The following is a 115,343-nucleotide window of genomic DNA, read 5'->3' on the forward strand; positions in this document are numbered from 1 at the left end:
GCAATACGCAGAGCGGGAACACGAACAGCGCGGTGTTGCCGGCCAGGATCTGCTGGTAGGTCAGGTCGGTCCACTCGTAGGTCATGCCGTTGGGCAGTTCGTCCTTGAGCAGCTTCTCGATGGCGGCCTGGGCCTGGCCGGAGCTGTAGCCCGGGGCCGCCGCACCGTTGATTTCAGCGGTGATGAAGCCGTTGTAGTGCATCACGCGGTCCGGCCCCGAGGTGTCGCTGACCTTGATGAAGGTCGCCAGCGGGATCATTTCGCCCTTGTTGTTGCGTACCTTGAGCTGGCCGATCTGGTCGGATTCGAGGCGGAACTGCTGTTCGGCCTGAACGTTGACCTGATAGGTGCGCCCGAAGCGGTTGAAGTCGTTGGCATACAGCGAACCCAGGTAGATCTGCAGGGTGTCGAAGATGTCGCTGACGGCCACGCCGTGGGTCTTGGCCTTTTCGCGGTCGATGGCGGCATCGACCTGCGGCACGTTCACGGTGTAGCTGGTGAACAGGTTGGCCAGCTCCGGCACGTTGTGGCTCTTGGCGATGATGTTCATGGTTTCCTTGTACAGCTCTTCGTAGCCCAGGTTGCCCCGGTCTTCGATCTGCAGGCGGAAACCGCCGATGGTGCCCAGCCCCTGTACCGGCGGCGGCGGGAAGATCGCCATGTAGGCTTCCTGGATCCCGGCGTACTGGCCGTTCAGGGCCCCGGCGATGGCGCCGGCGGACATGCTCGGGTCTTTGCGCTCGTCGAACGGCTTGAGGGTCACGAACACGATGCCGGCGTTCGGGCTGTTGGTGAAACCGTTGATCGACAGGCCAGGGAAGGCCACGGCGCTTTCCACGCCCGGCTGTTTCAGGGCCAGGTCGGACATGCGCTTGATCACGTCTTCGGTGCGGTCCAGGCTCGCGGCGTCCGGCAGTTGGGCGAAGGCCACCAGGTACTGCTTGTCCTGGCCGGGCACGAAACCGGTCGGCGTGCTGGAGAAACCGAAGAAGGTCAGCACCATCAGGCCGGCGTAGAGCAGCAGGGCGATGCCGCTGCTGCGGATGACCCGGCGCACGGTGCCGACGTAGCCATGGCTGGCCCGCACGAAGAAGCGGTTGAACGGACGGAACAGCCAGCCGCCCAGCAGCTTGTCGAGGATGCGCGAGAAGCGGTCCTTCGGTGCGTCATGGCCCTTGAGCAGCACGGCAGCCAGTGCCGGCGACAGGGTCAGCGAGTTGAACGCCGAGATCACAGTGGAGATCGCGATGGTCAGGGCGAACTGCTTGTAGAACTGACCGGTGAGGCCGGAGATGAACGCCGCCGGAACGAACACGGCGCACAGCACCAGCGCGGTGGCGATGATCGGGCCGGTCACTTCGCCCATGGCGCGTTGGGTCGCCTCGAACGGGTTGAGCCCCAGTTCGATGTTTCGCTCGACGTTCTCCACCACCACGATGGCGTCGTCCACCACGATGCCGATGGCCAGCACCAGGCCGAACAGCGACAGGGCGTTGAGCGAGAAGCCGAACAGGTGCATCACGGCGAACGTACCGATCAGCGACACCGGCACCGCCACCAACGGGATGATCGAGGCGCGCCAGGTCTGCAGGAACAGGATCACCACCAGCACCACGAGGATCAGGGCTTCGAACAGGGTGTGAACCACCGCTTCGATGGAGCCGCGCACGAAGATCGTCGGGTCATAGACGATGCTGTAGTCCATGCCTTGCGGGAAGCCTTTCTTCAGCTCTTCCATCTTCGCCCGGACCTCGTTGGAGATCTCGATGGCGTTGGAGCCCGGACGCTGGAAGATCGGGATCGCCACGGCCGGCTGGTTGTTCAGCAGCGAGCGCAGGGCGTACTGGCTGGAACCCAGTTCGACGCGGGCGATGTCCTTGAGGCGGGTGATTTCACCGTTATCGCCGGCGCGGATGATGATGTTCTCGAACTCTTCCTCAGAGACCAGACGGCCCTGGGTGTTGATCGACAGTTGGAAGCTTTGCGCGTTCGGCGCGGGCGGCGCGCCCAGTTGGCCGGCGGCCACTTGGCGGTTCTGCTCACGGATGGCCGTCACCACGTCGGTGGCGGTCAGGTTGCGCGACGCGGTCTTGTTCGGATCCAGCCACACCCGCAGCGAGTAGTCGCCCATGCCGAACAGCTGCACGTCGCCGACGCCGCCCAGGCGGGCGAGTTCGTCCTTGATGTTCAGGATCGCGTAGTTGGACAGGTAGAGCATGTCGTAGCGTTTGTCCGGGGAGGTCAAGTGCACAACCATGGTCAGGTCGGGCGAGGCCTTGTCGACGGTGATGCCGATGCGCGTCACTTCCTCGGGAAGCTTGGGCTCGGTGCGGGTCACCCGGTTCTGCACCTGCACCTGCGCGTTGTCCAGGTCGGTGCCCAGGGCGAAGGTGATGGTCAGGGTGATCTTGCCGTCGGCGGTGGACTGCGAGGACATGTACAGCATGTTCTCGACGCCGGTGATGGCCTGCTCCAGCGGAGCGGCCACGGTCTCGCCGATGACTTTGGGGTTGGCGCCCGGGAAGTTGGCCCGCACGACGACGGTCGGCGGCACGACTTCCGGGTATTCGCTGATCGGCAGCTGGAACAGTGAAATCGCACCGGCGATCAGGATCAGCAGCGACAGCACCGCTGCGAAGATCGGCCGTGAAATGAAGAATCTGGAGAAATTCATCGGAGTCGTTGTCCCTTAACCGCGTGGGGTCGCAGCAGCCAGTTTCACAACCGAGCCCTGCGCGCCCTTGGCGGGTGCGACTTTGGGCAGGTTGCTGGCTTCCAGCGCTTGTCGTTGTTGAGCGAGGGCCGCGAGGGTCTGCTCGCTGGCCATCGGAACCACTTCAGGGGAGACCGGCGAACCCGGACGCACCCGTTGCAGCCCCTTGACGATGATCGTGTCGTCCTTGTTCAGGCCGTTGCGCACGATGCGCAGGCCTTCGATCTTCGGCCCCAGTTCGACGGGGCGGTAGGCGGTCTTGTTGTCCGCATCCATCACCAGCACGAACTTCTTGCCCAGGTCTGTGCCGACCGCTTCGTCGTTGATCAGCATGGCGTTGTAGGTGCCGCTGCCGACCAGCTTCAGGCGGGCGTAGAGGCCTGGGGTGTAGGTGCCGTCGGTGTTGTCGAACACCGCGCGGCCGCGGATGGTGCCGGTCTTGGGGTTGACCTGGTTGTCGACGAAGTTCATCTGGCCCAGGTGCGGGTTGCCGTCTTCGTTGGACAGGCCCATGTACACCGGCGTGGTGGCGCCGCGCTGGCCCTGGCGGGCGAGCTGGGTGTACTTGAGGAACACGCGCTCGTCGGCGTCGAAGTAGGCATAGACCTTGTCGGTGGAGACCACGCTGGTCAGCGCCGTGGTGTCGGCGGTCACCAGGTTGCCGGCGGTGATTTCGGCACGGCTGACGCGGCCGCTGATCGGAGCGGTGACGCGGGTGAAGCTCAGGTTCAGCTTGGCCAGGTCCAGTTGCGCCTGCAGGGCACCGACGGCGGCACGGGCTTCCTGGGCGGCGCTGGTGCGCGAGTCGGCCAGTTCAGCGGAAATGGCGTTGCTGGTGCGCAGGCGCTCGCCGCGGACGGCTTCGTTTTCGCTGCGGGTGGCGTTGGCGCGGGCCTGGGCGACCAGGGCTTCGAGGCGACGCACTTCGGCCTGGAACGGACGCGGGTCGATCTGGAACAGCAAATCGCCTTTCTTGACCAGCGCGCCTTCGGTGAACGCGACCTCGTCGATCTGGCCGGAGACCCGCGGACGGATTTCAACGGTTTCCGGCGCCTCCAGGCGCCCCGTGAACTCGTCCCACTCGTTGACCGGCTGCTCCAGCACCTTGGCCACGCTGACCTTGGCGGCCGGCATGTTGGCGGCGGTCTGCGGAGCCTTGCCGCAGGCGCTCATCACGAGCACGGCCAGGAGGGCCAAGGGGAAGCGCAAATGTTTGAGTGATTGTTCCATGGATACATCCGCCAAAGTATTGAAGATGGGCGGATGATGATCGGCAGGGTAATGGCAAACGAATCGAATGGCGCGAAGGTAACTATCATTCGGAATGATATAAGCAGCGCTCAAGCCCTCTAGCATGCGCCTTTCGTTAGGGGGCTATCAATCGAGCTGGCGACAATTCTGTCTTGCGTCGGGTGCAAAGGTGAAGCCGATGGTTGCCGGGCCGCGAACGGCTTGCCCCGCGCGCGCCCTCGAACCGGGCCAGGGCTGAGCGGAACTCCGCCAGCCCTGGCCTGAAGCGCGTCGCGAGGGCAGGTACGACCGGGCGACCTGGACAGGGTCACTCCGCCCGTGGGGCCATCAGCGAATTCAGCTCGCCATAGGTGTGGGCCTTCAAGGCCTGGGTATCCAGATGCCCGTGCTCCAGGAAGCTGCGGGCCAATCCGCCCATGGCGCCATACAGGAACTCGGCGATGGCCGAGCCTGCGCTCAGGCGCCTGACGCCGAGGCGTTGCAGCTCATCGGGAGCGGCCAGGCCTGCGCGCCACAGCAGGTTGACCGGCAACCTCGATTCCCGGCACACCGCAGCGATTTCATGGGGTTCGACCACGCCGGCGGCGAACAGCCCGTCCGCACCTGCGTTGGCATACTGCGCGGCACGCTTGAGAAGTTCTTCCAGGCGCTGCTCGGCGGGCAGCAGGTTCTTGAGGTAGACGTCGCAGCGCACGTTCACGAACAGGTTGACTCCGTGCCGTTCGGCGACCTTCCTGGCGGCGTCGACCTTGCGGATGAGCAGGTCGGGGGAGCCCACGCCGTCTTCGATGTTGACCCCGACTGCACCTGCGGCGATGACGGCGTCGATGACGTTGGCGACCTGTGCGGGATCGTCCGAATAGCCCCCTTCGATGTCCACGGTCAGGGGAACGCTGAGCACCCGGGTCATCGAGGCGATGGTGGAGCGCAGCAGCTCCAGCGGAAGCTTGTTGCCGTCCTGATAGCCATGGTTCCAGGCCATCGCCGCGCTGCTGGTGGCCACGGCTTTGCTGCCCAGGCGCTCGACGAGGCGCGCGCCGCCGGCATCGCCCACGTTGGCGAGCATCAGCAACCCTTGCCGATGAAGATCATGAAAAACGGTATCCAGTGCTGCCATGAAATCCTGCTCCTTTGAACATCCTGTTGATGGATCACTGCCAAGGTCAAACCGCGACCGTGCGTTCGCGGCATCGGAAGATGCACTGTAGCCAATCGTTACGGGATTCGCCCGCGCCTGGGTCGTCGCCATGGCGGTAGCCTGGGCGTGTATGCGTTCGTGGCAATGGCGTGTGCAAGTTATGTACGTGCCGATAAAGGCAACAACCGGGAATCATAGACTTCCCGAAGTGTGATGGAAGTCTTGATTTGAGTAATGCAGGGAATCTTGCGAAGTGTCTTTTCAATGAACTCGGTGTACAGGGAAATACTTTTGCAGACGATCTTTATCAAGAAGTCATAGTCCCCTGTCACATTGTAAAGAGCGACGACTTCCGGGCAGGAAGTAATCTTTTCTTCCAGTTTTCGGGTGACGTCTTCGGTATGTGAATCGACGGAGAGATGAACGAAGGCGGTGACTTCGAAGCCCAGGGCCTCTTTGTTCAGGATGGCCTGGTAGCCCTGGATGAAGCCTTCTTCCTCAAGGCGCTTGAGCCTGCGCCAGCAAGGCGTTTCACTCATGGAAAGAACTTCCGCGAGTTTTGAAGTGGTCGTCAGGCAGTCGGTCTGCATGATGTTCAGGATCTTCAGATCGATCGCATCGAGCACCGTAGAGTTCTTTTTCAAATCAGAGTCCTTTCTGGCGTGCCATGAGCAAGTGCAGTCCTTATAACTTTGCCATGGTGCCAGCAACGGATAGGGTGCGCAACATTTTGAAATGAGCACGGGCCATCCTCCCGTGGCTTATATTGAATGTCACGGGATGGTTACATATAGCGCCAGAACAACCGGTCAACTAATGAGCTGTTTGGATAGGGCGTCCTTTAATGGCCGGTCGGTCAGCGTCGTGTGTCAGGCCTCCGCGCCTTGGGTCTGCAGGTCATCGCCCCGCGATCCTGCGCGCTGGCGGCTGGCGGCGCGGGCCAGGAGGGGCGTGGCGATGCCGGCCAGCGCAAACACGAGCCCCAGGCCGATCCATCCGGCGGCCCCGCGCTCCACCACGGCGATCGGCAAGATCGCGGGGAAGACCACGGTCATCAGGTTCGCCCCCAAGGCATACACGCTCAGGTAGTAGGCCCGGTTCTCGGCCGGCGCCAGGTAATAGGAGATCCCCCAGGCGCCCGCGCATTGCCACAGTTCGCCGAAGGTCATCACCACACAACCCAACAGCAGGATGCCCGCCGCGAGGTAGGGCGACTGGTCGGCCGTGGTCATGGCCACCATGGCGCAAGAGAGCGCCAGGGTAATCCCGGCGTAAAGGTGCTTGCGCGCGGCATGCACCACTTCGTTGCCGCGTTTGCTGAACGCCAGTTGCAGGGTGATGGCCATGATGCCGTTGACCACCAGGATGAGGCCGATCAGGGCCTTGGGCGCCTGGGTCTTGGTCAGCAGCCACAGAGGCACGGCGATGGTCATCACAGCCTGGTGCAGCGAAAGGATGCCGTTGCACAGCGACAGCGAGAGGAAGTTGAGGTTCTTCAGCGGATGCGCAGCGACGGCCGCCGGCGCGCTCTCGACCTGTTCCCGGGCAGCAGCCTGAGGCAATTTGGCCACCACGAGGAGCACGGCCGAGATGAGGAACGCCAGGGCATTGGCGATCAGCAGGCCGATCACGGCGTTGGGGCTGCTGGCGACGCCGACGACGATGGCGAACACGCCTGCGGCGAGCATGTAGGCGACGTTCCTGACGATGGCCACCTTGGACATGGTCTTGACGTAGGCATCGGACTTGACCGCCGCCCCCACCAGGGTCTGGATGATCGGCCACACCGCCTGTTCCACGCAGCCGATGAAGCAGGCGATGAGCAGGAACGCGTAGAAATCGTTGACGAACGGGTAGATCAGGAAGCCCAGCATGCGCCAGACCTGCAGCACCGCCAGCACCCGGGCAGCGCCGAGGCGGTCGGCGATCCGGCCGATGGGCACCGTGCAGACGAGCCCGCAAAGCCCCGCCAGGGCCAGGCCGATGCCCACCTGGACGCTGCTCAGGCCGACCACCTGGGTATAGAAGAACGTGGCGCCTGCGAGGAAGAGGCCGCGCCCGGAAGCATCGACGAAGGCAATGAGCAACAGCAGCAGAGAGGCACGCTCGTGCGAGACCGGTGCCTTGTTGGAGAAGCGACTGCGTACAGACATCAGGCTATTCCTTTAGAGAGAGAAGCAGCGCCTGCCGGTGGCTCGGGCCCGCCCGGACGACGCGCAAGGCGCCGCCCGGGTGACCCGAGCCTTGTCCGGCACTAGGCTTGCAGGCGCTGGCGCAGGCTGAGCGGGCGCATGTCGGTCCAGGTCTCCTTGATGTAGGCCAGGCACTGCGTGCGGTTGCCCTGTTGCCCTGTCGCGTGCCAGCCGCCGGGCAGGGGGCGCTCGGCCGCCCAGAGGGAGTATTGCTCTTCGTCGTTGATCACGACGAGATAGAGGCCGGTGTCTTGTTCTTCGGTGGTCATGGTTGAACGTCCTGAAAATGTTGAAAGCTAGCGTTTTTCCGATTGGCCGGGCGGCTTAGGTCTTGCGGATGATCAACATGTACATCTGGCCGTGCAGGCTCGGGAATTTGGCCTTCAGCGCAAGATCCATGTCCAGCAGGTTGCGGATCCTGGCGGGCCCGTCCTGCTGCAGGTCGAGCTCGTAGCCCAGCGATTCGGGGAGCAGGCCCAGCGGACGGATTTCCTCGACCGCGAAGCCCTGCGCCCGGGCGATCTCACTGGCCTCGCCACGGCTGATGGCGTTCTGTCGCATCAGTTCCTTCTGCTCGTGGGAGTAGATCGAAAGGTAGGTCAGGTGCGGGCACTCGATGTCCCAGGTCGAGATCACGCAGAACCCGCCCGGCACCAGGCAGCGATGGATTTCCGACATGACCCTGGAGAAGTCTTGCCTTGGGAAGTGCGCCGCCGTGCCCATCATGCAGGTGATGAGGTCGAACTGAGTGCTTTCGAACGGCAGCGCCCTGGCGTCGCCCTGGTGGAAGTCCGGATTGAGCGCGCCGCCGGTCTTCTGCCGGGCATACTCGACCGCCCTGGGTTCCAGGTCGACGCCAAAGGCCTGGATGCCTTGCCGGGCCAGCAAGGTCGGGTAGCGGCCGGTCGCGGCACCGATGTCCAGGCTCCTGCGGAACGGGCCGTAATGCTTGAGGCAATCGAGCATGTTGACCAGCTCGAGGGATTTCTTGGCTTCGTCCTCGGGCACGGAGCAGTCGTAGCGCATGTAGGCCGCCACGTCGTAGTCCAGTGCGGCATCGGCGGCCTTGTCGGCCTTGTCCAGCGCGAATTCGGCGATCACCGAGAGCAGCCGTCCGCGCTGTTCGGCAACGCCCGCCAGTTGGGTGGCCCGTGCGGTCCCTGGGGTAAAGCCGCGTTGCGCGGCGGGGTCGAGCAGTTCCAGGATCAGGCTGGCGTACCAGTCCTTGTCGTCGCTTGGGCGCAGGCCGTCAGGTTGCGCGCCCTGGCGGCGCAGGTGCTGCAGCCGGGCGTCGGCGTCGAGGTAGTCGGGGCTGAGGGTAAACACCACTTCGTAGTATTTCTGGGCCTCGGCGAAGGATCCCTGCTCCTGATGGATGCGCCCCAATGTGTAGAGGGTTTTCTTGGCTTCTTCGCTGACGGTCAGTTCGCGGGCGCGGCGGAAGGCCGATTTCGCGGCGAAATGATGGCCGGCCATGAGGAAGCTCTCGCCGGCCAGGGTGAAGCTCTTGAGCTTCATCCGGTCATCCTGGCCCGCCCAGGTGAAGTGCCGCGCCGCCAGATGCCACTCCTGACGCTTCTGGTAGGCCTGCGCCAACAGGAAATGGCTGGTGCAGTGGCCGGGGAACAGGCGGACATCCTCGGCCAGCAGTTTGATCGCCAGCGCCTCCCGGTCGGCCTGGCTCAGTCGCAGCGATCCGCCGTTCAACCAGTCCACGGCATATTCGATCAGCCCCGTCTGCCCGAGCTGGGCGAGCAGCGCCTCGGCCGCGTCGCGCTGTTCGGCCTCGTCGGCCAGCTGTTCTGCGTTCATCTGCAGCAGGTCGATGTGCTGGTTGAAGCTGTCGTGGGCATGGTTGACCAGCAGCTTGACCGTGCCGTCGGTGCAGCCTGAAACGACGAACGAGCCGTCTTGCGAAATGCCGGCGGCCCAGACCTCACCGCCGGCCCGGCAGGCCCAGAGCGGTTTGCCTTGGCGATTGAGCAGGCGAAGGGTGCCGTCGGGCGAACCGATGACGGCCGTGCCGCCCGCAGAGACCGCGACGCTGGAGATGCCTGGTGCGGCCACCACGGCGGTGGCTTCGCATTGCCGCAGGCCGTCGCCTTCAAGCAGCAGGGCCGAGCCGTCTTCCAGGGCGACGATGCCCGCAAGGCCGGTGTGGGACACCGCGCATTTGACCGCCGTGCACGGCAGCTCGTGCAGCGCCACGATCCCGGCGTCCTGATCCAGCACGCTGAGCAGGCGCTCCCGGATCTTCAGCAGGCTGGCGCTGTGGCTCGAAGCCGCCGACGAAGCGGCCGGCTCAAGATGGCGGGCCTCGGCCTGCCGGAGCTCGTAGCCGCTGGCGCTGCGGGTGACGATGTGTTGTGTCTGGTCTTGGCAGAGGACGACCAGTCGTTCGCCGTCGGCCGAAAGGCTGATGTCGTAGGGCGCCGACGCCAGGGGGACGCTGAACAGCGCTTGGCCGTCGGCATCGAAGACGCTGACCGTACCGCTGCCGTCTGACGCCCTTTGCGTACCCGCCGCGACGCAAGGCGTGGCGCTGATCGCCACGCACGTGAGTTCATCCGCGAAATGCTGCGACCAGCACGGTCGGCAATCGCGGGTCAGCACCGTGAGGGTGCGGTTGCGGCAAGCGACGGCAAGCAACGCGGCATCCGCCGTGAGGCAGAGGCCGGTGACGGGCGCGCCGAAGTTGCGGCTCCAGAGCTCGCTGTGAGGCGCCTCCATGAACAGGCCGCCCGAATGGGCCGGGTTTGCACGCAGGTCGCAAGGCTGCTGTGGCTCGGCTGCTTTTGCCTGGAGATAGGCATCATTGTTGAAGTTGGTCATGGACACTCCTTATCGAACCGATCTTGATCATTTTTTTTATCCGAGCAGCTTGTAGATGCAGGGGGTGGCGGCCTCGAGAATGCTGTAGTGGTCGGCCTGCAGCGCCTGACCGGCGAACGACTGTCCGCACCATCGGCGCCAATGCGCCTCGCTGGCCGCGTTGTCCTGGGTGTGCAGAAGGCTCACGGGGCTGTTGACCCCGTTCCGGGGGGCATAGGCGCTCAGCGCCTGTTGGTTGGCCGCGAAGACCGCCAGGCGACGCTCCAGCTGGGCGTCGTCCAGGCTGTCCGGGATCAGGCCGGTGCGGCGGGCCGCCGCGACGGTCGCCGCGTCCCGGTCCGGTTGCGCCATGAGCTGGCTCAGGCGCTCGGCCGAGAAGGGCAGGTCCACCGACAGCGAACGGGCCAGATCCACCAGGTAGGCGCCCAGCGGCCACGCCAGGGTCGGCGACGCCAGGCCTGGGGCAGGCGCGTCGATCAGCAGCAGCCGGCGCACGGGCTGGTCGTGCGTTTCGAGCTGGCGAGCCATTTCGAAGGCGATCACACCGCCCATCGACCAACCGCCCAGGTAGTACGGCCCGGTCGGCTGCACCCGGCGCATCTGTTCGATGTAGGCCGCGGCCAGCGCCTCGATGCTGTCGCCGGGCGAGGTGCCTTCTTCGAGCCCGGCGGACTGGAACGCATGCACGTTGAAGTCGTCGGGCAACAGGTGCGCCAGCCGGACGTAGGGCGACACGGTTCCGCCCACGGCATGCACCAGGAACAGGTGCTTGCTCCCGCCCTCCCTGAGCTGCATGCGAGTCGAGCTGCGTTCGGCATCGCCCTGGCTGATCTTGCGGACAAAGGCCCCCAGGTCCGCCGACTCGAACACCTGGCGCACCTCGGCGGCGAGGCCGAGTTCCCGGTTGACCTGGTCGACCATCTTCATGGCCAGCAGCGAATGGCCGCCTTTCTCGAAGAAGTTGTCGTTCAGGCCGATCGCGTCGAGCTTGAGGGTCGATTTCCAGATGTGCGCCACGCTCTTTTCAAGTGCCGTGGCCGGCGCCTGCGTCGCCGGATCGCTCTGCCGGGGCGTGCCCGCCAGGGCGGACAGCGCTTGCCGGTCGACCTTGCCGTTGTGCAGCAGCGGCAGTCGCTCAAGAAAGCTGAAGCTCATGTCCGCCATGTGGCCAGGCAGGGAGCGCGACAGGAAGTCCCGCAGTTCGGCGGCGCTCGGCTGCGCGCCGGCGACGCACACCAGGTGAGCGGTGAGGCCGCAAACGTCGCCAGCGTGGGTTTGCACGCCGACCACGGCCTGGCTGACGAGCGGGTGCGCGCACAGCTGCATTTCGATTTCGCCCAGCTCGATCCGCATGCCGCGCAGTTTGATCTGCTGGTCGTTGCGGCCGAGGTATTCGATATCGCCGCTGGCGAGGTAACGGGCCTTGTCGCCGGTCAGGTACATGCGGCTGCCCGGTGCGCCGTAAGGGTCGGGAATGAATCGTTCAGCGGTCAGTTCCGGCCGGTTGAGGTAGCCGCGCGAGAGCTGCACGCCGGCGATGTACAGGTCGCCGGTCACGCCGACGGGCACCGGTTGCAGACGGGCATCGAGCAGGTAGGTGCGGGTATTGGCCACAGGCCGGCCGATCGGCACGGCATGGCGGCTTTCGTCGGGGCTGCATGGCCAGAAGGTGACGTCGATCGCTGCCTCGGTCGGCCCGTACAGGTTGTGCAGCGCGGTCGCCGCAAAGCGCGCGAAGAAGTCATTCTGCACCGCCGTGGACAAGGCCTCGCCACTGCTGAAGACCCTTCGCAGCGAGCGGCAATGGCCGGCCTGGGTATACGCGATGTAGGCACTGAGCATCGAAGGCACGAAGTGCGCCGTGGTCACCCCATGCCGTTCGATGAACGCTTCGAGGTAGCGTGGATCCTTGTGCCCGTCGGGGCGGGCCACCAGCAGTCGGGCACCGACGCTCAGCGGCCAGAAGAATTCCCAGACCGAGACATCGAACGAGAACGGCGTCTTTTGCAGAACCTTGTCCGCAGCGTCCAGCGGGTACTGGGCCTGCATCCACTGAATGCGGTTGATGATCGCCTGATGGGTGTTCAGCGAGCCTTTCGGCTTGCCGGTGGAGCCGGAGGTATAGATGCAGTAGGCCAGGCCCAGCGGATCGACCGTTCGTTGCGGATTGCTGCGCGGCAGGTCGGCCAGGTGCGCGGCGTCTGCGTCCAGGCACACATGCCGGTAGGCACGCAGCGGCGCGCACGCCTGCAAGGCCTGCTGGGTCAGGACCATCACCGGCGCCGCATCGGCCAGCATGTAGGCGACCCGCTCGTCGGGGTAGTCCGGTTCGACCGGCACGTAGGCGGCGCCGGCCTTGAGGATGCCCAGCAAGCCGATGGTCATTTCCAGGCTTCTGTGGGCATGCACCGCGACCAGGTCATCGTTTTTCACGCCCTGGTCGATCAGGTAGCGGGCCAGCTGGTTGGCCCGCTCGTTGAGCTGCCGGTAGCTGAGCGACCGGGTTTCGAAGGTGAGCGCAATTGCATCGGGCGTGCGCTCGACCTGGCGCTCGAACAACTGATGCAACGCGGCCACGGGCTCGTAACGCACTTCGGTGGCGTTCCACTGCACGAGCGTCTCGTGCCTTTGCGCCGCAGACAGCAACGGGAAATCGGCGATCGCCTGTCCCGGATCGTCCACCGCCGCGCCGGCCAGGTTGATCAAATGGCTGGCCATGCGTTTCACGGTCGCGGCGTCGAAGAGGTCGCGGTTGTATTCCCAGCGCATCTGGTAGCCCTGATCCGATGGCGTCAGTTCCAGGCTCAGGTCGAACTTGGCGGTCGTCGTCCCGATGTCGAACGGTGCGACGTCCACGCCGGGCAATTGCAGGGCCTGCGGGACGGTGTTCTGCAGCACGAACAGCACCTGGAACAACGGCGGGCGGCTCATGTCCCGAGGCAGCTCCAGGGCCTCGACGACCTTCTCGAAGGGCAGATCCTGGTTGGCGTAGGCGCCGAGGGTGGTCTGGCGAACCTGTTCGAGCAACGCGCTGAAACTCGGGTTGCCTTCCAGCCGGGTGCGCAGGGCCAGGGTGTTGACGAACAGGCCGATCAACGGCTCGACCTCTGCCCGGGTGCGGTTGGCGATGGGGGTGCCGACGACGATGTCGTGCTGGCCGCTGTAGCGGGCAAGCAGCAGGTTGAACAGGGCCAGCAGGGTCATGAACGGCGTGGCGCCGTGCCGCTGACCCAAGGTGTCGATCTGCCCGGACAGCTGACGGCCCAGCGACAGGCTGAGCGCCTGCCCGCGGTAGGTCTGGAGCGCCGGACGCGGCCGGTCGGTCGGCAGCTCCAGGCTGGCGGGGGCGTGGGCCAGCTGTGCGCGCCAATAGTCCGCCTGCGCCGTGAACACGCGGGGCGCCTGCCACTGGCGCTGCCAGGCGGCGTAGTCGGCGTACTGGATCTCCAGCGGCGGCAAGGACGCCGGCTGTCCTTGGGCGAGGGCCTGATAGAGCGCCATGACCTCGCGGCTGAGCACGGCGATGGACCAGCCGTCGCTGATGATGTGGTGCAGGGTGAACAGCAAGACATGCCGTTGCTCGCCGAGCTGCAGCAGGGTGGTGCGCAGCAACGGCCCTTGTTCGAGCGAGAACAGTTGCCCCGCCTCGGCCTCGGCCAGATGGCGGGCCTGTTCGAGCGGTTGCCCATGGCCGCGCAGATCGAGGCAGGTCAGCGCGGCGGGGACGGCCGGATGAACCTTCGCCAGCACCTGTCCGTCGCTGTCGAGGGCAAAGGTGGTGCGCAGCGGTTCGTGACGCGCGGTCAGCTCGGTCAGGCAGCTTTGCAGCAACGTCCGGTCCAGCGCTCCGTTGAGTTCCAGGGCTAGTGCGATGTTGTAGGCGGCGCTGGAGCGCTCGAGCCGGTTCAGGAAGAACAGGCGTTCTTGCGCGAAAGATGCGCTCCTCGCGCCGGGGCCGGCGTTGGCCGCGCGGATCGGCTGGCCGCTGGCCGCCGGGCTTTGGCCCAGCCGCGGCAGCAGTTGTTCGATGGTCGGGGCCTCGAACAGCGTGCGCAGGGCCAGGTCCACTTGCAGTTGCCGGCGGATGCGCGACACCACTTGGGTCGCCAGCAGCGAGTGTCCGCCGAGGGCGAAGAAGTCATCGGTGACACCGACCCGCGGCAGGTTGAGGACATCGGCCCAGATCTGCGCCAGTTGGCGCTCGCCGTCGTTGCGCGGGGCGACGTGGTCGTCTTCCAGCGCATCGTTTTGGGGGCGCGGCAAGGAGCGCTTGTCGACTTTGCCGCTGGGGGTCAGCGGCAACGTGTCGAGGCAGACGAAGGCGCTGGGCACCATGTAGTCCGGCAGGCGTTGCTTGAGCTGCTCCCGGATCGCGCCGAGGTCCAGCGTATCGCCACCCTTGGCGACCAGATAACCCACCAGTTTCTTCAGGCCCGGACGATCCTCCCTGACCGTCGCCGCTGCGGCGGCCACGCCCTCGAGGGTCATCAGGGCCTGTTCCACTTCGGCCAGCTCGATGCGGAAACCGCGGATCTTGACCTGGTGGTCGGAGCGTCCCAGGTACTCGATGCTGCCGTCCGGCAGATAGCGTGCGACGTCGCCGGTCTTGTACATCCGCGCGCCCGGCACCGGGCTGTGGGGGTTGGGGATGAAGCGTTCGGCGGTGATGTCCGTGCGCTCCCAGTAGCAGCGCGCCAGGTGGATGCCGGCGATGTAGAGGTCACCGCGCACACCCACGGGCACAGGCTCCAGGTCGGCGTCGAGCACATACATTTGTGAGTTGAACAGCGGTTTGCCGATCGGCGGCAACGCCGGCCACTGCGTCGGGTCGCCGGTGAGGCGGTAGCCGGTGACGAAATGCGACTCGGTGGGGCCGTACTGGTTGTGCAGCAAGGCTGCGGGCAGTTTCTGGAACAGCTCGACGACTTCCTGGGTGACCTGCAATTGCTCGCCGCCGCAGACAATCTCCCGAAGGCAAGCCAGCTGATCGAGGTCGGCGGCGGCGTCGGCGATCCCCTGCAAGGCCACGAACGGGATGAACAGGCGGGCGATGCGTTGCCGTTCGATGAGTTCGAGCAGCAGCACCGGATCCTTGCGGGTTTCTTCACTGACCATCACCAGCGTGCCGCCGCTGGCCCAGGTGGAAAAGAACTCGTCGAAGCTGACGTCGAAGCTCAGCGGCGAGAATTGCAGCGTGTTGTCGCCCTGGCCCAGTTGCGATTCGGTGAGTTGCCATTGCACCAGGTTGGTCAGCATCTCGTGGGTCAGCGCGGCGCCCTTGGGCTGGCCGGTCGAACCCGAGGTGTAGATCACGTAGCACAGGCTCAGCAGGTGTTGCGGCTGGCTCGGATTGACCGGTGACTCGTTCCAGGCGTCGTCGCAGCGGTCCATGCAGACCAGGGTTTCGCAGCAGCCTTCGACGCGGGGGAGCAGGCTGGTGAGGGTGACGATCAGGTCGGCCCGGGCATCCTGGGCCATGAAGCGCAGGCGCTCGGTCGGATAGCTTGGGTCCATGGGCACGCACACGGCGCCGGCCTTGAGGATGCCGAGAATCGCGACCGGAACGTGCAGCGAGCGCTCCAGGCAAATGCCCACCAGGGTGTCAGGCACCACACCGGCGCGTTGCAGGTAGCGGGCGAACTGGTTGGAACGCGCTTCCAGTTGGCGGTAGCTCAGTGATTCGTCGCCGAAGACCGCCGCCGGCAGGTCGGCGCAACGCTCGGCCATTTCCGTGAACAGACTGTGCACCGGCAGCGGGCGGAATGCCTGCTGCGTCGCGTTCCAGCCGTGGAGCAGTTGCTGTTTGTCCGCCTCGGTGATCATCGCGATCCGCCGCAGCGGCTGGTCCGGCGCCGCCATGGCCGAACGGGCCAGCGTCTCGAAGTGGCTTGCCATGCGTTCCACGGTCGCGGCGTCGAAGAGATCGCGGTTGTATTCCCAGCGCATCCGGTAGCCCTGGTCCGATGGCGTCAGCTCCAGCGTCAGGTCGAACTTGGCGGTGGTCGCCTCGACCGCCAGCTGCGCGATCTCAAGGCCCGGCAGGGTGAACGCCTCGGTCGGCGCGTTCTGCAGCACGAACATCACCTGGAACAACGGCGAGCGGCTCATGTCCCGAGGCAGTTCCAGGGCCTCGACGACCTTCTCGAACGGCAGATCCTGGTTGGCGTAGGCGCCGAGGGTGGTCTGGCGGACCTGTTCGAGCAACGCGCTGAAGCTCGGGTTGCCTTCCAGCCGGGTGCGCAGGGCCAGGGTGTTGACGAACAGGCCGATCAACGGCTCGACCTCTGTCCGGGTGCGGTTGGCGATGGGGGTGCCGACGACGATGTCGTGCTGGCCGCTGTAGCGGGCAAGCAGCAGGTTGAACAGGGCCAGCAGGGTCATGAACGGCGTGGCGCCGTGCCGCTGGCCCAAGGCGTCGATCTGCCCGGACAACGGCGCGTCCAGCGACCGCTGGATTACCTGCCCGCGGTAGGTCTGGATCGCCGGACGCACGCGGTCGGTGGGCAGCTCCAGGGTGGTGGGGGCGTTGGCCAGGTGCTCGCGCCAGAAGGCGGTCTGGGACTCGAACTCGATGGGGGCCTGCCACTGGCGCTGCCAGAAGGCGTAGTCGCTGTACTGGATCTCCAGCGCCGGCAGCGGGCAGGGCAGGCCCTGGGCGAAGGCCCGGTACAGGGCCATGACTTCGCGGGCCAGCAGGGCGATGGACCAGCCGTCGCCGACGATGTGATGCAAGGTGAACAGCAAGGCATGCCGTTGCTCGCCGAGCTGCAGCAGGGTGGTGCGCAGCAACGGCCCTTGTTCGAGCGAGAACAGTTGCCGGGCCTCGGCCTCTGCCAGGCGGCGGGCCTGCTCGAGCGGTTGCCCATGGCCGCGCAGATCTAGGCAGGCCAGCGCGGCGGGAGCGACCGGCTGGACCTGCGCCTGGGCCTTGCCGTTCTCGTCGAGGATGAACGTGGTGCGCAGGCTGGCGTGGCGCTCAATGAGCGTATCGAGACAGCGCTGCAGCACCGCTACGTCCAGCGGGCCGTTCAGTTCCAGGGCCAGCGCGATGTTGTAGGCCGCGCTGTCGGGTTCGAAATGGCTGAGGAAGAACAGGCGCTCCTGGGCGAAGGACAGCGGCTGAAGCGTTTGCGGCAGCGTGTAGGCGAGGATCGGCGGGCTTTCTCGGCCCGTCTGTGCGTCGAGGTTGTCGACCAGTTGGGCGATGGTCGGCGTTTCGAACAGGCTGCGCACCGGGATGTCGATCTTCAGGTGCTTGCGCATCCGGGAGATGACCTGGGTCGCGAGCAGCGAGTGGCCGCCCAACTCGAAGAAGTTGTCGGTGACGGCGACGTCCTGCCGCTTGAGGACCTGTTGCCAGATGTCGGCGATGGCCTTTTCCAGGGGCGTGGCGGGCGGCTGGCCGGGTGCCGTCCGGGCGACCGGCTCCGGTGCGGGCAGGCGCTTGCGGTCGATCTTGCCGTTGGGGGTCAACGGCAGTTGTTCGAGCACCACGAAATGGTTGGGGATCATGTAGCCGGGCAAGGTCAGCCCCAGGTGCTGGCGCATGGTCGCCGGTTCCAGCGCGTGGTTCTCGGCAAGCCGCAGGTAGGCGACGATCTGCCGCTCGCCAGGCAGGTCTTCGCGGACGGCGACCACGGCCTGGAGCACGGCGGGGTGGCGATCGAGTTGCTGCTCGATTTCCCCCAGCTCGATGCGGAAACCGCGCACCTTGACCTGGTTGTCGATCCGCCCGAGGAACTCGATTTCACCGTTGGCCAGCCAGCGAACCAGGTCGCCGGTCTTATACAGCCGTGCGCCCGGCTCGCTGGCGTACGGATCGGGGACGAACTTCTGAGCGGTCAGTTCGGCGCGGTTCAGGTAGCCGCGGCTGACCCCCTCGCCACCGATGTGCAGTTCGCCCGGGCTGCCGATGGCGCACAGGTGGCCGCTTCCATCGAGCACGCGCAGCACCGTGTTGGCGATCGGTTCGCCGATGGGGCAGTGGGTCGAGGTCACCCGGCCGACCGCCGACCAGATGGTGGTTTCGGTCGGCCCGTACATGTTCCACAGCGACTCGGTGCGTTGCAGCAGTTTGTCCGCCAGCTCCGGCGCCAGGGCCTCGCCGCCGCACAGGGCCTTGAGCTTGAGCGTGCTTGGCCAGCCGGCTTCGAGCATCAGCCAGTAGGTCGAGGGCGTGGCCTGGATGACCGTCGCGTCATGGGCCATGGCCAGCTTGATCAGCGCATGCCCGTCAGCCGCCGCCTCGCGCTCGGCCAGAACGATGCTGGCGCCGCTCACCAGCGGCAAGAACAGTTCCAGGACGCTGATATCGAATGAAATGGAGGTCACCGCCAGTAAGCGGTCCGTCGCGCCGATGCCGGGCTTCTCCGTCATCGAACGGAGGAAATTGACCACCGCGCGATGGGGCACCTGAACGCCTTTGGGCAGACCGGTGGAGCCCGAGGTGTAGATCACGTAAGCGGTGTTCAGGGCGGCGACGGGAGGACGGGTGACGACGGCGGCCCGGTCCGGTTCGAGGTCCTCCAGCGTCACGACGGCGGGCGCGTGCCCGGCGAAGGCCTCGGCGTATTGGCGCTCGGTCAGCAAGACGGGCGCCTGCGAGTCCTGGAGCATGTGCAGCAATCGGGCGTGCGGGTAGGCCGGATCCATAGGAACGTAGGCGGCCCCGGCCATCCAGGTGCCGAGCAAGGCCGCCACCATGCCGATGGAGCGGTCCAGGCACACGGCCACGCAACTGTCCGGCCCGGCGCCCAGGTCCAGCAGGTGCGCGGCGATGGCTTGGGCCTGCTGTTCGAGCTGGCGATAGCTCACCTGCCGCCCGGCGCAGACGATGGCCGTGGCGTCGGGTGTCAGCCGAGCCTGATCGAGGAACAGGTCGTGTACGCAGCGCTCGGCCGACAGGGCGAAACCGGCGTCGGGCAACGGCGCCAGCCGGGACAGGCGCTCCGCCGGCGGCAACAGCTCCAGGTCGCCGATGGGGCGGCCCGGATCGGCGACGATGGACGCCAGCAAGACGTGCAGGTAGCCGCACAGGCGCTCGATGCTGTCCCGGTCGTACAACGCGGTGCGGTATTCGAAGAAGCCGCCCAGCTCGCCGTCGCGCATGTGCATTTCCAGCGACAGGTCGAACTTGGCGAAGCGGCTGTTTTGGGGCAGCACGCTCGCGGTGGTGGCGTCGAGCGTCAGCGCCTGGGCGACGTCCTGGTTGAAGAAGGAGAACATCACCTGGAACAGCGGCGAGTGGTTGAGCTCGCGGGTAGGGCTCAAGGCTTCCACCAGCCGCTCGAAGGGCACGTCCTGATGCTCGTCGGCATCGAGCAGGCGCGATTGGGCCTGTTTCAGGTAGTCGGCGAAGGGTTGCCCGGCACCGACCTGGCTGCGGAACACCAGGGTGTTGACGAAGAAGCCGATCAGCGCCTGTGTCTGCGCGTCGTTGCGGTTGGCGACCGGATAACCGACGCTGATGTCGGCCTGATTGCTCAAGCGGAACAGCAGGCTGTTGAACGCACAGAGCAGCGTGGCGAACAGGGTCGCCTGGTGGCGCTGGCTGAGCTGCTGGAGGCGTTCCGTCAGGTCGCGGGGCAGTTCGAAATGCACCCGCTCGCCGGCGTGGTCCAGGCGAGGGGGGCGGGGACGGTCGCTCGGCAGCTCCAGCACGCCCGGCGCCCCTTCGAGCCGGCTTGCCCAGTAGTCCAGCTGGGTCTGGAGCGTTTCGCCCTGCAGCCAGTCCCGTTGCCAGTGGGCGTAGTCGGCGTAGTGCACCTCGAGTTCCGGCAGGACGGGATCGTCGCCGCGCACCTGCGCGTTGTAGAGCGCGCTCAACTCATTGAGCAGCAGCGTCATGGACCATCCGTCGGAGACGATGTGGTGCAGGGTCAGCAGCAGGATGTGCTCCTGGGGGCCGACCCTGATCGCGCTGGCGCGGATCAGCGGGGCCTGGGCCAGGTCGAAGGGCCTGGCCGCTTCTTCATCGATGTACTGCTGCAGCGTGAGGTGCCGGTCATGCAACGCTTGCAGGTCGATGCACGCGATCTGCAGCGGTGCGTGGTGTTCGATGACCTGCACCGGCAGGTCGTCGGCCATGTCAAAACGGGTGCGCAATGCCTCGTGGCGTGCGATGACCGCATTGAGGCTGTGTTCGAGCGCGTCGAGGCGCAGAGGGCCCTCGATCCGGCAGGCCGCCGGTATGTTGTACAGGCCAGTGCCCGGCTCATATTGCTCAAGAAACCACAAACGCTGTTGAGCGAAGGAGGTACTGAATTGATCTGACGACATGACTCACACTCTCATCTGGTTTCTTGTGCAGGGCGTTTGCGGTGCATCGGGCTCCTCCGGGCCTTGGCGGGTAAGGCCAAGGCCCGGACCGACGTTCAAGGCATTGCTCAGTCGACGGCCCGGTTGCGCGCCAGGCGCTTGATCGGCGGTGCCGATGCGCGCGGCGTGCGTTTCTGCGCGTCGAGCCAGGCCGCCATGGCCGCGACCGTCGGCGACTCGAAGAGCACCTTCAGCGGCGGGCTCAGCGCGTACAAAGCCTGGGTTCTGGCGAGGATCTGCGTGGCCAGCAACGAATGCCCGCCCAACTCGAAGAAGCTGTCGTTGACCCCGATCCGGGGAACCTTCAGCACGTCTTGCCAGATTTCGGCCAGTGCCGTTTCGGTGGCCGTGCCGGGCGCGACGTAGCGTTCGTCCGAGGTGGCCAGGCGCACGTCCGTGGCCGGCAGCGCCTGGCGGTCGATCTTGCCGTTGGCGTTCAGCGGCAGGGCATCGAGCACCACGAAGAAGCTCGGCAGCATGTAGTCGGGCAAGGTCTTGGCCAGGTGCTGGCGCAAGCGGGCGCTGTCGGCCTCGCTGGCGCTGGCGGCGACGAACGCCACCAGGCAAGGGGCGCCGCCGGCATCGTCGCGGGGCACGACCACGGCCTCGCGCACGGCGGGGAAGTCGAGCAGGGCATTTTCGATTTCCCCCAGTTCGATGCGGAAACCGCGGATCTTGATCTGATGGTCGCTGCGGCCCAGGTACTGGATATCGCCCGAAGGCAGGTAGCGCCCGCGGTCCCCGGTGAGGTACATGCGTCCGCCGTCGGCACCGTGCGGGTCGGGCAGGAAGCGTTCGGCGGTCAGGTCGGGACGCCCCAGGTAGCCACGGGCGAGCTGCACGCCGGCGATGTAGAGGTCGCCGATGACCCCGACCGGCACGGGCGCCAGGGCTTCGTCCAGGATGTACATCCGCGTATTGGCCACCGGCCGGCCGATCGGCACCAGCGCGTGGCGATAGTCGGGCTGGCATTGCCAGTAGGTGACGTCCACCGCCGCTTCGGTGGGGCCGTACAGGTTGTGCAATTGGGCTTGCGGGTAGCGTGCGAGAAACTGGTTGGCCACCGTGACGGGCAGCGCCTCGCCGCTGCTGAACACCCGCCGCAGCGGGCTGGCGTGCGGGGCGGTCCGGGCGGCGAGAAAGGCCTGCAGCATCGAGGGCACGAAGTGCAGGGTGGTCACGCCCTGGGCCTGGATGACCTCCATCAGGTAGGCCGGGTCCTTGTGCCCCTCGGGCTTGGCGATGACCAGCCGGGCTCCCTGCAGCAGCGTCCAGAAGAACTCCCAGACCGAGACATCGAAGGCGAACGGGGTCTTCTGCAAGACCCGGTCATCGCTCGACAGGCCGTACTGTTCCTGCATCCACAGCAACCGGTTGACCACGGCGGCATGGGTGTTCATCGCCCCTTTCGGACGGCCCGTCGACCCCGAGGTGTAGATGCAGTAGGCCAGGCATCGGGCATCCCCGTGCTGGAGGTTGCCGGTGGGCTGGCCGGCGATCAGCGCCTGCTCGGTGTCCAGCCACAGGGTCGGCAGCGAATGACCGGGTAGGCAGTGCCGCAGGCTTTCCTCGCAGAGCAGCACGACAGGCTTGGCGTCTTCGAGCATGTAGGCCAGGCGTTCGGCCGGGTAGTGCGGGTCGAGGGGGACGTAGGCGCCGCCGGCCTTGAGGATCGCCAGCAGGCCGATGACCATCTGTGGGCCGCGCTCCAGGCACAGGGCCACCAGCGAGTCGGGCGTGACCCCGCAGCCGACCAGGTGGTGGGCCAACTGGTTGGCCGAGGCGTTGAGCCGGGCGTAGCTCAACGGCTGCCCCTCGAAGACCAGGGCAATGGCGTCGGGGCTGCGTTCGGCCTGTTCTTCGAACAGGGCGTGCAGGGTTTTCGTCGTCGGGTAGTCCCTGCCGGTGTCGTTCCATTGCTGCGTCAACCGCTGCATTTCGCTGTCGCGCAGCAAGGGCAGATGGCCGACCGGCACCTGGGGCCGGGTGGTGGCGCCGTCGAGCAGCAGGAGGTAGTGATCCAGCAGGCGCTCGACGCTCTGCGCAGTGTAGAGCCCGGTGTTGTACTCGCACGCGAGCTCCAGGCGGCCGCCTGCGTAGTGCACCTCCACCTTCAGCTCGAAGGCCGCGTGGTGGATGCTGCCGGCGTGGTGTCCGGCGATGCTGATGCGCCGGTCTTCCGGGCCCGCCTGGCGTGGCGGGATCCGGGCCAGTTCGCTGTGGAAATTCATCACCACTTGGGCATAGGGCGTGCCGGTCGCCTGCCGGGTGGGGGCCAGATGTTTGAGGATCAGCTCGAAGGGAATCTGCTGGTCGTAGGTGCTCAGCAAGCGCTGCGCGGTGCTCTCGAGCAGGGCGGCGAAGCTCGTGCCGGCCGGGACATGGCTGCGCAGGGGCACCACGTTGATGAAGTTGCCCACCAGGCCTTCGGTGCCTTGCGGACGGTTCGCGGACATCACCCCGAGGCACAGGTCATCCTGCCCGGTCATGCGGTGCAGCAGCACCGTCATCGCACTGAGCAGGACCATGAACAGCGTCGCGTCATGGCGTTGCGCGAAGGTTTCCAGCTGGCGGGCGAGCGCCGGCGGCACCTCGACCGTTTTCACCGCGCCTTCCTGGGTGTGGCCGTCCTGACGCGCAAAATCGATCGGCAGATCCAGCGCGGTCGGGGCGCCCGACAGGTGCTTGCGCCAGAACGCCAGGCGTTGCTCGAGCCACTGACCGGTCAGGTACTGCTGCTCCCAGACGGCGTAGTCGGCATAGTCGATGGCCAGCGACGGCAGATCGACGGCATGGCCGCTCGCGAGCGCGTCGTAGATCGCCAGGAACTCCGTCTCCAGCACTTGGCTCGACCAGCCGTCGCAAATGATGTGGTGCAGGGTCAGCAGCAACACATGCCGCTGCGGCGCGCTGCGCAGCAGGCACGCGCGGATCAGCGGCCCCCGGGAGAGACTGAAGGGGCGCTGCGCTTCGCGGCGGATGGCGTCGTCGATGTCGGCCGGTCGGCTCAGGTCGATCTGCTCCAGGGGGATGCGCAGCGCGGGCAGGATCCGTTGCCGCAGGACACCGCCTTCGCTGTCGAACAGGGTGCGCAGCGGCATGTGGCGCTCCACCAGCGTGTCCAACACCTGTTGGACGAGCTGCGGATCCACCGGGCCCTCGATGTCCAACGCCAGGGGCAATGAATAGAACGGGTTTTCCGGCTGGTATTGGTCGAGGAACCAGAAGCGCTGTTGGGCATAGGACAACGGCAACGGATCGCTGCCCGTTGCGCGGACGATGGCGGGCAGGGCGGGAACCGAACTCGCCGATGCGTTGGCGATGGCGCGGGCCATGGCACGCAGGGTCGGCGAGTGGAAGAGCGTGCTCAGCGGCAGCTCGACGTCAAACCGCTTGCGCACCTCCAGCATCATCTGCGTGGCCAGCAGGGAGTGTCCGCCCAACTGAAAGAAACTGTCGTGGCTGGCGATGTCGGGCCGATCCAGCGTGGCTCGCCAGATCGCCGACAGCGCCGCCTCGATGTCGGCCAGCGCCGGATCGTCCTGTACCTCCTGGCCGTCGGCGTGATCTTGCCGGTGCCAGGCCCAAACGGTCTTGATGGCCGCGTCCTGGAACAGCTGCCGGCAGCGGGTGCGCTGGATCTTGCCGCTGGACGTGCGGGGAATGGCGCCGGTCTTGACCAGCAGCAGCGCCGACAGGTCGAAGACCTCATGCCGCTCGGCCAACTCGGCCTGCAAGCGGGCCACCAGCGTGTCGGTGTCGGGCTGATGCCGCGCCTCCAGCTCCTGCACCACCACCAGTTGGGTGGACTCGCCGTCTTCGATGGAGAAGGCGGCGCATCCGTTGGCGCGGAATGCCGGATCCAGGGCTTCGACCGTGATTTCGATGTCTTGGGGGTAGATGTTGCGGCCGCTGAAGATCATCACTTCCTTCAGGCGACCGGTGATGTACAGCTCGCCCTCGCTGACGAAACCCAGGTCGCCGGTGCGGAACCAGCGCGCATCGTCATCGCTGGCGCGGGTGTGGAACACGCGGCTCTCTTCTTCGCGGCGCCAGTAGCCCCGGGCGGTCGACGGCCCGCTGATCCAGACTTCGCCCACCTGTTCCGGGCCGAGCCGGACGGCGGTCTGCGGATGGAAGATCGCCAGTTGGTGGTCGGCGGTGACCACGGTGCCGGTGGCGACGACTTCCACGGCGTCCGCGGCGTGCGGCTGGGGTTCCACCCGGCCGCTTTCCAGGGCGCTCTTGCTGATGCTGCGGATCTTCGGCAGTTGCCCGGCGGCAGTGCCGGTGTTGGCGCTCACCAGCAACACCGACTCCGCCATGCCGTAGGCAGGAATCATCGACTGCGGTTGCAGCCCGCACTCGGCAAACGCGTCCACGAACGACCGCAAGGTCGCCGGGCGGATGCGTTCGGCGCCGTTGACCGCGATGTCCAGGCAACTCAGGTCGATGGACTGCTTCTGCGCTGCGCTGATGCGCTGCACGCACAGCTGGAAGGCGAAGTTGGGCCCGCCGGTGACCCGGGCACGGTAGTCGGCGATCAGTTTCAGCCAGCGGAACGGGCGCATCACGAACGCCGCCGGAGGGAACTGCACGCAATGCCCGGCCAGGTAGACCGGCAGGATGATGGCGCCGATCAGGCCGAAGTCGTGATGCGGGGGCAGCCATGACACGAAGACGTCTTGCTCGCGGATCCCGTAGGTGCGCTTCGACAGCTCGACGTTGGCCAACAGGTTCGCGTTGCTGACCATCACGCCTTTCGGAGCGCCGGTCGAACCGGAGGTGTATTGCAGGAACACGATGTCGCTCGCCTCGGTCGGCGGGCGCCGCCAGTGTTCGCTGGCGTCGTCCAGGGTGTCGCTGGCCAGCCACGTGAGGCCGGTCAGCGGGCTGTCCGCCTCGCTGTCCGCCGTCATGCGGTCAAGGGCGCCGGACACCTTGTCGAGGGTCAGGGCGAGGGCGGGTTGCGAGTCGATCGCCAGCAGTTGCAGGCGCGGCAGGGTCTTGGCGTTGGCCGGCGACAGGGCCGGCACCGCGATGACACCGGCATAGACGCAGGCATAGAACGCGATGATGTATTCCAGGCACGGCGGATACACCAGCAGCACCCGGTCACCCGGGCGGGTCAGGCGCTGAAGGTGGGCCGCCAGGCTGCGGGCCTTGCGGTCCAGTTGGGCGTAGGTCAGCGAGCCGCTGACCGAATCGCCGTCATCCAGGTAGGTGAACGCCAGGCGTTCGGCGCTCTGCTCGCCTGGCGAGGCTCTGAACCGGACGACATCGAGGAGGGTGGCGAAGGTGTGCATCGGGGACTTGTCCATGTCACGGCTCTGAAGAATTCGCGGTTTCGTTGAGGAGCGTGGTGCGGCGGCGCACGGCCGCCTTCAGCTCATTGAGGCGCCTGGGCGGCGCGCTCTGCCCTCAGCTGGGCCGAGCGTTGCGGAAACATCAACGGTGCATTTAAGTAGTGCGAATACGGCACGGTGTGGCGGTCGCTGGGCAGATCCTTGGTCAGCTCGGGAAGCTTCAGCCAATGCACGCCCGGCTTGTAGTGATGTTCCTGGTGGTAACCGAGATTGAAGGTCAGCCAGTTGTAGAGCTTGCCGTAGCAACTGACCGAGTCGCGTTTGGGGTCGAAGGGATCGGTGGCGCCCCAGTGCTGGAAGTAGTTCTCGCCCTGGCGCAGGCTGTCGATCAGGTAGGTGACCGGGATGAAGTAAAAGAAGAAGAACTGCCAGTCGGTCAGGCACAGCACCAGACGGAACAGGAACCAGGCCGCCAGGTCGTACTTCGCCGCCTTCAGCTTCGACGGCTCCAGCAGTTTCTTCAGCGCCCGGACACCCAGTGCAGGGTCGTCGGGCGAGGCCAGCGCCGCGACGCGCTCCAGGGGCCAGTGCTTGAGCAGGATCAGCAGGACGAGATACTTCAGCCCCACCGATTCGAGAACGAACAGGCCGAAGTTGACGAGTTGCCCGGACAACGTGCGCTTGAGGCCGAGGATGCGCAGGATGGACGTGTCGTTCCAAGACTGGTGGGTGACATGGTGAATGCCGTGCCCGATGTTGTAGGGCGTCTTGGGCGCTTCCGTCATGGAAAAGCCCATTCGCACCAGGGTGTTCATCCAGCGGATGCGAAAGAACGGAGTGTGGTAGTGGTTATGGTTGGCGCCGGCATTCTGCAAGGACAAGGCAAACAGCACAGGCACCATGGCCAGCAGCGCGATCAGGGAAAGGTGTTCGTAGTTCAAGGCCAGCAGCCAATAGACGGCGATCTGGAACGGAATCACCAGGCAGCATGCAAGATCCCAGTACGAGTACCTGAAGACTTTACTTTGAAGCATGTCCACTCCTTGTGTGGCGCCTTTTCGCAAGACAACGTTGCCCGATGCCGTTCGCTGATGAGGCAGCGGCATGATCGAAAAAGGGCAGAGGTTGCGGGAAGAGGTTCCATCCTGGCAGGGGCACGATCCGATAAGGCGAGCCCTGAGTATTTATGAGCCGCCGACATGTGAACCGATGCCGGCGGCAAGTGTTGTAGCTCTATTATCTGAATCCGCGTGAGAGGTTTTTTGCTTTTTTCGCCGTCCGAACAAAGGCTTCGGAATTTTTATTTCTCTTTCGGCAGGTAAAAAAGAGAAAAAAATCAGTTCGGATTTTCCGCCCGGCAAACACGGGCATTTGCCGGTTGCGCAGCGTTCGCCCGGCAGGGCCGCCTGTTTTTTGTGCCGACCGGTTTTTCCCCTATTCTTGCGCACGCTCGCCCCATCCGACCCGCCGTGCGGGCGCCATGGCCGCACCGGCGATGCCCGCCGCACCCTTCAAACAGTGTTATTACGGAAGCCATTCATGACGGACTTTGACGCGCTGAGTATTGCCCAGATGGCACGGGCCATTCGTGAGGGAGACGTCACCAGCCGACAGCTTGTCGAGTTCTATCTGCGCCGCATCGCCGAGCGCAACGGATCGATCAACGCCATTGTCCAGCCGGCCGATCCGGCCCGGTTGCTCGAACAGGCGCAGGCGGCGGACCGCAGGGTCGCGGCGGGGGAGGCGCTGGGGCCGTTGCATGGCGTGCCCATCACCATCAAGGACGTCTGCCATGTCGAGGGTTTCAAGATGTCCTGCGGCATGCCCGAATGGCACGGCGCGCCGAGCCCGGCCGACGCCACCGTGGTGCGGCGGCTGCGCGAGGCCGGCGCGCTGATCCTGGGGATCACCAATGTCCCGGAGCTGTGCATGTCCTTCGAGACGGAAAACTTCCTGTACGGACGCACTCTCAATCCCTTCGACCTTTCCAGAAGCCCCGGCGGCAGCAGCGGCGGGGAAGCCGCCGGCATCGCCGCAGGTTGCAGCCCGGCAGGCTTGGGTTCGGATGCCGGGGGCAGCCTGCGCATACCCGCGCATTTCAACGGCGTGTGCGGGTTCAAGCTGACCCAGGGCCGTGTCCCCCTGACCGGGCAATACCCGGTGGAGCGAACCGGGCTGATCCACATGACATCGGCCTATGGCGTGATGGGGCGTTATGTGGATGACATCAAGCTGCTGGGGCAACTGATCGCCGGGGCGGACGGCCATGACCCGGACACCGTCGACGTACCGTTCGAGGATGACCTGCCCCTCGCCCAGGCCCGGGTCGCGCTGTTCCATGAGCTGCCGGGGGTGACGGTGCGGGCTTCGGTGCGCGACGCCCTGCAACGGGTCGCCGGCCTGTTGGAGCCGCAGGTGCGGCAAGTGAGCCAGGTCGCGCCGCCGGGCATGGAACAGGCGTGCGACAGCCTGTGGAACATCTTCCTTTCCGGTGGCGATGCCGCCCGGGCCTGGGACAAGTTCCTGCCCAGCCTTGGGCGCGACAAATTCTCGGCGTGCCTGGAAGGACTGGTGCAGGCGAGCAGGGAGACGGAATTGAGCGTCGATCAGTTCAAGGTCGACCTTGCCTACATCAATACCTTCCGCCGTGGCCTGAGCGGTTTCTTCCGCGACCACGACGTGCTGATCTGCCCGGTGTTCCCGGATGTCGCGTTCAAACCGGGCGAATCGCTGGACGGCCGCTCACGGTACGGCTACGTGTTCCCCTTCAGCCTGTCCGGTTCGCCGGTGGTGGTGCTGCCGGTGGGGCTCGACCCGGAGCTGGGCCTGCCGATCGGCCTCCAGATCATCGGCCCTCACTGGAAGGAACAGCGCCTCCTGGCGCTGGCCGCGCTGCTCGAACGCCAGCTTGAGCGGTGGCGGCCGGCGGTTTTTGGCGAGGTCTGAGGCTGCGGGCGGCCTCCAGGTGGCTGGAGGCCGGGGAAGGGTGGGTTGAGCCGGTCGACGGGGCCGTTGCTCAGAGGCTGTCCGGGTCGCCAAAAAACATCTGAATCCTCGACCGCAACCAACGCTCGCCCGGATCGTTGTCCTGCGATCCGCGCCAGGCCATGTGCAGTTCGAAGGTGCGGGTCGGCAGCGGCGGGTCTTCGGCCCGCACGCCGCCGGCGGCGGTCAGGGCGTCGGCGGTGTAGTCCGGCACGGTGGCGACGATGTCGGTGCCGGTCAGCAGCGTGCTCAGGCCGTTGAACTGCGGCACGGCCAGCACCACGTGGCGCTTGCGGCCGAGCTTTTCCAGTTCTTCGTCGATGAAGCCGCTGAGGTCGCCGGCGAACGACACCAGCGCGTGCGGGCGCGCGCAGTAGTCGTCCAGGCTCAACGGCCCCGGCACGGTGTCGGCGCGCAGCAGCTTCGGCTGGCTGCGGCGCAGCACCTTGCGCTTGGCGTTGGCCGGCAGGTCGGTGGTGTAGCTGACGCCGATGGAGATTTCCCCGGAGGCCAGCAGGCTCGGCATCAGGATGTAGTTGACCCGGCGCACCACCAGCACGATGCCCGGCGCTTCGGCGCGAAGGCGTTTGAGCAGCATGGGCAGCAGGGCGAATTCGACGTCGTCCGACAGCCCGATGCGAAACACCGACGTGCTGGTGGCCGGGTCGAACTCGGCCGCACGGCTGACCGCCGTGGAGATCGAGTCCAGGGCCGGGGAGAGCAGGGCGAAGATTTCCACGGCGCGGGCGGACGGTTCCATGCTCCGGCCCGTGCGCACGAACAGCGGATCGTCGAACAGGCCACGCAGGCGCGAAAGCGCGGCGCTGATGGCCGGCTGGCCGAGGAACAGTTTTTCCGCGGCGCGGGTCACGCTGCGTTCGTGCATCAGCGTTTCGAAAACGATCAACAGGTTCAGGTCGACACGACGCAGGTCATTACGATTCATCTGGAGTCCTGGCAGAGTCATCAAGCTTGACGAGAGCGACCATATGAGAACAATGGCCGGCATGAATAGTACGGGGAAAGGCTGGTACTCTGCACCGGAAAATTGAGCTTTACTGAGCGGGTTCCGGTCTTATGCCCATGGATTTTGCCAATGCCGCCCATGCTGCGGAATCAATGACAGGCATGTCGACTATTAATGGCCGCTGATGGTCTTGGCTGGAAAGCCCAGATAGAGTTCAGGGCATTAGAGGTTACTTTGACGAGGTTTGCGATGTCCCGCACGATCCGTTTTCACAAGTTTGGTCCGGCCGAGGTGCTCAAGTGCGAAGAGCATGCGGCCGCTCAGCCAGGTCCCGGCGAAGTGCAGGTGCGCGTCGAGGCGATCGGCATCAGTTGGTACGACACCCTGTGGCGCCAGAACCTGGCGTCGTCCCAGGCCCGTCTGCCTTCGGGCCTCGGCCATGAAATGGCCGGCGTGGTCACGGCCGTCGGCGAAGGCATCGAGGATCTGGCGGTGGGCGACAAGGTCGCGAGCTTCCCGGCCGAAAGCCCCAACGACTACCCGGTCTACGGTGAGCTGATCGTGCTGCCGCGCACCGCGCTGACCCGCTATCCGGACGTGCTCACGCCGATCGAGGCCAGCGTCCACTACACGCCGCTGCTGATCGCCTATTTCGCCTACATGGACCTGGCGCGGGTCAAGCCCGGCCAGTTCGCCCTGGTCACCGACGCCAGCCACTGCGCGGGGCCTTCCTTTGTCCAGCTGGGCAAGGCGCTGGGCGTCAAGGTGATCGCCGCGACCAAAACGGCCGAAGAGCGTGAATACCTGTTGTCGCTGGGGGCCGAGAAGGTCATCGTCACCGAAGAGGAAGACCTGTTGACCCGCGTCAACAAGATCACCGACAACCGTGGCGTCGAGATGGTGTTCGACGGCCTCGGCGGTCCGCAGATGTCGTTGCTCGGCGATGTGCTGGCGCCTCGCGGCAGCCTGGTGCTGTACGGCCTGCAGGGCGGCAACCAGACGCCGTTCCCGGCCTGCGCAGCCTTTCAGAAGAACATCCAGTTCTTCGTGCACTGCATCGGCAACTTCACCGGTAAGCCTGAACTGGGCATCAAGCAGGACGGCGACGCATTGCAGCGGGCCCTGCGCGACATCAACCAGTTCACCGCCGACCGCGTGCTGGTGCCGCTCAAGACCCGGGTGTTCCCGTTCGACCAGTTCGTCGAGGCCCACCGCTACATGGATGAGTGCCCTTGCCGCGAACGCGTGGCCCTGCAGGTCGAAACGGCCTGACCTTCCAGTCCGGGAGTCCGTGCCGCCACGGACTCCTTCCTCTGCTTCACGCCCCTGGCCGGACTTTCACCGGCGTCCGCACGCAACCGTTCAGCAACTGAACCGGTTTTTGCCTGCGATCTGTATCTTCTAATCGTCCCTCAAGCCCTGATAATTGAATGATTACTTTCATCTCAAGGAATGAGCCATGTCTGTGCATTCTGCTTTTTCTGGGCGAATAATCTTGTTTGTCTTTTTGCGATATGCCGATTCTTGTTTAAAGGTTGTAGGCGGCTTGCAAAAAGCATTCTTTATTTCTTGTGGTCACTGTTTGTGGGACTGCGTAAGAAGTTTCCTAGGACTCTCCTTTGCTCGTGGAAAACCCTTGCAGCCCTTGGTCTGCGCTGGTTTCATGGGTTTGGCGGCACTCAAGTGTTTCAAATAACTACGAAATCTTAAGTGTTAGGATTCAGCGTCTATTTATTAATGATCCATTATTCCGTGCCACTGAGTTTGGCGGCGGGGTATGAAATTTTTCTGCACCGGGTAAGAGACCGATGAGCACAATCCATGATCAGGCAATGAATTATGTCTACCAGCAAGTGCTGCAACGCTTGTTGAGTTTTTTCTCCCGCGCAGAACGCACGGCGCTGCAACTTCTTATTCAACGCCTCGTCGTCGCGGCCGGCGGCACCGAGCGCATCGGCGAGTTCAAGGTGCTGGCCGTCCAGACCGGCACCCGGGACAGTTGCTATGCCCTGGCGATGCTGCGGGCCGCTCAGTTGAGCATCGCCGGGCGCGCGCCGGCCACCTTTCAGCTGCGGGTGGCGACCTTGCGCTATGAAAGCAATGACCAGGCCGCGCTCGAGAACATGCACCGCAGCCATGCCGCGCTGTTTCTCTGCGACGATCCGCGGGTCGAACTGCTGATGGTCGATCACCGCGAGGTGATGCCCTTCGATCACCAGGCGCCCATCAGCGAAGGCGGCAGCGAGGCCAACCGCATCAATCTGCTGATGGTGGGCCACCGCCGGAACTGGAGCGACCCGTTGGAGCTGTGGGACGACCGTTACCTGGCGACGGCGGAATTCCATGGGCAGGTGGCGCGCTGGAACAACGGCGTCGATGTGCTGGCCGGCAGCGACTGCGCAGCGCGCCAGAGACGCTTCATCGACGGGCTGGACCGTGCGGTGCGCAAGGTCGGCATCGGACCGCTGGCGGACAACTCGGGCAGCTACGACCAATTGTTCGCGCTGCTCGACGGCCTCGACGGCGACTGCTACCGCCGGCTCTACACCGAGCCCGAGCGCATGCCCTGGCGCCCGGAAGGGCAGTTCGAAGCCTGTCGGCGCACGGTGTTCATCGACGTCCACGACATGCTCGTCGCCAAGCTCGACGACCGTTGGCCGCTGCTCAGCGAGTTCCTCGGGTTTCAGCCGGCCGAGTGGTCCGCGGCGCTGTTCGACGACGAATGCCCGGATCCGCTGGTGGCCGCTTACCTGTGCGGCCTCCAGGCCCGGTTCGTGGAAGGGCACGGCTACGAGGCCGGCGTCCAGGCGTTTGTGCAGCGCAGCCTGGCGGCCATGCGGCGTCGGCAGGTGCCGGAGCCGGTCTGCGAGCATCTGGCCGCGACCTTCGCCAAGCCCCAGGGGTATGAGGAGTTGAGGCAGAAGGCCCTGGCCGGCCTGCAATCGCGCTTCGGGCTGAGCGAAAACCAGATCGTCTGCCTGTTGTTTGCGCCGTTCACCGACAGCGGCGCAGGCCTTGAGCGTTTCTTGCGGGCCTGCCACCCCGGCATGCTGGTGGCGATTGCGGATCTGCACCGCGCGATGCAGGGCCTGCACGCGCCGGAGCAGGTGCTGCAGTGGATGGCGGAGGTGAGCGGATTGCCCGTCAGGCTCATCGGCCGGCTGTATGCCATGGAGCCCGTCCCGGCGCTCCCGCAGCGGCCGCTTGAGTCGGCGTCGCCGATGGACGGCGGCGTGTTCGGGGGCGACCGCTCCCAGGAACGTTAGGATGGGCGGCGCGCACGACCGTGCCTGGATCGCGCCGGGCCGGCGCCCATGAAGGCGCGGCGGGAGACCGACTTTGCGTATCAGGCGGTGTACCGCTACCTGACCCGACTGATGGCTGGCTGCAGCCCGGATGAAAGCATCCGTTTGCCGTCCCTGCGTCAACTGGCCGAGCGCCTGAACGTATCGATTTCGACCATCCAGTGCGCCTACTCGCTGCTGGAGAAGGAAGGGCGGGTGTATTCGGTCGCCAAGTCCGGCTATTTCGCCCGTGCCGTCACGTCTGCGCCGTCGCCGGACGATGGCCGCGACCTGCTGGAGACCGTCTATGTCAGTGCCCGCTGGCCGGGCATGAAGGTGCTGAGCGGTGACGAGCCGGCGTCGATCCAGCCCTTGGACAGCCCGTTGCTGGTGCTTGAGCGGGAGCTGCTGCGCCAGTATCCCCGGCCGTCGCAGTGGCTGGCGCCTCCTTGCGGCGAACAGCAGTTGCGGGCAGCCGTGGCGGCCCGCTACACCACGTCGCACCGGCAATGCTGGCATGCGGACGACGTGTACGTCGGCGCCGATCTGCGCGGCGTGCTGGAGATCCTGATCGCCGTGCTGGATCTCAAGCATGCCACCCTGGTGGTCGAATCGCCTTGTGACTGGGTGATCCTGCGCCTGTTGCAGTCGGCGCAGGTGCAGGTGATCGAACTGCCGTTGCAGGCCGCAGGCGGGCTCGACGCGCAGCGGCTGGAGGATCTGCTCAAGACCCGTTCGGTGGCGCTGATCCTGTTGTCTTCCGGGTTGAGCATGCCCCGGGGCAGCCAGGTGCCGGCGGACAACCGGCAGTCCATCGCGCGCCTGCTGGCCCGGCACGGCACCTGGGTGCTGGAGAACGATTGCTACAGCGAACTCGACGAAGGCCTCGATCGCTTGCGCCTGCGCGACTTGCTCGACCCTGACCGTCTGCTGGTGTTTTCTTGCTTCGAGAAGTTCATCGGTGCGGAGGCGCCGTACGGCTACCTGCTGTCGCGGCAGTGGCGCACGGAACTGCAGCGGCATTTCCTGTTGCGTTCGTTCCGCCTGTCGCCGATCCGTCAGAAAGCGATCGCGCGCCTGTACGACAGCGGGCGGATCGATCAGCACCTGGAGTCGTTGCGCCGCCGCTTGAGAGAGCACCGCACGCCCATGGTCGAGCTGTTGCGCGAACGGCTGGGGGAGAGCCTGCAGGTAGTCGAGCCTCAGGGCGGGGCGACGCTTTGGGTGCGCGCCAGGCGCCCGGTGGACATGCGCGACGTCTTCCGGCGCCTGCTCAAGCAGCAGGTGGTGATCGCGCCCGGAGAGCTGTTCAGTCTGCAAGGGCTGCATGCCCAGAACCTGCGTTTGAGCCCCCTCGGCCTGGATGCCCGGGACGCCTGGGGCACGGTAGGCCTGCTGGCGGATGCGCTGCGTCTGGCGCCGCTGCGGTGAGCGGAAAAAACATTAAATGTTGTCAGGATAGATCCCATCGCACTGCGGTCGAAGTGCCAGTAAACTGCGCGGTATTTCCTGAACCACTCTCTCTCAGAGGTTTTGCATGACACTCAGTCCTTTTGCGGGCAAACCGGCACCGACAGATCTGTTGGTCGACATCCCGCGACTGGTAACGGCCTATTACACAGGTCAGCCGGATGCATCGGTCTCCACCCAGCGTGTGGCGTTCGGCACCTCCGGGCACCGGGGCAGCTCCTTCGACTTGAGTTTCAACGAGTGGCACGTGCTGGCCATCAGTCAGGCGATCTGCCTGTACCGTGAAGCCCAAGGCATCACCGGGCCGCTGTTCGTCGGCATCGACACCCATGCGCTGTCGACCCCGGCGGGCGCCAGCGCCCTGGAAGTGCTGGCGGCCAACGGCGTGACCGTCATGATCGCCGCCGGCGACGAATACACGCCGACGCCTGCGGTGTCCCACGCGATCCTTTGCTACAACCGCGGGCGCACGTCCGGCCTGGCCGACGGCATCGTCATCACCCCCTCGCACAACCCGCCGCAAAGCGGTGGCTACAAATACAACCCGACCAACGGCGGTCCGGCCGACACCCACATCACCAAGTGGATCGAAGCCAAGGCCAACGAGCTGCTGGCCAACAAGCTGGCCGGGGTCAAACGCATCAGCTACGAGCAGGCGCTCAAGGCCGACACCACCCACCGCCACGACTACGTCAACACCTACGTGGCCGACCTGATCAACGTCATCGACTTCGACGCCATCCGCGCGGCCACACTGCGCCTGGGCGTCGATCCGCTGGGCGGAGCAGGGGTGCGCTACTGGTCGGCGATCGCCGAGCACTACCGTCTGGACCTGGAAGTGGTGAACAAGCAGGTCGACTCGACCTTCCGCTTCATGACCGTCGACTGGGACGGCCAGATCCGCATGGATCCGTCCTCCAGCCACGCCATGCAGGGCCTGATCGGCCTCAAGGAGCGCTTCGACGTGGCGTTCGCCTGCGACCCGGATCACGACCGTCATGGCATCGTGACCCCGAGCGGCGGCCTGCTGGCGCCGAACAACTATCTGGCCGTGGCCATCGACTACCTGTTCCGGAACCGTCCGCAATGGCGCGCCGATGCCGCCGTGGGCAAGACCGTGGTCAGCAGCGGGCTGATCGACCGCGTGGCCAAGCGTCTGGGCCGTCGCCTGTACGAAGTGCCGGTGGGCTTCAAGTGGTTCGCTGACGGCCTGTTCGACGGTTCGCTCGGCTTCGGCGGCGAAGAAAGCGCCGGCGCCTCGTTCCTGCGCAAGGACGGCGGCGTCTGGAGCACCGACAAGGACGGCCTGATCCCTTCGCTGCTGGCCGCGGAAATGACCGCCCGCACCGGTCGCGATCCGGGCCAGGCCTACCGGGCGCTGACCGACGAGCTGGGCGAGCCGTTTTCGGTGCGCGTGGACGCCAAGGCCAACCCCGAGCAGAAAGCGCTGCTGAGCAAGCTGTCGCCGCAGCAAGTCACCTCCACCGAACTGGCGGGCGAGAAGATCGACAGCATCCTCAGCCACGCGCCAGGCAACGACCAGGCCATCGGCGGCCTGAAGGTGATGACCGAGAACGGCTGGTTCGCGGCGCGTCCGTCGGGCACCGAGGACATCTACAAGATCTACGCCGAAAGCTTCATCGGCGACGACCACCTCAAGCAACTGGTGGCCGAGGCGCAGACCCTGGTGGACGGTGCGATCAGCGCGAAGTGACCACGGATCCTGCTGCACCCTGGCCCCTGTGGGAGCGGGCTCGCCCGCGAAAGCGGCGGGTCAGGCACTGGAGATGTCGGCAGGGCCTGCCTTTTTGCGGGCAACCCCGCTCCCACAGTGAAGCGTGAAACAGAAAGGGGCGACCATTGCGGTCGCCCCTTTTTTTGCCTGCGTTCCAGCCGTCAGGCCAGATCCACCAGGACGACCTCGCTGTCTTCGATGGCCGTGACCGTCAGCACCTGTTCCTGGGCCACCGCGACGCCGTCCCGGGCCTGGGCGCGCAGGCCGTTGACGTCGATTGCGCCGGTGGCCGGCACCAGATAGGCGCGGCGTCCGGCGTCCAGGCGATACTCCGCCGTTTCGCCGGCCTTGAGGTTGGCGGCCACCAGGCGGGCATCGGCGCGGATGCGCAGGCTCTGGTCATCGCCGTCCTTGCCGCTGGCCAGCGTCACGAAGCCTTCGCGCTCGCCTTTGGGGAAGGGCTTGGCGCCCCAGGAGGGCGGCGCGCCGGTTTCGGTCGGCAGGATCCAGATCTGGAAAATCTTGGTGTCGCCCGCTTCGAGGTTGTATTCGCTGTGTGCGATGCCGGTGCCGGCGCTCATCACTTGCACATCGCCCGCTTCGGTGCGGCCCTTGTTGCCCAGGTTGTCCTGGTGGCTGATCGCGCCTTCACGGACATAGGTGATGATTTCCATGTCCCGGTGCGGATGGGTGGGAAAACCGGTGCCGGGCGCGATGATGTCGTCGTTCCACACGCGCAGGTTGCCCCAGCTCATGCGTTGCGGGTCGTAGTACTCGGCGAACGAGAAATGGTGATGGGCATCCAGCCAGCCGTGGTGGGCGCCGCCCAGCGAGCTGAAAGGTCGGAGTTCAAGCATGGTCGTGATCCTCGATAGGTTCCCGGAGCAGCGGGGAATGACGGGCATCATCCATCAGGAAGTCATCGATAAAAAGCGTAAAAAGTGCGCCATAACAATCGAATCTGTCGATGCTATTGAACCTCGAAACGGTCTTATCCAGCCTTCGATTCGTCGTCTAACCCCATGACCTGCAAGCATTTCGCTAGAACTCAAGAGCAATTCCAGACACCATAGCGCTCAACCGTTTCAGATGCCGGAGTCCGTCAGCGTGGCGCAGCACACCCCCGATCTTCCTCCCGAACTTCGCCCCTTGGCCGAGATGCCGTGGTTCAAGCGCCTGGCCGCCCGCTTCCTGGGGCACGGCCTGACCCGCTTGCGCGCCCAGCACCGTTCGTCGTGGCTGCACGGTCAGGCCGACGGCTTTCGCAGCGGCCACACCGCCGGCGTCGAGTACGGCTATAAGGAAGGCCGGCAGGACGGGCTGGAAGAGGGCCGCCAGGTCCTGCTGATCCGCGACAGCCGCAGCACCGAACATCGGCCGCCGTCCATCGATGATCATCTGTTCGATGACTGGCGCCTGCCGCTGACCCCGGAGCTGAAGAAGCGGATGAAGGCCGATGTGGCGCGCCTGCTGCCGGCCCATGCCCAGCCGAGCGCGGCGCAGTGGAAGATGATCTTCAGCGACACGCCGTCGACGTCCGTGGTGGCCGGTGCCGGCGCCGGCAAGTCGACGACCCTGGTGCTGCGGATCCTGCTGCTGACCCACTACCTGGGCTTTGAGCTCGACTCGATGACCGTGGTGACGTTCACCCGAGAATCGCGCCGGGACTTCATCAAGAAGCTGATCGAGCTGTTCGCCCTGTGGGGGCGGCCGCTGGAACAGAAGCAGGCGCGTGACTTGGTGCGCACGTTTCACTCGCTCATCCTGCCGATGGTGCGCAGCCTGCCGGGGTTCGAGCGGTTGCAGGCGTTCGAGAACCTCAGCAACCGGCCCCAGGGTGGCGACGACGAGGCGGACAGCAACCCGTTCGACCTGCGCATCAACGAGGCCCAACGCCAGCGGCTCAACACCTGTTACCACCGCTTGTACACCGAGGATGAGCGTTTCCGTCAGTTGATCCAGCCGCTGTCGCGGCATGCCTTGCAGCTCAAGGAGCTGGAGCGCGATCACCCGGACGTGCAGAAGCGCGTGGCGGTGACCGAGCTGGCCGCCAAGCGCGATGAAGAGCTGTGCGACGTGATCGAGGATCTGTGGTTCCGGGCCGGGGCCTGGCCGATCAAGGGGATCGAGCCGAACCGCCAGACCTTCGAGATCAACGGTGCCCGTTTCCATTGCCACGGCTACATCCCGAGCCTGGATGCCTGGGTCGTGCTCGGCTTCGACGCCGGCGAAAACCCGCAGACCTGCCGGCCGGGCGCCAAGCTGACGGTGCGTTCCGAGTGGGCCGTGAAGCGCACCCTGTTTCAAGCTTTCTGCCGTAAGCCATTGATTTGGTTGGATAACTACGAAATGTCGAAGCGGGTTCTGGCCACGCTGGCGGGGGACGCGAGCGCAGGCCCCGGCTTCGACTATAAGGTCAAAGGCGAGTTGGCTTCCGCACCGCTGCTCGACTGTTTCGTCGGCGCCGCCGGCTTCATCGAGAACCTGGGGCTGGACGTGCCGGACGCGGTCGGCCGCATGAGTTTCGCCAAGGACGACCCCGACTGCTTCTTCTTCGAGGCCTTGAGCCTGTTCTGGCGCGCCCTGGAAGATCACCTGCTGGATCAGAAGCCGCCGGTGATGACCTACAACCGCATGTTCGCGCTGTTCAGCGAGCACTCGCCGGAAAACCTCAAGCTGCTCGGCGATGACCTGCTGCGGCCGATGTCGCACCTGATGATCGACGAGTTTCAGGACGTTTCGCCGCAGATCGTCTCGTGGATCCGCGCCAGCCTGGCCGAGATCCGCAGCCGCGGGCCGTCCATGCATGTCGGGCGCGGGGCGCAACGCTCGTCGCTGCTGTGCGTGGGCGATGACTGGCAGTCCATCTACGGCTGGCGCGGCAGTTCGCCAAGCTACTTCATGGCGTTCAACACCGAATTCCCGTCGCCGGCCACCACGCGGGTGATGCTCAGCGAGAACTACCGCAGCCACCAGCACATCATCGATGCGGCAGAGCATGTGGTGCGGGCCGCTCCGGCGATTCCGGGGAAAAAGGCCAAGGCCTGCGGCGAGGCCGGCGAACTGCGGCCGGTCAACGTCCTGGAGCGTGATGACGCCGCGTTGGCCCAGCGTCTGACGGAGCACTACCGGCAAGGCGATTCGATCTTGATGCTGTATCGAAGAAGTAGCGATAAGTTATTGATTGAACAGCATATTCAGTCGGTAGTTAATGTGGATTCTAGCTTGCCGTATGAAGCCCGGCGCCTGAAGCAACTGACCTTCCACAGCGCCAAGGGCCTGCAAGCCGATGCGGTGTTCATGCTGGGAGACTGCCAGCATTTGACCAGTTCACCCTACAAGAACCAGGTCTACCGCATGGCCGGCCTGGGCAAGGCCGGCGACAGCGAACCGTACGACAGTGCGCAAAAGGACGAGATCCTGCGCCTGGCCTACGTTGGCATCACCCGTGCGGTCAGCCACTGCTATTGGTATGTCGAACCCCAGGACGGGCCAGCGGTGAACATGCCTCGGGCATCGGACAGGGTCGACGCCGGCAAGCCGTTCTTCGCCGACCGGCGGCCGCAGAAAAAGACCGCCTGAATCGATCGACCAACAAAAAGCCCGCTATCGCTAGCGGGCTTTTTTGTTTGTGAATCATAAAGTTATGCGTAGCTTCTCAACGATTCCGGAGGAGTGAACGTGTCCAGTTCATCCTCGACCGCCTCGATTATTCGTTCGACGTCCGCCGCGTTCATCACGGTGGCGCAGGGAATGCCCGCGATCGCGATCAGGGTTTCGCCGCTGGCGCGGTCGAACAGTCGGGCGACCATGCTGCCCGGTGCGTCCATCGTCGCCTCGAATCCCATGGGATGAAAATGCCAGCGCATCAGCTGGCAGGCGTTGGGAAAGGTGACTTTGCTTGAGGCTCTATTCATGTGTTGCCCGCCTTCTTCATCGAGCGCTTCCGTTTGCTCAGGGTAGGTGGGAAGAGCCTTCATTGGCTCAACCGGTGGGTGCCTTTAAAAGTAGCATCTGGATGTGAAAATCCTGTGAGAATTTTCAGGCCGTTTGGCGATTGCGCGGATTATTTTGATGTAAGTCACGAACCATGCGGCCGTGGGCGACGAAGCGCCATTGCGGTCCGGTCATTGCCCGGGCGCCTGAAGTTGGGCAAGCTCGGTGCTTTTGGCAGAGACCCTTATGCACGCCGACGACGACGGCCCGGAGCAGTCCCCGGCCACCCGCGAAACGGTCATGCGCTATCACCTGAGCTGGAAGCGCCGGGATCTGGACAGCGTGATGGCGCTCTACCATCCGGCCATCCAGTACAACGACTTCTTCCAGAACCGCGTGCTCGGGCTCGACGAGCTGCGCGAGTACGTGCGGGTCAGTATGCCGCGTGAATCCGACGAAGCGCTGGAGCATTGCGACCGGATCCGCATCGACGGCAACACGGCGTTCATTCAGTACGAGGTGACGTTGCGCGGCGGCAGCGGCCTGGTGTCGTTCCGCTCCAGTGAAGCGATCACCGTCAAGGACGGCTTGATCTGGCGCGTCAACGAATACGCCTCGCTGGTGCGGGAAACGGCCGCTGCGGCCCAGGCGTCGAACCGGCGCCCGGCGGCGAGCCGCCTGGGGTTGTCGCCGCGCCAGTTGAGCTTCATGGCCGACGACCTGCAAAGCTATTTCCAGCGCCAGCAACCGTACCTCGACCCGGAGCTGGACCTGCAGCGGGTGGCGAAGGAGTGCGGGTACAGCCGTAACCAGATTTCCTACCTGCTCAACCAGGTGCTGGGGCAAAGCTTCTATCGCTACGTCAATCAGGCTCGCCTGCAGCATGTGCTGCGGGGCCTGGACAGCGCCACGCCGCCGCTGCGCATCGATGAGCGGGCCTTCGCCGCCGGCTTCAACTCGCTGTCGGCGTTCTACAGCTGCTTTCGCCAGCACACCGGGCAGTCGCCCAAGGCTTACGCCAAACAAATTTCTTTGCGGGCACGCGCGCAAGACAACCCTTGAGCCCTGCCACTAGGATCGCCGCCATCGACCTTTTGATTGGCGGAGTCTTGCATGCCGGCGTGGCGCAACATCAGTTTGTGGATGGACCAGCTTGACGAGCCGCTGACCGCGCGACCGGCGCTGGAGCAGGACCTGGACGTCGACGTGGCGATCATCGGCGCCGGTTACACGGGGCTGTGGACGGCGTACTACCTCAAGCGGCTGGCGCCGGGCCTGGACATCGCCATCGTCGAGGCGCAGACCGCCGGGTTCGGTGCGTCCGGGCGCAACGGCGGCTGGCTGATGGGCAATCTGCTGGGCGAGGACCGCTTGCTGGCCGGGCTTTCTCCCCAGCAGCGCCGGGCGTCCTATGACCTGTTGCACAGCATTCCCGACGAGGTGGAAGTCGTCCTCGAACGCGAAGGCATCGACTGCGATTACCGCAAGGGCGGCGTGCTGTACTGCGCCGCGCGTTACCCGGAGCAAGCGGCGAGCCTGCGCCAGTACCTCGACAAGCTGCACGCCCAAGGCCTGAGCGACAACGACTACCGTTGGCTCAGCCCCGAGCAGTTGGCGCAGCAACTGCGGATCGCCAAGCCGTACGGCGCGATCTTCGCCCCCCACGTGGCGACCCTTCATCCGGCCAAACTGGTGCGCGGCCTGGCCCGCGCGGTTCAACGCATGGGCGTGAAGATCTACGAGAACAGTCCCGTCACCCATTGGCAGGCCGGCAGCCTGCGCACCGACAAGGCCAGCGTACGCAGCCGCTGGATCGTGCCGGCGGTGGAAGGCTATTCGGTGACGCTGCCGCCGCTGGGCCGCTACCAGTTGCCGGTGCAAAGCCTGATCGTCGCCACCGAACCGCTGTCGGCGGCGGTCTGGGACGAGATCGGCCTCAACGGCGGCCAGGCGTTCAGCGAGTTCAGCCGCCAGGTCACGTACGGCCAGCGCAGCGCCGACAATCGCCTGATCTTCGGGGCCCGCGGCGGCTACCGGTTCGCCGGCAGGCTGCGGCACGACTTCGACCTGACCCGCGATGAAGTGCAGCTGCGCCGCTATCTGTTCGGCGAGCTGTTCCCGCAACTGAAAAACGTGCAGATCACCCACGGCTGGGGCGGCAACCTCGGTATGTCCCGGCACTTCAAGCCGCACATGCTCTGCGACCGCGCCAACGGCATTGCCTTGTCCGGCGGCTACGGCGGCGAGGGCGTCGGTGCCAGCAACCTGGGCGGACGCACCCTGGCCGACCTGATCCTGGAGCGCGACAGCGAGCTGGTGCACCAGCCCTGGGTGCTGCCGGACGGCGGGATCCACGCGCTGCGCGCCTGGGAGCCCGAGCCGTGCCGGTGGCTGGGCTACAACGCGATCATCAAGAGTTTCGTCCATGAGGACCAGACCCTGGCCAACCCGGCGACCGCGCCCTGGCGGCGCAAGCTGGCCAGCCGGGTGGCGGGCTTCATGGAAGGTTTCATGCACTGAACCCCGCTTCAATCCCACGACAGGTAGCCCCATGAGCATCACCCAGTTCAAAAACACCGCCACGTTGCCGCTGGACGAATCCAGCCCGGTGGCCGTTCCCCTCGGCACGCCGGTGGCGGTCGCCTCGACCACCAGCGTCGAGCGCGACGACGGCGTCGAAACCGGCGTCTGGGCGTGCACGCCCGGCCGCTGGCGCCGGCAGATCACCGCCCAGGAGTTCTGCCATTTCATCGCCGGCCGCTGCACGTTCACCCCCGACGGCGGTGGCGAGACCCTGCACATCCAGGGCGGCGACGCCCTGATGCTGCCGGCGAACACGCTCGGCGTCTGGGACATCCAGGAGACCGTGCGCAAGACCTATGTCCTGATTTTCTGACTTTCCGATCTTTGATTGCCTGCCCGCTTCACGACAAAAAAGACAACAGCACCCACAGGTATCCCCATGATCCAGAAAACCCTCTCACTGGCGCCGCTGCTGCTGGTCGCCTCGCTCAGCCACGCGGCCGACACGGTCAAGGTCTACAACTGGTCCGACTACATTGCGCCGGACACCGCGAAGAACTTCGAGAAGGACACGGGCCTGGGCGTCACCTACGACGTCTACGACAGCAACGAAACCCTCGACGGCAAGCTGATGACCGGCAAGTCCGGCTACGACGTGGTGTTTCCTTCCAACCATTTCATGGCGCGGCAGATCCAGGGCGGGGCGCTGAAGAAGCTCGACAAGAGCCAACTGCCGAACTGGAAGAACCTCAACCCGGTGCTGCTCAAGGCCCTGCAAACCAATGATCCGGGCAACGAGCACGGCTTCCCGTACCTGTGGGGCAGCACCGGCATCGGCTACAACGTGGCCAAGGTCAAGGCTGTGCTGGGCGACGCTGCGCCGCTGGATTCCTGGGATCTGATCTTCAAGCCCGAATACATGCAGAAACTGCAGAAGTGTGGCGTGGCGATCCTCGACAACGGTCCGGAACTGCTGCCGGCGGCGCTCAACTACCTGGGCCTGCCGCACCACAGCAAGAACCCCGAGGACTACAAGAAGGCCGAAGCGCTGCTGATGAAGGTGCGGCCTTACGTCAGCTACTTCCATTCCTCCAAGTACACCAGTGACCTGGCCAACGGCGACATCTGCGTGGCGGTGGGCTTCTCCGGCGACATCCTGCAAGCGGAAAACCGAGCCAAAGAGGCGAAGAACGGCGTCGAGATCGGCTATTCGATCCCCAAGGAGGGCGCCGCCATCTGGTTCGACATGGTCGCGATGCCTGCCGACGCGCCTGACGAGAAGGCCGGCTATGCGTTCATGAACTACCTGCTGCGCCCGGACGTGATGGCCGGCATCAGCAACTACGTGCACTACGCCAACGGCAACGAGCAGGCCGACGGCCTGATCGACCCGGCCATCAAGGGCGACACCAAGGTTTATCCGAGCCCCGAGATGATGGGCAAGCTGTTCGCGCTGGAGGCGATGCCGCTCAACATCGACCGGATCCGCACCCGCGTATGGAACAAGATCCGCACCGGCAGTTGATCCTTCCCCAAAAACGGTAGGAGCGAGCCTGCTCGCGATGCGGTGGATCCTTCAACAGGAATGTTGTGGACGTACGCATCACGGGCAGGCTCGCTACCGTCGCTTCGGCGCCGGCCTGGGCCCGGTTGCACTAATAAAGTGCAGGAAAGTGAGACGCCTTCGGCAAAAAACAATTAACCCCTATTTAATATTTAAATAAGAAATCGTCAGACAATTCGGCAAATTCACCAAAGTTCAAACAATTGTCCAACAGCACATGCTTTGTTTACGGGAGCTTTGCGGAAAAGTTCGTTTTGAGTTCGAAAAAAACGCTAGACGTTCGATTTCAAATTGTGTCAGGTTGCGAATGCCTTCATTGGGCGAGTGATAGGACAATCTCGCCAGAGGTTGTCGCTATCTGACAAAAACTGTTCCATTGCTAAACAAGGAAGTGTGTTTATGTCGAAAGTAAAAGCTAACGCTATTGATACGGCCGAACAGGCATTCCAGCTGTCGGCGGCAGATCCCCTGGCGGCGTCCAGCACCGCCTGGAACCAGATCAATAGCTTCAGCCATCAGTACGATCGTGGCGGCAACCTCACGGTCAATGGCAAACCCTCCTATTCCGTCGACCAGGCCGCCGATTACATCCTGCGCGACGGGGCTGCCTACAAAGACTTGGACGGCAGCGGCAAGATCGAACTCACCTACACGTTCCTGACCTCGGCATCGTCCAGCACGATGTACAAGCACGGGATCTCCGGGTTCAGCCAGTTCAGCGCCCAACAGAAGGCCCAGGCCGTGCTCGCCATGCAATCCTGGGCCGACGTGGCCAACGTCACCTTCACCGAGAAAGCCTCGGGCGGTGACGGCCACATGACCTTCGGCAACTACAGCGGCGGCCAGGACGGCGCGGCGGCGTTCGCCTATCTGCCGGGCACCGGCGCCGGTTATGACGGCACTTCGTGGTACTTGATCAACAGCGGCTACCAGCAGAACAAGAACCCGGACCTGAACAACTACGGCCGTCAGACCCTGACCCACGAGATCGGTCACACCCTGGGCCTGGCCCACCCCGGCGACTACAACGCCGGCAACGGCAACCCGACCTACAATGACGCCCACTACGGTCAAGACACCCGTGGCTACAGCGTCATGAGCTACTGGAGCGAAAGCAACACCAGCCAGAACTTCAGCAAGGGTGGGGTGGAGGCCTATTCGTCCGGCCCGCTGATGGATGACATCGCGGCGATCCAGAAGCTGTACGGCGCCAACATGACCACCCGTACCGGTGACACCACCTACGGCTTCAACTCCAACGCCGGGCGCGATTTCCTCAGCGCCACGTCGTCGGCCGACAAGCTGGTGTTCTCGGTGTGGGACGCGGGCGGCAAGGACACCTTCGACTTCTCGGGCTTCACCCAGAACCAGAAGATCAACCTCAATGAGGCGTCGTTCTCCGACGTGGGCGGCCTGGTGGGCAACGTGTCCATCGCCAAGGGCGTCACCATCGAAAACGCCATCGGCGGTTCGGGCAACGACCTGCTGATCGGCAACAGTGTGTCCAACGAGCTCAAGGGCGGTGCCGGCAACGACATCCTCTACGGAGCCGGCGGCGCCGACAAGCTGTGGGGCGGCGCAGGTGCGGACATCTTCGTGTTCGGCGCCAGCACCGACTCCAAGCCGGGCGCGGCCGACCAGATCCTGGACTTCACCTCGGGCCTGGACAAGATCGACCTGACCGGCATCACCAAAGGCGCCGGCCTGCACTTCGTCAGCGCCTTCACCGGTGCGGCGGGTGACGCGATCCTGACCACCTCGGGCGGCAACAGCACCCTGCAAGTGGACTTCTCCGGGCACGGCGTGGCGGACTTCCTGGTCAGCACCGTCGGCGTCGCGGCTGTCACCGACATCGCAGCGTGATGTGAAACGGGAAAGCGGCGCACGGTGCGCCGCTTTCTTCACTTGCATCGCCTCGCCCTGTGGGCAAGGCTACACGCCGGAGCGAAATGTCCCATGACCCGTAGCGCAATTTCCCGCAAGGCAGTGGCTTGGCTGTTGCCGACGCTGATGATGATTTCTGGAGAGACACCCATGGCAAGCAGCCTCAGACTCGAAGACCCTTCGGCGTTCGCAGGATCCTGGCAGGCGACCTTGAGCGCCCGCAGCGACGCGCCGGATGCCCAGGCCCTGCAAGACAAGCCGTCGAACACCTGCCGGATCGAGCTGGAGCCGAACCAGACCTTGGGCAAAGGCGCCGACTGCCTGAGCGCCTGGCTGCAGGACAGCGCCATCGGCTGGTTTCCCGACCCCGACGGTCTGTCGATCACCGGCAAGGAAGGCTCAAGAATCCAGTTCTTCAGCCGACAACGTGATGGGCTTTATCTGAGCACTTTGAAGTCGGGCCTGGTGATCACGCTGGTGCGCGCCGCAGCGCAACCGTGAAGGCCGTCCGAAAGAACAGTTTGAATATAAATGACCTCGATGCAGTTATAAGCATTGCCTTGATAGCGACAACGCCGGTTAAACATCGCGAAAGTTGTTATTGAAGTGTAAGCGGACACTTGCAGAGTATCTCCCGGGCCATGCACGGGTTGTTTAATAAAGACTCGCCAAAGAATGGCGGGGAATATCATTCGGGAATTATCAATGAAGATGGCGAAGGCCCCAGCCACCGCTCCGTTATTCAAGGCACTGGGTGACTACAAGGGCATTCTGATCAGCGTCGGTTGCTTTACCGCACTGATCAACGTGCTGATGCTGGTGCCCTCCATATATATGCTGCAGGTCTACGACCGGGTGCTGTCTTCGCAAAACGAAACCACCCTGGCGATGCTGTCGCTGATGGTGGTCGGTTTCTTCGCCTTCATCGGCTTGCTGGAGGTGGTGCGAAGCTTCATCGTGATCCGCATCGGCAGCCAGCTGGAGCGCCGTTTCAACCTGCGGGTGTACCAGGCCGCGTTCGAACGCAACCTGTTCAAGGGCGAAGGCAACGCCGGCCAGTCGCTGAACGACCTGACCCATATCCGCCAATTCGTCACCGGGCCGGCGCTGTTCGCGTTCTTCGATGCGCCGTGGTTCCCGGTCTACCTGTTTGTGATCTACCTGTTCAATGTCTGGCTCGGCGTGCTCGCCACCGCCGGCGCGGTGCTGCTGATCGCCCTGGCGTGCCTGAACGAATACATGACCAAGAAGCCGTTGGGCGAGGCCTCCGGGTTTTCGCAGAAATCCAGCCAACTGGCCACCAGCCATCTGCACAACGCCGAAACCATCCAGGCCATGGGCATGCTCGGCGCGCTGCGCAAGCGCTGGTTCCAGGTGCATTCGCGTTTCCTCGGCCTGCAGAACCAGGCCAGCGACACCGGCGCGGTCATCTCGTCCTTGAGCAAGACCCTGCGCCTGTGCCTGCAATCGCTGGTGCTGGGCCTGGGCGCCTTGCTGGTGATCAAGGGCGACATGACCGCCGGGATGATGATCGCCGGTTCGATCCTGATGGGTCGGGTGCTGAGCCCGATCGATCAGTTGATCGCCGTGTGGAAGCAGTGGAGCGGGGCGAAGCTGGCGTACCGCCGCCTGGACTCGCTGCTGCAGGCGTTCCCGCCCAGCGACGACAACATGGCGCTGCCGGCGCCCAAGGGTCAGATCAGTTTCGAACAGGTCAGCGCCGGCCCGCCGGGCCAGCGGATGCCGACCTTGCACATGGTCAACTTCAGCCTCGCGGCCGGTGAAGTGCTGGGCGTGCTGGGGGCTTCGGGCTCCGGCAAATCCACCCTGGCGCGGGTTTTGGTCGGCGTCTGGCCGGCCCTGGGCGGCACCGTGCGCCTGGACGGCGCCGACATCCACCGCTGGAACCGCGACCAGCTCGGTCCGTACGTCGGCTACCTGCCCCAGGACATCGAGCTGTTCAGCGGCACCGTCGCCGAAAACATCGCCCGCTTCAGCGACGCCGACCCGCAGAAGGTTGTGGCTGCCGCCCAGCAGGCCGGCGTGCACGAGATGATCCTGCGCCTGCCCAAAGGCTACGACACCCCGCTGGGCGAGGACGGCAGCGGCCTGTCCGGCGGCCAGAAGCAGCGCGTGGCCCTGGCCCGCGCCATGTACGGCACCCCGAGCCTGGTGGTGCTGGACGAGCCGAACTCCAACCTCGACACCGTCGGCGAGGCCGCGCTGGCCAGCGCCATCGCCCAGCTCAAGGCCCAGGGCACCAGCGTGATCCTGGTCACCCACCGTTCTTCGGTGCTGGCCCAGGCCGACAAGCTGCTGGTGCTCAACGACGGGCGGCTGCAGGCGTTCGGCCCGAGCCAGGACGTGCTGCGGGCGCTGTCGGGCAATCAGGAACAACCACGTGAGAAGACTGCGCAGGCACCGGCCGGGCTCAGCATGAGCCGGCAGTATCAGCCGACGACAAGGAATTCGGGTGTATGAGCAGTGCAAGCATGAACACAACCAACGAAGCGTCGCTGGAAAACGACTACACCCGCGAACGTCCGGAGCGCGACGCGAAGTTCTTCGCCCGCATGGGCTGGATCCTCGCGCTGGCCGGCGCCGGCAGTTTCTTCACCTGGGCGGCCCTGGCGCCGCTGGACCAAGGCATTCCCGTGCAGGGCACCGTGGTGGTGTCGGGCAAGCGCAAGGCCGTGCAGTCGATGAGCGCCGGCGTGGTCAGCCGCATCCTGGTGCGTGAAGGCCAAAGCGTGAAGCAGGGCCAGCCGCTGTTCCGCCTCGACCAGACCCAGGTCGCCGCCGACGTGCAGTCGCTCCAGGCCCAGTACCGCATGGCGTGGGCCAGCCTGGCGCGCTGGCAGGCCGAGCGCGACAACCTCAAGCAGGTGACGTTCCCGGCTGAGCTGAGCAACGATCCGGATCCGCGCCTGGCGCTGGTGCTCGAAGGCCAGCGTCAGCTGTTCAGCAGCCGCCGCGAGGCGTATTCCCGCGAGCAGGCCGCGCTGCGCGCCAGCATCGAAGGCGCCAGTGCGCAACTGGCCGGCATGCGCCGCGCCCGCACGGACCTCAACGCCCAGGCCGACTCGCTGCAGCAGCAGTTGAGCAACCTGCAACCGCTGGCGGACAACGGCTACATCCCGCGCAACCGCGTGCTCGAGTATCAGCGTCAGCTGTCGCAAGTGCAGCAGCAACTGGCGGAAAACACCGGCGAAAGCGGGCGCGTAGAGCAGGGCATCCTCGAATCGCGCCTGAAACTGCAGCAGCACGGCGAGGAATACCAGAAAGAAGTGCGCAGCCAACTGGCCGACGCCCAGCTCAAGAGCGTCACGCTGTCCGAGCAGCTGACCTCTGCCGGCTTCGATTTGCAGCACAGCGAGATCCTGGCCACCTCCGACGGTGTGGCGGTCAACCTCGGCGTGCACACCGAAGGCGCCGTGGTGCGCCAGGGCGAGACTTTGCTTGAGATCGTTCCGCAAGGCACCAGCCTGGAGGTGGAAGGCCACCTGCCGATCAACCTGATCGACAAGGTCGGCCCCCACTTGCCGGTGGACATCCTGTTCACCGCGTTCAACCAGAGCAAGACCCCGCGGGTGCCGGGCGAGGTCAGCCTGATCTCCGCCGACCAGATGGTCGACGAGAAGACCGGCGCGCCGTATTACGTGATCCGCAGCAGCGTCAGCGACCAGGCCATGGAGAAACTCAACGGCCTGGTGATCAAGCCCGGCATGCCGGCGGAAATGTTCGTGCGCACCGGCGAACGTTCACTCCTCAACTACCTGTTCAAACCGCTGCTCGATCGGGCCGGCTCCGCGTTGACCGAAGAATAAGGACGTTCGGCTGTATGAATAAGCTTTCCATGCTGGCGGCAGCGTTCGCGCTGCTCGCAGGCAACAGTGCGGTGGCGGCCGTGGGGCCGTTCGAGATCTACGAACAAGCGTTGCGCAACGACCCGGTGTTCCTCGGCGCGATCAAGGAGCGCGACGCCGGCCTTGAGAACCGCGCCATCGGCCGCGCGGGGCTGTTGCCCAAGCTCGGCTACACCTACAACAAGGGCCACAACAACTCCAAGGCCACTCAGCTCAACAGTCGCGGCAACATCACCGAAGACCGCAACTACAACAGTTACGGTTCGAGCCTGACCCTGCAACAGCCGTTGCTCGACTACGAGGCCTACGCCGCCTACCGCAAGGGCGTGGCGCAGTCGCTGTTCGCCGACGAGAACTTCCGCGGCAAGAGCCAGGAGCTGTTGGTGCGGGTGCTGGACAACTACACCAAGGCCCTGTTCGCCCAGGACCAGATCGACATCGCGCAGGCCAAGAAAAAGGCCTACGAGCAGCAGTTCCAGCAGAACGAGCATCTGTTCAAGTCAGGCGAGGGCACCCGCACCGACATTCTGGAAGCGGAATCGCGCTACGAGCTGGCCACCGCCGAAGAGATCGAGGCGCGCGACGAACAGGACGCGGCGCTGCGCGAGCTCGGCGCCCTGACCGGCGTGCCGGCCATCGACATCGGTGATCTGGCGCCGCTGGACCAGAACTTCCAGACGTTCACCCTGCAACCGGCCAACTACGACACCTGGCACGAACTGGCGATCAGCAACAACCCGAACCTGGCCTCGCAGCGCCAGGCCGTGGAAGTGGCGCGTTACGAAGTGGAGCGCAACCGCGCCGGGCACCTGCCGAAGGTGAGTGCCTACGCGTCGATGCGCCAGAACGAATCGGAAAGCGGCAACACCTACAACCAGCGCTACGAAACCAACACCATCGGCTTCGAAGTGAGCGTGCCGCTGTACGCCGGCGGCGGGGTCTCGGCCTCGACCCGTCAGGCCAGCCGCAACATGGAGAGGGCCGAGTACGAGCTGGACGGCAAGACCCGCGAAACCCTGATCGAACTGCGCCGCCAGTTCAGCGCTTGCCTCTCCGGCGTGAGCAAGCTGCGCGCCTATCAGAAGGCGCTGACGTCGGCCGAAGCGCTGGTGGTGTCGACCAAGCAGAGCATCCTCGGCGGCGAACGCACCAACCTGGATGCGCTGAACGCCGAGCAACAACTGTTTACCACCCGCCGCGACCTGGCGCAGGCACGCTACGACTACCTGATGGCCTGGACCAAGCTGCACTACTACGCAGGCACCTTGAACGAGCAGGACCTGGCCCGGGTGGACGAAGCCTTCGGACAAGGCCCCAAAGGCCGGATGAATTGACGGCGGCCCCCGCCACAGGGGTGGGCGAGGGGATTGCAGCACTAAAACAACAATAGAAAAACGAGTGGTGAACATGGACGTACACTTCAAGCCGGCAGCGGTCGGCACCCTGTTGCTCGCGATTTCCGTGGCGCAGGCCCAGGCGCAGTACCTCGAAACCGGCAAGGCCGGCGATCCGGCCAGTTGGCGCAGCGCCGAGTTCCTGCGCGACTGGGGCCTGGGCCGCATGCAGGCCGACCAAGCGTACGCCGCCGGCATCACCGGCAAAGGCGTGAAGATCGGCGCCCTGGATTCGGGTTTCGATGCGCCCCATCCCGAGTTCTCCACGGATCGCTACCACCCGGTGCTGGCCAACGGCAGCTACCTGGACGGCTCGCCGTTCAGCGTCAATGGCACGCTCAACCCCAACAACGACTCCCACGGCACCCACGTGGTCGGCACCATGGGCGCGGCCCGGGACGGCAACGGCATGCACGGGGTGGCGTACAACGCGCAGATCTACGTCGGCAACACCAACAAGAACGACAGTTTCCTGTTCGGCCCCAATCCCGACCCGCGTTATTTCAAGGCCGTGTACGACGCCCTGGCCGATGCCGGCGTGCGGGCGATCAACAACAGTTGGGGCAGCCAGCCGCCGGACGTCAGCTACCGCACCCTGGCCGACCTGCACGCGGCCTACGCCCAGCACTGGAACAAGGGCACCTGGCTGGATGCCGCCGCCGACGTGTCGCGCCGCGGCGTGATCAACGTGTTCAGCGCCGGCAACAGCGGTTACCCGAACGCCAGCGTGCGTTCGGCGCTGCCGTACTTTCAGCCGGACCTGGAAGGCCACTGGCTGGCGGTCTCGGGCCTGGACCAAGGCAACCTGCAAAAGTACAACCAGTGCGGCATCGCCAAGTACTGGTGCATCACCACGCCGGGGGCGAAGATCGACAGCACCATTCCCGATGGCGGCTATGCGGTCAAGTCGGGTACCTCGATGGCCGCGCCCCATGCCACGGGGGCGCTGGCGCTGGTGATGGAACGCTACCCGTACATGACCAACCGCCAGGCGCTGGAAGTGTTGCTGACCACCGCCACGCAACTGGACGGCTCGGTCACCGAAGCGCCGACCGCCCAGGTCGGCTGGGGCGTGGCGGATCTGGCCCGGGCGATGCGCGGCCCGGGCCAGTTGCTCGGGGCGTTCGACGCGAACCTGGCGGCAGGGCAGCGGGACGTGTGGGGCAACGACATCTCCGACAAGGCGCTGATCCAGCGTCAGAACGAAGACCTCGCCGAACGCGCCGCCTGGCAGCAGACCTTGCAGACCCGCGGCTGGCAGAACGGCTTGCCGGCGGGCAGCAGCCAGCAGGACCAGACCGACTACGCCGTCGGCACCCTGCGCGATGCCGCCGCGGCCGGGCGGGTGTATGAAGGCAGCCTGACGAAAAGCGGCGCAGGGCAACTGGTGCTCAGCGGCAACAGCAGCTATCGCGGCGCGACCACGGTCAACGACGGCCTGCTGACGGTCAACGGTTCGCTGACCTCGGCAGTCACCGTCAACGACGGCGGCAGCCTCGGCGGGTCCGGGCGGATCGGCGCGTTGACCGCCAACCGCGGCGGACGGGTGGCGCCGGGCAACTCCATCGGCACCCTGAACGTGGCCGGCGACGTGACCTTCGCTCCCGGCTCGACCTACGCGGTGGAGCTGTCGCCGACCGCCAGCGACCGCATCGTCGCCGGCGGCAGCGCCTCGGTGAGCGGCGCCACCGTCAGCCTGTCGCTGGAGAACAGCCCGACGCTGCTCAGCACCGTCGAAGCGAAAAGCCTGCTGGGCCGCTCCTACGACATCCTGCAAGCGGCGGGCGGCATCCAGGGGCAGTTCGCGGCGGTGGTGCCGGACTACCTGTTCATCGGCGGCAACCTGAGCTACGCCGGCAACGGCGTTCAGCTCGATGTGCAGCGTAACGCGACGTCCTTCGCCAGCGTCGGGCAAACCCCCAACCAGCGCGCCGTGGCCGGTGCCGCAGAAGCGCTGGGGGCGGGCAACGCCGTCTACGAAAGCCTGTTGCTGTCGGCGACGGCGGCTTCGGCGCAGCAGGCGTTCCAGCAACTGAGCGGGGAAATCCATCCGGCCCTGGGCTCGATGCTGATCAACGACAGCCGTCAACTGCGCGACGCCGTCGGCGAACGGCTGCGCGACCTGCAGGCCGCGCAAGGCAACGGCTGGGTCAAGGCCCTGGGCGCCTGGGGCACCACGGATTCGACGCACGACACCGCCGGCTACAGCACCTCGCTCGGCGGCCTGCTGGCGGGCGTCGACGGCGCCTTGGACGAGCAGACCCGCATCGGCCTGGTCACCGGCTACAGCGACAGCTCGTTGAGCATGGGCTCCGGCACGCACGCGTCGGCCAAGGTCGACAGCTATCACCTGGGCGTCTACGCCGGCCGCCAGATCCAGGCCTGGCGCCTGAGCGCGGGGGCCGCCTACAGCTGGCACCGCGCTGACGTGAAGCGCGACCTGCAGTACGGCGACCTCAGCGCCAAGCAAAAGGCCAAGGTCGATGCCGCCACCACTCAGGTGTTCGGCGAAGCGGCGTACCGGCTGGACGTGCAGCCGCTGGCGCTGGAACCGTTCGCCCACCTGGCCTGGGTGCATCTGGACAGCGACGGGTTCACCGAAAAGGGCGACGCCGCCGCGCTCAAGGGCGGTGACGACCGGCGCGACGCGGTGCTCGGCACCCTCGGCGTGCGGGCGGGCAAGACGTTCGCCCTGCCGGCCGGCCAGGCCCTGGACGTCAGCGGCAAGCTCGGCTGGCAGCACAGCCTCAGCGACATCGAGTCCGAACGGCACCTGCGCTTCGCCAGCGGCACCGCGCCGTACACGGTCGAGAGTTCGCCGCTGGTGCGCGACGCCGCCGTGGTGGGCGTGCAGGCCAGCCTGGCGCTGAGCCGCGATGTGCGGGTGAACCTGGATTACGCCGGCCAGCTGGCCAGCCGCGAGAAGAGCCACGGGGTGGGCTTGAGCCTGAACTGGCAGTTTTGAAGGCGGGGGAGTGCGGCCCGCCTGTTTGCGGCGGCTGCGCCGTCGGGTCGCAGCGCGCTCCCTCGCCACAGGGTGGTCCTCGACGCGTCGAGGAAAAAGGATTTTGTGCAACATCACTAAGGAAGGTCGCTGGATGAAAAACAACAACACCCCCGCGCAATCGGGTGGACGCTTTCGCCTGAAAACCCTCAACGGCGCGCTGCTCTGCGCGCTGGCCACCTGGGGCAACGCCCAGGCGGCGCCCTACGTGGAGAACGGCCGGGCCGGGGACCCGGCCAGTTGGCGCAGCGCCGAATTCCAGGCCGACTGGGGCCTGGGCGCCATCGGCGCGGACTATGCCTACGCCGCCGGGTACTCCGGCAAAGGCGTGAAACTGGGGATCTTCGACCAGCCGGTGTACGCCGCGCACCCGGAGTTCTCCGGCGCGAACAAGGTCGTCACCCTGGTGACCCGCGGCATCCGCGAGTACACCGACCCCTACATTCCGGTCAAGGCAGGCGATGCGTTTGTCTATGACGGCTCGCCTTCGGTGGGCTCCAACGGCAAGCTCGGCGCCCACGGCACCCACGTCGGCGGCATCGCCGCCGGCAGCCGCGACGGCGGGGTGATGCACGGCGTGGCGTTCGGCGCGCAGATCATCAGCGCCGACAACGGCGACCCGGGCCCGGAAGACGGGATCGTGCGCGGCAACGACGGCGCCGTGTACAAGGCCGGCTGGGACGCCCTGATCGCCAGCGGTGCGCGGATCATCAACAACAGCTGGGGGATCGGCATCACCGACCGCTTCGACCTCGGCGGCCGCGATCCGGCGTACCCGCACTTCACCGTCAACGACGCGCAATTGCAGTTCAACGAGATCCGCCAGCTGATGGGCACCAAGCCCGGCGGCGCCTACGACGGCGCCATCGCGGCGGCGCGCAGCGGGATCGTGACGATCTTCGCCGCCGGCAACGACTACAACCTGAACAACCCGGACGCCATCGCCGGCCTCGGCTACTTCGTGCCGGACATCGCGCCCAACTGGATGACGGTGGCGGCGCTGCAGAAGAACCCGAACCAGGGCAGCCCGATCCCGTACACCCTCAGCACCTTTTCCTCGCGCTGCGGCTACACCGCGAGCTTCTGCGTGTCGGCCCCCGGCACCCGGATCTACAGCTCGATCATCGAAGGCACCAACGCCGACAACCTGACCACCGGCTACGCCAACTACAACGGCACGTCGATGGCCGCGCCCCATGCCGCCGGTTCCGTGGCGGTGCTGATGGAGCGCTTCCCGTACATGACCGGCGCCGAAGTCGCCAGCGTGCTGCGCACCACCGCGACCGACCTGGGCGCACCGGGCATCGACGCCCTGTACGGCTGGGGCATGATCAACCTGCGCAAGGCCATCGACGGCCCGGCGATGTTCGTCACCGCCCAGGACATCCCGGCGGAGTTCCGTGTCGACGGCGCCTACGGCAACGGCCAGTTCGTCGCTGACCTGCCGGGCATCGGCGCGGTGCTGGACGCCGGCAAACCGAGCCAGCGGCTGTGCACCGACATCACCTGCGGGCTCGATGTGTGGCGCAACGACATTTCCGGCCACGGCGGCCTGACCAAGCAAGGCCTCGGCACCCTGGTGCTGGCCGGCGCCAACACCTACGCAGGCCCCACCCTGGTGAACCAGGGACGCCTGGCGATCAACGGCTCGCTGACCTCGGCGGTCACCGTCAACGACAGCGGCATCCTGGGCGGCAACGGCCGGATCGGCGCCCTGAGCGTGAAGCGCGGCGGCACCGTGGCGCCGGGCAACTCCATCGGCACCTTGAACGTGGCCGGTGACGTGACCTTCGAGCCGGGCTCGACCTACGCGGTGGAGGTCTCGCCCACCAGCAGCGACCAGATCGTCGCCAGCGGCAAGGCGATCATCGACGGCGCCACGGTCAGCCTGTCCCTGGAGAACAGCCCGACCCTGCTGACCAGCGCCCAGGTCAAATCCCTGCTCGGCACCCGCTACGACATCCTGCAGGCGGCCGGCGGCATCGAAGGGCGCTTCGGCCAGGTGCTGCCGAACTATGCGTTCCTCGGCGGCATCCTCGACTACTCGACCGGCGGGATCGGGCTGACCGTCGCGCGCAACGGCGCATCGTTCGCCAGCGTCGGCGCGACCCCGAACCAGCGCGCCGTCGGCGCCGCCGCCGAAGCCCTCGGCGCGGGCAACGCCCTGTACGAAACCCTGCTGCTGTCGGCCACCCCGGCGGACGCGCAACAGGCCTTCCAGCAACTGACCGGCGAGATCCACCCGGCCATCGGCACGCTGCTGATCAACGACAGCCGCCACCTGCGCGATGCGGTGGGCGAACGTCTGCGCGAACGCGACATGTTCGACGCCGGCGCCCCCACCGACGACCGCAGCAACGCCTGGTTCAAAGTGCTCGGCGCCTGGGGCAAGAGCGACGGCGGGCATGACTACGCCGACTCCACCAGCTCCATCGGCGGCTTGCTGCTGGGTGTCGACGGGCTGATCGCCGACAACACCCGCCTGGGCTTCGTGACCGGTTACAGCGACAGCTCGCTGAGCATGGGCGAGGGCACGCACTCGTCGGCCAAGGTCGACAGCTACCACCTGGGCGCCTACCTGGGGCATCAGATGGACGCGTGGCGCCTGACCGTGGGCGGCGCGTACGGCTGGCACCGCATCGACGTCAAGCGTGACCTGGCGTTCGGCGACGTCAGCGGCAAGCAGAAGGTCAAGCGCGACGCCACCACCGCACAGCTGTTCACCGAAGCGGCCTACGACCTGGGCCTGAAACCGATGAACCTGGAGCCGTTTGTCAACCTGGCCTACGTGCACCTGAACAGCGACAGCTTCACCGAGAAGGGTGACGCGGCGGCGCTCAAGGGCGGCGAAGACAACCGCGACGCGGTGCTGTCGACCCTCGGCGTTCGGGCCAAGCGCACGTTCGCGCTGACGGACAAGCAACAACTGGAACTGGGCGCGAGCCTGGGCTGGCAGCACAATCTGAGCGGCGTGGACTCGAAGGAGCACCTGGCCTTCGCCAACGGCAACAGCGCGTTCACCGTGCAGAGCGTGTCGATGGACCGCGATGCCGCCGTGGTCGGCGTGCGCGCCGGGCTGGCCGTGGGCAGCGCCGCCCGTGTGAGCCTGGATTACAACGGACTGATCGGCGAGCGGGAAAAGGACCACGGCGTGGGCCTGACCCTCGACTGGGCATTCTGAGACGAAGTTTTTTGATGGAAGAGAGAGTGCGACATGGGAGTGTTTGACTATAAGAATGCCGACGGCAAAGCGTTGTACAGCGATGCCATCGCATTGACGCTGTATGCCTACACGCCGACCGGCAAACCGCTGCCGGCCACCGGCTGGGCGCCGGTCACCGCCAAGGCGCTGGGGTATCAGGGCAAGGTCGGCGCGCAGGGCACGTTCTTCGGCGAGAAGGACGGGTTCACCAGCGCCGAGGCCGAAGTGCTCGGCAAGTACGACGCCGCCGGCAAGCTGATCGGCATCGGCGTGGCCTTCCGGGGCACCGGCGGGCTGGGCTACAGCGACACCTTCGGCGACATGAAGAACAACCTGCTGGCGGCGATCGGCCCGGTGGACTACGCGACCAACTACGCCAAGAACGCCTTCGACAACCTGCTCAAGGCGGTGGCGGCGTTCGCCGCCGCCAACGGCATCGCGGCCAAGGACGTGCTGTTCAGCGGCCACAGCCTGGGCGGGTTGGGCGTCAACAGCGTGGCCGAACTGAGCGCGAGCAACTGGGGCGGGTTCTTCAAGGACGCGAACTACATTTCGTTCGCCTCGCCGACCCAGAGCAGCACCGGCAACAACGTGCTGAACATCGGGTTCGAGAATGACCCGGTGTTCCGGGTGCTGGACGGCACCACGTTCAGCAGCGCCTCGCTGGGCAAGCACGATGCGCCGCACGACTCGACCACCGACAACATCGTCAACTTCAACGACCAGTACGCGTCCACCGCGCAGAACCTGGTGCCGTTCAGCATCCTCAATCCGCTGAACTGGTCGGCCCATGGCTCGCTGGGGTACGCCGACGGCCTGAACCGGGTGATCGGCTCATCGTTCTACAACCTCACCGGCAAGGACTCGACCATCATCGTCTCCAACCTGGAAGAGGCCTCCCGGGGCAAGACCTGGGTGGAGGACCTGGGCCGCAGCGGCGAGCCGCACACCGGCAGCACGTTCATCATCGGCACCGACAGCAACGACTGGCTCAAGGGCGGGGCGGGCAACGACTTCCTCGAAGGCCGCGCCGGCGACGACCGGTTCCGTGACGACGGCGGGTTCAACATCCTGCTCGGCGGCCAGGGCCACAACACCTTCGAGCTGCAGAAGCCGCTGCAGAACTTCAGCTTCGCCAACGACGGCGACGGCACGCTGTACGTGCGCGACGCCTACGGCGGCATCAGCCTGACCCGCGACATCGGGGCGCTGGTGAGCAAGGAGTCGGGCTCGTGGTGGGGCAGCAAGGAGATCACCTGGACCGTCACCGCCAAAGGCCTGAGCAACGGCAGTGAACTGACCCAGTACAACCATTCGCTCAGCGGCGACGGCTACGGCAATGCGTTGCACGCCACCGCCGACGGCGACTGGCTGTTCGGCCTGGGCGGCGATGACCGGCTGGTCAGCGACAAGGGCCATGTGACCTTCGTCGGCGGCGCCGGCAACGACGTGATGACAGCGATGGGGGGCAACAACACCTTCCTGTTCAGCGGCGCGTTCGGCTTCGACACGATCAACGGCTACCAGGGCGGCGACAAACTGGTGTTCATGGGCGTGCAGGGCGCGGGGCAGGGTTACGACTACAAGCAGCATGCGTCGCAGTCCGGAGGCGATACCGTGCTGAAGATTGGCGACTATGCCGTGACTCTTGTTGGGGTTGGAGTCGGTAATCTGTCGGATTCGAGTTTCGTGTTCGCGTAAGAGGTATGCGGGAGCGGGGTCGCCCGCTCCCGCATCGAGCAGGACTCTGTGGGAGCCGGCCCTGCTGGCGATGGCGGCCGCAAAGCCGCCGCATCTCCCGCATGAGAGCAGTGCAAAACGTAGTGAAATGCTCCGGGGCGTCCCCGTGGGGCGCCTTGGTTGTGGGCTATCTCTGACAATTCCAAAAAAAGAGAGGCAACAGCAATGGGTGTGTATGACTACAAGAACTTCAGTACGGCGGAATCCAAGGCGCTGTTCAGCGACGCCATGGCCATTACGCTGTACTCCTACCATAACCTCGACAACGGCTTCGCCGTGGGTTACCAGCAGAACGGTTTCGGCATCGGCCTGCCGCTGACGCTGATCAAGGCGTTGATCGGCGGCACCGATTCGCAAGGGGTGATTCCCGGCATCCCCTGGAACCCGGATTCGGAAAAGGCCGCGCTCGACGCGGTGAAGAAGGCCGGCTGGACCCCCATCACCGCCTCGCAGTTGGGCTACGACGGCAAGACCGACGCCCGGGGAACCTTCTTCGGCGAAAAGGCCGGCTACACCAGCGCCCAGGTGGAGATCCTCGGCAAATACGACGCCCAGGGCCACCTCACGGAAATCGGCATCGCCTTCCGTGGCACCAGCGGTCCGCGGGAAATCCTCCTGCGCGACTCCATCGGCGACGTGATCAACGACCTGATGGCGGCGTTCGGGCCCAAGGACTATGCGAAGAACTACGTCGGCAATGCGTTCAACGATCTGCTCGCCGATGTGGTGGCGTTCGCCAAGGCCAACGGCTTGACCGGCAAGGACGTGCTGGTCAGCGGCCACAGCCTGGGCGGGCTGGCGGTCAACAGCCTGGCGGATCTGAGCGGCGACAAGTGGGGCGGGTTCTTCAAGGACTCCAACTACATCGCCTACGCCTCGCCGACCCAGAGCAGCACCGACAAGGTGCTCAACATCGGCTACGAGAACGACCCGGTGTTCCGTGCGCTGGACGGCTCGTCCTTCACCGGCGCCACCCTGGGCGTGCACGATGCGCCGAAGGAGTCGGCCACCGACAACATCGTCAGCTTCAACGACCACTACGCCTCGACCGCGTGGAACCTGTTGCCGTACTCGATCGCCAACATCCCGACCTGGATCTCGCACCTGCCCACCGCCTACGGCGACGGCATGAACCGCATCATCGAATCGAAGTTCTACGACCTGACCAGCAAGGACTCGACGATCATCGTCGCCAACCTGTCGGATCCGGCGCGGGCCAACACCTGGGTGCAGGACCTGAACCGCAACGCCGAAACCCACAAGGGCAGCACCTTCATCATCGGCAGCGACGGCAATGACCTGATCCAGGGCGGCAGCGGCAACGACTACCTGGAAGGCCGTGCCGGCAACGACACCTTCCGCGACAGCGGCGGCTACAACATCCTGCTCGGCGGCGCGGGCAACAACACCCTCGACCTGCAGCAGTCGGTGAACAAGTTCACCTTCGCCAACGACGGCGCCGGCAACCTGTACGTACGCGACGCCAACGGCGGCATCAGCATCACCCGCGACATCGGCAGCATCGTCACCAAGGAGCCGGGGTTCCTCTGGGGCCTGTTCAAGGATGACGTCACCCACACCGTGACCGCCGACGGCCTGAAGGTGGGCGGCAACGTCACGCAATACGCGTCGAGCGTGAAGGGCGGCGCAGGCGCCGATACGCTCAAGGCGGGCGCGGGCGGCAGTTGGCTGTTCGGCCTTGACGGCAACGACCACCTGATCGGCGGGGCGGGCAACGACGTGTTCGTCGGCGGCGCCGGCAACGACCTGATGGAGTCGGGGGGCGGGGCGGACACGTTCCTGTTCAACGGCGCGTTCGGCCAGGACCGGGTGGTGGGCTTCACGGGCAACGACAAGCTGGTGTTCCTCGGCGTTCAGGGTGTGCTGCCCAACGAGGATTTCCGCGCTCATGCCACCGCAGTGGGGCAGGACACCGTGCTGAAGTTCGGCGCCGATACGGTGACGCTGGTGGGGGTGTCGCTGAGCGGCCTCAGCGCTGACAGCATCGTCATGGCCTGATAGCCGAAAGCCCTGTGGTGAGGGCGCCTGCTCGCGCTGGACTGCAAAGCAGTCCTTATCGAGCGGGCCGCAGCGCGCCCCAGCGGGAGCAAGCGCCCTCGCCACAAGTGCCAGCACTGGCACATTGGAAGTGACCCGTCGGCCATTTCCTGACTCAAACCCCTGCATCAACAGGAACGCGGCACTAAACCCTGCGCACGCGCAGTCGTCATTTAGTGGCCGCCATTGAGTACAGGAGATTCAAACGTGAAACGTTTCAAGGGGTATGTCGTCGTTGCGGGCATGGCGCTGATGACGGCCCAGGCCTGGGCCGATCTGCCTCACAGCTCGATTCTGAGCCGTTACGGGGTCAGCACCGATGAGTTGCCGGCACCGTCCAAGAACGAGCCCGCCGAACCCGTCGAAGAGAAAAGCCGTTTTCAGCTCCAGCCGGAGCAGCCTTTGGTGACCGTGCGCCTGGGCGACGGCAAGCCACCGCAAGAGACCACCGGCAACCTCAGCATCGACAACATGGCCCGTCAGGACCTCGAACGCTGCCAGCGCATGCAGGCCGAAGTGGCCCGGCGCGGCGGCCAATACATCCGTTGCGACAACAGCCTTCCGGGGATGGCGCCGCCGTCGCCGTATTGAGGGCAATGCCCGGGAGCTGCCGCCCGGCAGCTCCTTGCGGGCCGCTCAGTCCTGCTTGCGCACGGTGGCCACTTCATCGCCGCGCACTTTGATCTTGGCGCCGGAAATGTCCTCGAACTCATAGAAACCGTCCTTGGTCTTGGTCTCCGGCATGTCCTTGGTCAGGTACTGGGTGCCGTTCTGCAGCGTCACCACGGTCGGGGTCGAGCAGCCGGCCAGCGCCAGCAGGGCCGCCGCCAGTGAGGCGCCCAGCAGTTTGGTTTTGATTCCCATCGTTTCATGTCCTCGATTCATTCGGTCCGGCCGTTGTCGGCCTTCTTACGCGGTTGGTGCCATCGGGTGCGGAAAAGTTCGATGGACTGGCGAAAAAATCCCGTCGGCGCAGGCCATTGATCCTTTTTCGTTTGCGCCAGGCTTGCCTGAGCTGGTATCTGTACGCATAACCAGTATCCGTACGCGACGGCCCCGACATCACCGTGACAGCCAATCCCCTCGACGATCCGTTCTATTACCTTAACAATTTTCGGCAAGTGCTTGATTGGCTTGAGCTTCGCTATGCCGATGTGATGGACGAGACCGAGCACGCGTTCATCCGCGGCTTCAAGGCGTTGCCCCAGGCCTCCCAGGGCCTGCTGGTGCGGTTGGTCATGCGCAAGGGCGTGCATTTCCGGGCGGGCAAGCTCGGCTACGCGGAGATCGGCGACATCGGCGAGGCGGCGCAGGCGCTGCTGGAGCGGGGCTGGCTCGACGAATGCGCGCCGCTGTCGATGGCCGAGCTGTTCGACGTGCTGCTCAAGGATGAAATCCTGGACGCCTTCGGTCCTTTCATCGACCGGCCCAAAGGCAAGAAAGCCGAGTGGCTGGCGGCGCTGGACGAACGCTTTGCCGAATCGCGCCCGTTGCGCGGCTGGTGCCCCGAGCTGGACGAGCGCCTGTTCAGCCTGACGGTGATGGGGTTGTGCGACCGCCTGCGCCTGATGTTCTTCGGCAACCTGCATCAGGACTGGTCGGAGTTCGTGCTCGCCGACCTTGGCATCTACGCCTACGAGAAGGTCGAGCTCGACGCCGACTCCCGCAGCCTGCGCAGCCGGGCGGACGTCGATGCCTGCCTGTTCCTGCACGCCTGCCAGCAGCGTTTCGAGCGCGGCGAGCCGCTGCAGGCGATCGTCGGGGAGCTCGCCGCGCTGGCGTTCGACAACCCGTGGCTGCAACGCCGGCGCGGCAAGCTGCTGTTCCAGATCGCCCAGCATTGCGAACGCCTCGGCGAGTTCGCCCAGGCATTGGGCATCTACCGCGACTGCGCCTACCCCGGTGCGCGGCTGCGGATGATCCGGGTGCTGGAGCGCTGCGGGGAATACGGCCTGGCGCTGGAGGCGGGCGACCTCGCCGGGCAGTCGCCGGAAAGCGCCGCCGAAGCGCAGGGCCTGCAAAGGGTGCTGCCGAGGCTGCGGCGCAAACTGGGCGGCCCGCCGGTCAAGCGTGCGGCGGCCAGGCCTGTGGAGCGCCTGGACCTGCACCTGCCGCGCCTGGATCCGGCGCTGTCGGTCGAGCAGTGCGTCCAGCTGCACCTGCATGAAGACGAAGGCCCGGTGCACTACGTGGAAAACAGCCTGATCAATTCGCTGTTCGGCCTGCTGTGCTGGCCGGCGATCTTCGCGCCGCTGCCGGGGGCGTTCTTCCACCCGTTCCAGCGCGGCCCGGCGGACCTGCACCATGAGGATTTCCAGCCGCGCCGCGCCGAGCTGTTCCGGGCCTGCCTGGCCGAACTCGACGACGGCCGCTACATCGACACGATCCGCACCCGCTTCGTCGCCAAGTGGGGCCTGCAGTCGCCGTTCGTGTTCTGGGGCGCGCTGACCGAAGAGTTGCTGGAGCAGGCACTGGCCTGTCTGCCCGCCGAGCACCTGCGGCACTGGTTCGACCGCCTGCTGCTGGACATCAAGGCCAACCGCGCCGGCATGCCTGACCTGATCCAGTTCTGGCCCGGGCAACAGACCTACCGGATGATCGAAGTCAAAGGCCCCGGCGACCGTCTGCAAGACAACCAACTGCGCTGGCTGGAGTTCTGCGACCTGCACCGCATGCCCGTGGCGGTCTGCTATGTGCAGTGGCAGGAGCCGGGCCTGTGAGCTACAGCATCGCGGTGCGGGCGCTGTGCGAGTTCACCGCCAAGTGCGGCGACCTCGACCTGCGTTTCACACCGTCGCCGACGGCGCAGGAGGGCATCGCCGGCCACCGCACCGTCGCGTCCCGACGCAACGACGCCTATCAGAGCGAAGTGGCGCTGGAAGGCGAGTTCCGCCACCTGAAGGTCAGGGGCAGGGCGGACGGCTACGACCCGGCGCAGAACTGCCTCGAAGAGGTCAAGACCTTCCGGGGCGACCTGGCCAGGCAGCCGCCCAACCACCGCCGGCTGCATTGGGCCCAGGCCAAGGTCTACGGCTGGCTCATGTGCCGCAGGCTCGGGCTCTCGCAGATCAACGTGGCGCTGGTGTACTTCGACATCGTCAGCGAGAAGGAAACCTGCCTGGTAGAGGCCTTCAGCGCCGACGAACTGCAACGGTTCTTCGAGCGGCAATGCGGGTTGTTCCTGCAATGGGCCGAACAGGAACTGGCCCACCGCCAGGCCCGCGACCTCGGCGCGCAGCGGCTCGGCTTTCCCCACGCCGGTTTCCGGCCGGGGCAGCGGCACCTGGCCGAATCGGTGTTCAAGGCCGTCAGCACCGGCCGCTGCCTGATGGCCCAGGCGCCCACCGGCATCGGCAAGACCCTCGGCACCCTGTTTCCGATGCTCAAGGCGTTGGCGCCGCAGCAACTGGACAAGGTGTACTTCCTCACCGCCAAGACGCCGGGGCGGCAACTGGCCCTGGACGCCGCGCACGTGCTGTTCGAGCGCAACGAAGCCCTGCCGTTGCGGGTGCTGGAAATGGTCGCCCGGGACAAGGCCTGCGAGCATCCGGACAAGGCCTGCCACGGCGAGTCCTGCCCTTTGGCCGAAGGCTTCTACGACCGATTGCCGGTCGCGCGACAGGCGGCCAGCCAGGTGCGCCTGCTGGATCAGGCGGCGATCCGCGACATCGCCCGGCGACATGCGGTCTGTCCGTACTACCTGAGCCAGGAAATGGCACGTTGGGCTGACGTGGTCGTCGCCGACTACAACTACTACTTCGATTTCAGCGCGCTGCTGTTCGGCCTGGCCCAGCTCAATCAGTGGAAGGTCGCCGTGCTGGTGGACGAGGCGCACAACCTGGTCGAGCGCGGGCGGCAGATGTACAGCGCAAGCCTTGACCAGGCGACACTGGACAGCGTGCGCAAGACCGCGCCCGAGGCCCTGAAAAAGCCGCTGCAGCGGGTCAACCGCGAATGGAACGCCTTGCACAGCGGGCAGGTGGCGCCGTATCAGGCCTACGACAAGGTGGGGGAAAAGCTGCTCCAGGCCGTTTCCCTGTGCTGCGCGAGCATCGGCGACTACCTCAACGATCATCCGCAGGGGCTCGACAGCGGCCTGCAGAACTTCTACTTCGAGATGCTCCAGTTCGGCCGGGTGGCGGAGCTGTTCGACGACCGTTACCTGTTCGACATCAGCAAACGCGACCTCGACCGCAAGCGCCCGCGCTCACAGCTGTGCCTGCGCAACGTGGTGCCTGCGGCCTTCATCGGCCCGCGCCTGTGCGCTGCCCGCGGTGCCGTGCTGTTTTCCGCGACGCTCGCTCCGCGCCGGTTCTACGCCGACCTGCTCGGCACCCCGGCCGACACCGTGTCGATCGATGTCGAATCGCCGTTCTGCGCCGAGCAGTTGCAGGTGCGGATCGAGAGCCGGATCTCCACGCGGTTCAGCCACCGTCAGGCGTCCCTGGCGCCGATCGCCGAACTGATCGCCCGCCAGTTCGGCGAGCGTCCGGGCAACTACCTGGCGTTCTTCAGCAGTTTCGATTACTTGCAGCAGGTGGCGCAGCTCTTGGCCGAGCGACATCCGCACATCCCTCAATGGCAGCAGTCGCGGGGCATGACAGAAGAGCGGCGCCAGGCGTTTCTCGACCGTTTCACGGCTGACGGCCAAGGTATCGGGTTTGCCGTGCTGGGCGGCGCATTCGGCGAAGGCATCGACTTGCCCGGCGCCCGCTTGATCGGCGCCTTCATCGCCACCCTGGGCCTGCCGCAGCTCAACCCGGTGAACGAGCAGATGAAACGGCGCATGGCGGCGGTGTTCGGCGCCGGCCATGACTACGTCTACCTGTTTCCCGGTGTGCAGAAGGTGGTGCAGGCCGCCGGGCGGGTAATCCGCACCCAAGAGGACCGCGGCGTGGTGACGCTGATCGACGACCGGTTCGCCGAGCCCCGGATCCGGCAATTGCTGCCGCAGTGGTGGGCGCTCGGCGCCTTTGAGGACGAGCCTGAAAAAGCCCTTGAGCCTGTAGGTCGTTGACCCTCCAATCCGTGTGCTATGGAAGCGGGCGTGTTGGATTTTTCATCAATAAAATCAAAGAGATATCCGGTAAATCTTTCGGCTTTGAAAATGTCGCGGACATCAGGCTTCATCGGTGCCGTCACCCACGACAGAACCTTGATAAGGAAATCAATGCCATGTCCGAGCTTACGACCTATGCCTACACCGCCGCTGACGTCACTGCGGCCTTTACCGACATCCGTGAAGGGTTGTTCGCCGGCAAAGAGGCCAGCGAAGTCCCGCAGTTGCTGATCACCGCCGGACTGCAAGGCTCCGGCAAGACCTACTTGCTGGAAAAGACGCTGCTGCCGTCGGGCCAGTACGGGAACTACATCCGGCTGTACTCCCCGGACTTTCGAAAGAAGCATCCGCAATACGACACCATGCTCCGCAAGGGCGTGCTGCACGCGTACGAACACACGGAGTCGTTCGTGCGCGAAGTCTGCGCGAAGCTGTTCGAAGAGCCCTTCACGGGCCGGTATTCCATGATCGTGGAGTGCGCCTTCGACGACATCGACCTTGCGAATCTGCCGGCCCTCGCTGCGGGCGCTGGCTACCGGATCGAAGCGCACATCGTCGCCTGCAGCCTGCCGTTCGCGTTCATCTCGGGGGGCAAGCGGGCATTCAGGAGCCTTGAAAAGCAGGAGCTGGAGCGGTTCGTGCGGCCGTCGGACCTGCGTTCGAGCCTGGGCAATTCCCACGCAGTGCTCTTTGCCCTGGAAAACGCGGCCAAAACGGTCGACGGATCGCAGATCCACCTGTACGAACGGGGCCTGGGCGCCCTCAATGACCGTGTGCTGCGCCGGCAAAGCACCTACCGTCTGGATGAGTCGAAAAAACTCACGGAGACCTCCACGCTCGAACCCTACCGCTACAGCGACTATGAGCAGGTCAGCGGCAATACGGTCAACACGCCGGCCGAACGTGACGAAATGATCAGGGAATGCCACCTGGCCCTGAGCAAGACGGCCGGGCATGTGGACCAGGTGCCGACGTTTGTCTACAACGCACTCCACGCCCGAATCGTGAAGCACGTCTACCGCTGACCGCATTCGGGGGCGTCGAACCGCACGGACCGCTACTCAATCCCGCGGTTTGACGCATACTCCAGAGAGTCACGACGGGTGTGTGAGCCGATGAGCGAAAATTTCAGCAAGAATTCGATCAGTGAGGAAACGCGTTTTCGCCTGTTGATCGATGCGGTGGTCGACTATGCGATCTACATGATCGACCCCCACGGCGTCATCACCAGCTGGAACTCCGGGGCCAAGCGCTTCAAGGGGTACGAGAAGGCGGAGATCCTCGGTGAGCACTTCTCGCGGTTCTACACCGAGCGCGACCGCGCCGCCGGGTTGCCGCAGCGCGCGCTCGACACCGCCATCCGCGAGGGGCGGTTCGAGGGCGAAGGGTGGCGCGTGCGCAAGGACGGCACGCAGTTCTGGTGCCATGTGGTGATCGACCCGATCTTCAGCCCCGGGGGGCAGTTGCTCGGGTTCGCCAAGATCACCCGCGACCTGACCGACCGCAAGAAAGCCCAGGAGGCCCTGGAGAAAACCCGCGAAGCGCTGTTCCAGGCGCAGAAGATGCAAGCCATCGGCCAACTCACCGGCGGTATCGCCCACGACTTCAACAACCTGCTGACGGTGATCCTCGGCAACCTGGAGATCGTGCGCAAACGGGTGGGGGATGATCCGAAGGTCAGCCGCCTGCTGGAGAACGCCACCGAGGGCGTGTTGCGCGGCGTATCCCTGACCCAACGCATGCTGGCCTTCGCCCGCCGCCAGGAACTCAAGACCGAACCTGTGGACGTGGCCGCGCTGATCCAGGGCATCACCGGCCTGTTGCGCAGCTCCCTTGGGCCGGGGATCCGGATCGACACCCGCTTTGCGCAGGGGCTTGATCCGGTGATGGCCGACGTCAACCAGCTGGAGCTGGCGGTGCTGAACCTGGCGACCAACGCCCGCGACGCGATGCCGGAAGGCGGCAGCGTGATCATCAGCACGCGGCCGGAGGTCGTGCTGGAGCATGCTCAAGCCCCGGTGATGGCCGGGCGGTATGTGTGCCTGAGTTTCGCCGACAGCGGCGAAGGCATGGACGATGCGACGCTGGCGTCGGCCAAGGATCCGTTCTTCACCACCAAAGGGCTCGGCAAAGGAACCGGGTTGGGGTTGTCGATGGTGCACGGGCTCGTCGAGCAACTGGGCGGGCGGTTCGTGCTCAAGAGCGAAAAGGGGCAGGGCACCACCGCCGAGCTCTGGTTGCCGGTGGCCGACGACGCAGTGGCCGGCAAGCCGCTGGCCTGCGCTGAGGATTCGCCGGCGGTCACGCGGCTGCGCGTGTTGGTGGTGGACGACGACAGCCTGGTGCTCACCAGCACGACGCTGCTGCTGGAGGACCTGGGCCACCGGGTGATCGGCGTGACGTCCGGGGCGCAGGCGCTGGCGCTGTTCGATCAGGGGGAAGTCATCGACCTGATGATCACCGACATGGCCATGCCGAACATGACCGGCGCACAGCTGGCCCACGCGGTGCGGGTGCTCAACCCAGACCTGCCGATCGTCCTCGCCACCGGCTATGCCGAGCGCCTGGAAGGGTTCGCGGCGCAATTGCCGCGTCTGTCGAAACCCTTCACCCAGGTCAACCTGATGGAGATCATCGGCCGGTCGATGAAGTAGGCCGTTTGTGCCGCTCATAGCGGGTCAGCAGCGGCTGGGTGCTGACGCCGTGCACCAGGATGCTCAGCGCCACGACCGACAAGGTCAGGTCGGTGCACTGGGCCGTCAACGCATCGTTCAAGCCGTGGTTCTGGGCATAGAACAGGTAGAACAGGCTGCCGATGCCGCGGATGCCGAACCAGCCGATCAGCAGGCGTTGATGCCCCGTCAACAGCGACCCCCACGGCAAGAGCGCCACGCAGGCCGGGCGGATCAGGCCGAACAGCACGCCACCGACCACCAGTGCGCGCCAGTCCCAATGGGGCATCAGCACCACGCCGAGCAAGGTCAGCAGGAACACTTCCAGCGCCCGTTCCACCAGGCTGCCAAAGGCCAGCATGTCTCCCATCATGATGCCGGCGGCCACCTGGCTGTCCTCCAGGCGCTCGGTGTCGCCGTGCACCGCGTGCTGCGGTTCGACGTTCTGATGGCCCACCACCGGTTGCACCAGGTGTTCGGCCGGCGGCTGTTCCGCCCCGGTGGATCTCACCTCCACCTGGCGCAGGCCCAGACCTGCGGCGAACACCGAGAGAAAGCCGTAGCCGCCCAGGGATTCGGCCACCACATAGGCGAGGGCGATCAGGGCCAGGGCCAGGTAATCGTTGGGGCTGACCGTGCTGTCGTCGTGGCGCAGGCGCAGCGACAAGGTGATCCGGCCGATGCCGCGCCCCAGCCAATAGCCGCTGAGCAGGCCGGCGGGCACGGCCCACAGCAGGCTGCGCAAGGCCCAGTCGGCCCACCTGTGCGACAAGTCACCTGCCGGCAGCAGCACCAGGCCCAGCAGCACGAACGGAAAGGCAATGCCGTCGTTGAGCCCGGCTTCGCCCGACAGGCCGAAGCGCACGCTGTCGACGTCGCGGGCGTCGTTGACCTGAACCAGTGCGGCGAGCACCGGGTCGGTGGGCGCCAGGATCGCGCCGACCAGCAGCGCAGGGCCCCAGCCCAGCCCCAGGCCGTAATGCAGCAGCAGGCAGACGCCGAGGATGGTCAGCACCATCACCGGCCCGGCCAGTCCGGCGGCGATTCGCCAGTTCCGGTCTCGCAAGGGCAGGCGCAGTTTCAGCCCGCAGATGAACAACGAGAACAGCACGGCGACTTCGGTCAGGTGCTCCATCCACAGAGAGGCGCCGTCCAGCGACAGCTTCAGCAGACCGAGCCCGGCGGGGCCGATGGCGATGCCCAGCAACAGGCACACTGCCGACGTCGTCACCGGCAGCCAGCGCAGGTACGAAGAGGTCAGGGCGAGGGCCAGCAGCACGGCGCCGAGCACCGCGACCCAATCGATGAAACTCACGGCGAGCGGCCGGCGCCCCGACCGCACCTAACCGAGCGGCGCGCGCAGGTACTCCGGCGTCAGCACGTTGAACCACAACAGGATCATCGACACCAGAAGGGTCACCAGCACCAGCAGGCCCACGCCCCAGACGCTGGCCGCGTAGAGCAGGCCTTGTTCCTTGCGTTCGTGCATGAAGGTCGGCAAGCCGACGAACAGCAAGAACGTCGAGTACACCGAGGCCGCGCCCAACACCAGAATGGCGAGCCAGCGGCTGGGGTACAGGCCGGCGATTCCGGCGACGAAAAACGGCGTGACGGTGTACGCGGCAAAACCGATGCACTGGTTGAGCGTCGGCCGCGCGTCGAACGTGCGCGACATCCAGCGGATGAAACCGCCCATGATCGCCACGCCGCCGACAGTGGCGAGGTACAGCAGAAGGCTCAATTGCAGGGCGCTGGCGGTGCTGAGCCACACTGTTTCCCCTGCCGCCAGGCTCCAGCCGACCGACGTGGTGCCGATGAACAGGCAGACGGCGGGTATCAGGGCCAGCAACAGCAGGTGGGCGAGGTAATGCCGGGGATGGGCCTCTTCTTCGCGGCGGATGTCGCTCCAGGCGAAGTTGGGCTGGGTGAAGAGCTTGATGATGGGCGCGGACATGACGACCTCCGATCTTTCACGGCCCGGGCAGGGCTATAAAAGTATTGAGAGACGCCCCGTGCGGCGGTTCAGTTTTTTAGACGGCGGACGCCCCGTCAGGGACGGGGCGCCATGCCGTCAAGGCTGCGCGGGCTTACAGACCCAGCTCCGAGAGGCCCGGATGGTCATCCGGACGCCGGCCCAACGGCCAGTGGAACTTGCGTTCGCTTTCCTTGATCGGCATGTCGTTGATGCAGGCGTAGCGGTTGAACATCAGGCCGTTCTCATCGAACTCCCAGTTCTCGTTGCCGTAGGAACGGAACCAGTTGCCCGAGTCGTCGTGCCATTCGTAGGCGTAGCGCACGGCGATGCGGGTATCGGAAAACGCCCAGAGCTCCTTGATCAGGCGGTAATCCAGTTCCTTGGCCCACTTGCGGGTCAGGAACGCCTTGGCTTCGGCGCGGTTGTGGGCGAATTCGGCGCGGTTGCGCCATTGGGTGTCCAGGGTGTAGGCCAGCGACACGCGTTCCGGGTCGCGGGAGTTCCAGCCATCCTCGGCCAGGCGAACTTTCTCGATGGCCGATTCACGGTTGAACGGCGGCAGTGGCGGACGAACTTCGGCTGCAGTAGACATATGTGTCTCCCGATCAATTAACAGTTAAACAACTTGTCGGCTTGTTTCGGCGTTACAGGTCCAATAACTTCCGCGCCATGCATTGCGCATTATCGGCGGCACTGTGATCACCCATCACAAGCGCTACGGTAATGGCGCCGTCGATCAGGATCAGCAACTGTCTGGCCAGCTGTTGCGGATCCTCGGCGCCATGTTCGGTGCACAGCTCGAGCAGGTAGTCGAGCAGTTTCTGTTTGTGGTCCTTGGCGACCTGGCGCACCGGGTCCTCGGGGTCGCCGGTTTCGCCGCTGGTGTTGATGAAGGCGCAGCCCCGGAAACCTTCCGAGGCGAACCAGCCCTTGAGCACGGTGAACAGGTTGAGCAGGCGGTCGGCCGGGGTTTCGGCCTGATCCACCGCGGTCCTGTACCAGTGCATCCAGCGCACGTCGCGGCGTTGAAGGGCGGCGACGGTGAGCTCCTCCTTGTTGGCGAAGTAGCGGTAGACGCTTTTTCTGGAGACACCGGCGGTCTTCACCAGAAGATCCATGCCGGTGGCGGCGATGCCACTTTTGTAGATCAACTTTTCGGTGACATCCAGGATGATGTCGCGGGTCGTGTCGTTGCTATTGAATTCGTTCATGCGGCGTACAGTAGAATGATCGTTCTCCTTGGTCAAGAAGATATTTTTAAGTCAGCGAAATCGCTGTCGCGGGCAAGTGGAATCGTCGCATCGCCGCTCCCACAGGATTCGTGTCGGCGCTGCGGGTTCGGGGTTGCCCGCGAAGCGGTCTTTACAGACACTCACAAGACCCGGCCAAACCGATGGTGTAAGCTCTCGGGTTCTTCGGATTCGACCCATAGCGAGCCCTATGCCGTTGCTTTTCAAACGCTCCCTGCTGCCCAAGTTGCGCAGCTTTCCGCTGACCGCCGAGGCCGTGACCGTGCTGTCCGGCGCTGCCGAGTTCCGCCGTTGCCTGCTGGAGAAGATCGCCCAGGCGACCCGACGCATCTACATCGTCGCGCTCTATCTGCAGCACGATGAGGCCGGCCAGGAAATCCTCGATGCCTTGCATGCCGCCAAGCTCAAGCGCCCCGAGCTTGAGATCGCCGTGGTGGTCGACTGGCTGCGCGCCCAGCGCGGGCTGATCGGCGCCGGCAAGCAGCCGGGCAACGCGGCGTGGTATCAGGAGATGACCCGCACCCGCCAGAGCACGGTGCCGATCTACGGCGTGCCGGTGCAGACCCGCGAGCTGTTCGGCGTGCTGCACCTGAAGGGTTTCGTGATCGACGATTGCGTGGTGTACAGCGGCGCGAGCCTGAACAACGTCTACCTGCACAAGTTCGACAAGTACCGTTTCGACCGCTATCACCTGCTGCACAGCCGCGAACTGGCGGATTCGATGCACCATCTGGTCAAGCACGGCCTGATCGAGTCGAAGGCCGTGCACCGCCTGGACCTGCCGAAGCTGCCGACCACCCGCAGCCTGCGCAACGACATCGGCGACCTGCGCAGCCGCCTCAAGCATGCGGCCTACGACACCACGGCCGGCAGCACTGAACGCACCGGGCTGTCGGTCAGCCCGGTGTTGGGGGTGGGCAAGAACAATCCGCTGAACCGGGTGATCCTGGAGCTGATCGCCAGCGCCCAGCGGCAACTGACCATCTGCACGCCGTACTTCAACCTGCCGCTGGGGGTGGTCCGCGAGATCAACCGGGCGCTGGCCCGCGGGGTGAAGATCGACATCGTGGTGGGCGACAAGACCGCCAACGACTTCTACATCCCGCCGAGCGAGCCGTTCAAGGTGATTGCGGCGCTGCCGTACCTGTACGAGATCAGCCTGCGGCGGTTCGCCAAGCGCCATCAGCGCCAGATCGACAGCGGCCAGCTGAACCTGCACCTGTGGCGCGAAGGCGACAACAGCTATCACCTCAAGGGCATGTGGATCGACGAGCGCCGCACCTTGCTGACCGGCAACAACCTCAACCCGCGGGCGTTCCGTCTGGATCTGGAAAACGCGCTGCTGATCGACGATCCGAAGGGGGAGTGGCTGCAGCCGCGGCAGCAGGAGCTGGACAACATCATGCGCCACACCACGCGGATCGCGCATTTCCAGAGCCTGGAAGCCTTGCCGGACTACCCGGCCGGGGTGGCCAAGTTCCTCAAGCGCGTGAGCCGGGTGAGGGTGGAGCGGCTGCTGTACCGCATTCTGTAGCGCTCCACAAAGGCCTGTTCACCCCAGCCTTTTGTGGTGAGGCTTGCGGCCTGCGGGGATGCTTTGCGGGAGCCAGCAGGCTGGCTCCCACAGGGATCTGTGTGCGACGCAGATCCAATGTGGGAGCGGGCTTGCCCGCGATCGGGCCCTTCAGAACACTGCAAAAACTCAGTTCAGCCCCAGCTTCCCACGCAACGTGGAAAGGTCTTCCGCCAGGGTATTGACCGGCCCCACCAGCGCCTTGCGGTCGTTCTCCTTCACCTTGTCATACGTTTCGAACCCGCCGTCCTTGGTGCGGTACTTGGCCAGGATCTTGTCCACGGTGGCGAAGTTCTTGTCGACCTTGGCCGCGAACGCCTTGTCCTGCTGCTCGATCTGCGGACGGAACAGGTCGACGATTTTCTTCGCGCCGTCGATGTTGCCCTGGAAGTCGTACAGGTCGGTGTGGCTGTAGCGGTCTTCCTCGCCGGAAATCTTCGTCGCCGCCACTTCCTCCAGCAGCGCCGCCGCGCCGCCCACCACTTTCTCCGGCGGGAAGGTCAGGCCGGCGACGCGGGCCTGCAGGTCCTTGACGTCTTTGTTCAGGCCGTCCGCCAGGGCATCCAGGCCGTCGGTGCTCTTCTCGGAGAACAGCGAATACTCGATGCGGTGGAAACCGGTGAAGTCCTCGGCCTTCACGCCTTTTTCGTGGTCGTCCACCCGGGAGTCGATGGAGGCGTCGAGATCGCTGAACAGCTCGGCGATCGGTTCGATGGACTCGTAGAACACCCGGGTCGGCGCATAGAGTTTCTGCGCGGTGGCCAGGTCGCCTTTCTTCACGGCGTCGGTGAACTGCTGGGTGTGGCTGGCCAGCTCATCCAGTTGTTCGGTGACGTAGATTTTGTAGTCCGACACCGGGCCCACCAGGTCCAGCGGCGCGGTGGCGGCGAAGGCCGAAAGCGGGGTGTTGAGCAGACCTAAGGTCAGCAGTAACGCGAGAGGCGTTTTCTTCATGGGGTGGCGGCTCCTGTGTTTATGCAGTTGTTTTGGGTTGGGTAGCGTTGAGCAGCGAGCGACCGATGAAGTCCTTGTCGCCCGTGACACCCGGCAGGGTGAAGAAATAACCGCCGCCGACCGGCTTGAGGTATTCCTCCAGCGGCTCGCCGTTGAGGCGGGTCTGCACGGTGATGAAGCCTTTTTCCAGGTCGGCCTGGTAGCAGATGAACAGCAGGCCCATGTCGAGCTGGCCGTTCTTGTTCACGCCGTTGGAATAGTTGAACGGCCGGCGCAGGATCAGGTTGGCCTGGGTGGCGGCGGTGCGCGGGTTGGCCAGGCGGATGTGGGCGTCGAGCTTGGTCAGCTTGCCGTGGGGATCCTGGGCGTAGTCCGGCACTTGGGTCTCGTGATGGGCGCCTATCGGGGCGCCGGTGGTCTTCACCCGGCCGATGATGCTTTCCTGCTCCTGCAGCGGCGTGCGGTCCCAGCGCTCGACGAAATTGCGGATGATCCGCACCGCCTGATAGCTGCCGTGGGCGGCCCAGGCCGGTTCGTCGCTGCCCGGCTGCACCCAGACGACGCGGTCCATGACGCTCGCGTCGGTGGAGTCCGGGTTGGCCGAGCCGTCGCGGAACCCCAGGAAGTTGCGGGCCGACTGCGCCGGCGTACCGGGTTTGGCCGGGGCCTGGGGCGGCACGCTGCCTTCCTGCTTCCAGCGCACCAGCAACAGGTCCGGCAGGTTCTTCACGATGTCGCGCAGGGCGTGGATGTTGGTGTCGGCGGTGTTGGAGCAGAACTGCAGGCTGAGGTCGCCGTGGCAGCAGTCGGCTTCCAGGGCGTCGTTGGGGAAACCGACCATGCGCACCAGCCGCTTGGGCTTGGCGGCGGCCAGGCCGAAACGCTCGTCGAACAGCGATTCGCCCACCGAGACGGTGATCGTCAGGTTGTCCGGCGTCACCACCGGTCCCAGGATGCCGGAATCCGGCGGCGGCAGTTTCGGGTCGACCTGGGCCACCGGGCCGCCCTTCATCAGGAACGCGATCCGCTCGTTGAGGGTGCGGAACAGGCGCTCCAGGTCGTCACGGTCGGTGGCCAGCACGTCGAAGGCCACCAGCATGCCGGCGACCGGACGCGGGGTGACGATGCCGGTCTGGTGCACGCCATGGAAGTCGTGACGGTCCTGGGTCTTGTCGCTGCTGGGCGCTTCGGTCACTTGCGCAGGTTCGGCCGCTGCGGCCATCGCCGGGCAGCTCAGGGCGGAGCCGGCCAGCGCAACGCCGGCGGCGCCCATCCCCATCAGGAGGCGGCGGCGTTGCAGGTTGAAGTCTTCTGAATCGTTCATCGCGGGTCGTCTTCTGCTTACAGGCCGGAGAGGCCGAGGGCGGGGTCAATGTCGTCGAGGGTGTCGGCCAGGGCCTTGGCCTTGTCGGCAAGCGACTTGCGTTGCTCGCCGCTGACGGTGTCGTAGCGCACGTAAGCGCCATCGGCCTTGAGGCTGTTGAGTTCGGCGTCGAGGTCGGCGAGCGCGCTGTCGACCCTGGGCAGCAGGTCGGCGGCGGATTTGGCCAGCATCGGGCGCAGCAAGTCGGTGACCTTACGGGCGGTCTCGACGTTGGCCGCAAAACCGTTGAGGTCGCTATGGCTGTAGCGTTCCTCCTCGCCGCTGGCGGCGCGCACGTCGGCGAGGGTGTTGAGGTTGCGCACCACGACGGCCACCAGTTGCTCCGGCGGCAGCGACTGGGCCAGCAACTGCAGCTTGAGCGTGGTCACGTCATCCAGCAGCCGCTTGGCCACCGGGGCCAGGCCGTCGAGCTTGCGCTGCTGGAAGAGCCCGTACTCCAGGCGATGGAATCCGGTGAACCCCGGATCCTGCTCGCGCCGCTCGAAGTAGTCGGCGCGGGCGTTGATGGCGTTGTCCAGTTCGCCCAGGCGCTGGGCGGCCGGGGCCAGACGTTGATAGGCGGCGCGGGCCGGCACGTACAGCGCCTGGGCCTGGGCCAGGTCGCCGCTGTCGATGGCCTGGTTCAGCGCCTTGACGGCCTTGATCAGCGCGCTGCTGTGCATGGCCACGTACACACGGAACTCCGACAGCGGCCCGACGAACGCGACCATCGACGGCTTGGCCTTGGCGGCGGCCTCGGAGGCGGCGGTCGGCGTCACGGTCAGCGTTCCGCGCGGGTTGCTCAGCAGGCCGCAGGTGATGGTGTAGGTGCCGGGCGCAAGGTTGGCGTTGATCACCTGGCTCAGGCCCGGCGCAATGTTTTCCCGTTCCTCGATCACCAGCACGCCGCTGAGGATTTCCCATTCCACCGCCCGGTCGGAGCGGTTGACGATGCGAAAGCTGGAGCGGCCGGCGGGCACGGTCAGCTCGTTCGGCTCGCAACTGCGCGGATGGATGTTGACCACCACTTCGTCGTGGTTGAGCTGACGCTTGGCCGCCGCCAGTTTCGAGGCGTAGTAGAACAGGCCGCCGGCGGCGATCATCACGATCACCGAGCCGGCCACCGCCCAGCGCAGGGCGCGGGGTGGGGAGGCCTGAAGAGCGGTTGGCTTTGACATGAAGGCCCTTACTGACTGGAAACGGAAGGAGATTTGTCGGCGGACTTGGGGCCGGCGGCCGCCGCCGGGTAGAAGAACACCGCCAGCGCCACCGCCAGATAGATCACGTAGGCGCCCAAGGTGCTGACGGTCGGCGCGTCCTGATAGCCGAACATGCCGGCCAGCACCGAGCCCAGCGGGCCGTCCATCGGCAATGTCTCGCTGACGTCGAACAGAACGGTCTGCAGGTGGTTCCACAGCCCGGCCTCATGCAGGGCCTGCACGGAATTGGCGAGGATCCCGGCGGCGACCACAAGGATGAACAGCCCGGTCCAGCGGAAGAACGCCGAGAGGTTCAGGCGCATGCTGCCGGTGTAGATCAGGAAGCCGACGATGACCGCCAGGACCAGGCCGAGCAGGGCGCCGATCGGCGCGGCCGGGCCTTCGCTCTGCTGGAACACCGCCAGCAGGAAGAACACGGTTTCCAGGCCTTCCCGGGCGACGGCGAAGAACACCATGGCGATCAGCGCGATGACCTGGTGCCTGGAGGCGGTGAGGGCTTGGTCCAGGGACGCCTGCAAGGAGTGCTTGATCGAGCGCACCACCTTGCGCATCCAGAACACCATGGAGCTGAGGATGCCCACGGCCACCAGGCCGACCACGCCTTCGAACAGCTCCTGTTGCTTCTGCGGAAATTCGGCGCTGACCAGCTCCAGGCCGCCGCCCACCAGCAGGGCCAGGGCCGCCGCGAGAAACACGCCGATCCACACCGCCGGCATCCATTGGCCGCGGCCGGTCTGTTGCAGGTAGCTGGCGATGATGCCGACGATCAGCGCGGCTTCGATGCCTTCGCGCAACATGATCAGAAAAGGGACGAGCATTCGGTGTCCATGGGGTCGGGGAACGTGGTTACAAGTTGTAACATAATGAAATTCATTCTCACATGGCATCCGTTGACATTTACCTGAACCTTAGCTGAACAACCTGTTTTTGCATGGCCGCAGCCGTGGTCGCCACAGGGCCTGCATTGAAAGGGGATTTCTGTGGGAACCTGCCTGCCGGCGATGGCGACACCGCAGGAAATGTGCCGGCCCTGAGCGGCTGCGTTAAGATGCCGGCACTCGAACCACAACGGATCTGCCGCGTTCCATGTCGGAAAAAGACACCATCGCCATTCAGCTCGTGCGCGAGGCGCTGCTGCAAAGCTGCGCACCGGGCCAGGCCACGGAAGAAGTGCTGAACAAGGTCGGGATCGTCCCGGCGCTGCTGCAGACCGACGACAGTCGGGTGCCGGCCTCCCAGTACGCAAAATTGTGGCGATTGCTGGCCCGGCGCGGCGATGACGAGTTCTTCGGCATGGATCCGCGCAAGCTCAAGTCCGGCAGCCTGGAGTTCCTCTGCCGCAGTGCGATGGCGCAACCCAACCTGGCCACGGGATTGGCCAGCGGGTTGAGCTTCCTGTCGCTGATGCTGGACAAGCTGCCGGCGCAACTGGTGCATCAGCAGAGCCTGGCGGAGATCGTCCTGCTGGAGGACGACCCCGAGCCGCGCCGGGCGTTCACCTATTTCACCTACTGGATGATCGTCCACGGCGTGGCCTGCTGGCTGGCCGGGCGGCGGATCCCGATCCTGTCCATCGAGTTGCGCTGTGCGCAGCCGGACTTCTGCGACGACTACCGGGTGATGTTTTCGCAGAACCTGCGCTTTGGCCGGCCGCGTACCCGGATGATCTTCGCCGCCGACTGCCTGGACCTGCCGATCAAGCGCAGCGCCGACGAACTCAAGCGCTTCCTGGCCCACGCCCCGGCCAACATCCTGGTGAAGTACCGCGACCCGGAAAGCCTGGCCAGCCGGATCCGCCACGACCTGCGCCAGTTGCCCGCCGAACAGTGGCCGGAAACCGAAGCGCTGGCCCAGCAGCTGTGCATGTCGGCCTCGACCTTGCGCCGCCGGCTGGCGGAAGAAGGGCAGACCTGGCAGGGCCTCAAGGACGGCGTGCGCAAGGAACTGGCCATCGCCTGGCTGGCGGAGCCGTCGATCAGTTTCGCCGAGATCGCCGCGCGCCTGGGGTTTGCCGATGCCAGTTCGTTCTACAAGGCGTTCCGCAAGTGGTCGGGGAGCAATCCCGGGCATTACCGCAGCCTGATCCTGAACGAGGCGGTCTGATCCAGATTCTGCGGTGAATTGACCGGCCTCATCGCCGGCAGGCTGGCTCCCGCAGGGTTCGCGGCGGGCTGCCTGAGCCTTGGCCAAACCGGTCATCCATCTTGACGCCTTTGACCATTGCCGCGCCCCCCGTGCGGAGCGACTATCCCGGTGTTGTTTACGGTTCCCCCAACCTAATAAGAACACAGAGGGATTCTGGCAATGCGCGATTACTTGTCCGCCACCGAACAGTTCAACTATCAGCACACCGTGGACGCCGCCCTCAGCGGCACGCTCGAGGCGCTCAACGCCTGTGTCGAATGCTGTGACCGTCACGCCTTGCCGGGGCGCATCGCGCTGTTCTGGGAAGGCCGCGACGGCGCCAGCGCGACCTACACCTTCAGCGACCTGCAGGACCAGGCCGCGCGCTTCGCCAACTTCCTGCTCGCCCAGGGCGTGCGCAAGGGCGACAAGGTCGCCGGCCTGCTGCCGCGCAACATCGAACTGCTCATCACCGTGTTCGCCACCTGGCGCATCGGCGCGGTGTACCAGCCGCTATTCACCGCGTTCGGGCCCAAGGCCCTGGAACACCGCCTGAACAGCTCCGGCGCCAAGGTAGTGGTGACCGATGCGGTGAACCGGCCCAAGCTCGCCGAAGTCGACGGTTGCCCGACGGTGGTCACCGTCGGCGGCGCCAAAGGCCAGGGCATCGTGCGGGGCGACTTCAGTTTCTGGGCCGAGCTGGCCAACCATTCCAACGTCTGCGAACCGGTGCTGCTCACCGGCGAAGACCCGTTCCTGCTGATGTTCACCTCCGGCACCACCGGGCCTTCGAAAGCGCTGTCGGTGCCGCTCAAGGCCATCGTCGCCTTCCAGAGCTACACCCGCGACGCCGTGGACCTGCGCCCGGAAGACGCGTTCTGGAACGTGGCCGATCCGGGCTGGGCCTACGGCATTTATTTCGGCGTCACCGGGCCGTTGTCGATGGGGCACCCGATCACGTTCTACGACGGTCCGTTCACCCTCGAAAGCACCTGCCGGGTGATCAACAAGCTCGGCATCACCAACCTCACCGGATCGCCGACGGCCTACCGTCTGCTGATCGCCGGCGGCGACGAGTTCGCCAAGTCGATCAAGGGCAAGCTGCGCATCGTCAGCAGCGCCGGCGAGCCGCTGAACCCGGAGGTGATCCGCTGGTTTGCGGACAACCTGGACGTGGTCATCCACGACCATTACGGCCAGACCGAACTGGGCATGGTGCTGTGCAACCACCACGGCCTGGAGCACCCGATCCACCTGGGCGCCGCCGGCTTCGCCTCGCCGGGCCACCGTATCGTGGTGCTCGACGAGCAAAACGCCGAACTGGGCGTCGGCCAGCCCGGCATCCTCGCCATCGACCGCGACCGCTCGCCGATGTGCTGGTTCGCCGGCTACGAGGGCGCGCCGACCAAGGCCTTCGTCGGCCACTACTACCTGAGCGGCGACACCGTGGAGTGGAACCCCGACGGCAGCATCAGCTTCGTCGGCCGCAGCGACGACGTGATCACCACGTCCGGCTACCGGGTCGGCCCGTTCGATGTGGAAAGCGCGCTGATCGAGCACCCGGCGGTGATCGAGGCGGCGGTGGTCGGCAAGCCCGACCCAGAGCGCACCGAACTGGTGAAAGCCTTCGTGGTGCTCAACCCGCAGTACCGCGCCGAACCCGCGCTGGCCGAAGAGCTGCGCCAGCACGTGCGCAAGCGCCTGGCCGCGCACTCGTACCCCCGTGAAATCGAATTCGTCAGCGACTTGCCCAAGACCCCGAGCGGCAAGTTGCAGCGCTTCATCCTGCGCAACCAGGAAATCGCCAAGGCTCAAGAGGCCGCGGCGAAACACGTTTCAGCTTGAATCCAAGGAAACCGTCATGCAGATCGAGAACAAGGTATTTATCGTCACCGGCGGCGCGTCCGGCCTGGGGGCCGCCACCGCCGAATCGCTGGTCAAGGCCGGCGCCAACGTGATGCTGGTGGACATGAACGCCGAAGCCGTGGCCGCCCAGGCCGAGCGCCTCGGCGCCCTCAGCACGGTGGCGGACATCAGCGACGAGGCCGCCGCCCAAGCCGCCGTGCAGGCCACGGTGAAGGCCTTCGGCAGCCTCAACGGGCTGGTCAACTGCGCCGGCATCGTGCGCGGCGAGAAGATCCTGGGCAAGAACGGCCCGCACGCCCTGGCCAGCTTCAGCCAGGTGATCAACGTCAACCTGATCGGCAGCTTCAACATGCTGCGCCTGGCCGCAGCGGCCATCGCCGAAAGCGAAGCCAATGCCGACGGCGAACGCGGGGTGATCATCAACACCGCATCGGTCGCCGCGTTCGACGGCCAGATCGGCCAGGCCGCGTACTCCGCCTCCAAAGGCGCGATCGCCAGCCTGACCTTGCCCGCCGCCCGCGAGCTGGCACGATTCGGCATCCGCGTGATGACCATCGCCCCAGGCATCTTCGAGACCCCGATGATGGCCGGCATGACCCCCGAAGTGCGCGACTCCCTGGCCGCCGGCGTGCCGTTCCCGCCGCGCCTGGGCAAGCCTGCCGAGTACGCCGCGCTGGTTCGGCATATCATTGAGAACAGCATGCTCAACGGCGAGGTGATCCGTCTCGACGGCGCCTTGCGCATGGCCGCCAAGTAAGGAGGAATTGTCATGACCACCGCCAACGATCCGATCGTCATCGTCAGCGCCGTCCGCACCCCGATGGGCGGCTTCCAGGGCGAACTCAAAAGCCTCACCGCGCCGCAGCTGGGCGCCGCCGCCATCAAGGCCGCCGTCGAACGCGCCGGCATCAAGGCCGATGCCGTCGATGAAGTCCTGTTCGGCTGCGTGCTGCCCGCCGGCCTCGGCCAGGCCCCGGCGCGCCAGGCCGCGCTGGGCGCCGGGCTGAACAAGTCGACCCGCTGCACCACCGTCAACAAGATGTGCGGCTCCGGCATGGAGACCACTATCCTGGCCCACGACATGCTCGTGGCCGGCAGCGCCGACGTGGTCATCGCCGGCGGCATGGAAAGCATGTCCAACGCGCCGTACCTGCTCGACCGCGCCCGCAGCGGCTACCGCATGGGCCACGGCCGGGTGCTGGACTCGATGTTCCTCGACGGCCTCGAAGACGCCTACGACAAGGGCCGCCTGATGGGCACCTTCGCCGAAGACTGCGCCGAGACCAACGGCTTCACCCGCGAGGCCCAGGACGCCTTCGCCATCGCCTCGACCACCCGCGCCCAGCAGGCGATCAAGGACGGCGCCTTCAAGGACGAGATCGTTCCGCTGACCGTGACCGTCGGCAAGGAACAGGTGGTGATCAGCAACGACGAGCAACCGCCCAAGGCCAAGCTGGACAAGATCGCTTCGCTCAAGCCGGCGTTCCGTGAGGGCGGCACCGTGACGGCGGCCAACTCCAGCTCGATTTCCGACGGCGCGGCGGCGCTGGTGCTGATGCGCCAGTCCCGGGCGCAGACCCTGGGCCTCAAGCCGCTGGCGGTGATCCACGGCCATTCGGCGTTCGCCGACACGCCAGGCCTGTTCCCGGTGGCGCCCATCGGTGCGATCAAGAAACTGATGAAGAAAACCGGCTGGTCCCTGGAACAGGTCGACCTGGTCGAAGTCAACGAGGCCTTCGCCGTGGTCGGCATGGCCGCCATGACTCACCTGGAGATCCCCCACGAGAAGCTCAACGTCCATGGCGGCGCCTGCGCCCTGGGCCACCCGATCGGCGCGTCCGGCGCGCGGATCCTGGTGACGCTGCTCTCGGCCTTGCGTCAGAGGGGGCTGAAGCGCGGTGTGGCGGCGATCTGCATCGGCGGCGGCGAAGCCACGGCGATGGCCGTGGAATGCCTCTACTGATCGCTATGGTTACCTGTGGGAGCGGGCTTGCCCGCGAAAGCGGTGGTTCAGTGACATGTAGGTTGACTGACACAACGCATTCGCGGGCAAGCCCGCTCCCACAGGGGATGTGGCAAAGCTCGATTTAAGGATTCACCATGATTCCCAACGAAGACCAACAACAGATCCGCGACATGGCCCGGCAGTTCGCCGAGGAACGGCTCAAGCCGTTCGCCGCCGAGTGGGACCGCGCGCACCGTTTCCCCAAGGAAGCCATCGGCGAAATGGCCGGCCTGGGCTTTTTCGGCATGCTGGTGCCGGAGCAGTGGGGCGGTTGCGACACCGGTTACCTGGCCTACGCCATGGCCCTGGAGGAGATCGCCGCCGGCGACGGCGCCTGCTCGACCATCATGAGCGTTCACAACTCGGTGGGCTGCGTGCCGATCCTCAAGTTCGGCAACGACGACCAGCGCGAACGCTTCCTCAAGCCGCTGGCCAGCGGCGAGATGCTCGGCGCCTTCGCCCTGACCGAGCCCCAGGCCGGCTCCGACGCCAGCAGCCTGAAGACCCGGGCGCGGCTGGAAGGCGACCACTATGTGCTCAACGGCTGCAAGCAGTTCATCACCTCCGGGCAGAACGCCGGGGTCGTGATCGTGTTCGCGGTGACCGATCCGGGTGCCGGCAAGCGCGGCATCAGCGCGTTCATCGTGCCCACCGACTCGCCGGGCTACAGCGTCGCGCGGGTCGAGGACAAGCTCGGCCAGCACGCCTCCGACACCTGCCAGATCCTCTTCGAGGACGTGAAGGTGCCGGTGGCCAACCGTCTGGGCGAGGAGGGCGAGGGCTACAAGATCGCCCTGGCCAACCTGGAGGGCGGGCGCATCGGCATCGCGTCGCAATCGGTGGGCATGGCCCGCGCCGCGTTCGAGGCCGCCCGTGACTACGCCCGCGAGCGCGACAGCTTCGGCAAGCCGATCATCGAGCACCAGGCCGTGGCGTTCCGCCTGGCGGACATGGCCACCCAGGTCGCCGTCGCCCGGCAGATGGTGCATTACGCCGCCGCCCTGCGCGACAGCGGCCAGCCGGCGCTGGTCGAGGCGTCGATGGCCAAGCTGTTCGCCTCGGAAATGGCCGAGAAGGTCTGCTCGATGGCGCTGCAGACCCTCGGCGGTTACGGTTACCTCAACGACTTCCCGCTGGAGCGCATCTACCGCGACGTGCGGGTCTGCCAGATCTACGAAGGCACCAGCGACATTCAGCGCATGGTCATTTCGCGCAATCTTTGAGAAGGAATCTGCACATGAGCTACGAAACGATCCTGTTGGAAACCCATGGCCGCGTCGGCCTGATCACCCTGAACCGCCCGCAGGCGCTGAACGCCCTGAACGCGCAGCTGGTCAGCGAAGTGAACCGTGCCCTGGACGGTCTGGAAGCCGATGCGAACATCGGCTGCATCGTCATCACCGGTTCGAAGAAAGCCTTCGCCGCCGGCGCCGACATCAAGGAAATGGCCGAGCTGACCTACCCGCAGATCTACATGGACGATCTGTTCAGCGACAGCGACCGCGTGGCCAACCGGCGCAAGCCGATCATCGCGGCGGTGAACGGTTTCGCCCTGGGCGGCGGCTGTGAGCTGGCGCTGATGTGCGACTTCATCCTGGCCGGCGACAACGCGAAATTCGGCCAGCCGGAAATCAACCTCGGCGTGCTGCCGGGCATGGGCGGCACCCAGCGCCTGACCCGTGCGGTGGGCAAGGCCAAAGCCATGGAGATGTGCCTCAGCGGCCGTCTGATCGGCGCCGAAGAGGCCGAGCGCTGCGGCATCGTGGCGCGCATCGTGCCGAGCGACGAACTGTTGGATGAGGCGCTGAAGGTGGCGGCGGTGATCGCCAGCAAGTCGCTGCCGATTGCGATGATGGTCAAGGAAAGCGTCAACCGCGCGTTCGAGGTGAACCTGACCGAAGGCGTGCGCTTCGAGCGTCGGGTGTTCCATGCCGCGTTCGCCACCCATGACCAGAAAGAAGGCATGGCGGCGTTCATCGCCAAGCGCGAGGCTGAGTTCAAGGGCAAGTGAGGCGCCGCCGCAGCTCCCACAGGCTTTCGCGGTGACTGCGAATTCCTCATACAGCCGGGATTCCCCGCGGGAGCTGCGACACAAATCCCATGCAGGAGCGAGCCTGCTCGCGAAGGCGGAGTGTCATCCAACAGAGATATCGATGACCCACCGCCATCGCCAGCAGGCTGGCTCCTACAGTTAACCGGGTCGTTCACGGATGATGTGCTCGACACAAGTCCTGTAGGAGCGAGCCTGCTCGCGAAAGCGGAGTGTCATCCAACAGAGATATCGATGTCCCACCGCCATCGCCAGCGGGCTGGCTCCTGCAGTTAACCGGGTCGTTCACGGATGATGTGCTCGACACAAGTCCTGTGGGAGCGGGCTTGCCCGCGATGGCGGAGTGTCAGTCGATACGGTTCAGAGAAAGACCGCAGCCCTGTGCAGGCTGCGGTCTTTTGCTTTCAGATCAGGTAATGCTTCAGCTCGCGGGCGATGACCATGCGCTGGATCTCGCTCGACCCTTCGTAGATCTGGGTGATCCGCGCGTCCCGGTAGTATTTCTCCACCGGGTAATCCTCCAGATACCCGTACCCGCCATGGATCTGGATCGCCGATGAACAGACCTTCTCGGCCATCTCCGAAGCGAACAGCTTGGCCTGGGACGCCTCGGACAGGCACGGCTTGCCGGCGGTGCGCAGGCGTGCGGCGTGCAGGATCATCAGCCGGGCGGCGTTCAGTTGCATGTGCATGTCGGCCAGCAGGTTGGCGACGCTCTGGTGCTCGATGATCGGCGTGCCGAACTGCACGCGCTCACGGGCATAGGCCAGCGCCGCTTCGAAGGCTGCGCGGGCGATGCCCAGGGCCTGGGCGGCGATGCCGATGCGGCCGCCTTCGAGGTTGGACAGGGCGATGGCCAGGCCCTTGCCGCGCTCGCCCAGCAGGTTGGCCTCGGGGATGCGGCAATCGCTGAGGGTCACGGCGCAGGTGTCCGAGGCGCGGATGCCCATCTTGTGTTCGCTGCGGTCAACGGTGAAGCCCGGGGTGTCGGTGGGCACGAGGAACGCCGAGAGGCCTTTCTTGCCCAGCTCCGGGTCGGTCACGGCAAACACGATGGCCAGCTTGGCCCGCTTGCCGTTGCTGACGAACTGCTTGGCGCCGTTGATCACCCACTGGCCGTCGCGCAGTTCGGCGCGGGTGCGCAGGTTGTGCGCCTCGGAGCCGGCCTGGGGTTCGGTCAGGCAGAAGCAGCCGATCACCTGGCCGCTGGCCAGGTCCGTCAGCCAGGTCTCTTTCTGGGCCTGGCTGCCGTAGTTGAGCACCGGGCCGCAGCCCACCGAGTTGTGGATGCTCATGAACGCGCCGGTGGCGCCGTCGCCGGCGGAAATCTCTTCCACCGCCAGGGCATAGGCGACGTAATCGACGTAGCTGCCGCCCCATTCCTCCGGCACCACCATGCCCAGCAGGCCCAGTTCGCCCATCTTCGCCACCAGACCGTCGTCGATCCAGCCGGCCTTTTCCCAGGCTTGCGCGTGGGGCGCGATTTCGCCGCGGGCAAAATCCCGGGCCATGTCGCGGATCATCACTTGTTCTTCAGTCAGTTCGAGATCGTGCATGGCTCAGCTCCCGCTCTCTGCGAAACCGTGGAAGAAACCCGCGACCCGTGCGGCGTCCAGCGCCTTGAGGGTGGGCGGGTTCCAGCGTGGGGATTTGTCTTTGTCGATCAGCAGGGCGCGCACGCCCTCGATCAGGTCGCCGCGCTCGAACCACTGCCGGTCCAGGTGCAGTTCGAGGGCGAAGCAGTCGTCCAGGCTCAGGTGCCGGCCCCGGCGCAGCATTTCCAGGGTCACAGCCATGGCCAGCGGCGAACGGGTTTCCATCAGGTCGGCGGTGGCGGTGCCCCATTCGTGGCTGTCGGCGACGGTCACGCTGCGCAGTTGCTCGACGATGCTCGGCACGTCGGGCAACGCGAAGAAATGGTCGATGGCCGGGCGCAGGGCCTGGAGCGGCGCGTCGGGCAGGGTCTGCACGGCGAGCCCGGCCAGCAGGCCTTGCAGGTCCTTGAGCGGCGTGTCGTGCCATTGCAGGCTGTCGAGCCGCTCGTCGAGGGTCGCCAGTGCGGCGCTTTCCAGATACCAGTCCGCCAACCCGCAGTACAGCGCGTCGGCGGCGCGGACCTGCACCCCGGTGACGCCCAGGTAGACCCCCAGCTCACCCGGGATGCGCGGCAGGAAGTAGCTGCCGCCGACATCCGGGAAGTAACCGATGGCCGTTTCCGGCATCGCCAGGCGGCTTTTCTCGGTGACCACCCGCAGGTCGGCGCCTTGCACCAGGCCCATGCCGCCGCCCAGGACAAAACCGTCCATCAGCGCCAGCACCGGCTTGCGGTAGCGGTGGATGGTCAGGTCGAGGGCGTATTCCTCGACGAAGAAGTCTTCGTGCAGCGTGTCGCCGCTCTTGTGGCTGTCGTACAGGGAACGGATGTCGCCGCCGGCGCAGAACGCCTTTTCGCCGGCGCCGCGCAGCACGACGGCGCGGATGCGGTCGTCGCCGGCCCACGCGTCCAGGTGCCGCTGCAACTGGCGAACCATGTCGAGGGTCAGGGCATTGAGGCCGGCGGGACGGTTGAGGGTCAGGTGACCGATGTGATTGCGAACCTCGGCCAGCACCTCGTTGTGTGTGGCATCCATGGACGGCGTCCGCGGGGATGAAGCCTGAGCAGTCATCAGTAACTCCCTGCTTTTATTGTTTTTTGTGCGATGTGTGCGGTGTGCTCGCGCGCGAGCGTTGCCGGATCGTAACAGTGCAAATTTGCCGTGCACAACCGGGATCCGTGCAGGGGCTGTCTGCATTTTTGTCATGCTGGCGGCCGTGTCCCGTCGCCCGGGCAGGATCTTCGGCGCCCGCGACAGAATCGGCTGTGAACGTGCCGTTATCAGCACAATAGAGGGGTCGCCGCCGCTCCATACGACACCTGCCGCCGACCGTCTGTTGGCATGCTGGCCCCCGGATCCCGAGCGCTCTGCGCCAAGGGTTTCAGCCCGGGCATCACGGATGACCCGGAACAAAAACAACAAGAACGCTGTTGCGGCCGATGCCGCATCGACTTTCTGTTCCTGCCCATAAAGGCGGCCGACCGGCGCGGCCGCGACAATTCCAGACAGATCAGGACTCAAGAAGATGAAAACCAAATGGCTGAGCGTATCCCTGCTTGCGTTGCTGTGCTGCACGACCGGTGCTTTCGCGAAGGAATGGAAAGAGCTGCGGTTCGGCGTCAACCCCAGTTATCCGCCCTTTGAATCGACCACCGCCGACGGTGGCGTACAGGGCTTCGGCGTGGACCTGGGCAACGCGATCTGCGCCGAGCTGAAGGTCAAGTGTGTGTGGGTCAGCAATGACTTCGACGGGCTGATCCCGGCGCTCAAGGCCGGCAAGTTCGACGCCATCGAGTCGTCGATGACCGTGACCGACGCGCGCAAGAAACAGATCGACTTCACCGACCGCCTGTACGCCGGGCCCACCGCCATCGTCACCCGCAAAGACTCGGGCCTGCTGCCCACCGGCGAATCCCTCAAGGGCAAGACCATCGGCTACATGCAGGGCACGATCCAGGAAGCCTACGCCAAGGCGCGCCTGGGGCCGGCCGGGGTCAAGCTGCGGGCCTACCAGAACCAGGATCAGGTCTACGCCGACCTGGTGTTCGGCCGTCTCGACGCGTCGATCCAGGACAAGCTGCAGGCGCAGATGAGTTTCCTCGCATCCCCCCAGGGCGCGCCGTTCCAGAACAGCGAAGGCATCAGCGACCCGATGATCCCGTCCGACATCGCCATCGGCGTGCGCCAGGGCAACGACGAGCTCAAGGGCATGCTCAACGCCGCCATCAAGGCCCTGCACGACAAGGGCATCTACGCGCAGATCCAGCGCAAGCACTTCGGTGACCTGGACCTCTACAACAACTGATCTGCGAGCCCGCCGCGCCCTGTGTGCTTTCCGGGCGCGCAGCGCGCGGAGGCGGGCGGCAAACGACAGGTGACTGGCGTGAATGAATTCCTGAGTTGGACCGGGCTCGATGTGTCGAGCCTGCAAGGCTACGGCCCGCTGTTGCTGCACGGCACGTGGGTGACCCTGAAACTGTCGGCGCTGGCGCTGCTGGTGAGCATGGCCCTGGGCCTGTTGGGGGCGGCGGCCAAGCTGTCGCCGCTCCGCCTGCTGAACCTGCCGGCGACGTTCTACACCACGCTGATCCGCGGCGTGCCGGACCTGGTGCTGATGCTGCTGATCTTCTACAGCCTGCAGGGCTGGGTGAGCAGCCTCACCGAACTGATGGGCTGGCCGTACCTGGAGATCGATCCGTTCGTGGCGGGCATCGTCACGCTCGGTTTCATCTACGGCGCGTACTTCACCGAGACGTTCCGCGGGGCGATCCTCAGCGTGCCGCGGGGGCAGCAAGAGGCCGCCGCGTGCTTCGGCCTGAACCGCTGGCAGCGTTTCCGCTTCGTGGTGTTCCCGCAGATGATGCGCTTCGCCTTGCCGAGCCTGGGCAACAACTGGCTGGTGCTGCTCAAGGCCACGGCGCTGGTGTCGATCATCGGCCTGTCGGACCTGGTCAAGGTGGCCCAGGAAGCAGGCAAGAGCACGTTCAACATGCTCGACTTCCTGCTGCTGGCGGCGGCGCTGTACCTGCTGATCACCAGCGCCTCCAATTACGTGCTGCGCGCGCTGGAGCGCCGCTACAACCTGGGCGTGCGGGGGATGGCGCGATGATCGAGCTGATTGCCGAGTACTGGAAACCCTTTCTGTTCAGCGACGGCGAGGCCCTGACCGGCCTGGCGATGACCCTCTGGCTGCTGGTGGCGAGCATCGCGATGGGGTTCTGCCTGTCGTTGCCTCTGGCGGTCATGCGCGTCTCACGCCTGGGCGCGGTGCGCTGGCCGGTGCAGCTGTTCACCTACGTGTTCCGCGGCACGCCGCTGTATATCCAGTTGCTGATCTGCTACAGCGGGATCTACGGCATCGCCGCGGTGCGTTCGCAGCCGCTGCTCGAAGCGTTTTTCCGCGATGCGATGAACTGCACGTTGCTGGCCTTCACCCTGAACACCTGCGCCTACACCGTGGAGATCTTCGCCGGGGCGATCCGCAGCATCCCCTACGGCGAGATCGAAGCGGCCCAGGCCTACGGCCTCAGCGGCTGGCGCCTGTACCGGCGGCTGATCCTGCCGTCGGCGCTGCGCCGGGCGCTGCCGTACTACAGCAACGAAGTGATCCTGATGCTGCACGCCACCTCGGTGGCGTTCACGGCCACCATCCCCGACATCCTCAAGGTCGCCCGGGACGCCAACGCCGCGACGTTCATGACCTTTCAGGCGTTCGGCATCGCCGGCCTGCTGTACCTCGCGCTGTCGTTCGGCCTGGTCGGCGGGTTCCGCCTGGCGGAGCGGCGCTGGCTGAACTTCCTCGGTCCGGCCCACTGACCCTTTCTTTTGATCCAGAGCCGCGCCGGTGCCGGGCGGCTCCAGGAGTTTGATCCATGTACAAACTGACGGTAGAAAATCTGTACAAGCGCTTCGGTGACAATGAAGTGCTCAAGGGCGTCTCGTTGAACGCGCGGGCCGGCGATGTGGTGAGCATGATCGGCGCCAGCGGTTCGGGCAAAAGCACTATGCTGCGTTGCATCAACTTTCTGGAGCGGGCGGACGAGGGCGCCATCACCCTGGACGGCGAACGGATCCTCACCCGGCAGGGCGCCGGCGGCATGCGGGTGGCCAACCCCAGACAGTTGCAGTCGCTGCGCACGCGCCTGGCGATGGTGTTCCAGCATTTCAACCTGTGGAGTCACCTGACCGTGCTGGAGAACATCGTGCTTGCGCCCTGCCAGGTGTTGGGCGAAAGCCGCAAGGAAGCCGAAGAACGGGCGCTGGCCTACCTGGACAAGGTCGGCCTGCCGCAGCGGGTGGCGCAGCAGTACCCGGCGTTCCTCTCCGGCGGCCAGCAGCAGCGGGTGGCGATCGCCCGGGCGCTGGCGGTGGAGCCGCAGATCCTGCTGTTCGACGAGCCGACCTCGGCGCTGGATCCGGAACTGGTCGGCGAAGTGCTGAAGGTGATTCAGGCCCTGGCCGAGGAGGGGCGCACCATGCTGATGGTCACCCACGAAATGGGCTTTGCCCGGCAGGTGTCCAGCCAGGTGCTGTTCCTGCACCAGGGACGGGTGGAGGAGCAGGGCGACGCGAGCCTGCTCGACCGGCCGCGCAGCGAGCGTTTGCAGCAATTCCTATCGGGTCGTTTGAAGTGAGGCAAGGGATACATGGCGGACATCCGCGATCTGACGATCGTGCTTGATCGGATCGATCAGGCCATCATCGAAGTGCTGCGCCACGAAGGGCGCATCACCTATCAAAAGCTCTCCGAGCGCGTGCACCTGACGCCCAGGCCTTGCCTGGAACGGGTACGCAAACTCGAACAGCTCGGGGTCATCCGTGGCTACGGGGCGATCCTCGACGAAAAGAAGCTGACGCCGGGGCTGTCGCTGCTGGTGCTGGTGGCGCTGTCGAACCAGAGCGGGCGGGCGGCGCAGAAAGCCTTCGAGGCCAAGGTGCGCGCTTGCCCGCAAGTGCTCGAATGCCGGCTGATCAGCGGCGCGTTCGACTACAGCCTGCGCATGCGTTGCCGGGACATGGAGCACTACCGGGTGCTGACCGAAGTGTGGTTCGACGACCCGGACCTGCACATCGACAAACTGGTCAGCCACCCGGAACTGGCGACGGTCAAGACCACCATGGAGTGAGCCGGCCCGACACGAAGACCGCAGCCCGCAGGCTGCGGTTTTTTTTGTCCGGACGCCTGCCGAATCGGCTGGGCAAACAGCCGATTTCGACCGTTTCCATCACTGGCGGTCGGCGCAACAACCGGGTTTGTTCCGGGCCGGAACAGACAATGGGCACCTCCCAACCCTCATCGGTTCCGTGCCCATGCAGACCACCAACACCGTTTTGATGATTCGTCCGACACGCTTCTCCTTCAATCAGGACACGGCGGCGAACAACCGCTTCCAGCGCCCGGCGGAGCACGCCGAAGACGTGCAGCTCAAGGCCCTGCAGGAATTCGACGGCTACGTCGCCGCGCTGCGCGGGCACGGGGTCGAGGTGCTGGTGCACAACGACCGCGAGGCCCCGCACACCCCCGACTCGATCTTCCCCAACAACTGGTGGAGCAGCCACCCCGACGGCACGCTGGTGCTGTACCCGATGCAAGGGCAGAACCGCCGGCTGGAGCGCGACAAAGGCGTGCTCGACTGGCTGGGCGAAGCCTACCGGGTCGAGCGCCTGGTGGATCTTTCCGGGCTGGAACGCCAAGAGGTCTTTCTGGAGGGCACCGGCAGCATGGTGCTCGACCGTCAGCAGCGCATCTGCTACGCCGGCTACTCCACGCGCACCCACGGCCATGCCCTGGCGCAGGCGGTCGAGCAGTTGGGCTATTCGCTGTGCGCCTTCAACGCCGTGGATCGCCAGGGCGTGGCGATCTACCACACCAACGTGATGATGAGCGTCGGCACCCGGCTGGCCGTGGCCTGCCTGGACAGCGTCGCCGATGCCGGCGAGCGCCGGGCGTTGCGTTCGCGGCTGGAGGAGAGCGGCAAGCAAGTGGTCGCGCTGGACTGGGCCCAACTCGAAGCCTTCGCCGGCAACATGCTCGAAGTCCGCACGGCCACCGGCGAACCGCTGCTGGTGATGTCGCGCACCGCGTGGCAATCGCTGGACAGCGCCCAGCGCCGCACTCTCGAAAGCCTCGCCACGCCGCTTGCGGTGAACATCGACACCATCGAACGCATCGGCGGCGGCAGCGCACGCTGCATGCTGGCCGAAGTGTTTTTCCCCAAACGCGAACCGCAACCGCCGGTCGCCAAGGAGCACACCCGATGATCGTCCGTCCTGCCACGCCCGAGGACTTGCCCGCATTGCTGGCCCTGGCCCACAGCGCCGGCGCCGGTTTGACCACGTTGCCCGCCGACGCGAGCCGCCTGCGCCAGCGCCTGGACTGGGCGGCGAAAACCTTCGCGGGAGAAGCCTCCCGGGCCGATGCCGATTACCTGTTCGTGCTGGAGAACCCGCAAGGCGAGGCCATCGGCATCTGTGCCCTGGCCGGCGCGGTGGGCCTGCGCGAGCCCTGGTACAACTATCGGTTGGGGCTGTTCGTGGCGGCGTCGAAGAACCTCGGCATCAACCAGCAACTGCCCACGCTGTTCTTGGGCAACGACATGACCGGCCAATCGGAGCTGTGCTCGCTGTTCCTGCACGCCGACCACCGCAGCGGCCTCAACGGCCGGCTGCTGTCCAAGGCGCGGTTCCTGTTCCTGGCGGAGTTCCGCGAACGTTTCGGCGACAAGGTCATCGCCGAGATGCGCGGCTATTCGGACGAGAACGGCGTATCGCCGTTCTGGGAAGGGCTGGGCCGGCACTTCTTCAAGATGGACTTCGCCGACGCCGATTACCTCACCGGCCTGGGCAACAAGACCTTCATCGCCGAACTGATGCCCAAGTTCCCGCTGCCCACCTGCCTGCTGCCGGAAGCCGCCCGCGCGGTGATCGGCCGCGTCCACCCCAACACCGAACCGGCGCTGGGCATGCTCAAGGCCGAAGGCTTCGAACACCGCGACTACATCGACATCTTCGACGGCGGTCCGCTGATCGAATGCGACACCGGCCAGATCCGTGCGGTGCGCGACAGCCAGGTGCTGCAACTGAGCCTCGGCACACCGGGGGACGGGGCGGACACCTGGCTGATCCACAACCGTGGGTTCGCCGATTGCAAGATCACGGCCGCGCCGGCGCGGGTGGCGGCGGGCACGTTGATCGTCGATGCGCAGACCGCCGGCACGCTGGGGCTGGCGGCCGGGGCGTCGGTGCGGGCGGTGCCGCTGGCGGTGCCGGCGCGCCAGCAAGCGGCGGCGTGAGCTCGGCCCGAGTTCAGGCCTTGGCGCCGAGCACTTCGCCGATGCTGCGCCGTTTGGCATGCAGCTCGCTGGCATGGATCAGTTGCTCAAGGTCCTCTGGGGTGACGTCGATGAAGGCTTCCATGTCGGCCAGCGCCCGTTTCAGGTCGTCGGCGGTGATGGCCTGGGCGTCCACCGGGGCGACGGCGGGGGCCGGTTCGGCGGGGCGCTTGGGGTAGTGGATGCGCGTGAGGTTGTTGTAGGCCAGCGCGCAGGCCACCAGGCTCGCCGCGCTGAGCATCACAGGCCCCAGGGCCGTCCAGTCCATGGCGACGGTGGCGGGGTCGGCCAGCACCATCGTCAGCGCCACGGCCCCGGCCGGCGGGTGCAGGCAGCGCAGCCAGCACATCAGGATCAGCGCCATGCCGGCCGCCAGGCAAGCGCTGCCCAGGGTGCGGCCCAGCACATGGGCCACCAGCAGCGCGACCGTGCCGGCGCACAGGTAGCCGCCGACGATCGACCAGGGTTGGGCCAGGGCGCCGGAGGACACCGCAAACAGCAGCACCGCCGAGGCGCCCAGCGGGCCCATCACGTGATAGGCGGCCTGGATGCCGAACACCTGGCTGCACACCCAGACGCTGACCAGCGTGCCCAGGGCCATGCCGATGGCGGCGCGGCTCCATTCGGTGGGACGGGTGTTGACGGCGGCAGGCAACCAGCGGGCGAGCATGTGAAGACGTTCCTCGTGGATCGGGCAGAAAAGCGCAAGGCAAAAAAAAGGACTTGTCCGTGATGTCCGGAAAGTCCTTCGAAACGTTCCAACTATTGGGGGAGGAACGCGCACAGTGTGCCAAGCAAACTGGATGCTGACAAATTCATATAAATGCAGTTTCAGTGCACTATTTTTGCAGTAAGGCCACCCGTCGTCCGCTCATGAAGCACAGCAAGCCGCCCATCGCGGTCAAGGCGCTCAAGGCATAGAACATGGTCGGCGCTGGGGTGTGCATCAGCAGGAAACCACAGATCACCGGGCTCAGCGCCCCGCCCAGGGCCGCCAGGTTCTGCGCGCCGTAGTAGCTGCCGCGCAGTTCTTCCGGGGCCAGGGTGTCGACGAACAGGAATTCGGACGGGTAAATGATCATCTCGCCGAGGGTGAAGATGAACATGGCGACGCACCAGCTCACCAGGCTGTCGGCCAGGCTGAAGCCGATCAGGCCGGCGATGAACAGGCCGGTGCCGGCGACGATCCAGTAGCGCAATTTTTCCCGGCTCAGGAACCGGCCGATCTGGTATTGCAGCAGGATCACCGCGATGGCGTTGCAGGCGAGCAGGGCGGCCATGGTCTTGAGGGCGTGCTGCGAATCCTCGACCACCAGCAGGTACTGCGACAGGTACAGGGTGAAGCGCCCGTGCACCACGGTGCTGAGCAGGCAGCCGCAGGTGAACATGATCAGGGTGCGGTCGTTCTTCAGGGTGACCAGGGTCTTGAGGAAGCTCTGGGGCTGGCCGATCACGGCCACGGGGTTGGCGTCCTTGGGGATGCCGACCATCAGGAAGATGCTGGCGAAGGCGATGGCGGCGGCGATCAGGAACGGCGCGATCGGATACACCCCGGCGATCACCACCCCGAGCATCGGGCCGGTGGCATAGCCGATGTTGGTCAGCGTGTAGCGCAGCGAGAAGGCCTTGGCCCGCTGGTTGATCGGCAGGTGTTCGCTGAGGATCGCCTTGGAGCCGATCAAAAACAGCGCCGAGGCGGTTTCGGTGATCACCAGGGTGGCGGTGGTCAGGTAGAGATTCTGGGCGAAGGTCAGCAGTACGAAGCCGACGGCGCTGGAGAGCATCGCCAGGATCAGCAGCCGGCGCTTTTCCAGACGGTCGATGATGTAGCCGCCGTACAGCGCGAGCAGGGTGGCGATGAACACCGCGATGCCCAGCAGCAGGCCGACGTCCTGCTGGTTGAGGCCCAGCTTCTGGCTCAGGAACAGGGTGAGCAGGGGGCTGGTGATGGCGCGGCTGACGACGATGGTCAGCGAGACGATCATCAGGCGGCGGATAACGAGCGAATACTTGGCCACGGAAAATCAAATGTCCTTATTCAGATAGTGTTTGGCCCGACTGGAAACCGCGTGGCCTTCATCGCTGGCAAGCCAGCTCCCACAGGTATCGCGGTCGGATGCAGAACCTGCGGCCACCGCAGAACCCTTGTGGGAGCCAGCCTGCTGGCGATGAGGCCGGCACATCCAGCCTCGATGTCGCCTGCCGGATCACCATCGCCAGCAGGCTGGCTCCTACAGGATTCCCGGCCGGACGCAGAACCTGAGCTCGCCGCAAAACCCTGCAGGAGCGAGCCTGCTCGCGAAGAGGTCAGATACGGCCCCCCAACAATCACGTCAGCCACCGCTCAAGCCCCGATACCGATTCCAGCGACTCCAGGTTCCGCATTCGTTCCAGCAACCCTTCGGCCCGGTCCTGAGGCAACACCCGCAGCGCCAGGCTGAAGAACTTTTCCTCCAGCGCCGCCTCGCTCAGCGGATTGCCCGGCGCGCCCAACGGCACCTCGACGCACAGGCTGGCCTCACGCCCGTCCACGGTGCGCACGCTGACGACCGGCTCGCCATCCTCGGACAGTTGCCCGTCCACTTCAAGGCGAATCCGCGTCATCCACCGGGCAATGTCCGGATCGTCGCGCCGGGCGTCGTCGTAGGCCCAGAGCCGACAATGTCCATGCACCAGGCGCGCCGCGAGGGCGTAGGGCAGGCTCATCTGCGCCGCCGCCAGCGAACCGGTGTCGCGCCCGCCGCACATGTCCTGCAAAAAGCCGCACAGGCGCACATGGACGTCTTCTACCTGAGCCGCCTCGACCTTGAGCTGCGCCATCAGCCGCCCCAGCGCATCGATCGCCGAATGCGTCCCGCGGCAGGCCGCGTAAGGCTTGATCGAACAGCGGGCGAGTTTCCACACCTGTCCCAGGTCCGCCACCAGCGCCGCCGGTTGCGCGGTGCCGGGCGCGAGGGTCTTGAGAAATCCGCCCCACACGTCGTCGAACAGTTGCGACGGTCCGCTGATGCCTTCGCGGGCGAAGCGGGCGGCGAGCAACCCACCTTCGGCGGCGCGTCCGCTGTGCAGCTTCTTGCTGTGCGAACCGTCGTGAATGAAGGCCCAAAGACCGCCGCTGAAACTGCCGGCGATGCCCAGCGCCGATACGGTTTGCGTCACGTCCAGGCCGAGGATCCGCGCACTGGCCGCCGCCGCGCCGAACACCCCGCAGGTGGCGGTCGAGTGCCAGCCGGCGCCGTTGTGGGCCGAGTAGCTGCCGCAGGCTTCCAGCACTCGCCGGCCGATTTCGTAGCCGATCACCACGGCGGTGATGAATTCGCGACCGCACACCGGGCGCTCCGCCAACGCCAGCGCGGCCATCGCCGCCGGCAGCACCACGGCGCCGGAGTGATCGCAGCCGCCGGTGTCGTCCAGCTCCAGCGCGTGGGCGGCGATGCCGTTGAGCAACGCGGCATGGCCGGCGCCGACCCGCCGTGAGGTGCCCCAGACCGGCACGGTTCCGGGTTCGCTGGCGAACAGGCGTTGCGCCTGAAGCGCCACGCGGCTGTCCGCCCCGGCCAGCGCCGCGCCGAAGGTGTCGAGGATGTGCCGCTTGGCCTGGGCCACCAGCGCTTCGGGCAGTGCTTCAAACCGGGTTTCGACGCAGAACCGCGCCAACCGCTGCATCGATTCGGTCATGTGAGGTTATCCCGATAATGCCGCTCATACACCGAGGCGGGATGGTCCGCGCCCACCGCTTCAGCCTTCTGCGCCCACCATTGGGTGATGTCGGCGCCGCTGGCGATCCACACGTCGCCGTGCCGGCGGATGCTTTCCAGCAGTTCGCGCAGCACGCCGATCCGGCCCGGTGTGGCGATGATTTCCGGGTGCAGGCGCAGCACGTAGCACAGGCCGAACCGGTGGAAACCGGCGAAGTCCAGCAGCAGGTTGCCCAGCGTATGGCTGTAAGAGGCGATCCGCGACTGGGCCGGCGGCACGGCGGGGCTCAGGTTGAAGGCGAAGTAGGGTTCATCTTCCAGCTCGTAGTGCAGCGGCAGCTCGATCACGTCCGGTGCCGTCGGGTGGGCGAACGGCAGGTCGTCGCCGCGCCATGACGACGACCAGCGAATGCCTTCGTCGCGCAGCGCTTCGATCAATCCCGGTGCGCCGTTGCCGGCGGGGATGCGGAAACCGCGCGGGCGCTGGCCGGTCAACGCTTGCAGCGCCGCGCAACCCTTGGCCACGTCTGCGCGTTGCGCCGCCAGATCCAGGGTGTCGTAGTCCTGGTGGCGGTAGCCGGCGCAGGCGATTTCGTGTCCGCCGGCCAGGATCGCGGCGATGTGTTGCGGGTTTTCCTCGGCGACGATGCCGGGGACGAACCAGGTGGCGGTCACCTCCTGTTCCTTGAACAGCCGCAACAGCCGTTCGACGCCCCGTTGCGTGCCGTAGCGCCAGACCGACAAGGTCTTGTCGCGCCCGGCCACTTCGGGGGCCTGGGTGAGAATGCCGTGGATGTCGTTGTAGTCGACGGTCAGCGCCACGGCGCAGCGCTGGCCGTCGGGCCAGACGGTGGCGTCAGTCATGGTGATGCTCCTTGAGCCACCAGCGGGCGACGTCGCGGCAGGTGGCGAACCACACGTCGTCACGCTCGCGCATGTGTTCGAAGAGTTGTTCCAGCAGCAGGATGCGCCCTGGCTTGCCGGTGATTTTCGGGTGGAACAGGGTGGTCAGGCACAGCCCTTCGTCCATCGCGCCGTCGTACTCGCGCCGCCAGTTGTCCAGGGTCAGGGCGTAGCTGGCGGTGCGGTCCAGGCCGGACGGGAAGTTCGGCGCGCGGGTGTAGGCCAGGGAGGCGTAGTCGTCCATTTCCCAGCGGCCGGGGATCTCCACCAGCGGCGTGGCGTGGCCGGGCACGTCGACCAGGTACGGGCGGTCGTCGCCGCGCATGCTGCTGGAATAGATGACGCCGTTGTCGGCGAGCATCTTCGGGGTCTCGGCGCGCCAGTCGCCGGACGGGGTGCGGAAACCCTCGGCACGGATGTGCAGGTGCCGCCAGAACACCTCGCGGGATTTCCGCATGACGGCCTGCTGCTCGTCGAGCGTCAGGGCGTAGAAGGATTCGTGCCTGTAGCCGTGGTAGGCCACTTCATGGCCGCGCTCGACGATGGCCTGGCATTGCCTTGGCCAGTTCTCCACGACCCAGGCCGGGACGAAGAACGTGGTCGGCAGCGTGAACGCGTCGAGCAGGTCCAGCAGGCGCGGCAAGGCACGGTAAGGGCCGTAGCCGCCGAAACCGAAATACTCGGGCTTGCGCCAGATCGAGCCGTCGAGCATGGCGTCGCCGGTGGGGCCGTCGAGGTCGAAGGCCAGGGCCAGACAGGCTTTGTGCCCGTCGGGCCAGGTGGGGGGAAGCGGGGAGGACATCACAGGCACTCCAACCATCAGTGGATAAACACAGGGCCTGGTGGGGGGCGGCCTTGCGGTGTGGCATTCGCCGACGATGTCGCCTGTCAGGCCGCTATCGCCAGCAGGCTGGCTCCTACAGGAATTCCGGTCGCACACAGAACCCGGGCCCGACACATAACCCCTGTGGGAGCCAGCCTGCTGGCGATGAGGCCGGTACATCCGACCCCGTCACCGCGATCAGGCCCGCTCCCGCAGGCTCACTTGCCGGCGTTGACGGTCACGTTCTTGATCGCGCCCAGCTCCAGGTCCCACTTCTTCAGGATCGCGCCGTAGCTGCCGTCATCCACCATGCTCTGCAGCGCGACCTTCACCGCCTCGCTCAGCTCAGGCTTCTTCTTGCTCACGCCAAGGCCGGTGAACTGCACGGAGATCGGCTGGCCGACGGTCTTGTACATGTCCTTTTCCTGGGTCTTGAGGTACGACAGGGTTTCGCTGCCCTGCATCGCCGCGTCGATCCGGCTCTGGCGCAGTTGGGCGCGGGCGTCGGCCGAGCCTTCGGTGCCGACCACGTTGATCGCGGGCTTGCCCGCGGCCTCGCAGTTGGCCTTGCTCCACGCGGCGATCTCCGCCGGGAAGGTGGTGCGGCGGCTGGTGCCGACTTTCTTGCCGCACAGGTCGGTGATCTCGTTGGTCGCGGCGTTCTTCTGCAAGGTGTAGAACTGCGGGCCGCTGGTGAAGTAGTCGACGAAGGTCACGCTGGCCTGGCGCTCGGCGGTGTCGGTCATGCCCGACAGCACCATGTCCACGCGGTCGGTGGTCAGGGCGTTGATCATCTGCTCGAAGCCGGTCTCCTGCCATTTGATCTTGACCCCCAGGCGCTCGGCCAGGGCGTTGCCCAGGTCATAGTCCAGGCCGGTGAGCTGGTTGGTGGCCGGATCCTTGAAATCCATCGGCGGGTAGTTGGGCATGATCGCCACGACGATCTCGCCCTTGGCCTTGATGCTGGCCGGCAAGTCGGCGGCGGTGGCGAAACCGCAGGACATGAACGATGCGAGTACTGCTGGAATGACGAAGTTCTTCATGGACGTTCTCTTATGAGTGTTGTGAAGGCCAAGGGGGCCTTAGGTTCGAACGGCAGAAATGAAGCTTTGGGTGCGCGGGTTTTGCGGGCTTATTAGTATTTCTTCGGGGCTTCCAGCCTCCACGATCTGGCCGCCGTCCATGAACACCATGCGGTTGGAAACCTCCCGGGCGAAGCCCAGTTCATGGGTGACGACGATCATGGTCATGCCGGTCTGCGCCAGATCGCGCATCACCGACAGCACCTCACCGACCAGTTCCGGGTCGAGCGCCGAAGTGGGTTCATCGAACAGCATCAGCTTGGGCCGCATGGCCAGGGCGCGGGCGATCGCCACCCGTTGCTGCTGGCCGCCCGACAGTTCGATCGGGTAGCTGTTGCGCTTGTCGGCCAGGCCGACCCGGGCCAGCAGTTCCAGGGCCTCTTCGTGGGCTTCCTTGGGCGAACGCTTGAGCACCTGGCAGGGGCCTTCGATGATGTTTTGCAGCACAGTCATGTGCGGAAACAGGTTGAAGCGCTGGAACACCATGCCGGTGGCCAGGCGCTGGCGGGCGATCTGGGTCTCGGTCAGTTCGTGCAGCTTGTGCCCGACGACGCGGTAGCCCACCAGCTCGCCGTCGACCCACAGGCCGCCCTTGTCGATCTTCTCCAGCTGGTTGACGCAGCGCAGCAGGGTGCTCTTGCCCGAGCCCGACGGGCCGATGATGCACAGCACTTCGCCTTGCTCGACCTCGATGTCGATGTCCTTGAGGGCGTGGTACTGGTCGTAATACTTGTTCAGGGCCACGGCCTTGACGATGCTTCTCATGTTCGATTCTCCTGCGCGGCTTACGAGCGCTTGCCGGCGCCGCGAGCGAAACGGCGCTCCAGGCGGCTTTGACCAAAGGACAGCACCGTGACGGTGGCCAGGTACCAGATGCCGGCGACGATCAGCAGCTCCATCACCCGGGCGTTGGCGTAGTAGATGTTCTGGGCGTTGTAGAGCAGTTCCGAGTACTGGATGACGCTGGCCAGCGAGGTCATCTTGACCATGCCGATAAACTCGTTGCCCACCGGCGGAATGATGATGCGCATGGCCTGCGGCAGGATGATCCGGCGCAGCGCCTGCAAGCGCGGCATGCCGATCGACTTGGCCGCCTCGTACTGTCCGGTGTCCACCGACAGCAGGCCGGCGCGCACCACTTCGGCGGTGTAGGCGCCCTGGTTGATGCTCAGGCCGAGCAGGGCGGCCACGAACGGCGTCATCAGGCTCACGGTGTCGAGCTCGAACAGGCCGGGGATGCCGACCGTGGGGAAAATCAGCGCCAGGTTGAACCACAGCAGCAGCTGCAGGATCAGCGGCGTGCCCCGGAACAGCCAGGTGTAGGTCAGCGCCACGTAGCGCAGGATCGGGTTGGCCGACATGCGCATGATCGCCGTGATCACCCCGAACACGATGCCCAGGGCCATGGCCAGCACGGCCATGACGATGGTGTTGAACAGGCCCCACATGATCGCTTCGGAGGTGAGGAACTGGCCGATGTACGACCATTCGATCTTGCCTTCGGCGAAAGCCCGCACCAGGCCGATGAGGGCGATGACAATCACGGTGGCGAAGAAGATCCGCCCGTAGTAGCGCCGCGGCACATGCTGGTACTGGGTGATGTCGAACTGGTTCTCCGCCAGTTTGCGCTCCGCCTGGAGTCGTTCTGCCTGAGTCTGGCTCATGGTGTTTCTCCGAACTGTACTTTCAAATCCAACGACAGCCCTTGTGGGAGCTGGCTTGCCAGCGATTGCGGCGGGTCTCCGGCATCGATGTCGACGGTCTGGACGCCATCGCCGGCAAGCCGGCTCCCACAGGGATCGCGGTCGTGTCTTAGAGGCGCAAGCCCCGGTAGTCTTCGGTCCACGCCTGCTGGGCCGCGAGGGCGGTCTTGAGCCGGCCGATCTGCTCGCGCACCTGCTGCGGCGCGGTGCCGCCCCAGCCGCTGCGGGCGGCGATGGCGGCTTCCAGGGTCAGGCTGTCGCGCACGTCGGCGGTCAGGCGCGGGTCGATTTCCGCCAGCAGGGCCGGCGAGGCCTCCCACAGCTCGATGCCGTGCTTCTCGCAGGCCTGCACCAGGGCGCCGGTGATCTCGTGGGCTTCCTTGAACGGCACGCCGCGCACCGCCAGCCAGTCGGCGACTTCGGTGGCGAGGGTGAAGCCCATCGGCGCCTGGCGCCGCAGTTCCTCGACGTTGACGGTCATGGTCGCAACCATCCCGGCCATGGCCGGCAGCACCAGCAGCAGGGTGTCGACGCTGTCGAGCACGCCGTTCTTGTCCTCGCTCAGGTCGCGGTTGTATGACAGCGGCAGGGACTTGAGGGTGGACAGCAGGCCGGTCAGGTTGCCGATCAGGCGCCCGGCCTTGCCCCGCGCCAGTTCGGCGATGTCCGGGTTTTTCTTCTGCGGCATGATCGAGCTGCCGGTGGCGTAGGCATCGTCCAGGTCGACCCAGCGGAACTGGCGCGACGACCACAGGCAGAACTCTTCGGCCAGGCGCGAGATGTTGATCCCCAGCATGCTGGCGATGAACAGGAATTCGGCGACGTGGTCACGGCTGGCCACGGCGTCGATGGAGTTTTCGCAGACGCCGGCGTAGCCCATTTCCTTGGCCGAATGCTGCGGCTGTCGGGCGATGGCGGAGCCGGCCATGGCCGCGGCGCCCAGGGGCGACAGCGACGTGCGCGCATCCCAGTCCGCCAGCCGCTGCACATCGCGCAGCATCGCCTGGGCGTGGGCCAGCAGGTGATGGGCGAACACGATCGGCTGGGCCTGCTGCAGGTGGGTGAAACCGGGACAGATGCTTTCCACGTGTTGCTCGGCCTGATCCACCAGGGCCTGTTGCAGGGCCAGGACTTCCACGGCCAGGGTGCGCACGTGGTCACGCAGGAACAGGCGCAGGTCGTTGGCGGTCTGGTCGTTGCGCGAGCGCCCGGCGCGCAGCTTGCCGCCGAGCGCGCCGAGGCGTTCGGTCAGCAGGCGCTCGATGAAGGTGTGGACGTCTTCGTCGTCCAGGGTCGGGGCGATGCGCCCGGCGGCGAAATCGGCACCGATGCCGTCCAGGGCCTCGATCATCGTGCGGGTTTCCTGCCCGTCGAGCAGGCCGGCCCGCTGCAGTTCGCCGGCATGGGCCTTGGAGCCCGCCAGGTCGTACGGGGTGAGGCGGAAATAGCGCTCGGGGCAACGGGACAGGGCCGCCAGGGCAGCGGACGGGCCGCTTTTGAAACGGGCGCCCCAGAGACGGTCGGTGGTGTGAGACATGTGTTGTTTTCCTCGTCGGTAACGCGAACTGAAATCGGTGTGCACGGCCTGCCGCTCACGCTGAAAAAACAGCGGACGGAGTCAGGCCGAAGCAGTCTTCAAGAGGGCAGTTGCAATGTCGCGAGAGCTGATCGAAGTGCCAGCTTTTAATGTTTTGCGATCAGTGAGTTGGCACTGATGTTCGGAATTTTTTGGCGGTTGCCAAGCCTTGTTTTCTGTGTTCATTATTATTGGTCGGCGATGTTTTTGTTGTTGGACACAGATTGTTGAACATTGCGCCAGAGGTAAATCAGCATTATGGAAACCCCACTTTCCAATTCCGGAAACCCGCCGGTGAAGACCGCCCACCGGGCGCCGCTGGCCCTCAGCGGACTGGACTTCAAACTGCTCAAGGTGTTCAAGGCCGTGGTCGAGGCCGGCGGCTTCAGTGCCGCCCAGAACGAGCTGAACGTGGGCCTTGCGGCCATCAGCAAGCAGATCTCCGACCTTGAGATCCGCATCGGCATGCGCCTGTGCACCCGCGGTCGCGAGGGGTTCCATCTGACCGAGGAAGGGCGTTTGGTGTATCAGGCGTCGATTGACCTGTTTGCCTCGGTCGACAACTTTCGGGATCGGCTTAGTTCAGCGCAGAACGAACTGATCGGCGATCTGGGTATTGGGGTCATCGACAATACGATCAGCGACGTTAATTCGCCGTTAGTTGCAGCGCTTAAACGCATGAATGAAGAATCGCCGAAAGTAAGGTTTCAACTTCAGGCGACTCAGCTGGATGAAGTTGAAAGAGGTGTGGTGGAAGGACGCTTAGTTGCCGGAATCGTGCCGGTTTATCAACGGCGGGAAGAGTTTGATTATTACCCGTTGTATGAGGAACGCTCGGAAGCCTATTGCGCGGTCGGCCACCCGCTGTTCGACATGCCGGAGGCGCAGATGGGCAGCGACGTGCTGCTGGACCATGCCTGCATCAACCACCGCTACGCGATCCATCGGGACAAGCTCAACCATGCGCGCTACGACAGTTTTTCCGCGTCGGCGACCCAGGTCGAGGCCGTGGCGCTGCTGATCAAGACCGGGCGTTTCGTGGGTTTCCTGCCCCAGCACTACGCCGCCACGTGGGTGGCGGCCGGGCAGTTCCGGGCGGTGCGCCCGCAGGTGATCAACATCGTCACGCCGTTCAGCCTGATCCTGCGCCACAACACCGTGCGCAGTCCGTTGGTGAAGGCGTTCGCCCACGCGTTGGGCGTCGATCTGAAGGCGACGGCCTGATGTCAGCCCAGTGTCAGCGCCATTGCGCAACGGCGCTCGCCGGGCAATCCGTGGGCGATTTCGTTGTTCAGAACTTCGCTCAGGCGCGGACCGGTTTGTTCCGGGCTCAATAACTCGAACCCCATCCGTTGATAGAACGGCGCATTCCACGGCACATCGCGAAAGGTGGTCAGTGTCACCGCAACAAGTTGCTCGTGGCGTGCCTGTTCTACGGCCGCCGACAATAACTTGCGGCCGATGCCCAGACCCTGGAAGTCCTGCCCCACGGACAACTCTTCGATATGCAATTGACGGTCGGTTTCCACCGCCCGCAAGAAGCCTGAAAGTTGTCCGTCAAAGCGTTGCGCGACCCACACCCGTGCCGTCCGGATGGCCTGCCGATGCTGTTCGGCGTCGGGCACCGGGGCATCGGCCAGCCAGGCGAGGGAAGGGTCGAGGCGGAACAGCCGCGCCGCCGACCGCTCGAGGGCGGGCAGGGCGCAGGCGTCTGATTCACGGGCCGGACGCACGCTGAATGTCATGGAAGAAACCGCTCCAGTGGCAGGAATACCCGCAGGTTACGGCTTGAGCCACAGCAGCACATAGTCGTTTTTGTCGAAACGGCCGCTCAGCACCGGCGGCGCGTCCCCCAGGGGCGTGCCTTTCAAGGTCTGGTAGTCGCTGCGGTCCATCATCAGCCAGGCCGGCCCCTTGAGGGTCTCCAGCGCCTGGACGGAGTCGCTGAACTGCGGCTGCAGGTCCTTTTCGACGTTGACCATGAACTTGATCGCCTTGGCGTCCTTGCCCATGCCTTGCAGCACCAGCGGCGCAGGGTTCTGCTCCACCTGGGCGAGCACGGCCCGGCTGAAGGTGCGGGTGTCGTAGAGCTGGCGCTCCACCGGTTCGAACACCAGGGCATACACCGCCCACAACGCCAGCACGGCGCTGAAGGCCAGCGTCTCGGCCCGCCAGCGAGGCCGCCACAGCCGGGACAGCGCGGCCAGTTGCAGGGCGCCCAGCACGATCAGCACCGGCAGCTCACCGCTCAGTTGCTCCGCAAACTTCTTGCGGGCGACCAGCAAAGCCACCATCAGCAGCCCCGGCGTCACCAGCCACAGCCCTTGAATCACCCCGCGCAGCCAGGCGAACACCCGGCCATGGGCGACCTGGAACGGATACGCCGCAATGATCGCCGCCATCGGCAGCATCGGCAGCAGGTAACGGGCCTTCTTCGCCTGCGGGATCGACAGGCCGACCATCACGATCAACCCCGCCGCCGCGCAGTACTGCACCAGGCGCAAGGCCGGCCCGCGCTGGAGGGGCTTGCTCAGCCACGCTGCCGCCAGGGCCAGCAACGCCAGCGGATAGGCCAGCGCGTAGTTGCCCAGCGAACTGGTGAAGTAATAGAGCGAGCCGCTGACGCCTTCGCTGCCGTCCATGCGCCCCATGAACTGCATGCGGATCACGTCCTGGACGAACGCCGGGCCGCCGCTGACCTTGGCCAGCCACAACAGCAGGCCGACGCACGCCGCCAGCAGCACCGAGGCCAGCACGCCGAACAGCAGCAACCGCGCCCATCGGCGTTCGAGCAGGTAATAGCTGCACAGCATGCCGGTCGGCACCACCAGGCCGATGGGCCCGCGGATGCCAAAGCCCAGCAGCAACAGCGCAAAGATCAGCGGCCAGCGCCGACCGGCGCCGAAACGGTCATGGGCGTAGCCGAGGTAGAACACCGCCAGGGCCACCGCCGCAAGCATCAAGTCCTGGGACACCGCCCGCACTTCGGTGACGAAGGTGACGGTCAGCATCAGCAGCGCGATGGCGGTCAGCGCCCAGCGAACCGAATGCACCGCCAGCAAGCGGTATATCAAGGTCACGGTCACCGCCCCCGCCACGGCGCTGGGCAGCCAGGCCGTCAGGCTGTTGACCGCGCCGAAGGGCAGGGACAGCAGCCAGACGAACAGCGTCGACAGCGCCGAGTAGTCGGCATACGGCTCGCCGTAGGTGGTGGGGAACACCGTCGGCCCGTGGCGCAGCATCTCCTGGGCGAACAGCACGAACCGCGAATCGAAACCGATGGGGGCCTGCCCGTACACCCCGGCGATGAACAGCAGCAACGCCAGCAGCCCTGCGATCAGGGACTGCCGGCGGACGGCAGGCGACAGCGCGGTCAAGCGACGTCCGAGGTGTGAGGCCACTGCTGCAGCGGAATCGGCAGCGTGCGCGATTCCCCCCGGCCCATCGGGAAATAATGGAAGCCGTTGCGGGCCAGGCGTTCGGCGTCGTACAGGTTACGGCCGTCGAAGATCACCGGATCCTTGAGGCGCTGCTTGATCAGGTCGAAGTCCGGTGCCTTGAACTGCTGCCATTCGGTGCAGATGATCAGTGCGTCGGAACCGGCCAGCACCGACTCGGGCGTGCCCATCAGCATCAGCTTCGACTCGTCCGGGTACAGGTGCTGGGTCTCCTGCATCGCTTCAGGGTCGAACGCCCGCACGTTGGCGCCCGCGGCCCACAGCGATTCGAGCAGCACCCGGCTCGGCGCGTCGCGCATGTCGTCGGTGTTGGGCTTGAACGCCAGGCCCCAGAGGGCGAAGGTCTTGCCGCGCAGCTCACCCTTGTAGAACGCGTTGATGCGCTCGAACAGCTTGTGCTTCTGCCGCTGGTTGATGGCTTCCACCGCTTGCAGCAGGTCGCTGGAGCAGTGGGCTTCCTCGGCGCTGTGGATCAGGGCGCGCATGTCCTTGGGGAAACACGAACCGCCGTAGCCGCAGCCGGGGTAGATGAAGTGGTAGCCGATGCGCGTGTCGGCGCCGATGCCCTGGCGCACCGACTCGATGTCGGCCCCCAGGTGCTCGGCCAGTTCGGCGATCTGGTTGATGAAGCTGATCTTGGTCGCCAGCATGCAGTTGGCGGCGTACTTGGTCAGTTCGGCGCTGCGCAGGTCCATGAACATGATGCGGTCGTGGTTGCGGTTGAACGGCGAGTACAGGTCGCGCATCACATCGCGCACCTCTTCGCGTTCGCAGCCGATGACGATGCGGTCCGGACGGCGGCAATCGCTGACCGCCGAGCCTTCCTTGAGGAATTCGGGGTTGGACACGATATCGAACTGCAGCAGCTTGCCGCCCTTGACCAGGGCCTTTTCGATGTGCGCGCGCAGGGTGTCGCCGGTGCCCACCGGCACGGTGGATTTCTCCACCAGGATCAGCGGCTTCTCACGGTGGCGGGCCACCGCGTCGCCCACCGACAGCACGTAGCGCAGGTCGGCCGAGCCATCCTCCTGGGACGGCGTGCCGACGGCGATGAACGCGACCTGGCCGTGCTGCACCGCGAGCTTTTCGTCGCTGGTGAATTGCAGCCGCTGACCGTCCAGGCCCTCGCGCACCAGGCTGGCCAGCCCCGGTTCGAAGATGCTGACGTGGCCCTGGCGCAACAGTTCGACTTTCTTCTCGTCGATGTCCATGCACACCACATCGTGGCCGACCTCGGCCAGCACGGCCGCCTGCACCAGACCGACATAACCGCTACCAAATACTGTGATTTTCATGGAGTACTCCTCAATTCAGGCGCACATGCCGGACGAGTGTTGATGGTGATGACCCCGAGCATGACCAGCGCCACGCCCAGGGATTTCGTAACGCTGAAGGATTCGTTGAACAGCGGCAGGCTGGCCGCCATCAGGTAAACCAACGCGTAGCTGACGCTGAGCAGCGAGTAGGCCCGCCCCAGCGGCACGTCGCGCAGGGCGGCAAGCCAACAGAGCATCGACAGGGCGTAGGCCAGGATCGCGGCGGCCACCACCGCCAGCGCGGTCAGGTCGATGCCGCCGGCGCCGAGCGCCTCCAGCCACTGTTGGGGCTGCGGCAGGCGCACCATGCTCCAGCGCATGCCCAGCTGCGCGCCGCTGGCCAGCGCCACGCTGCCCAGGGCGAAGGCGAGTCCGCGTTTCTGGCTCATGACTGTTGCCCCAGCAGCGCCACGCCGCCGATCACCAGCAACACGCCGAACCAGTGGCGGCGGTCGATGGGCTCACGGAACACGAAGCGGGCGATCAGGGTGATGAACACGAAGTTGAGGCTGAGCATCGGGTAGGCGATGCCCACGTCCATGCGCTGCAGCACCAGCAGCCACACCAGCAGGCCGCCGCCCAGGGCGGACAGCGCCAGCCACAGCCAGGGCGAGCGCAGCTTGTCGGCCCAGGACGAGTCGGTGCCGCGCCAGCTCTCCACGGCGTACTTCTGCGCCACCTGGCCCAGGCAGGTCAGCAGGCACGCGGTCAACAGCAGCAACAGGCTCATGGCGCCACCTTCGGCAGGATCATGATCACCAGGTTGCCCTGTTCGTAGCGGACGCCGTCCTTGGGCAAACGATCGATTTCGTCCAGTTCGTCCTGCCCCTTGACGCGCATCACCACACCGACCGAACCGGTCCGGCGGGCTTCGCGCATCCATTGTTCGACCCGGAAAGAGTCGATCCGCCGCTCGATGCCCTCAGGATAGGCCAGGCCATATTTCAGTTCGCCTACGGTGTTGTACAACGCCACGTTCGGGCGTTGCAGGCGCCAGGCCAGCGCCGAGGCCGCACCGAGGTCGTTGCTCAGCAGGTGGGTGGTGCCGGCCAGTTCGTCCTGGTGATGCAGGATGAATTGGTCCGGGGTCTTGTTGGCCACCACCGACTTGGGCAACGCCGCCGGCAGCAGCGCGATGAACAGCAGGCTGCCGAACGCCGGGGCCGCCCAGCACTGCAACGGGCGGAACGCCTGCAGCAGGTTGCTGATGATCCAGCCGGTCAGGCCGATGAACACCAGCACCAGGCTGTGCAGCTCGTGGTCGTACAGCGGTTTTTTCAGTTGCACGTACACCAGGGCGATGAGGGTGACGATCCCCAGCGCCATGTTCAGCAGCCCGTTGAACCCCAGGGCCCGGCCTTGTTCCAGGCGCAGGCGCTCGGTCAGCACATGGCCCAGCAGCAGCGCCAGCGGCAGCAGGCACGGCAGGATGTAGGTCGGCAGCTTGCCGTTGCTCAGGCTGAAGAACAGCAGCGGCATCACCAGCCACAGGCCGAGGAACGCGATGGCCGGCTCGCGGCGGGTCTGCCACGCCTGACGCACCGCCGTCGGCCACAACCCGGCCCACGGCAGGCTGAACGCCAGCAGCAACGGAATGTAGAACCACCAGGGCGCGTCGTGCTGGGCGTCGTCGCCGGCGAAACGGCGGATGTGCTCATGCCAGAAGAAGAACCGCCAGTAGTCCGGCTCCTGGGCGTGCACGGCCAGCACCCACGGCAGGCTCACGGCAATCGCCACGACGATGGCCACCGGCCCGAAGACCAGCAGCTCGCGCCAGCGTTTCTGCCAGAGCATCCACGGCAAGGCGATCAGCACCGGCAATGCCCAGGCCAGGAAGCCCTTGGTCATGAACCCCATGCCGCAGGCCAGGCCCAGCACCGACCAGCCCGCCAGGCGTTGGCCCGTGGTGCGGCTGTCGAGGGCGAACCACAGAGCCACCAGGCTCAGGTTGACCCAGAACGTGAATTGCGGATCGAGGTTGGCGTAACCGGCCTGGCCGGCCACGACGGTGAAGCTCATGTAGAGCAGGGCGCAGGCGAAGCTCTTGCGCGGATCGCTCCACAGCCGCCGGGCCGCCAAAAAGCACAGCAGCACGCTCAGGCCCGTGCTCAGGGCCGAGGCGAAGCGCACGCCGAACAGGTTCTGCCCGAACAGCTCCTGACCCAGGGCGATCATCCAGTAGCCGGCGATCGGCTTCTCGAAATAGCGCAGCCCCATGAAGTGCGGCGACACCCAGTTGCCGCTCAGCAGCATGTCCTGGCTGATCTGCGCGTAACGGGTCTCGTCGGGGATCCACAAGCCATGGCTGCCCAAAGGCAGCAGGTAGGCCAGCAGAAAAAGCAACAGCAACAGCGGCAAAGCCCAGCGCTTGCTCATGCCCCTTGCACTCCCAGCCAGCCTTCGCGGCCTTCCAGGGCACCCCGTTGCACACGGCCCAGGGGCAGTGTGTTCAAGAACTCGGGCAACAGGTCGCCCAACGGTCGGAACGCAATGTCGCGCCGGCGTGCATCGGCCAGCAGCTGTCTAAAATCCTGAGCCATCAGAATCCCTTCTACTTCGGCATGTATGGTGTAGACGTTGAGTTGCCGGTCACGGAACCGGTCGAGGATGTAGGCGTTGAAGTCCTTGGCCGCCACGGTCGGGCCCACCACTTCGTCGAAGGTCGGCAGGTCCACCGGAATCTGCGGGGTGCCTGCCGAGCCGTCGGCGAGCAGGGGGCGGAACACCTGCTGCCCGCGGCAGTCGCTGTTGTAGCGAAAGCCGAAGGCCTGCTTGGCTTCGATCACCCGTTCATCCGCCCGCCAACCCGCAGCGGCCGAGCACTGGATCTTTTCGCCGACGATGTCGCCGAGGGTGTCCACGCCGCGGCGGATCTGTTCGATCAGTTGCGCGTCGCTCCAGCGCCCGGCATTGGCCTGCCAGCCGTGGTGGTCCCAGGCGTGCAGGCCGATTTCGTGGCCGGCGTCCCGGGCCCGGCGCATCAGGTGCCCGAGCTCGCGGCCGATCGGCTTGCCCGGCCAGGCGGTGCCGGCCAGCAGGATGTCCCAGCCGTACAGGCCGGCGGCGTTGGAGCGCAGCATCTTCCACAGGAACTGCGGGCGGATCAGGCGCCACAGGTGCCGGCCCATGTTGTCCGGGCCGACACTGAAGAAGAACGTCGCCTTGACCTGCGCCTCGTCGAGGAGGTCCAGCAGGCGCGGCACGCCTTCACGGGTGCCGCGGAAGGTATCGACATCAATACGCAAGCCTGCCTGCATCAGCGCGCTTCTTCTTTAGGGCGCTGGGCGATTTCGAGCATCGCCTCGCGCAGGAAGAAGTCCAGGGTGTTGCCGATGGTCTCGCGCATTTCCACGGTCGGCGCCCAGTCCAGCAGGCGCTTGGCGTTGGCGATGCTCGGCTTGCGGTGCGACACGTCCTGGTAGCCGGCGCCGTAGAACGCCTTGCTTTCCACGTCGCGGAAACCGGCGAACGGCGGGAAGTTGTGGCGCAGCGGGTGGGCCTCGAACTGGCGCAGCAGCTCTTCGCCCAACTGGCGGATGCTGGCTTCGTTGTCCGGGTTGCCGATGTTGATGATCTGGCCGTTGCAGACGTCGTTGTCGTTGTCGATGATCCGCGCCAGGGCCTCAACGCCGTCGGCGATGTCAGTGAAGCAACGCTTCTGCTCGCCGCCGTCGAACAGGCGGATCGGCGTGCCTTCCACCAGGTTGAGGATCAGTTGGGTGATGGCGCGGGAGCTGCCGATGCGGGCCGAGTCCAGACGGTCCAGGCGCGGGCCCATCCAGTTGAACGGACGGAACAGGGTGAAGTTCAGGCCTTTCTGGCCGTAGGCCCAGATCACGCGGTCCAGCAATTGCTTGGACACCGAGTAGATCCAGCGCTGCTTGTTGATCGGCCCGACCACCAGGTTGGAACTGTCTTCGTCGAATTTCGCGTCCTGGCACATGCCGTAGACCTCGGAGGTCGACGGGAAGATGACGCGCTTGCCGTACTTGACGCAGTCGCGCACCAGCCGCAGGTTTTCCTCGAAGTCGAGCTCGAACACGCGCAGCGGGTTGCGGGTGTATTCGATCGGCGTGGCGATGGCCACCAGCGGCAGCACCACGTCGCACTTCTTGATGTGGTACTCGATCCACTCGGAGTGAATGCTGATGTCGCCCTCGACGAAGTGGAAACGCGGATGGTCGCGCAGACGGTCGATGGCGTCGGAACCGATGTCCAGGCCGTAGACTTCGTAGCGGTCATCGCGCAGCAAGCGCTCGGACAGGTGGTTGCCGATGAAGCCGTTGACGCCAAGGATCAGCACGCGGGTGCGGCGCGGGCCGCGGCCGGATTCGGCGCCGCGCAGCAGCGAGCCGTCCACCAGGCCGAGTTCGTCGGCCAGTTGCGGGCCGCGCAGGTACAGGCCGTTGTCGTTGCGCTGGCCGGCGTTGATCACCAGCGAGTCCTGGCCGCAGGCGATGCGCAGCGGATCGGTGCTGATGACCCGGCCCGGGGCCTGGCCTTCGTTGCCCTTGACGACGTCGGCGCTCCACACGATCAGCTTGTGCTCGCCCACGGCGCAGAACGCGCCCGGATACGGCTGGGTGACGGCGCGCACGAGGTTGAACAGCTCTTCAGCCGGTTTGTTCCAGTGCAGCTTGCCGTCCGCCGGGGTGCGGCGGCCGAACACGGTGGCCTTGGATTCGTCCTGCGGGGTTTCGGTGGTTTTGCCTTGCAGCAGCGCCGGCAAGGTGTCGCGCAGCAGGTCGCCGGCGGCGGTGCGCAGCTTGGCGTGCAGGCTCAGGCCGGTGTCGCTGCGCTCGATGGCCACCCGTTGCTGGGCGACGATGGCGCCGGCGTCGGCGCGCTTGACCATGCGGTGCAGGGTGACGCCGGTCTCGGTCTCGCCGTTGACCAGCACCCAGTTGGCCGGCGCACGGCCGCGGTAGCGCGGCAGCAGCGAGCCGTGCAGGTTGTAGGCGCCCTTGGAAGCGGTGGCCAGCAGGGCCTCGCTCAGCAGGTTGCGGTAGTAGAACGAGAAAATGTACTCGGGGTTGAGCTTGGCGATGCGCTCGACCCACAGCGGATGGTTGGCGTCTTCCGGCGCGTGCACCGGGATGCCTTTGTCGGCGCACAGCTGCGCGACCGACGCGTAGAAGGCGTTTTCCTTCGGATCGTCGGCGTGGGTGAACACCGCCGCGATGTCAAAACCGCTGTCGAGCAGGGCTTGAATGCCGGCGCAGCCGATATCGTGATAGGCGAAGACAACAGTTTTTGCGCTCATGAGAGAACCTGATCGGAAGTGGAGTTTTGATGTGGGGCAGAGGAGAGGCCGTCGACGGTGACGGCAGGCGCCGGCGCGGCCGGGTGGCTGCGCAGCACCTTCTCGATGAAGAAACGCGGGCGGGCGCGCACGTCGCTGTACATGCGGCCCAGGTATTCACCCAGAAGCCCCATGCCGATGAACTGGCCGCCGGTGAACACGAACAAGACCGCGAACAGCACGAACAGGCCGTCGCCGCCCCAGCCGGCGCCGAGCGCCAGGCGCAGCACGATCAGCGCGAAGGCGAACAGCAGGCCCAGGCCCGCCATCGTGAAACCGACGATGCTCAGCAGGCGCAGCGGTGTGGTGGTCATGCAGGTGATCAGGTCGAACATCAGGTTGATCAGGCGCATCGGGCTGTACTTCGAGTCGCCGTGCTCACGTTCGGCGTGGGCCACGACGATCTCGGTGGTGTGGCGGGCGAAGCTGTTGGCCAGGATCGGAATGAACGTGCTGCGCTCGCGGCAGGCGAGCATCGCGTCGATGATCGTGCGGCGGTAGGCACGCAGCATGCAGCCGTAGTCGCTCATGGCCACGCCGGTGGAACGCTGCACGGCGAGGTTGATCAGCTTCGACGGCCAGCGGCGCAGGGCCGAGTCCTGGCGGTTGTTGCGCACGGTGCCGACCACGTCGTAGCCACGCTCGGCTTCGGCCACCAGCCGCGGGATCTCTTCCGGCGGGTTCTGCAGGTCGGCGTCGAGGGTGATGACCACGTCGCCCTTGCACTGCTCGAAACCGGCCATGATCGCCGCGTGCTGGCCGTAGTTGCGGTTGAGGATCACCGCCACGAACGGGCTGTCCGGGGCCTGGGCCGCGTCTTCGAGCAATTGCGCGGAGCGGTCGCGGCTGCCGTCGTCCACCAGCACGATTTCATACTCGTGCTTGAGCTGGGCGCAGGCGGCGGCGGTGCGGCGCAGCAGCTCCGGCAGGCTGTCCTCTTCGTTGTAGACCGGGATGACGATCGACACACAATGGATTGGGTAAGGTCTCACGGGCGTTTTTCCAGTACGTGTTCAATGGCCCCGACGACGCGGTCAAGATCCTGGCCGGTCATGTCGGGGAACAACGGAATCGAGCACAGCCG

Annotated in this window: 84 protein-coding genes (2 of these 84 running past the window's edge); 40 read left to right on the forward strand and 44 right to left on the reverse strand. The window is 65.6% G+C overall.

Features of this window, described 5'->3' with window-relative positions:
- From KVG96_RS10085 to KVG96_RS10135, 11 genes are all read right to left on the reverse strand, one after another.
- Window positions 1-2,674 carry the 5' portion of an efflux RND transporter permease subunit gene (locus tag KVG96_RS10085; RefSeq protein ID WP_217891896.1) on the reverse strand. 506 nt of this gene lie to the left of the window's left edge, so 2,674 of the gene's 3,180 nt are visible here — the first part of the coding sequence; its start codon is at window positions 2,672-2,674; its stop codon lies beyond the left edge, outside the window.
- Between the two features lie 15 nt (window positions 2,675-2,689).
- Window positions 2,690-3,943 (reverse strand): multidrug efflux RND transporter periplasmic adaptor subunit MexE, encoded by a 1,254-nt coding sequence (gene mexE / locus KVG96_RS10090; RefSeq protein ID WP_085583235.1) that lies wholly within the window; start codon window positions 3,941-3,943, stop codon window positions 2,690-2,692.
- Between the two features lie 328 nt (window positions 3,944-4,271).
- Complete coding sequence (locus KVG96_RS10095; protein WP_217891897.1) at window positions 4,272-5,081, reverse strand: isocitrate lyase/PEP mutase family protein; 810 nt, start codon at window positions 5,079-5,081, stop codon at window positions 4,272-4,274.
- 179 nt (window positions 5,082-5,260) lie between these two features.
- Window positions 5,261-5,746, reverse strand: coding sequence for an Lrp/AsnC family transcriptional regulator (locus KVG96_RS10100; protein WP_217891898.1), 486 nt, complete (start codon window positions 5,744-5,746; stop codon window positions 5,261-5,263).
- A gap of 225 nt (window positions 5,747-5,971) precedes the next feature.
- On the reverse strand, window positions 5,972-7,255 hold the full coding sequence (locus KVG96_RS10105; RefSeq protein ID WP_217891899.1) for an MFS transporter: 1,284 nt from the start codon (window positions 7,253-7,255) through the stop codon (window positions 5,972-5,974).
- A gap of 101 nt (window positions 7,256-7,356) precedes the next feature.
- The gene (locus KVG96_RS10110; protein WP_217891900.1) at window positions 7,357-7,563 is read right to left on the reverse strand and encodes an MbtH family protein; all 207 of its coding nucleotides are present in this window, start codon (window positions 7,561-7,563) and stop codon (window positions 7,357-7,359) included.
- A 55-nt stretch (window positions 7,564-7,618) separates the two neighbouring features.
- On the reverse strand, window positions 7,619-10,126 hold the full coding sequence (locus KVG96_RS10115) for a methyltransferase domain-containing protein (protein WP_225927238.1): 2,508 nt from the start codon (window positions 10,124-10,126) through the stop codon (window positions 7,619-7,621).
- A gap of 36 nt (window positions 10,127-10,162) precedes the next feature.
- On the reverse strand, window positions 10,163-20,404 hold the full coding sequence (locus KVG96_RS10120; RefSeq protein ID WP_217891901.1) for a non-ribosomal peptide synthetase: 10,242 nt from the start codon (window positions 20,402-20,404) through the stop codon (window positions 10,163-10,165).
- Window positions 20,405-20,511: 107 nt separating this feature from the next.
- A complete protein-coding gene (locus KVG96_RS10125; RefSeq protein WP_217891902.1) occupies window positions 20,512-25,764 on the reverse strand; it encodes a non-ribosomal peptide synthetase in 5,253 nt (1,750 codons plus the stop codon).
- A 68-nt stretch (window positions 25,765-25,832) separates the two neighbouring features.
- A complete protein-coding gene (locus KVG96_RS10130; protein WP_217891903.1) occupies window positions 25,833-26,783 on the reverse strand; it encodes a fatty acid desaturase in 951 nt (316 codons plus the stop codon).
- A 150-nt stretch (window positions 26,784-26,933) separates the two neighbouring features.
- Window positions 26,934-27,197, reverse strand: a complete 264-nt coding sequence (locus KVG96_RS10135; protein ID WP_217891904.1) for a hypothetical protein — start codon at window positions 27,195-27,197, stop codon at window positions 26,934-26,936.
- Between the two features lie 91 nt (window positions 27,198-27,288).
- Here KVG96_RS10135 and KVG96_RS10140 point away from each other — a divergent pair, with 91 nt between their 5' ends.
- Window positions 27,289-28,695, forward strand: a complete 1,407-nt coding sequence (locus KVG96_RS10140; protein WP_217891905.1) for an amidase — start codon at window positions 27,289-27,291, stop codon at window positions 28,693-28,695.
- 70 nt (window positions 28,696-28,765) lie between these two features.
- On the opposite strand, the gene KVG96_RS10145 is transcribed toward KVG96_RS10140, so the two are convergent.
- Window positions 28,766-29,680, reverse strand: coding sequence for a LysR family transcriptional regulator (locus tag KVG96_RS10145; protein ID WP_225927239.1), 915 nt, complete (start codon window positions 29,678-29,680; stop codon window positions 28,766-28,768).
- Between the two features lie 270 nt (window positions 29,681-29,950).
- Between KVG96_RS10145 and KVG96_RS10150 the strand changes: the two genes are divergently transcribed.
- The 4 genes from KVG96_RS10150 to pgm all read left to right on the forward strand — a co-directional run bounded on the left by KVG96_RS10150 (window position 29,951) and on the right by pgm (window position 36,169).
- The gene (locus KVG96_RS10150; RefSeq protein ID WP_217891906.1) at window positions 29,951-30,973 is read left to right on the forward strand and encodes a zinc-dependent alcohol dehydrogenase family protein; all 1,023 of its coding nucleotides are present in this window, start codon (window positions 29,951-29,953) and stop codon (window positions 30,971-30,973) included.
- A 536-nt stretch (window positions 30,974-31,509) separates the two neighbouring features.
- Complete coding sequence (locus KVG96_RS10155) at window positions 31,510-32,967, forward strand: hypothetical protein (RefSeq protein ID WP_225927240.1); 1,458 nt, start codon at window positions 31,510-31,512, stop codon at window positions 32,965-32,967.
- A 48-nt stretch (window positions 32,968-33,015) separates the two neighbouring features.
- Complete coding sequence (locus KVG96_RS10160; RefSeq protein WP_217891908.1) at window positions 33,016-34,416, forward strand: aminotransferase class I/II-fold pyridoxal phosphate-dependent enzyme; 1,401 nt, start codon at window positions 33,016-33,018, stop codon at window positions 34,414-34,416.
- A 106-nt stretch (window positions 34,417-34,522) separates the two neighbouring features.
- On the forward strand, window positions 34,523-36,169 hold the full coding sequence (gene pgm / locus KVG96_RS10165) for a phosphoglucomutase (alpha-D-glucose-1,6-bisphosphate-dependent) (RefSeq protein ID WP_217891909.1): 1,647 nt from the start codon (window positions 34,523-34,525) through the stop codon (window positions 36,167-36,169).
- Window positions 36,170-36,351: 182 nt separating this feature from the next.
- Here pgm and KVG96_RS10170 read toward each other — a convergent pair whose 3' ends face one another.
- Window positions 36,352-37,047 carry a pirin family protein gene (locus tag KVG96_RS10170; protein ID WP_217891910.1) on the reverse strand — a complete coding sequence of 232 codons (696 nt, stop codon included), beginning with the start codon at window positions 37,045-37,047 and terminating at the stop codon, window positions 36,352-36,354.
- Between KVG96_RS10170 and KVG96_RS10175 the strand changes: the two genes are divergently transcribed.
- Together KVG96_RS10175 and KVG96_RS10180 are read left to right on the forward strand one after the other, a co-directional pair.
- Window positions 37,046-37,216: a hypothetical protein gene (locus tag KVG96_RS10175; protein WP_217891911.1), complete on the forward strand. Its 171-nt coding sequence runs from the start codon at window positions 37,046-37,048 to the stop codon at window positions 37,214-37,216. The two genes, KVG96_RS10170 and KVG96_RS10175, sit on opposite strands and share 2 nt — an antisense overlap.
- 81 nt (window positions 37,217-37,297) lie before the next feature.
- Window positions 37,298-39,772 carry a UvrD-helicase domain-containing protein gene (locus KVG96_RS10180; protein WP_217891912.1) on the forward strand — a complete coding sequence of 825 codons (2,475 nt, stop codon included), beginning with the start codon at window positions 37,298-37,300 and terminating at the stop codon, window positions 39,770-39,772.
- A gap of 62 nt (window positions 39,773-39,834) precedes the next feature.
- Here the strand turns inward: KVG96_RS10180 and KVG96_RS10185 are convergent, their stop codons facing one another.
- Window positions 39,835-40,107: a DUF1652 domain-containing protein gene (locus KVG96_RS10185; protein WP_217892466.1), complete on the reverse strand. Its 273-nt coding sequence runs from the start codon at window positions 40,105-40,107 to the stop codon at window positions 39,835-39,837.
- 265 nt (window positions 40,108-40,372) lie between these two features.
- Between KVG96_RS10185 and KVG96_RS10190 the strand changes: the two genes are divergently transcribed.
- The 14 genes from KVG96_RS10190 to KVG96_RS10255 all read left to right on the forward strand — a co-directional run bounded on the left by KVG96_RS10190 (window position 40,373) and on the right by KVG96_RS10255 (window position 61,952).
- Window positions 40,373-41,188, forward strand: coding sequence for a helix-turn-helix domain-containing protein (locus KVG96_RS10190; RefSeq protein ID WP_217891913.1), 816 nt, complete (start codon window positions 40,373-40,375; stop codon window positions 41,186-41,188).
- A 51-nt stretch (window positions 41,189-41,239) separates the two neighbouring features.
- Complete coding sequence (locus tag KVG96_RS10195; protein WP_217891914.1) at window positions 41,240-42,646, forward strand: NAD(P)/FAD-dependent oxidoreductase; 1,407 nt, start codon at window positions 41,240-41,242, stop codon at window positions 42,644-42,646.
- Between the two features lie 31 nt (window positions 42,647-42,677).
- Complete coding sequence (locus KVG96_RS10200; RefSeq protein WP_217891915.1) at window positions 42,678-43,022, forward strand: cupin domain-containing protein; 345 nt, start codon at window positions 42,678-42,680, stop codon at window positions 43,020-43,022.
- A gap of 66 nt (window positions 43,023-43,088) precedes the next feature.
- Complete coding sequence (locus tag KVG96_RS10205; protein WP_217891916.1) at window positions 43,089-44,174, forward strand: polyamine ABC transporter substrate-binding protein; 1,086 nt, start codon at window positions 43,089-43,091, stop codon at window positions 44,172-44,174.
- Window positions 44,175-44,612: 438 nt separating this feature from the next.
- Complete coding sequence (locus KVG96_RS10210) at window positions 44,613-46,076, forward strand: serralysin family metalloprotease (RefSeq protein WP_217891917.1); 1,464 nt, start codon at window positions 44,613-44,615, stop codon at window positions 46,074-46,076.
- Window positions 46,077-46,169: 93 nt separating this feature from the next.
- A complete protein-coding gene (locus KVG96_RS10215) occupies window positions 46,170-46,598 on the forward strand; it encodes an AprI/Inh family metalloprotease inhibitor (protein ID WP_217891918.1) in 429 nt (142 codons plus the stop codon).
- A gap of 204 nt (window positions 46,599-46,802) precedes the next feature.
- Window positions 46,803-48,578, forward strand: coding sequence for a type I secretion system permease/ATPase (locus KVG96_RS10220; protein ID WP_217891919.1), 1,776 nt, complete (start codon window positions 46,803-46,805; stop codon window positions 48,576-48,578).
- On the forward strand, window positions 48,575-49,924 hold the full coding sequence (locus KVG96_RS10225; RefSeq protein ID WP_217891920.1) for an HlyD family type I secretion periplasmic adaptor subunit: 1,350 nt from the start codon (window positions 48,575-48,577) through the stop codon (window positions 49,922-49,924). The genes KVG96_RS10220 and KVG96_RS10225 overlap by 4 nt, the downstream gene beginning before the upstream one ends.
- A 14-nt stretch (window positions 49,925-49,938) precedes the next feature.
- Window positions 49,939-51,297 carry a TolC family outer membrane protein gene (locus KVG96_RS10230; protein ID WP_217891921.1) on the forward strand — a complete coding sequence of 453 codons (1,359 nt, stop codon included), beginning with the start codon at window positions 49,939-49,941 and terminating at the stop codon, window positions 51,295-51,297.
- 73 nt (window positions 51,298-51,370) lie between these two features.
- Window positions 51,371-54,322 carry an autotransporter serine peptidase EprS gene (gene eprS, locus KVG96_RS10235; protein WP_217891922.1) on the forward strand — a complete coding sequence of 984 codons (2,952 nt, stop codon included), beginning with the start codon at window positions 51,371-51,373 and terminating at the stop codon, window positions 54,320-54,322.
- Window positions 54,323-54,455: 133 nt separating this feature from the next.
- The gene (locus KVG96_RS10240; RefSeq protein ID WP_217891923.1) at window positions 54,456-57,542 is read left to right on the forward strand and encodes an autotransporter serine protease; all 3,087 of its coding nucleotides are present in this window, start codon (window positions 54,456-54,458) and stop codon (window positions 57,540-57,542) included.
- A 33-nt stretch (window positions 57,543-57,575) separates the two neighbouring features.
- On the forward strand, window positions 57,576-59,264 hold the full coding sequence (locus KVG96_RS10245; RefSeq protein ID WP_217891924.1) for a polyurethane esterase: 1,689 nt from the start codon (window positions 57,576-57,578) through the stop codon (window positions 59,262-59,264).
- 204 nt (window positions 59,265-59,468) lie between these two features.
- Complete coding sequence (locus tag KVG96_RS10250) at window positions 59,469-61,322, forward strand: polyurethane esterase (RefSeq protein ID WP_217891925.1); 1,854 nt, start codon at window positions 59,469-59,471, stop codon at window positions 61,320-61,322.
- A 246-nt stretch (window positions 61,323-61,568) separates the two neighbouring features.
- Window positions 61,569-61,952, forward strand: coding sequence for a hypothetical protein (locus KVG96_RS10255; RefSeq protein WP_217891926.1), 384 nt, complete (start codon window positions 61,569-61,571; stop codon window positions 61,950-61,952).
- Between the two features lie 45 nt (window positions 61,953-61,997).
- Here the strand turns inward: KVG96_RS10255 and KVG96_RS10260 are convergent, their stop codons facing one another.
- On the reverse strand, window positions 61,998-62,225 hold the full coding sequence (locus KVG96_RS10260) for a YgdI/YgdR family lipoprotein (RefSeq protein WP_085583123.1): 228 nt from the start codon (window positions 62,223-62,225) through the stop codon (window positions 61,998-62,000).
- Window positions 62,226-62,428: 203 nt separating this feature from the next.
- Here KVG96_RS10260 and KVG96_RS10265 point away from each other — a divergent pair, with 203 nt between their 5' ends.
- The 4 genes from KVG96_RS10265 (at window position 62,429) to KVG96_RS10280 (ending at window position 69,074) form a co-directional block, all read left to right on the forward strand.
- Entirely contained in the window at window positions 62,429-64,081 is a 1,653-nt protein-coding gene (locus KVG96_RS10265) for a VRR-NUC domain-containing protein (RefSeq protein ID WP_217891927.1), read from the forward strand.
- Window positions 64,078-66,378, forward strand: coding sequence for an ATP-dependent DNA helicase (locus tag KVG96_RS10270; protein WP_217891928.1), 2,301 nt, complete (start codon window positions 64,078-64,080; stop codon window positions 66,376-66,378). The genes KVG96_RS10265 and KVG96_RS10270 overlap by 4 nt, the downstream gene beginning before the upstream one ends.
- 158 nt (window positions 66,379-66,536) lie before the next feature.
- The gene (locus KVG96_RS10275) at window positions 66,537-67,445 is read left to right on the forward strand and encodes a zeta toxin family protein (protein WP_217891929.1); all 909 of its coding nucleotides are present in this window, start codon (window positions 66,537-66,539) and stop codon (window positions 67,443-67,445) included.
- Window positions 67,446-67,535: 90 nt separating this feature from the next.
- Complete coding sequence (locus KVG96_RS10280; RefSeq protein WP_217891930.1) at window positions 67,536-69,074, forward strand: PAS domain-containing hybrid sensor histidine kinase/response regulator family protein; 1,539 nt, start codon at window positions 67,536-67,538, stop codon at window positions 69,072-69,074.
- Here KVG96_RS10280 and KVG96_RS10285 read toward each other — a convergent pair.
- The 4 genes from KVG96_RS10285 to KVG96_RS10300 form a co-directional block, all read right to left on the reverse strand.
- Complete coding sequence (locus KVG96_RS10285) at window positions 69,052-70,407, reverse strand: cation:proton antiporter (protein WP_217891931.1); 1,356 nt, start codon at window positions 70,405-70,407, stop codon at window positions 69,052-69,054. The genes KVG96_RS10280 and KVG96_RS10285 overlap by 23 nt on opposite strands.
- A gap of 27 nt (window positions 70,408-70,434) precedes the next feature.
- Window positions 70,435-71,046 carry a Yip1 family protein gene (locus tag KVG96_RS10290; RefSeq protein WP_217891932.1) on the reverse strand — a complete coding sequence of 204 codons (612 nt, stop codon included), beginning with the start codon at window positions 71,044-71,046 and terminating at the stop codon, window positions 70,435-70,437.
- A gap of 133 nt (window positions 71,047-71,179) precedes the next feature.
- Entirely contained in the window at window positions 71,180-71,659 is a 480-nt protein-coding gene (locus KVG96_RS10295; protein ID WP_085583109.1) for a nuclear transport factor 2 family protein, read from the reverse strand.
- Between the two features lie 52 nt (window positions 71,660-71,711).
- Window positions 71,712-72,278, reverse strand: a complete 567-nt coding sequence (locus KVG96_RS10300; RefSeq protein WP_217891933.1) for a TetR/AcrR family transcriptional regulator — start codon at window positions 72,276-72,278, stop codon at window positions 71,712-71,714.
- A gap of 229 nt (window positions 72,279-72,507) precedes the next feature.
- Between KVG96_RS10300 and pssA the strand changes: the two genes are divergently transcribed.
- Window positions 72,508-73,851: a CDP-diacylglycerol--serine O-phosphatidyltransferase gene (gene pssA, locus KVG96_RS10305; RefSeq protein ID WP_217891934.1), complete on the forward strand. Its 1,344-nt coding sequence runs from the start codon at window positions 72,508-72,510 to the stop codon at window positions 73,849-73,851.
- A gap of 168 nt (window positions 73,852-74,019) precedes the next feature.
- Here pssA and efeO (KVG96_RS10310) read toward each other — a convergent pair whose 3' ends face one another.
- The 4 genes from efeO (KVG96_RS10310) to efeU are packed head-to-tail and all read right to left on the reverse strand — an operon-like array spanning window position 74,020 to window position 78,245.
- The gene (efeO, locus tag KVG96_RS10310; protein ID WP_217891935.1) at window positions 74,020-74,844 is read right to left on the reverse strand and encodes an iron uptake system protein EfeO; all 825 of its coding nucleotides are present in this window, start codon (window positions 74,842-74,844) and stop codon (window positions 74,020-74,022) included.
- Window positions 74,845-74,863: 19 nt separating this feature from the next.
- The gene (gene efeB / locus KVG96_RS10315) at window positions 74,864-76,168 is read right to left on the reverse strand and encodes an iron uptake transporter deferrochelatase/peroxidase subunit (RefSeq protein WP_217891936.1); all 1,305 of its coding nucleotides are present in this window, start codon (window positions 76,166-76,168) and stop codon (window positions 74,864-74,866) included.
- 17 nt (window positions 76,169-76,185) lie between these two features.
- Window positions 76,186-77,385, reverse strand: a complete 1,200-nt coding sequence (gene efeO / locus KVG96_RS10320; protein WP_217891937.1) for an iron uptake system protein EfeO — start codon at window positions 77,383-77,385, stop codon at window positions 76,186-76,188.
- Between the two features lie 8 nt (window positions 77,386-77,393).
- On the reverse strand, window positions 77,394-78,245 hold the full coding sequence (gene efeU / locus KVG96_RS10325; RefSeq protein ID WP_217891938.1) for an iron uptake transporter permease EfeU: 852 nt from the start codon (window positions 78,243-78,245) through the stop codon (window positions 77,394-77,396).
- A 268-nt stretch (window positions 78,246-78,513) separates the two neighbouring features.
- Here efeU and KVG96_RS10330 point away from each other — a divergent pair, with 268 nt between their 5' ends.
- From KVG96_RS10330 to KVG96_RS10355, 6 genes are all read left to right on the forward strand, one after another.
- A complete protein-coding gene (locus tag KVG96_RS10330; protein WP_217891939.1) occupies window positions 78,514-79,530 on the forward strand; it encodes an AraC family transcriptional regulator in 1,017 nt (338 codons plus the stop codon).
- Between the two features lie 201 nt (window positions 79,531-79,731).
- Window positions 79,732-81,396 carry an AMP-binding protein gene (locus KVG96_RS10335; protein WP_217891940.1) on the forward strand — a complete coding sequence of 555 codons (1,665 nt, stop codon included), beginning with the start codon at window positions 79,732-79,734 and terminating at the stop codon, window positions 81,394-81,396.
- Window positions 81,397-81,412: 16 nt separating this feature from the next.
- Window positions 81,413-82,174, forward strand: a complete 762-nt coding sequence (locus tag KVG96_RS10340) for an SDR family NAD(P)-dependent oxidoreductase (RefSeq protein ID WP_217891941.1) — start codon at window positions 81,413-81,415, stop codon at window positions 82,172-82,174.
- A gap of 12 nt (window positions 82,175-82,186) precedes the next feature.
- Window positions 82,187-83,380: an acetyl-CoA C-acyltransferase gene (locus tag KVG96_RS10345; RefSeq protein WP_217891942.1), complete on the forward strand. Its 1,194-nt coding sequence runs from the start codon at window positions 82,187-82,189 to the stop codon at window positions 83,378-83,380.
- A 137-nt stretch (window positions 83,381-83,517) separates the two neighbouring features.
- Window positions 83,518-84,645 carry an acyl-CoA dehydrogenase gene (locus tag KVG96_RS10350; protein WP_217891943.1) on the forward strand — a complete coding sequence of 376 codons (1,128 nt, stop codon included), beginning with the start codon at window positions 83,518-83,520 and terminating at the stop codon, window positions 84,643-84,645.
- Between the two features lie 14 nt (window positions 84,646-84,659).
- Window positions 84,660-85,433, forward strand: a complete 774-nt coding sequence (locus KVG96_RS10355) for an enoyl-CoA hydratase (RefSeq protein WP_217891944.1) — start codon at window positions 84,660-84,662, stop codon at window positions 85,431-85,433.
- A 443-nt stretch (window positions 85,434-85,876) separates the two neighbouring features.
- Here KVG96_RS10355 and KVG96_RS10360 read toward each other — a convergent pair whose 3' ends face one another.
- Both KVG96_RS10360 and KVG96_RS10365 read right to left on the reverse strand, forming a co-directional pair.
- Window positions 85,877-87,028 carry an acyl-CoA dehydrogenase family protein gene (locus KVG96_RS10360; protein ID WP_217891945.1) on the reverse strand — a complete coding sequence of 384 codons (1,152 nt, stop codon included), beginning with the start codon at window positions 87,026-87,028 and terminating at the stop codon, window positions 85,877-85,879.
- 3 nt (window positions 87,029-87,031) lie between these two features.
- Window positions 87,032-88,138 (reverse strand): enoyl-CoA hydratase/isomerase family protein, encoded by a 1,107-nt coding sequence (locus KVG96_RS10365; RefSeq protein ID WP_217891946.1) that lies wholly within the window; start codon window positions 88,136-88,138, stop codon window positions 87,032-87,034.
- 454 nt (window positions 88,139-88,592) lie between these two features.
- Here KVG96_RS10365 and KVG96_RS10370 point away from each other — a divergent pair, with 454 nt between their 5' ends.
- The 7 genes from KVG96_RS10370 to astA all read left to right on the forward strand — a co-directional run bounded on the left by KVG96_RS10370 (window position 88,593) and on the right by astA (window position 94,359).
- The gene (locus KVG96_RS10370; RefSeq protein ID WP_217891947.1) at window positions 88,593-89,372 is read left to right on the forward strand and encodes a transporter substrate-binding domain-containing protein; all 780 of its coding nucleotides are present in this window, start codon (window positions 88,593-88,595) and stop codon (window positions 89,370-89,372) included.
- A gap of 78 nt (window positions 89,373-89,450) precedes the next feature.
- Window positions 89,451-90,176, forward strand: a complete 726-nt coding sequence (locus KVG96_RS10375) for an ABC transporter permease (protein ID WP_217891948.1) — start codon at window positions 89,451-89,453, stop codon at window positions 90,174-90,176.
- The gene (locus KVG96_RS10380; RefSeq protein WP_217891949.1) at window positions 90,173-90,883 is read left to right on the forward strand and encodes an ABC transporter permease; all 711 of its coding nucleotides are present in this window, start codon (window positions 90,173-90,175) and stop codon (window positions 90,881-90,883) included. The genes KVG96_RS10375 and KVG96_RS10380 overlap by 4 nt, the downstream gene beginning before the upstream one ends.
- A gap of 56 nt (window positions 90,884-90,939) precedes the next feature.
- Window positions 90,940-91,701, forward strand: coding sequence for an ABC transporter ATP-binding protein (locus KVG96_RS10385; protein ID WP_217891950.1), 762 nt, complete (start codon window positions 90,940-90,942; stop codon window positions 91,699-91,701).
- 12 nt (window positions 91,702-91,713) lie between these two features.
- A complete protein-coding gene (locus KVG96_RS10390; RefSeq protein ID WP_085583070.1) occupies window positions 91,714-92,193 on the forward strand; it encodes an Lrp/AsnC family transcriptional regulator in 480 nt (159 codons plus the stop codon).
- Between the two features lie 184 nt (window positions 92,194-92,377).
- Complete coding sequence (ctlX, locus tag KVG96_RS10395; protein ID WP_217891951.1) at window positions 92,378-93,328, forward strand: citrulline utilization hydrolase CtlX; 951 nt, start codon at window positions 92,378-92,380, stop codon at window positions 93,326-93,328.
- Complete coding sequence (gene astA, locus KVG96_RS10400) at window positions 93,325-94,359, forward strand: arginine N-succinyltransferase (protein ID WP_217891953.1); 1,035 nt, start codon at window positions 93,325-93,327, stop codon at window positions 94,357-94,359. The genes ctlX and astA overlap by 4 nt, the downstream gene beginning before the upstream one ends.
- A gap of 13 nt (window positions 94,360-94,372) precedes the next feature.
- Here the strand turns inward: astA and KVG96_RS10405 are convergent, their stop codons facing one another.
- From KVG96_RS10405 to argH, 9 genes are all read right to left on the reverse strand, one after another.
- On the reverse strand, window positions 94,373-95,068 hold the full coding sequence (locus KVG96_RS10405; RefSeq protein ID WP_217891954.1) for an HPP family protein: 696 nt from the start codon (window positions 95,066-95,068) through the stop codon (window positions 94,373-94,375).
- A 169-nt stretch (window positions 95,069-95,237) separates the two neighbouring features.
- Window positions 95,238-96,416 (reverse strand): MFS transporter, encoded by a 1,179-nt coding sequence (locus tag KVG96_RS10410; RefSeq protein WP_217891955.1) that lies wholly within the window; start codon window positions 96,414-96,416, stop codon window positions 95,238-95,240.
- A 310-nt stretch (window positions 96,417-96,726) separates the two neighbouring features.
- Window positions 96,727-98,076: an MmgE/PrpD family protein gene (locus tag KVG96_RS10415; RefSeq protein ID WP_217891956.1), complete on the reverse strand. Its 1,350-nt coding sequence runs from the start codon at window positions 98,074-98,076 to the stop codon at window positions 96,727-96,729.
- Window positions 98,073-98,960 (reverse strand): polysaccharide deacetylase family protein, encoded by an 888-nt coding sequence (locus KVG96_RS10420; protein ID WP_217891957.1) that lies wholly within the window; start codon window positions 98,958-98,960, stop codon window positions 98,073-98,075. Before KVG96_RS10420 ends, KVG96_RS10415 begins: the two co-directional genes overlap by 4 nt.
- On the reverse strand, window positions 98,953-99,801 hold the full coding sequence (locus KVG96_RS10425; RefSeq protein WP_217891958.1) for a polysaccharide deacetylase family protein: 849 nt from the start codon (window positions 99,799-99,801) through the stop codon (window positions 98,953-98,955). The genes KVG96_RS10420 and KVG96_RS10425 overlap by 8 nt, the downstream gene beginning before the upstream one ends.
- Window positions 99,802-100,040: 239 nt before the next feature.
- Entirely contained in the window at window positions 100,041-100,865 is an 825-nt protein-coding gene (locus KVG96_RS10430) for an ABC transporter substrate-binding protein (protein ID WP_217891959.1), read from the reverse strand.
- A 39-nt stretch (window positions 100,866-100,904) separates the two neighbouring features.
- Window positions 100,905-101,669, reverse strand: coding sequence for an amino acid ABC transporter ATP-binding protein (locus KVG96_RS10435; RefSeq protein ID WP_085707219.1), 765 nt, complete (start codon window positions 101,667-101,669; stop codon window positions 100,905-100,907).
- Window positions 101,670-101,689: 20 nt separating this feature from the next.
- Entirely contained in the window at window positions 101,690-102,568 is an 879-nt protein-coding gene (locus tag KVG96_RS10440; protein WP_085583049.1) for an amino acid ABC transporter permease, read from the reverse strand.
- A gap of 148 nt (window positions 102,569-102,716) precedes the next feature.
- On the reverse strand, window positions 102,717-104,144 hold the full coding sequence (gene argH, locus KVG96_RS10445) for an argininosuccinate lyase (protein ID WP_217891960.1): 1,428 nt from the start codon (window positions 104,142-104,144) through the stop codon (window positions 102,717-102,719).
- A gap of 297 nt (window positions 104,145-104,441) precedes the next feature.
- Here argH and KVG96_RS10450 point away from each other — a divergent pair, with 297 nt between their 5' ends.
- Window positions 104,442-105,407 carry a LysR family transcriptional regulator gene (locus tag KVG96_RS10450; RefSeq protein WP_217891961.1) on the forward strand — a complete coding sequence of 322 codons (966 nt, stop codon included), beginning with the start codon at window positions 104,442-104,444 and terminating at the stop codon, window positions 105,405-105,407.
- A 2-nt stretch (window positions 105,408-105,409) separates the two neighbouring features.
- Here KVG96_RS10450 and KVG96_RS10455 read toward each other — a convergent pair whose 3' ends face one another.
- The 10 genes in view from KVG96_RS10455 to arnB are tightly spaced (at most 36 nt apart) and all read right to left on the reverse strand, a layout consistent with a single transcriptional unit that may run on beyond the window.
- Window positions 105,410-105,928 carry a GNAT family N-acetyltransferase gene (locus tag KVG96_RS10455; RefSeq protein WP_217891963.1) on the reverse strand — a complete coding sequence of 173 codons (519 nt, stop codon included), beginning with the start codon at window positions 105,926-105,928 and terminating at the stop codon, window positions 105,410-105,412.
- A gap of 36 nt (window positions 105,929-105,964) precedes the next feature.
- Window positions 105,965-107,560: an ArnT family glycosyltransferase gene (locus KVG96_RS10460; protein WP_217891964.1), complete on the reverse strand. Its 1,596-nt coding sequence runs from the start codon at window positions 107,558-107,560 to the stop codon at window positions 105,965-105,967.
- The gene (locus tag KVG96_RS10465; RefSeq protein WP_217891965.1) at window positions 107,557-108,936 is read right to left on the reverse strand and encodes a UDP-glucose dehydrogenase family protein; all 1,380 of its coding nucleotides are present in this window, start codon (window positions 108,934-108,936) and stop codon (window positions 107,557-107,559) included. The genes KVG96_RS10460 and KVG96_RS10465 overlap by 4 nt, the downstream gene beginning before the upstream one ends.
- On the reverse strand, window positions 108,933-109,346 hold the full coding sequence (gene arnF / locus KVG96_RS10470) for a 4-amino-4-deoxy-L-arabinose-phosphoundecaprenol flippase subunit ArnF (protein ID WP_217891966.1): 414 nt from the start codon (window positions 109,344-109,346) through the stop codon (window positions 108,933-108,935). The genes KVG96_RS10465 and arnF overlap by 4 nt, the downstream gene beginning before the upstream one ends.
- Complete coding sequence (gene arnE / locus KVG96_RS10475; protein WP_217891967.1) at window positions 109,343-109,687, reverse strand: 4-amino-4-deoxy-L-arabinose-phosphoundecaprenol flippase subunit ArnE; 345 nt, start codon at window positions 109,685-109,687, stop codon at window positions 109,343-109,345. Before arnE ends, arnF begins: the two co-directional genes overlap by 4 nt.
- On the reverse strand, window positions 109,684-111,333 hold the full coding sequence (gene arnT, locus KVG96_RS10480) for a lipid IV(A) 4-amino-4-deoxy-L-arabinosyltransferase (RefSeq protein ID WP_217891968.1): 1,650 nt from the start codon (window positions 111,331-111,333) through the stop codon (window positions 109,684-109,686). Before arnT ends, arnE begins: the two co-directional genes overlap by 4 nt.
- A complete protein-coding gene (gene arnD / locus KVG96_RS10485) occupies window positions 111,330-112,214 on the reverse strand; it encodes a 4-deoxy-4-formamido-L-arabinose-phosphoundecaprenol deformylase (RefSeq protein WP_217891969.1) in 885 nt (294 codons plus the stop codon). The genes arnT and arnD overlap by 4 nt, the downstream gene beginning before the upstream one ends.
- The gene (gene arnA / locus KVG96_RS10490) at window positions 112,214-114,220 is read right to left on the reverse strand and encodes a bifunctional UDP-4-amino-4-deoxy-L-arabinose formyltransferase/UDP-glucuronic acid oxidase ArnA (protein ID WP_217891970.1); all 2,007 of its coding nucleotides are present in this window, start codon (window positions 114,218-114,220) and stop codon (window positions 112,214-112,216) included. Before arnA ends, arnD begins: the two co-directional genes overlap by 1 nt.
- Window positions 114,217-115,251 carry an undecaprenyl-phosphate 4-deoxy-4-formamido-L-arabinose transferase gene (gene arnC, locus KVG96_RS10495; RefSeq protein WP_217891971.1) on the reverse strand — a complete coding sequence of 345 codons (1,035 nt, stop codon included), beginning with the start codon at window positions 115,249-115,251 and terminating at the stop codon, window positions 114,217-114,219. The genes arnA and arnC overlap by 4 nt, the downstream gene beginning before the upstream one ends.
- Window positions 115,248-115,343, reverse strand: the 3' portion of a protein-coding gene (arnB, locus tag KVG96_RS10500) for a UDP-4-amino-4-deoxy-L-arabinose aminotransferase (protein ID WP_217891972.1). Its footprint extends 1,053 nt past the window's final position; only the last 96 of its 1,149 coding nucleotides appear in the window; its start codon lies beyond the right edge, outside the window; its stop codon occupies window positions 115,248-115,250. Before arnB ends, arnC begins: the two co-directional genes overlap by 4 nt.

The organism is Pseudomonas ekonensis (genome assembly GCF_019145435.1).
GTDB classification, from domain to species: Bacteria; Pseudomonadota; Gammaproteobacteria; order Pseudomonadales; family Pseudomonadaceae; genus Aquipseudomonas; species Aquipseudomonas ekonensis.

Excerpts from the sequence above, each read along its gene's own strand:
- mexE (WP_085583235.1), bottom strand. The coding sequence starts at position 3,943 with ATGGAACAATCACTCAAACATTTGCGCTTCCCCTTGGCCCTCCTGGCC.
- KVG96_RS10095 (WP_217891897.1), bottom strand. The coding sequence starts at position 5,081 with ATGGCAGCACTGGATACCGTTTTTCATGATCTTCATCGGCAAGGGTTG.
- KVG96_RS10105 (WP_217891899.1), bottom strand. The coding sequence starts at position 7,255 with ATGTCTGTACGCAGTCGCTTCTCCAACAAGGCACCGGTCTCGCACGAG.
- KVG96_RS10110 (WP_217891900.1), bottom strand. The coding sequence starts at position 7,563 with ATGACCACCGAAGAACAAGACACCGGCCTCTATCTCGTCGTGATCAAC.
- KVG96_RS10115 (WP_225927238.1), bottom strand. The coding sequence starts at position 10,126 with ATGACCAACTTCAACAATGATGCCTATCTCCAGGCAAAAGCAGCCGAG.
- KVG96_RS10120 (WP_217891901.1), bottom strand. The coding sequence starts at position 20,404 with ATGTCGTCAGATCAATTCAGTACCTCCTTCGCTCAACAGCGTTTGTGG.
- KVG96_RS10125 (WP_217891902.1), bottom strand. The coding sequence starts at position 25,764 with ATGGACAAGTCCCCGATGCACACCTTCGCCACCCTCCTCGATGTCGTC.
- KVG96_RS10130 (WP_217891903.1), bottom strand. The coding sequence starts at position 26,783 with ATGCTTCAAAGTAAAGTCTTCAGGTACTCGTACTGGGATCTTGCATGC.
- KVG96_RS10140 (WP_217891905.1), top strand. The coding sequence starts at position 27,289 with ATGACGGACTTTGACGCGCTGAGTATTGCCCAGATGGCACGGGCCATT.
- KVG96_RS10145 (WP_225927239.1), bottom strand. The coding sequence starts at position 29,680 with ATGAATCGTAATGACCTGCGTCGTGTCGACCTGAACCTGTTGATCGTT.
- KVG96_RS10150 (WP_217891906.1), top strand. The coding sequence starts at position 29,951 with ATGTCCCGCACGATCCGTTTTCACAAGTTTGGTCCGGCCGAGGTGCTC.
- KVG96_RS10155 (WP_225927240.1), top strand. The coding sequence starts at position 31,510 with ATGAGCACAATCCATGATCAGGCAATGAATTATGTCTACCAGCAAGTG.
- KVG96_RS10160 (WP_217891908.1), top strand. The coding sequence starts at position 33,016 with ATGAAGGCGCGGCGGGAGACCGACTTTGCGTATCAGGCGGTGTACCGC.
- pgm (WP_217891909.1), top strand. The coding sequence starts at position 34,523 with ATGACACTCAGTCCTTTTGCGGGCAAACCGGCACCGACAGATCTGTTG.
- KVG96_RS10175 (WP_217891911.1), top strand. The coding sequence starts at position 37,046 with ATGGTCGTGATCCTCGATAGGTTCCCGGAGCAGCGGGGAATGACGGGC.
- KVG96_RS10170 (WP_217891910.1), bottom strand. The coding sequence starts at position 37,047 with ATGCTTGAACTCCGACCTTTCAGCTCGCTGGGCGGCGCCCACCACGGC.
- KVG96_RS10185 (WP_217892466.1), bottom strand. The coding sequence starts at position 40,107 with ATGAATAGAGCCTCAAGCAAAGTCACCTTTCCCAACGCCTGCCAGCTG.
- KVG96_RS10190 (WP_217891913.1), top strand. The coding sequence starts at position 40,373 with ATGCACGCCGACGACGACGGCCCGGAGCAGTCCCCGGCCACCCGCGAA.
- KVG96_RS10195 (WP_217891914.1), top strand. The coding sequence starts at position 41,240 with ATGCCGGCGTGGCGCAACATCAGTTTGTGGATGGACCAGCTTGACGAG.
- KVG96_RS10200 (WP_217891915.1), top strand. The coding sequence starts at position 42,678 with ATGAGCATCACCCAGTTCAAAAACACCGCCACGTTGCCGCTGGACGAA.
- KVG96_RS10205 (WP_217891916.1), top strand. The coding sequence starts at position 43,089 with ATGATCCAGAAAACCCTCTCACTGGCGCCGCTGCTGCTGGTCGCCTCG.
- KVG96_RS10210 (WP_217891917.1), top strand. The coding sequence starts at position 44,613 with ATGTCGAAAGTAAAAGCTAACGCTATTGATACGGCCGAACAGGCATTC.
- KVG96_RS10215 (WP_217891918.1), top strand. The coding sequence starts at position 46,170 with ATGACCCGTAGCGCAATTTCCCGCAAGGCAGTGGCTTGGCTGTTGCCG.
- KVG96_RS10220 (WP_217891919.1), top strand. The coding sequence starts at position 46,803 with ATGAAGATGGCGAAGGCCCCAGCCACCGCTCCGTTATTCAAGGCACTG.
- KVG96_RS10225 (WP_217891920.1), top strand. The coding sequence starts at position 48,575 with ATGAGCAGTGCAAGCATGAACACAACCAACGAAGCGTCGCTGGAAAAC.
- KVG96_RS10230 (WP_217891921.1), top strand. The coding sequence starts at position 49,939 with ATGAATAAGCTTTCCATGCTGGCGGCAGCGTTCGCGCTGCTCGCAGGC.
- eprS (WP_217891922.1), top strand. The coding sequence starts at position 51,371 with ATGGACGTACACTTCAAGCCGGCAGCGGTCGGCACCCTGTTGCTCGCG.
- KVG96_RS10240 (WP_217891923.1), top strand. The coding sequence starts at position 54,456 with ATGAAAAACAACAACACCCCCGCGCAATCGGGTGGACGCTTTCGCCTG.
- KVG96_RS10245 (WP_217891924.1), top strand. The coding sequence starts at position 57,576 with ATGGGAGTGTTTGACTATAAGAATGCCGACGGCAAAGCGTTGTACAGC.
- KVG96_RS10250 (WP_217891925.1), top strand. The coding sequence starts at position 59,469 with ATGGGTGTGTATGACTACAAGAACTTCAGTACGGCGGAATCCAAGGCG.
- KVG96_RS10260 (WP_085583123.1), bottom strand. The coding sequence starts at position 62,225 with ATGGGAATCAAAACCAAACTGCTGGGCGCCTCACTGGCGGCGGCCCTG.
- KVG96_RS10275 (WP_217891929.1), top strand. The coding sequence starts at position 66,537 with ATGTCCGAGCTTACGACCTATGCCTACACCGCCGCTGACGTCACTGCG.
- KVG96_RS10280 (WP_217891930.1), top strand. The coding sequence starts at position 67,536 with ATGAGCGAAAATTTCAGCAAGAATTCGATCAGTGAGGAAACGCGTTTT.
- KVG96_RS10290 (WP_217891932.1), bottom strand. The coding sequence starts at position 71,046 with ATGTCCGCGCCCATCATCAAGCTCTTCACCCAGCCCAACTTCGCCTGG.
- KVG96_RS10295 (WP_085583109.1), bottom strand. The coding sequence starts at position 71,659 with ATGTCTACTGCAGCCGAAGTTCGTCCGCCACTGCCGCCGTTCAACCGT.
- KVG96_RS10300 (WP_217891933.1), bottom strand. The coding sequence starts at position 72,278 with ATGAACGAATTCAATAGCAACGACACGACCCGCGACATCATCCTGGAT.
- pssA (WP_217891934.1), top strand. The coding sequence starts at position 72,508 with ATGCCGTTGCTTTTCAAACGCTCCCTGCTGCCCAAGTTGCGCAGCTTT.
- efeO (WP_217891935.1), bottom strand. The coding sequence starts at position 74,844 with ATGAAGAAAACGCCTCTCGCGTTACTGCTGACCTTAGGTCTGCTCAAC.
- efeB (WP_217891936.1), bottom strand. The coding sequence starts at position 76,168 with ATGAACGATTCAGAAGACTTCAACCTGCAACGCCGCCGCCTCCTGATG.
- efeO (WP_217891937.1), bottom strand. The coding sequence starts at position 77,385 with ATGTCAAAGCCAACCGCTCTTCAGGCCTCCCCACCCCGCGCCCTGCGC.
- efeU (WP_217891938.1), bottom strand. The coding sequence starts at position 78,245 with ATGCTCGTCCCTTTTCTGATCATGTTGCGCGAAGGCATCGAAGCCGCG.
- KVG96_RS10330 (WP_217891939.1), top strand. The coding sequence starts at position 78,514 with ATGTCGGAAAAAGACACCATCGCCATTCAGCTCGTGCGCGAGGCGCTG.
- KVG96_RS10335 (WP_217891940.1), top strand. The coding sequence starts at position 79,732 with ATGCGCGATTACTTGTCCGCCACCGAACAGTTCAACTATCAGCACACC.
- KVG96_RS10340 (WP_217891941.1), top strand. The coding sequence starts at position 81,413 with ATGCAGATCGAGAACAAGGTATTTATCGTCACCGGCGGCGCGTCCGGC.
- KVG96_RS10345 (WP_217891942.1), top strand. The coding sequence starts at position 82,187 with ATGACCACCGCCAACGATCCGATCGTCATCGTCAGCGCCGTCCGCACC.
- KVG96_RS10350 (WP_217891943.1), top strand. The coding sequence starts at position 83,518 with ATGATTCCCAACGAAGACCAACAACAGATCCGCGACATGGCCCGGCAG.
- KVG96_RS10355 (WP_217891944.1), top strand. The coding sequence starts at position 84,660 with ATGAGCTACGAAACGATCCTGTTGGAAACCCATGGCCGCGTCGGCCTG.
- KVG96_RS10360 (WP_217891945.1), bottom strand. The coding sequence starts at position 87,028 with ATGCACGATCTCGAACTGACTGAAGAACAAGTGATGATCCGCGACATG.
- KVG96_RS10365 (WP_217891946.1), bottom strand. The coding sequence starts at position 88,138 with ATGACTGCTCAGGCTTCATCCCCGCGGACGCCGTCCATGGATGCCACA.
- KVG96_RS10370 (WP_217891947.1), top strand. The coding sequence starts at position 88,593 with ATGAAAACCAAATGGCTGAGCGTATCCCTGCTTGCGTTGCTGTGCTGC.
- KVG96_RS10380 (WP_217891949.1), top strand. The coding sequence starts at position 90,173 with ATGATCGAGCTGATTGCCGAGTACTGGAAACCCTTTCTGTTCAGCGAC.
- KVG96_RS10385 (WP_217891950.1), top strand. The coding sequence starts at position 90,940 with ATGTACAAACTGACGGTAGAAAATCTGTACAAGCGCTTCGGTGACAAT.
- KVG96_RS10390 (WP_085583070.1), top strand. The coding sequence starts at position 91,714 with ATGGCGGACATCCGCGATCTGACGATCGTGCTTGATCGGATCGATCAG.
- ctlX (WP_217891951.1), top strand. The coding sequence starts at position 92,378 with ATGCAGACCACCAACACCGTTTTGATGATTCGTCCGACACGCTTCTCC.
- astA (WP_217891953.1), top strand. The coding sequence starts at position 93,325 with ATGATCGTCCGTCCTGCCACGCCCGAGGACTTGCCCGCATTGCTGGCC.
- KVG96_RS10405 (WP_217891954.1), bottom strand. The coding sequence starts at position 95,068 with ATGCTCGCCCGCTGGTTGCCTGCCGCCGTCAACACCCGTCCCACCGAA.
- KVG96_RS10415 (WP_217891956.1), bottom strand. The coding sequence starts at position 98,076 with ATGACCGAATCGATGCAGCGGTTGGCGCGGTTCTGCGTCGAAACCCGG.
- KVG96_RS10420 (WP_217891957.1), bottom strand. The coding sequence starts at position 98,960 with ATGACTGACGCCACCGTCTGGCCCGACGGCCAGCGCTGCGCCGTGGCG.
- KVG96_RS10425 (WP_217891958.1), bottom strand. The coding sequence starts at position 99,801 with ATGTCCTCCCCGCTTCCCCCCACCTGGCCCGACGGGCACAAAGCCTGT.
- KVG96_RS10430 (WP_217891959.1), bottom strand. The coding sequence starts at position 100,865 with ATGAAGAACTTCGTCATTCCAGCAGTACTCGCATCGTTCATGTCCTGC.
- KVG96_RS10435 (WP_085707219.1), bottom strand. The coding sequence starts at position 101,669 with ATGAGAAGCATCGTCAAGGCCGTGGCCCTGAACAAGTATTACGACCAG.
- KVG96_RS10440 (WP_085583049.1), bottom strand. The coding sequence starts at position 102,568 with ATGAGCCAGACTCAGGCAGAACGACTCCAGGCGGAGCGCAAACTGGCG.
- argH (WP_217891960.1), bottom strand. The coding sequence starts at position 104,144 with ATGTCTCACACCACCGACCGTCTCTGGGGCGCCCGTTTCAAAAGCGGC.
- KVG96_RS10450 (WP_217891961.1), top strand. The coding sequence starts at position 104,442 with ATGGAAACCCCACTTTCCAATTCCGGAAACCCGCCGGTGAAGACCGCC.
- KVG96_RS10455 (WP_217891963.1), bottom strand. The coding sequence starts at position 105,928 with ATGACATTCAGCGTGCGTCCGGCCCGTGAATCAGACGCCTGCGCCCTG.
- KVG96_RS10465 (WP_217891965.1), bottom strand. The coding sequence starts at position 108,936 with ATGAAAATCACAGTATTTGGTAGCGGTTATGTCGGTCTGGTGCAGGCG.
- arnF (WP_217891966.1), bottom strand. The coding sequence starts at position 109,346 with ATGAGCCAGAAACGCGGACTCGCCTTCGCCCTGGGCAGCGTGGCGCTG.
- arnE (WP_217891967.1), bottom strand. The coding sequence starts at position 109,687 with ATGAGCCTGTTGCTGCTGTTGACCGCGTGCCTGCTGACCTGCCTGGGC.
- arnT (WP_217891968.1), bottom strand. The coding sequence starts at position 111,333 with ATGAGCAAGCGCTGGGCTTTGCCGCTGTTGCTGTTGCTTTTTCTGCTG.
- arnD (WP_217891969.1), bottom strand. The coding sequence starts at position 112,214 with ATGCAGGCAGGCTTGCGTATTGATGTCGATACCTTCCGCGGCACCCGT.
- arnA (WP_217891970.1), bottom strand. The coding sequence starts at position 114,220 with ATGAGCGCAAAAACTGTTGTCTTCGCCTATCACGATATCGGCTGCGCC.